General features: G+C 71.4%; 97 protein-coding genes, 5 tRNA genes and 3 pseudogenes. 35 read left to right on the forward strand and 70 right to left on the reverse strand.

Annotated features, from left to right (window positions below; genetic code table 11):
• Positions 1-105 precede the first annotated feature (105 nt).
• The 6 genes and pseudogenes from A3IC_RS0127085 (at position 106) to A3IC_RS0127110 (ending at position 6,948) form a co-directional block, all read left to right on the forward strand.
• A complete protein-coding gene (locus tag A3IC_RS0127085) occupies positions 106-1,272 on the forward strand; it encodes a PucR family transcriptional regulator (RefSeq protein WP_020553208.1) in 1,167 nt (388 codons plus the stop codon).
• Between the two features lie 97 nt (positions 1,273-1,369).
• Positions 1,370-2,302: pseudogene (locus A3IC_RS0127090) on the forward strand (ACP S-malonyltransferase); the annotation flags it as partial.
• Between the two features lie 322 nt (positions 2,303-2,624).
• Positions 2,625-3,635 (forward strand): beta-ketoacyl-ACP synthase III, encoded by a 1,011-nt coding sequence (locus A3IC_RS0127095; RefSeq protein ID WP_020553210.1) that lies wholly within the window; start codon positions 2,625-2,627, stop codon positions 3,633-3,635.
• 78 nt (positions 3,636-3,713) lie between these two features.
• Positions 3,714-3,962: an acyl carrier protein gene (locus tag A3IC_RS0127100; RefSeq protein WP_020553211.1), complete on the forward strand. Its 249-nt coding sequence runs from the start codon at positions 3,714-3,716 to the stop codon at positions 3,960-3,962.
• Between the two features lie 135 nt (positions 3,963-4,097).
• Entirely contained in the window at positions 4,098-5,399 is a 1,302-nt protein-coding gene (fabF, locus tag A3IC_RS0127105; protein ID WP_020553212.1) for a beta-ketoacyl-ACP synthase II, read from the forward strand.
• A gap of 103 nt (positions 5,400-5,502) precedes the next feature.
• Positions 5,503-6,948, forward strand: a complete 1,446-nt coding sequence (locus A3IC_RS0127110) for an acyl-CoA carboxylase subunit beta (RefSeq protein ID WP_026218797.1) — start codon at positions 5,503-5,505, stop codon at positions 6,946-6,948.
• Between the two features lie 161 nt (positions 6,949-7,109).
• On the opposite strand, the gene A3IC_RS0127115 is transcribed toward A3IC_RS0127110, so the two are convergent.
• On the reverse strand, positions 7,110-7,604 hold the full coding sequence (locus tag A3IC_RS0127115) for a DUF3145 domain-containing protein (protein WP_026218798.1): 495 nt from the start codon (positions 7,602-7,604) through the stop codon (positions 7,110-7,112).
• A 379-nt stretch (positions 7,605-7,983) separates the two neighbouring features.
• On the opposite strand from A3IC_RS0127115, the gene A3IC_RS0127120 reads away from it, so the two are divergent.
• Complete coding sequence (locus A3IC_RS0127120; RefSeq protein ID WP_245599564.1) at positions 7,984-8,904, forward strand: SGNH/GDSL hydrolase family protein; 921 nt, start codon at positions 7,984-7,986, stop codon at positions 8,902-8,904.
• A 167-nt stretch (positions 8,905-9,071) separates the two neighbouring features.
• On the opposite strand, the gene A3IC_RS0127125 is transcribed toward A3IC_RS0127120, so the two are convergent.
• Positions 9,072-9,145 (reverse strand) — tRNA-Ile (locus A3IC_RS0127125).
• Positions 9,146-9,524: 379 nt separating this feature from the next.
• Here A3IC_RS0127125 and A3IC_RS0127130 point away from each other — a divergent pair.
• Positions 9,525-10,469 (forward strand): NADP-dependent oxidoreductase, encoded by a 945-nt coding sequence (locus A3IC_RS0127130; RefSeq protein ID WP_026218800.1) that lies wholly within the window; start codon positions 9,525-9,527, stop codon positions 10,467-10,469.
• 33 nt (positions 10,470-10,502) lie between these two features.
• Here A3IC_RS0127130 and A3IC_RS0127135 read toward each other — a convergent pair whose 3' ends face one another.
• Positions 10,503-11,477: an LLM class flavin-dependent oxidoreductase gene (locus A3IC_RS0127135; RefSeq protein ID WP_020553217.1), complete on the reverse strand. Its 975-nt coding sequence runs from the start codon at positions 11,475-11,477 to the stop codon at positions 10,503-10,505.
• Positions 11,478-11,584: 107 nt separating this feature from the next.
• Here A3IC_RS0127135 and A3IC_RS0127140 point away from each other — a divergent pair, with 107 nt between their 5' ends.
• Complete coding sequence (locus A3IC_RS0127140) at positions 11,585-12,121, forward strand: nuclear transport factor 2 family protein (RefSeq protein WP_020553218.1); 537 nt, start codon at positions 11,585-11,587, stop codon at positions 12,119-12,121.
• A 56-nt stretch (positions 12,122-12,177) separates the two neighbouring features.
• Here A3IC_RS0127140 and A3IC_RS0127145 read toward each other — a convergent pair.
• Positions 12,178-12,253: transfer RNA gene (locus tag A3IC_RS0127145), tRNA-Asn, on the reverse strand.
• Positions 12,254-12,415: 162 nt separating this feature from the next.
• Here A3IC_RS0127145 and A3IC_RS71385 point away from each other — a divergent pair.
• The gene (locus tag A3IC_RS71385; RefSeq protein WP_020553219.1) at positions 12,416-12,715 is read left to right on the forward strand and encodes a hypothetical protein; all 300 of its coding nucleotides are present in this window, start codon (positions 12,416-12,418) and stop codon (positions 12,713-12,715) included.
• A gap of 152 nt (positions 12,716-12,867) precedes the next feature.
• On the opposite strand, the gene A3IC_RS0127155 is transcribed toward A3IC_RS71385, so the two are convergent.
• From A3IC_RS0127155 to rpsP, 18 genes are all read right to left on the reverse strand, one after another.
• Positions 12,868-14,340 carry an FGGY-family carbohydrate kinase gene (locus tag A3IC_RS0127155; protein ID WP_052173822.1) on the reverse strand — a complete coding sequence of 491 codons (1,473 nt, stop codon included), beginning with the start codon at positions 14,338-14,340 and terminating at the stop codon, positions 12,868-12,870.
• 41 nt (positions 14,341-14,381) lie between these two features.
• Positions 14,382-15,554, reverse strand: coding sequence for an RNA polymerase sigma factor (locus A3IC_RS0127160; RefSeq protein ID WP_020553221.1), 1,173 nt, complete (start codon positions 15,552-15,554; stop codon positions 14,382-14,384).
• Positions 15,555-15,683: 129 nt separating this feature from the next.
• The gene (dnaG, locus tag A3IC_RS0127165; protein ID WP_020553222.1) at positions 15,684-17,618 is read right to left on the reverse strand and encodes a DNA primase; all 1,935 of its coding nucleotides are present in this window, start codon (positions 17,616-17,618) and stop codon (positions 15,684-15,686) included.
• A 52-nt stretch (positions 17,619-17,670) separates the two neighbouring features.
• Positions 17,671-18,972, reverse strand: coding sequence for a deoxyguanosinetriphosphate triphosphohydrolase (locus tag A3IC_RS0127170; RefSeq protein WP_020553223.1), 1,302 nt, complete (start codon positions 18,970-18,972; stop codon positions 17,671-17,673).
• A gap of 66 nt (positions 18,973-19,038) precedes the next feature.
• Positions 19,039-19,887 carry an RNA polymerase sigma factor WhiG gene (gene whiG / locus A3IC_RS0127175; RefSeq protein WP_020553224.1) on the reverse strand — a complete coding sequence of 283 codons (849 nt, stop codon included), beginning with the start codon at positions 19,885-19,887 and terminating at the stop codon, positions 19,039-19,041.
• A 745-nt stretch (positions 19,888-20,632) separates the two neighbouring features.
• Positions 20,633-21,802 carry a DNA-processing protein DprA gene (gene dprA / locus A3IC_RS0127185; RefSeq protein ID WP_020553225.1) on the reverse strand — a complete coding sequence of 390 codons (1,170 nt, stop codon included), beginning with the start codon at positions 21,800-21,802 and terminating at the stop codon, positions 20,633-20,635.
• The gene (locus tag A3IC_RS0127190; protein WP_020553226.1) at positions 21,799-23,409 is read right to left on the reverse strand and encodes a YifB family Mg chelatase-like AAA ATPase; all 1,611 of its coding nucleotides are present in this window, start codon (positions 23,407-23,409) and stop codon (positions 21,799-21,801) included. Before A3IC_RS0127190 ends, dprA begins: the two co-directional genes overlap by 4 nt.
• A 2-nt stretch (positions 23,410-23,411) precedes the next feature.
• Positions 23,412-23,759, reverse strand: a complete 348-nt coding sequence (locus A3IC_RS56800) for a YraN family protein (protein ID WP_040877251.1) — start codon at positions 23,757-23,759, stop codon at positions 23,412-23,414.
• 233 nt (positions 23,760-23,992) lie between these two features.
• On the reverse strand, positions 23,993-24,319 hold the full coding sequence (locus tag A3IC_RS0127200) for a DUF2469 domain-containing protein (protein ID WP_020553228.1): 327 nt from the start codon (positions 24,317-24,319) through the stop codon (positions 23,993-23,995).
• Between the two features lie 160 nt (positions 24,320-24,479).
• Positions 24,480-25,049, reverse strand: a complete 570-nt coding sequence (locus A3IC_RS0127205; RefSeq protein ID WP_052173823.1) for an NUDIX hydrolase — start codon at positions 25,047-25,049, stop codon at positions 24,480-24,482.
• An 85-nt stretch (positions 25,050-25,134) separates the two neighbouring features.
• Positions 25,135-26,151: a signal peptidase I gene (gene lepB, locus A3IC_RS0127210; RefSeq protein WP_020553231.1), complete on the reverse strand. Its 1,017-nt coding sequence runs from the start codon at positions 26,149-26,151 to the stop codon at positions 25,135-25,137.
• Positions 26,152-26,291: 140 nt separating this feature from the next.
• Positions 26,292-27,410, reverse strand: coding sequence for a signal peptidase I (gene lepB / locus A3IC_RS0127215; protein WP_020553232.1), 1,119 nt, complete (start codon positions 27,408-27,410; stop codon positions 26,292-26,294).
• Positions 27,403-28,065 (reverse strand): signal peptidase I, encoded by a 663-nt coding sequence (lepB, locus tag A3IC_RS73670; protein ID WP_425387363.1) that lies wholly within the window; start codon positions 28,063-28,065, stop codon positions 27,403-27,405. The genes lepB (A3IC_RS0127215) and lepB (A3IC_RS73670) overlap by 8 nt, the downstream gene beginning before the upstream one ends.
• A 524-nt stretch (positions 28,066-28,589) precedes the next feature.
• Positions 28,590-28,949 (reverse strand): 50S ribosomal protein L19, encoded by a 360-nt coding sequence (gene rplS / locus A3IC_RS0127225; protein WP_020553234.1) that lies wholly within the window; start codon positions 28,947-28,949, stop codon positions 28,590-28,592.
• A gap of 153 nt (positions 28,950-29,102) precedes the next feature.
• Positions 29,103-29,921 (reverse strand): tRNA (guanosine(37)-N1)-methyltransferase TrmD, encoded by an 819-nt coding sequence (gene trmD, locus A3IC_RS0127230; protein ID WP_020553235.1) that lies wholly within the window; start codon positions 29,919-29,921, stop codon positions 29,103-29,105.
• Entirely contained in the window at positions 29,918-30,631 is a 714-nt protein-coding gene (gene rimM, locus A3IC_RS56810; protein ID WP_079026709.1) for a ribosome maturation factor RimM, read from the reverse strand. Before rimM ends, trmD begins: the two co-directional genes overlap by 4 nt.
• Positions 30,632-30,802: 171 nt before the next feature.
• A complete protein-coding gene (locus A3IC_RS0127240) occupies positions 30,803-31,042 on the reverse strand; it encodes an RNA-binding protein (RefSeq protein WP_020553237.1) in 240 nt (79 codons plus the stop codon).
• A gap of 2 nt (positions 31,043-31,044) precedes the next feature.
• Positions 31,045-31,512: a 30S ribosomal protein S16 gene (gene rpsP, locus A3IC_RS0127245; RefSeq protein ID WP_020553238.1), complete on the reverse strand. Its 468-nt coding sequence runs from the start codon at positions 31,510-31,512 to the stop codon at positions 31,045-31,047.
• 261 nt (positions 31,513-31,773) lie between these two features.
• Here rpsP and A3IC_RS0127250 point away from each other — a divergent pair, with 261 nt between their 5' ends.
• On the forward strand, positions 31,774-33,480 hold the full coding sequence (locus tag A3IC_RS0127250) for a proline--tRNA ligase (RefSeq protein ID WP_020553239.1): 1,707 nt from the start codon (positions 31,774-31,776) through the stop codon (positions 33,478-33,480).
• Positions 33,481-33,552: 72 nt separating this feature from the next.
• On the opposite strand, the gene A3IC_RS0127255 is transcribed toward A3IC_RS0127250, so the two are convergent.
• The 9 genes from A3IC_RS0127255 to A3IC_RS56825 all read right to left on the reverse strand — a co-directional run bounded on the left by A3IC_RS0127255 (position 33,553) and on the right by A3IC_RS56825 (position 45,577).
• Positions 33,553-34,455, reverse strand: coding sequence for a LysR family transcriptional regulator (locus A3IC_RS0127255; protein ID WP_020553240.1), 903 nt, complete (start codon positions 34,453-34,455; stop codon positions 33,553-33,555).
• A 25-nt stretch (positions 34,456-34,480) separates the two neighbouring features.
• Positions 34,481-34,750 carry a hypothetical protein gene (locus A3IC_RS0127260; protein ID WP_020553241.1) on the reverse strand — a complete coding sequence of 90 codons (270 nt, stop codon included), beginning with the start codon at positions 34,748-34,750 and terminating at the stop codon, positions 34,481-34,483.
• Between the two features lie 34 nt (positions 34,751-34,784).
• Complete coding sequence (locus A3IC_RS62735) at positions 34,785-37,043, reverse strand: bifunctional serine/threonine-protein kinase/ABC transporter substrate-binding protein (RefSeq protein WP_020553242.1); 2,259 nt, start codon at positions 37,041-37,043, stop codon at positions 34,785-34,787.
• Between the two features lie 218 nt (positions 37,044-37,261).
• Entirely contained in the window at positions 37,262-38,980 is a 1,719-nt protein-coding gene (locus A3IC_RS56820) for an alkyl sulfatase dimerization domain-containing protein (RefSeq protein WP_020553243.1), read from the reverse strand.
• A 26-nt stretch (positions 38,981-39,006) separates the two neighbouring features.
• A complete protein-coding gene (locus A3IC_RS0127275) occupies positions 39,007-39,570 on the reverse strand; it encodes a GNAT family N-acetyltransferase (RefSeq protein ID WP_020553244.1) in 564 nt (187 codons plus the stop codon).
• Between the two features lie 80 nt (positions 39,571-39,650).
• Positions 39,651-41,219 carry a signal recognition particle protein gene (ffh, locus tag A3IC_RS0127280; protein WP_020553245.1) on the reverse strand — a complete coding sequence of 523 codons (1,569 nt, stop codon included), beginning with the start codon at positions 41,217-41,219 and terminating at the stop codon, positions 39,651-39,653.
• A gap of 248 nt (positions 41,220-41,467) precedes the next feature.
• Positions 41,468-43,798 carry a [protein-PII] uridylyltransferase gene (locus tag A3IC_RS0127290; RefSeq protein ID WP_020553247.1) on the reverse strand — a complete coding sequence of 777 codons (2,331 nt, stop codon included), beginning with the start codon at positions 43,796-43,798 and terminating at the stop codon, positions 41,468-41,470.
• A gap of 130 nt (positions 43,799-43,928) precedes the next feature.
• Positions 43,929-44,267 (reverse strand): P-II family nitrogen regulator, encoded by a 339-nt coding sequence (locus tag A3IC_RS0127295; RefSeq protein ID WP_020553248.1) that lies wholly within the window; start codon positions 44,265-44,267, stop codon positions 43,929-43,931.
• On the reverse strand, positions 44,264-45,577 hold the full coding sequence (locus A3IC_RS56825; RefSeq protein ID WP_020553249.1) for an ammonium transporter: 1,314 nt from the start codon (positions 45,575-45,577) through the stop codon (positions 44,264-44,266). The genes A3IC_RS0127295 and A3IC_RS56825 overlap by 4 nt, the downstream gene beginning before the upstream one ends.
• Positions 45,578-46,186: 609 nt before the next feature.
• On the opposite strand from A3IC_RS56825, the gene A3IC_RS0127305 reads away from it, so the two are divergent.
• The 9 genes from A3IC_RS0127305 to A3IC_RS0127345 all read left to right on the forward strand — a co-directional run bounded on the left by A3IC_RS0127305 (position 46,187) and on the right by A3IC_RS0127345 (position 59,768).
• On the forward strand, positions 46,187-47,137 hold the full coding sequence (locus A3IC_RS0127305; RefSeq protein WP_020553250.1) for an ABC transporter permease: 951 nt from the start codon (positions 46,187-46,189) through the stop codon (positions 47,135-47,137).
• On the forward strand, positions 47,134-48,060 hold the full coding sequence (locus A3IC_RS0127310; RefSeq protein ID WP_020553251.1) for an ABC transporter permease: 927 nt from the start codon (positions 47,134-47,136) through the stop codon (positions 48,058-48,060). The genes A3IC_RS0127305 and A3IC_RS0127310 overlap by 4 nt, the downstream gene beginning before the upstream one ends.
• Positions 48,061-48,192: 132 nt before the next feature.
• On the forward strand, positions 48,193-49,260 hold the full coding sequence (locus A3IC_RS0127315) for an ABC transporter ATP-binding protein (protein ID WP_052173827.1): 1,068 nt from the start codon (positions 48,193-48,195) through the stop codon (positions 49,258-49,260).
• Positions 49,257-50,561 carry an ABC transporter ATP-binding protein gene (locus tag A3IC_RS56830; protein ID WP_020553253.1) on the forward strand — a complete coding sequence of 435 codons (1,305 nt, stop codon included), beginning with the start codon at positions 49,257-49,259 and terminating at the stop codon, positions 50,559-50,561. The genes A3IC_RS0127315 and A3IC_RS56830 overlap by 4 nt, the downstream gene beginning before the upstream one ends.
• A gap of 208 nt (positions 50,562-50,769) precedes the next feature.
• Positions 50,770-52,371: an ABC transporter substrate-binding protein gene (locus tag A3IC_RS0127325; protein WP_020553254.1), complete on the forward strand. Its 1,602-nt coding sequence runs from the start codon at positions 50,770-50,772 to the stop codon at positions 52,369-52,371.
• 332 nt (positions 52,372-52,703) lie between these two features.
• Positions 52,704-54,323 (forward strand): ABC transporter substrate-binding protein, encoded by a 1,620-nt coding sequence (locus A3IC_RS0127330; RefSeq protein WP_158696116.1) that lies wholly within the window; start codon positions 52,704-52,706, stop codon positions 54,321-54,323.
• A 255-nt stretch (positions 54,324-54,578) separates the two neighbouring features.
• The gene (locus tag A3IC_RS0127335) at positions 54,579-56,141 is read left to right on the forward strand and encodes an ABC transporter substrate-binding protein (RefSeq protein ID WP_020553256.1); all 1,563 of its coding nucleotides are present in this window, start codon (positions 54,579-54,581) and stop codon (positions 56,139-56,141) included.
• Between the two features lie 147 nt (positions 56,142-56,288).
• Positions 56,289-57,875: an ABC transporter substrate-binding protein gene (locus tag A3IC_RS0127340; RefSeq protein WP_020553257.1), complete on the forward strand. Its 1,587-nt coding sequence runs from the start codon at positions 56,289-56,291 to the stop codon at positions 57,873-57,875.
• Positions 57,876-58,220: 345 nt separating this feature from the next.
• Entirely contained in the window at positions 58,221-59,768 is a 1,548-nt protein-coding gene (locus A3IC_RS0127345; protein ID WP_026218804.1) for an ABC transporter substrate-binding protein, read from the forward strand.
• A 58-nt stretch (positions 59,769-59,826) separates the two neighbouring features.
• Here the strand turns inward: A3IC_RS0127345 and A3IC_RS0127350 are convergent, their stop codons facing one another.
• Positions 59,827-61,341 (reverse strand): NsdA family TPR-like regulatory protein, encoded by a 1,515-nt coding sequence (locus A3IC_RS0127350; protein WP_020553259.1) that lies wholly within the window; start codon positions 61,339-61,341, stop codon positions 59,827-59,829.
• Positions 61,342-61,628: 287 nt separating this feature from the next.
• On the opposite strand from A3IC_RS0127350, the gene A3IC_RS0127355 reads away from it, so the two are divergent.
• Positions 61,629-62,321 (forward strand): bifunctional DNA primase/polymerase, encoded by a 693-nt coding sequence (locus A3IC_RS0127355; protein WP_020553260.1) that lies wholly within the window; start codon positions 61,629-61,631, stop codon positions 62,319-62,321.
• A 91-nt stretch (positions 62,322-62,412) separates the two neighbouring features.
• Here the strand turns inward: A3IC_RS0127355 and ftsY are convergent, their stop codons facing one another.
• The gene (ftsY, locus tag A3IC_RS0127360) at positions 62,413-63,597 is read right to left on the reverse strand and encodes a signal recognition particle-docking protein FtsY (RefSeq protein WP_020553261.1); all 1,185 of its coding nucleotides are present in this window, start codon (positions 63,595-63,597) and stop codon (positions 62,413-62,415) included.
• Between the two features lie 201 nt (positions 63,598-63,798).
• On the opposite strand from ftsY, the gene A3IC_RS0127365 reads away from it, so the two are divergent.
• The gene (locus A3IC_RS0127365) at positions 63,799-64,794 is read left to right on the forward strand and encodes an LLM class flavin-dependent oxidoreductase (RefSeq protein WP_020553262.1); all 996 of its coding nucleotides are present in this window, start codon (positions 63,799-63,801) and stop codon (positions 64,792-64,794) included.
• A gap of 120 nt (positions 64,795-64,914) precedes the next feature.
• On the opposite strand, the gene smc is transcribed toward A3IC_RS0127365, so the two are convergent.
• Positions 64,915-68,589, reverse strand: a complete 3,675-nt coding sequence (smc, locus tag A3IC_RS0127370; RefSeq protein ID WP_020553263.1) for a chromosome segregation protein SMC — start codon at positions 68,587-68,589, stop codon at positions 64,915-64,917.
• Positions 68,590-68,989: 400 nt separating this feature from the next.
• Positions 68,990-69,196 carry a hypothetical protein gene (locus A3IC_RS65330; RefSeq protein WP_078975259.1) on the reverse strand — a complete coding sequence of 69 codons (207 nt, stop codon included), beginning with the start codon at positions 69,194-69,196 and terminating at the stop codon, positions 68,990-68,992.
• A 352-nt stretch (positions 69,197-69,548) separates the two neighbouring features.
• Between A3IC_RS65330 and A3IC_RS56835 the strand changes: the two genes are divergently transcribed.
• Positions 69,549-70,370, forward strand: coding sequence for a CAP domain-containing protein (locus tag A3IC_RS56835; RefSeq protein WP_158696117.1), 822 nt, complete (start codon positions 69,549-69,551; stop codon positions 70,368-70,370).
• Between the two features lie 81 nt (positions 70,371-70,451).
• Here the strand turns inward: A3IC_RS56835 and A3IC_RS0127385 are convergent, their stop codons facing one another.
• The 8 genes from A3IC_RS0127385 to rsmD form a co-directional block, all read right to left on the reverse strand.
• Positions 70,452-71,054 (reverse strand): hypothetical protein, encoded by a 603-nt coding sequence (locus A3IC_RS0127385; RefSeq protein ID WP_020553266.1) that lies wholly within the window; start codon positions 71,052-71,054, stop codon positions 70,452-70,454.
• A gap of 26 nt (positions 71,055-71,080) precedes the next feature.
• The gene (gene mutM / locus A3IC_RS0127390; protein WP_020553267.1) at positions 71,081-71,959 is read right to left on the reverse strand and encodes a bifunctional DNA-formamidopyrimidine glycosylase/DNA-(apurinic or apyrimidinic site) lyase; all 879 of its coding nucleotides are present in this window, start codon (positions 71,957-71,959) and stop codon (positions 71,081-71,083) included.
• A gap of 191 nt (positions 71,960-72,150) precedes the next feature.
• Complete coding sequence (gene rnc / locus A3IC_RS0127395) at positions 72,151-72,891, reverse strand: ribonuclease III (protein WP_020553268.1); 741 nt, start codon at positions 72,889-72,891, stop codon at positions 72,151-72,153.
• A gap of 8 nt (positions 72,892-72,899) precedes the next feature.
• Entirely contained in the window at positions 72,900-73,073 is a 174-nt protein-coding gene (gene rpmF, locus A3IC_RS0127400; RefSeq protein WP_026218805.1) for a 50S ribosomal protein L32, read from the reverse strand.
• Between the two features lie 2 nt (positions 73,074-73,075).
• The gene (locus tag A3IC_RS0127405; RefSeq protein WP_020553270.1) at positions 73,076-73,591 is read right to left on the reverse strand and encodes a YceD family protein; all 516 of its coding nucleotides are present in this window, start codon (positions 73,589-73,591) and stop codon (positions 73,076-73,078) included.
• A gap of 261 nt (positions 73,592-73,852) precedes the next feature.
• Positions 73,853-74,770, reverse strand: a complete 918-nt coding sequence (locus tag A3IC_RS0127410; protein ID WP_020553271.1) for a hypothetical protein — start codon at positions 74,768-74,770, stop codon at positions 73,853-73,855.
• A 108-nt stretch (positions 74,771-74,878) separates the two neighbouring features.
• Positions 74,879-75,361, reverse strand: a complete 483-nt coding sequence (gene coaD / locus A3IC_RS0127415; protein WP_020553272.1) for a pantetheine-phosphate adenylyltransferase — start codon at positions 75,359-75,361, stop codon at positions 74,879-74,881.
• A 60-nt stretch (positions 75,362-75,421) separates the two neighbouring features.
• Positions 75,422-75,991 carry a 16S rRNA (guanine(966)-N(2))-methyltransferase RsmD gene (gene rsmD / locus A3IC_RS0127420; RefSeq protein WP_020553273.1) on the reverse strand — a complete coding sequence of 190 codons (570 nt, stop codon included), beginning with the start codon at positions 75,989-75,991 and terminating at the stop codon, positions 75,422-75,424.
• A gap of 257 nt (positions 75,992-76,248) precedes the next feature.
• Between rsmD and A3IC_RS0127425 the strand changes: the two genes are divergently transcribed.
• Complete coding sequence (locus A3IC_RS0127425) at positions 76,249-76,620, forward strand: hypothetical protein (protein ID WP_158696118.1); 372 nt, start codon at positions 76,249-76,251, stop codon at positions 76,618-76,620.
• A 79-nt stretch (positions 76,621-76,699) separates the two neighbouring features.
• Here A3IC_RS0127425 and A3IC_RS56840 read toward each other — a convergent pair whose 3' ends face one another.
• The 4 genes from A3IC_RS56840 to A3IC_RS0127445 form a co-directional block, all read right to left on the reverse strand.
• Complete coding sequence (locus A3IC_RS56840; protein WP_020553275.1) at positions 76,700-77,281, reverse strand: hypothetical protein; 582 nt, start codon at positions 77,279-77,281, stop codon at positions 76,700-76,702.
• Positions 77,278-77,826 carry an RNA polymerase sigma factor gene (locus A3IC_RS0127435; RefSeq protein WP_020553276.1) on the reverse strand — a complete coding sequence of 183 codons (549 nt, stop codon included), beginning with the start codon at positions 77,824-77,826 and terminating at the stop codon, positions 77,278-77,280. The genes A3IC_RS56840 and A3IC_RS0127435 overlap by 4 nt, the downstream gene beginning before the upstream one ends.
• Before the next feature lie 85 nt (positions 77,827-77,911).
• Entirely contained in the window at positions 77,912-80,176 is a 2,265-nt protein-coding gene (recG, locus tag A3IC_RS0127440) for an ATP-dependent DNA helicase RecG (protein ID WP_020553277.1), read from the reverse strand.
• A 59-nt stretch (positions 80,177-80,235) separates the two neighbouring features.
• Positions 80,236-81,900 carry a DAK2 domain-containing protein gene (locus A3IC_RS0127445; RefSeq protein ID WP_020553278.1) on the reverse strand — a complete coding sequence of 555 codons (1,665 nt, stop codon included), beginning with the start codon at positions 81,898-81,900 and terminating at the stop codon, positions 80,236-80,238.
• Between the two features lie 245 nt (positions 81,901-82,145).
• Here A3IC_RS0127445 and rpmB point away from each other — a divergent pair, with 245 nt between their 5' ends.
• On the forward strand, positions 82,146-82,331 hold the full coding sequence (gene rpmB, locus A3IC_RS65335) for a 50S ribosomal protein L28 (protein ID WP_079026714.1): 186 nt from the start codon (positions 82,146-82,148) through the stop codon (positions 82,329-82,331).
• A gap of 125 nt (positions 82,332-82,456) precedes the next feature.
• On the opposite strand, the gene thiD is transcribed toward rpmB, so the two are convergent.
• Both thiD and A3IC_RS0127455 read right to left on the reverse strand, forming a co-directional pair.
• Entirely contained in the window at positions 82,457-83,257 is an 801-nt protein-coding gene (gene thiD, locus A3IC_RS0127450; RefSeq protein WP_191864121.1) for a bifunctional hydroxymethylpyrimidine kinase/phosphomethylpyrimidine kinase, read from the reverse strand.
• Positions 83,258-83,303: 46 nt separating this feature from the next.
• On the reverse strand, positions 83,304-84,254 hold the full coding sequence (locus A3IC_RS0127455) for a thiamine-phosphate kinase (RefSeq protein ID WP_020553281.1): 951 nt from the start codon (positions 84,252-84,254) through the stop codon (positions 83,304-83,306).
• A 164-nt stretch (positions 84,255-84,418) separates the two neighbouring features.
• Here A3IC_RS0127455 and A3IC_RS0127460 point away from each other — a divergent pair, with 164 nt between their 5' ends.
• Both A3IC_RS0127460 and A3IC_RS0127465 read left to right on the forward strand, forming a co-directional pair.
• Positions 84,419-84,655: an Lrp/AsnC family transcriptional regulator gene (locus A3IC_RS0127460; RefSeq protein WP_026218810.1), complete on the forward strand. Its 237-nt coding sequence runs from the start codon at positions 84,419-84,421 to the stop codon at positions 84,653-84,655.
• A gap of 44 nt (positions 84,656-84,699) precedes the next feature.
• Complete coding sequence (locus A3IC_RS0127465) at positions 84,700-85,206, forward strand: DUF3515 family protein (protein WP_245599565.1); 507 nt, start codon at positions 84,700-84,702, stop codon at positions 85,204-85,206.
• Between the two features lie 73 nt (positions 85,207-85,279).
• On the opposite strand, the gene A3IC_RS0127470 is transcribed toward A3IC_RS0127465, so the two are convergent.
• The 3 genes and pseudogenes from A3IC_RS0127470 to A3IC_RS0127480 form a co-directional block, all read right to left on the reverse strand.
• A complete protein-coding gene (locus A3IC_RS0127470) occupies positions 85,280-86,422 on the reverse strand; it encodes a D-alanine--D-alanine ligase family protein (protein WP_020553284.1) in 1,143 nt (380 codons plus the stop codon).
• Positions 86,423-86,698: 276 nt separating this feature from the next.
• Complete coding sequence (locus tag A3IC_RS0127475) at positions 86,699-87,694, reverse strand: NAD(P)H-dependent glycerol-3-phosphate dehydrogenase (RefSeq protein ID WP_026218812.1); 996 nt, start codon at positions 87,692-87,694, stop codon at positions 86,699-86,701.
• 302 nt (positions 87,695-87,996) lie between these two features.
• Positions 87,997-88,671 (reverse strand): annotated as a pseudogene (locus A3IC_RS0127480) (lysophospholipid acyltransferase family protein); the annotation flags it as partial.
• Positions 88,672-88,923: 252 nt separating this feature from the next.
• Here A3IC_RS0127480 and cofC point away from each other — a divergent pair.
• Positions 88,924-89,643 carry a 2-phospho-L-lactate guanylyltransferase gene (gene cofC, locus A3IC_RS56845; protein ID WP_079026715.1) on the forward strand — a complete coding sequence of 240 codons (720 nt, stop codon included), beginning with the start codon at positions 88,924-88,926 and terminating at the stop codon, positions 89,641-89,643.
• A gap of 47 nt (positions 89,644-89,690) precedes the next feature.
• On the forward strand, positions 89,691-89,903 hold the full coding sequence (locus tag A3IC_RS0127490; RefSeq protein ID WP_020553289.1) for a hypothetical protein: 213 nt from the start codon (positions 89,691-89,693) through the stop codon (positions 89,901-89,903).
• A 166-nt stretch (positions 89,904-90,069) separates the two neighbouring features.
• On the opposite strand, the gene A3IC_RS0127495 is transcribed toward A3IC_RS0127490, so the two are convergent.
• The 4 genes from A3IC_RS0127495 to leuC all read right to left on the reverse strand — a co-directional run bounded on the left by A3IC_RS0127495 (position 90,070) and on the right by leuC (position 93,409).
• The gene (locus tag A3IC_RS0127495; protein ID WP_020553290.1) at positions 90,070-90,876 is read right to left on the reverse strand and encodes an HU family DNA-binding protein; all 807 of its coding nucleotides are present in this window, start codon (positions 90,874-90,876) and stop codon (positions 90,070-90,072) included.
• Between the two features lie 116 nt (positions 90,877-90,992).
• Positions 90,993-91,274 (reverse strand): SCO5555 family protein, encoded by a 282-nt coding sequence (locus A3IC_RS0127500; protein WP_052173824.1) that lies wholly within the window; start codon positions 91,272-91,274, stop codon positions 90,993-90,995.
• Between the two features lie 122 nt (positions 91,275-91,396).
• The gene (gene leuD, locus A3IC_RS0127505) at positions 91,397-91,993 is read right to left on the reverse strand and encodes a 3-isopropylmalate dehydratase small subunit (protein WP_020553292.1); all 597 of its coding nucleotides are present in this window, start codon (positions 91,991-91,993) and stop codon (positions 91,397-91,399) included.
• A 3-nt stretch (positions 91,994-91,996) separates the two neighbouring features.
• Entirely contained in the window at positions 91,997-93,409 is a 1,413-nt protein-coding gene (leuC, locus tag A3IC_RS0127510) for a 3-isopropylmalate dehydratase large subunit (RefSeq protein WP_020553293.1), read from the reverse strand.
• A 221-nt stretch (positions 93,410-93,630) separates the two neighbouring features.
• On the opposite strand from leuC, the gene A3IC_RS0127515 reads away from it, so the two are divergent.
• Positions 93,631-94,356 (forward strand): IclR family transcriptional regulator, encoded by a 726-nt coding sequence (locus A3IC_RS0127515; protein ID WP_026218813.1) that lies wholly within the window; start codon positions 93,631-93,633, stop codon positions 94,354-94,356.
• Between the two features lie 145 nt (positions 94,357-94,501).
• Here the strand turns inward: A3IC_RS0127515 and A3IC_RS0127520 are convergent.
• The 5 genes from A3IC_RS0127520 to A3IC_RS0127540 form a co-directional block, all read right to left on the reverse strand.
• Positions 94,502-94,574, reverse strand: a tRNA-Glu gene (locus A3IC_RS0127520).
• 50 nt (positions 94,575-94,624) lie between these two features.
• Positions 94,625-94,700 (reverse strand) — tRNA-Glu (locus A3IC_RS0127525).
• 51 nt (positions 94,701-94,751) lie between these two features.
• Positions 94,752-94,823, reverse strand: a tRNA-Gln gene (locus A3IC_RS0127530).
• 184 nt (positions 94,824-95,007) lie between these two features.
• The gene (locus tag A3IC_RS0127535; protein ID WP_020553295.1) at positions 95,008-95,808 is read right to left on the reverse strand and encodes a fumarylacetoacetate hydrolase family protein; all 801 of its coding nucleotides are present in this window, start codon (positions 95,806-95,808) and stop codon (positions 95,008-95,010) included.
• 86 nt (positions 95,809-95,894) lie between these two features.
• A complete protein-coding gene (locus A3IC_RS0127540) occupies positions 95,895-96,080 on the reverse strand; it encodes a hypothetical protein (RefSeq protein ID WP_020553296.1) in 186 nt (61 codons plus the stop codon).
• Positions 96,081-96,598: 518 nt separating this feature from the next.
• Between A3IC_RS0127540 and A3IC_RS56850 the strand changes: the two genes are divergently transcribed.
• The 5 genes and pseudogenes from A3IC_RS56850 to A3IC_RS0127565 all read left to right on the forward strand — a co-directional run bounded on the left by A3IC_RS56850 (position 96,599) and on the right by A3IC_RS0127565 (position 102,860).
• On the forward strand, positions 96,599-100,720 hold the full coding sequence (locus A3IC_RS56850) for a sensor histidine kinase (protein WP_052173825.1): 4,122 nt from the start codon (positions 96,599-96,601) through the stop codon (positions 100,718-100,720).
• Positions 100,717-101,145, forward strand: coding sequence for a roadblock/LC7 domain-containing protein (locus A3IC_RS0127550; RefSeq protein ID WP_020553297.1), 429 nt, complete (start codon positions 100,717-100,719; stop codon positions 101,143-101,145). The genes A3IC_RS56850 and A3IC_RS0127550 overlap by 4 nt, the downstream gene beginning before the upstream one ends.
• A gap of 38 nt (positions 101,146-101,183) precedes the next feature.
• A pseudogene (locus tag A3IC_RS0127555) lies at positions 101,184-101,516 on the forward strand (DUF742 domain-containing protein); the annotation flags it as partial.
• Complete coding sequence (locus A3IC_RS0127560) at positions 101,497-102,087, forward strand: GTP-binding protein (RefSeq protein ID WP_063744885.1); 591 nt, start codon at positions 101,497-101,499, stop codon at positions 102,085-102,087. The pseudogene A3IC_RS0127555 and the gene A3IC_RS0127560, both read left to right, overlap by 20 nt.
• A 308-nt stretch (positions 102,088-102,395) precedes the next feature.
• Entirely contained in the window at positions 102,396-102,860 is a 465-nt protein-coding gene (locus A3IC_RS0127565) for a hypothetical protein (protein ID WP_020553300.1), read from the forward strand.
• 18 nt (positions 102,861-102,878) lie between these two features.
• Here A3IC_RS0127565 and cimA read toward each other — a convergent pair whose 3' ends face one another.
• The 9 genes from cimA to A3IC_RS0127615 all read right to left on the reverse strand — a co-directional run bounded on the left by cimA (position 102,879) and on the right by A3IC_RS0127615 (position 114,234).
• Positions 102,879-104,507, reverse strand: coding sequence for a citramalate synthase (gene cimA / locus A3IC_RS0127570; RefSeq protein WP_020553301.1), 1,629 nt, complete (start codon positions 104,505-104,507; stop codon positions 102,879-102,881).
• A 461-nt stretch (positions 104,508-104,968) separates the two neighbouring features.
• The gene (locus tag A3IC_RS0127575; protein WP_020553302.1) at positions 104,969-106,099 is read right to left on the reverse strand and encodes a branched-chain amino acid aminotransferase; all 1,131 of its coding nucleotides are present in this window, start codon (positions 106,097-106,099) and stop codon (positions 104,969-104,971) included.
• 246 nt (positions 106,100-106,345) lie between these two features.
• The gene (locus tag A3IC_RS0127580; protein ID WP_026218817.1) at positions 106,346-107,389 is read right to left on the reverse strand and encodes a 3-isopropylmalate dehydrogenase; all 1,044 of its coding nucleotides are present in this window, start codon (positions 107,387-107,389) and stop codon (positions 106,346-106,348) included.
• A gap of 513 nt (positions 107,390-107,902) precedes the next feature.
• Positions 107,903-109,492 carry a phosphoglycerate dehydrogenase gene (gene serA / locus A3IC_RS0127590; RefSeq protein WP_020553305.1) on the reverse strand — a complete coding sequence of 530 codons (1,590 nt, stop codon included), beginning with the start codon at positions 109,490-109,492 and terminating at the stop codon, positions 107,903-107,905.
• Positions 109,493-109,688: 196 nt separating this feature from the next.
• Positions 109,689-110,081 (reverse strand): hypothetical protein, encoded by a 393-nt coding sequence (locus A3IC_RS0127595; RefSeq protein WP_020553306.1) that lies wholly within the window; start codon positions 110,079-110,081, stop codon positions 109,689-109,691.
• An 88-nt stretch (positions 110,082-110,169) separates the two neighbouring features.
• Positions 110,170-110,991 (reverse strand): FHA domain-containing protein, encoded by an 822-nt coding sequence (locus A3IC_RS62740; RefSeq protein ID WP_020553307.1) that lies wholly within the window; start codon positions 110,989-110,991, stop codon positions 110,170-110,172.
• Between the two features lie 31 nt (positions 110,992-111,022).
• Complete coding sequence (locus tag A3IC_RS62745) at positions 111,023-111,853, reverse strand: hypothetical protein (RefSeq protein ID WP_020553308.1); 831 nt, start codon at positions 111,851-111,853, stop codon at positions 111,023-111,025.
• A 55-nt stretch (positions 111,854-111,908) separates the two neighbouring features.
• Positions 111,909-113,543, reverse strand: a complete 1,635-nt coding sequence (locus A3IC_RS0127610; RefSeq protein WP_158696119.1) for a PP2C family protein-serine/threonine phosphatase — start codon at positions 113,541-113,543, stop codon at positions 111,909-111,911.
• A gap of 175 nt (positions 113,544-113,718) precedes the next feature.
• Complete coding sequence (locus tag A3IC_RS0127615) at positions 113,719-114,234, reverse strand: SigE family RNA polymerase sigma factor (protein WP_020553310.1); 516 nt, start codon at positions 114,232-114,234, stop codon at positions 113,719-113,721.
• Positions 114,235-115,036: the final 802 nt, after the last annotated feature.

A 115,036-nucleotide genomic window follows, 5' to 3' on the forward strand; every position in this document is an offset into this window, starting at 1 on the left:
GCGAGGGGCCGCCTTTTTCTCGGAGGAGCGAAGCGGAGGAGAGAAAAAGGCGGCCCCTCGCGAGCCGGCGACGAAGTCGCCCAACAGTCAGTGGATGATGGCCCCGTGAGTTCCAAGCCCGATTTGCGCGCCGCGACCGTCCGCAGGCTGGAGAAGTCCGCCGGCGCACTGGCCGGAGCGGCCCTGGCCAGGATGGACGAGGCACTCCCCTGGTACCGGAACATGCCCGCCGACAACCGGTCCTGGATCGGCCTGGTCGCCCAGGCCGGCATCTCCGCGTTCACCGAGTGGTTCCGGCATCCCGAGACCCCGCAGAAGGTCAGCGCCGACGTGTTCGGCACCGCGCCGCGCGAGCTGACCCGCACCATCACGCTGCCGCACACGGTGGAGCTGATCCGCACCACGATCGAGGTGGTCGAGTCCGAGATCGCCACCCTGGCCGCGCCCGGCTACGAGCAGGAACTGCGCGAATCACTGCTGCTGTACTCCCGCGAGATCGCCTTCGCCACCGCGCAGGTGTACGCGCACGCCGCCGAGACCCGCGGCGCGTGGGACGCGCGGCTGGAGGCGCTGGTCGTGCACTCGCTGCTGCGCGGCGAGGCGGACGAGGGCATCCTCTCCCGTGCCTCGGCGCTGGGCTGGGGTTCGCCGGACTCGGTCATGGTGGTGGTGGGCAACGCGCCGGACGCGGACACGCAGGCGGTCGTGGACGGCATCCACCGGGCGGGCCGGCACGCCCGACTGAACGTGCTCACCGGCGTCCAGGGCGAGCGACTCGTGGTGATCCTGGGCGGTACCGACGACCCGATCCGGGCCACCCGCTCGCTGATCGGCCAGTTCGGCCCGGGCCCGGTGGTGGTCGGCCCCGAGGTGCCGGACCTGCTGGCCGCGGTGCGCTCGGCGCAGGCGGCGATGTCGGGACACCGGGCGTGCGTCGCGTGGCCGGATGCTCCGCGCCCGGTGTCCGCCGACGATCTCCTGCCCGAGCGCGCACTCGCGGGTGACGAGGAGGCCCGGGAGCAGTTGGTGGAGGAGATCTACATACCTCTGCACGCTGCGGGCTCCGCGCTGCTGGAGACACTCTCCGTGTACCTGGAGCAGGCGGCGAGCCTGGAGGGGGCCGCCCGGATGCTCTTCGTTCACCCGAATACCGTGCGCTACCGGCTGCGACGCGTCGTCGACGTGACCGGACTCGTACCGACGGAGACCCGTTCCGCCTTCACCCTCCAGGTCTCGCTGATCCTCGGCCGGCTCGCCGCAATCGAGATCTAGTCGAGACACTCTTGTAGGAAACCCACAAAGTCACCATCGGATCTTCGTCCCTGCCGATAAGGGGCTCACACCCCTGGCAGGAGAGAGGCTTGACCTCGTGCTCGTACTCGTCGCTCCCGGACAGGGTGCCCAGACGCCCGGATTCCTCGCTCCCTGGCTCGACCTCGACGGCGTGGCCGACCGGCTGCGCTGGTGGTCCGCCGTCACGGGCCTCGATCTGATCCATTACGGCACCAAGGCCGACGCGGACGAGATCCGGGACACGGCGGTGGCCCAGCCGCTGCTCGTCGCCTCGGGTCTGGTGGCCGCCCTGGCCCTGTTCCCGCACCCCTCCGACGCCTACCGCGTGGTCGGCGCCGCCGCCGGCCACAGCGTCGGCGAGTTGACCGCGGCCGCCGGCACCGGCGTGATCACCGCCGAGTCGGCGATGACCATCGTGCGCGAGCGCGGCAAGGCGATGGCCGCCGCGGCGGCCGTCACGCAGACCGGCATGAGCGCGGTGCTCGGCGGCGACCCGGAGACGGTGCTCGCCAAGATCGCCGAACACGGGCTGACCCCGGCGAACATGAACGGCGCGGGCCAGATCGTCGCCGCCGGCACCCTGGAACAGCTCGCCGCCTTCGCCGCCGACCCGCCGGAGAAGGCCCGCGTACGTCCGCTGGCGGTGGCCGGCGCCTTCCACACCGAGCACATGGCGTCCGCGGTGGACCGGCTCGCCGAGCTGGTGCCGGGCGTGACCGTGCGCGACCCGCGCACCCCGTTCATCTCCAACTCCGACGGCGCGGTGCTGCACGACGGCCGCGACGTGGTCAAGCGACTGGTCACCCAGGTCTCCAACCCGGTGCGCTGGGACCTGTGCATGGAGACCATGAAGGACCTGGGGGTCACCGGTCTGATCGAGGTTGCCCCGGCCGGCACCCTGACCGGTCTGGCCAAGCGTGCCCTGCCCGGCGTGGAGACGGTCGCCCTCAAGACCCCGGACGACCTGGAGGCGGCCCGCGAGCTGGTCGAGCGGCACGGCAGCCCCAGCACGATCGACGCCTCGCCCACGTGGCGCCTGGTGGTCGCGCCGTTCAAGGGCGTCATCGAGCTCACCGACATCAAGTCGGGCGACGCTCTCTCGCCCGGTGCCAAGGTCGCCACGGTGCGCTCGCACCGCGACGAGCAGAGCATCACCGTTCCGCACGGCGGCACCGTGGTCGAGTGGCTCGTCGAGGACGGCGACCCGGTCGCGCCCGGCATGCCGCTGTTGCGCATCCACCCGCGGAGTTCGCTGTGACGCCCGCCGCGGCGCCCGCTCCGCACCCGGCCGCGAACCCACCCGGCCTCCAACCCGTACGGGAGGACCACGCGTGACCGCTTCCATCACCCCCCGCGCCGGAGCCGCACACGCGCGCATCCTCGGCGTCGGCGGTTACCGCCCGGCTCGGATCGTGCCCAACTCCGAGCTGGTGGACCGGATCGACTCGTCCGACGAGTGGATCCAGACCCGTTCCGGGATCAAGACCCGGCGCTGGGCCTCCCCCGAGGAGACCGTCGCGGAGATGTCCATCGCCGCGGCGGGCAAGGCCCTCGCGCACGCCGGTCTGGACGCCTCGCAGGTGGGCTGCGTGATCGTCTCGACGGTCACCCACCTCAAGCAGACCCCGGCGATCGCGACCGAGATCGCGCACCGCCTGGGAGCGGGCGGCGGGCGAGCGGCGGCGTTCGACGTCTCCGCGGCCTGCGCCGGCTTCTGCTACGGCGTCTCGCTGGCCAGTGACATGGTCCGCGGCGGCAGCGCCGAGTACGTTCTGGTGATCGGGGTCGAGCGACTGAGCGACCTGACCAACCTGGCGGACCGCGGCACCGCGTTCATCTTCGGCGACGGCGCGGGCGCCGTGGTGATCGGTCCCTCGAGCACGCCGGGCATCGGCCCGGTCGTGTGGGGTTCCGACGGCTCGCAGTCCGAGGCGATCACCCAGACCATCGACTGGAACGACCTGCGCGATCGGCCCGAGCAGGACTTCCCCACGCTCAAGATGGAGGGCCAGAAGGTCTTCCGATGGGCCGTGTGGGAGATGGCCAAGGTCTGCGAGCAGGCGTTGGACGCCGCCGGCATCAAGGCCGCGGACCTGGACGCGTTCATCCCGCACCAGGCCAACATGCGGATCACCGACGCGATGATCAAGGCGCTGAAGCTGCCCGCCGAGGTGCCGGTCGCCCGCGATATCGCCGAGAACGGAAACACCTCCGCCGCGTCCATCCCACTCGCCATGGAGCGCATGCTCGAAAGCGGCGAAGCGGTCAGCGGCGGAACCGCTCTGATCATGGGATTCGGGGCCGGCCTCGTCTACGCGGGCCAGGTCATTACGCTTCCGTAGTCCCCGTCGGTCGTCGCCGGCGGACGAGCAACACAAGCAGCACCCTTCACCGCAGAAGATTTCGAATCAAGGAGCAACATGGCTGCCAGCCAGGAAGAGGTCCTCACGGGCCTCGCCGACATCGTGAACGAGATCGCCGGCGTCCCGCAGGACGAGGTCGAGTTGGACAAGTCCTTCATCGACGACCTGGACGTGGACTCGCTGTCGATGGTCGAGGTCGTCGTGGCGGCCGAGGAGAAGTTCGAGGTCAAGATCCCGGACGACGACGTCAAGGGTCTCAAGACCGTTCGCGACGCGGTGGACTACATCGTCAAGGCCGCCGCCTAGCTCGGATGTAGCGCCGGCCGTTTTCCGGGCCGGACCCGCACCCGCGAGTCCGGCCCGGTCCGTCGCAGCCACACCGGGCCCCGGCCCGCTCAGCCGCCGGATCGCCCGAAACAACAGCGTGAGAGTGAGAAGACAGTGAAGTCGACCGAGCGCAACGACGCCGCGCGAACCGTGGTCGTCACCGGTCTGGGCGCGACCACGCCGGTCGGTGGCGATGTCGCGACCACATGGTCCGCGCTGCTCGCGGGTACCTCCGGCGCGCGGGCTCTGACCGAGGAATGGGCCGCACAACTGCCGGTGACCTTCGCCGCGCGGATCGCCGTCGAGCCGCTCGAGGTCATGCCCAAGGTCGAGGCGCGTCGCCTGGACCGATCCGGCCAGTTCGCGATGATCGCCGCGCGCGAGGCATGGCTGGACGCCGGCTACGCGGCGAAGAACACCGCGCACGAGGACGCTCCGGACGCGCTCGTGGTGGACCCGGTCCGCCTCGGCGTGGTCATCGCATCCGGCATCGGCGGCGTCACCACCCTGCTCGACGCGTGGGACACCTTCCGCGAGAAGGGCCCCCGCCGGGTCGGCCCGCTCACCGTCCCGATGCTCATGCCCAACAGCCCGGCCGCCAACGTCGGCATCGAACTGGGCGCGCGAGCCGGTGTGCACACCCCCGTCAGCGCGTGCGCCTCCGGCGCCGAGGCGGTCGCGTACGGCCTGGAGATGATCCGCTCCGGCCGCGCCGACGTGGTGGTCTGCGGCGGTACCGAGGCGGCGATCCACCCGCTGCCGATGGCCGCCTTCGCGAACATGATGGCGATGTCCAAGCGCAACGACGAGCCGCAGCGCGCGTCGCGCCCGTACGACAAGGGCCGCGACGGCTTTGTGATGGGCGAGGGCGCGGGCGTCCTGGTCCTGGAGAGCGCCGAATACGCGGCCGCCCGCGGAGCCCGTGTGTACGCCGAGGTCGCGGGCGCCGGACTCAGCTCCGACGGCCACCACATCGCCCAGCCCGAACCGACCGGCCGCGACATCGCCCGGGCGATGGCCCTGGCCCTGGAGGACGGCGCGATCGAGCCGCAGGAGGTCGTGCACGTGAACGCGCACGGCACCTCGACTCCGGCGGGCGACGTCACCGAACTCAAGGCGATCCGCGCCACACTGGGCGACGCGGCGGCGGACAAGATCACCGTCACCAGCACCAAGTCGATGACCGGCCACCTGCTCGGAGGCACCGGCGCGGTCGAGTCGGTCGCCACGGTGCTCGCCCTGTACCACCGCACGGCACCGCCCACGATCAACGTGGACGACCTCGACGACGAGGTCGACCTGGACATCATCCGAGACGAGCCGCGCGCGCTGCCCGACGGCAGCGTCGTCGCCCTCAACAACTCGTTCGGCTTCGGCGGCCACAACGTCGTCGTCGCCTTCCGCCGGTTCGGGTGACACCCGACCTCCTTGCGCCGGCTCGCGACGCGTGCCGCCGGGCCGCACCATGCCCGGCGCGCGTGCCGCGGTCGGCAGGACGGACCAGACAGCCGTGACCGTGATGGACAACCGACCCGGCGCCGAGGCCGCACCCGCGCCCGCCGCCAGGCCCACCCGTCCGCACCGCGACGACGACCCGCGCAACCCGAGGCTGCGGCTGAAGAAGCTGGTGGACCCGGGTTCGTACGAGGAGATCTCGGCCTACGAGTCCACTTCGGGCACGCTCGCCTGTGTCGGCACGATCAACGGCGCCCGGGTGGTCGCCTACGCGTCGGACCCCACCGTCCAGGGCGGCGCGATGGGCGAAGAGGGCTGCGCCATCGTGGTCCGGGCGTACGAGCGCGCGATGGCCGAACGGGCTCCGATCATCGCGCTGTTCCACTCCGGCGGCGCGCGCCTGCAGGAGGGCGTGGCCAGTCTGCACGCGGTGGGCCGGATCTTCCACGCGATGACCATGGCCTCGGGTCGCATCCCGCAGATCTCGGTCGTGCTCGGCGCGGCCGCCGGCGGCGCGGCCTACGGGCCCGCGCTGACCGACATCGTGATCCTGGCGCCCGAGGGCCGGATCTTCGTCACCGGCCCGGACGTGGTCCGCTCGGTCACCGGCGAGGACGTCGACGCGCTGCGCCTGGGCGGCCCCGAGCCGCACGGCCGGCGCAGCGGGGTCGTGCACGTGGTCGCCGAGTCCGAACAGGACGCGATCGACCGGGCCCGCGGCCTGGCCGACCTGCTGGCCAACCAGGGCGAGATCGACCCGGCCGCCGTCGGCCGCCGCGAACTGGCCGCCCTGCTGCCCGAGTCGGCCAAGCGTGCCTACGACGTGCACCCGGTGGTCGATGGTCTGCTGGACGAGCCCGGCCAGGAACTGCACCCCAAGTGGGCGCCGAACATCGTCACCACGCTCGGTCGGCTCGGCGGGCGCACCGTCGGCCTGGTCGCGAACAACCCGCTGCGGCTGGGCGGTTGCCTGGACTCGGCATCGGCGGAGAAGGCTTCCCGCTTCGTGCGCATGTGCGACGCGTTCGGCGTGCCGCTCGTGGTGGTCGTGGACGTGCCCGGCTACCTGCCCGGTGTGGGTCAGGAGTGGGACGGCGTGGTGCGCCGCGGCGCGAAGCTGCTGCACGCGTTCGGCGAGTGCGTCGTGCCGCGCGTGACGATGGTCACGCGCAAGGCGTACGGCGGCGCGTACATCGCGATGAACTCGCGCTCGCTGGGCGCGACTCGGGTGTTGGCCTGGCCGACCGCCGAGGTCGCGGTGATGGGCGCGGTGGCCGCCGTGCGCATCCTGCACCGCCGCCGGCTCGCCGAGGTTCCGGACGAGCTGAAGCCACAGGTCGAACTGGAGCTGGCGGCCGAGCACGAGAAGGTCGCGGGCGGTCTGGACCGGGCGATCGAAATCGGCGTCGTGGACGAGGTGATCGACCCGGACGAGAGCCGGATCGCGATCGCCGAGGCGATCGCCGCCGCCCCGCGGACCCGCGGCGCACACGGCAACATCCCGCTCTAGAACGCGCCGACACCAGTACTCCCGCGGGCCCGGCTAGGTCCGAAGGCGGAGACGCGAGGGGCCCTTCCGGATGATCCGGCAGGGCCCCTCGCGTCGGTATGTCTATACGTATGTCTTTTTCGCGGCCGCTCCGGCCGCCCCCGCAGATTTGCCGGCCACGCTCAGACCACCTGGTGCAGCCAGCGCACCGGCGTGCCCTCCCCCGCGTAGCGGAAGGGCTCCAACTCGTCGTCCCACGGCTTGCCGAGCAGCTTCTCCACCTCCGAACGCAGGTCGACCTCGCCGCGCGCCGCACGACCGAGCACCGCGCGCAGCCGATCCTCGGGGATCAGGATGTCGCCGTGCGCCCCCGTGACCGCGTGGAAGATGCCGAGGTCGGGGGTGTTGCTGTAGCGCTCCCCCTCGGCGTTCGCCGAGGGCTCCTCGGTGGCCTCGAAGCGCAGCAGGTGCCACCCGCGCAGCGCCGAGGCGAGGCGCGACGCAGTACCGGGCGCGCCCTGCCAGGACAGCTCGGCCCGCAACATGCCGGGCGCCACCGGCTGGCGGACCCAGTCAAGACTCACGCGCACGCCAAGAACGCCCGCTGCGGCCCACTCGACGTGCGGGCACAGCGCACGCGGCGCGGAGTGCACGTACAGAACTCCACGTGTCGTCACCGGGACCTCCAGGCTTCAAGGACGAGGTTCGCCTTCCCCAGCGGCCTCAACCCTTGTCTCGGGCTGCCTGTTCGGATCCCGGTCTTCCATTGTGCCCCACAGACCACGGATGTACCACAGGCACCAGTTGCTGTCCGTAATCACATGTGGGCAATTGTCCGATGCGAAGGAACAATTCGTTACTCACCGTCTCGGAATGGTGAGCCACTGCACTCAACGTGCCCGGCTGCCGACGACGCCACTCCCGGCAATGTCGGCCTTCACACGAAGGAGTGACGTACCGTCGATGGACATCGTCGTGTCGATGCTAGGGGTCGGAGGGGGCGGCGTGGGTGGGAAACGACGAGTAGGGGCGGCAACCGCAACGATGGTCGCAGCGTTGTTGACGCTGTCCTCCTGTAACGACTCGGACGGCGGAAAGAGTGCCGCGCCGGCCGCGGTCGGGGGCAGCCGGCCGGCCGAGCCGAGCGGGAGGCAAACCGCGAGGCCCGGCAACCCGAGCGCGGCCGAACAGCCCAACGCGAAGGCGCTCGTCCCGACTCCGGATGCGCCGGCGACCGCGACCACACCACCTCGGCCACGCTCGATGGCGGCCCTGGGCGACTCGATCACCCGCGGCTTCGACTCGTGCTCGCCGCTGCGGGACTGTCCGGAGAAGTCGTGGGCCACCGGCACCTCCGCCGATGTGAACAGTCATGCCAAGCGGCTGGGGCTGCCCGCGGACGCGGTGTTCAACAACGCCGAGACGGGCGCCCGGATGTCGGATCTGGCGGGCCAGGCCCGCGAGGCGGTCCGGGAGCGGGCCGACTACGTGACGATCCTGATGGGTGCCAACGACGCGTGCCGCCGCACCGAGGCGGAGATGACCTCGCCGGGCACGTTCGAGAGCCAGTTCCGCGACGCGCTACAGGTGTTGCGCGAGGGGCTGCCGCACGCGCGCGTGCTCGTGGTCAGCGTGCCGGACCTGCATCGGATGTGGGAGACGGGCCACGACGAGATGATGGCCCGCGCGGTGTGGTCGGTGGCGAACGTGTGCCAGTCGATCCTGGAGGATCCGCAGTCGGCCAAGCCCGCCGCGCTGGACCGCCGACAGCGCGTGCGCGATCGGGTGACCGCCTACAACGGGAAGCTGCGCGAGGTGTGCTCGACCTGGTCCAACTGCCGCTACGACGGCGGCGTGGTGAACACCCAGCGATTCGGCAAGAACGACGTCAGCCACTGGGACTGGTTCCACCCCAGCGTGGCCGGTCAGCGCACGCTCGCGGAGGTGACATCCCGCCAGGGATATAGCTGGGGATAGCCCATACGGGTGATTTGTCTCCCGGAACCCCCAGGGAGCCCGCTAAGCTCTCACTCAACTACGGAAAAGAGTCGCTCGACGACACACAGCGACGAAGCTCGATGACGAAAGCAGCCGATCCAGACATAACGCGGGAAACACACTGCGAGACGCCGACCTGAAATGGGTGGGGCGGGTGGGACTCGAACCCACGGCCAGAGGATTATGAGTCCCCTGCTCTAACCAGCTGAGCTACCGCCCCTCGCCGTCCGCTGCCGGACAACCTGAGGCAGCATAACCGGTCAGGCACGACCATCGCCCGGGGGGATCCTCACGAGCGTGGTCTCTTCCTGCCCGAAAGTGTTCGCATCCGGCCGCCGGGTCTCACCGGTGGCCGGCGCGCGCCATGCCCGCGGTCGGGGGCGATCGTCGCGGTTCGCGCGCTTGCTCGTCCCATCGTGCCGACCCTCTCCACCGCAGGCGCCGGCGTCCGGCCGGCGGGGCGCCGAGCGCGGTGCCGATCCCCGTGTCGTAGTGCCGCACCGCCGCGATCGCGCCGGCCGCGGCCGGTCGTTTACGACGCGGTGCGCGCGGTCACTCGGGTGATCCCGGTCATCCGTCATTCGTGCGAGGAGAACAACATGCGCGCCGTCGCCGTGAACGAGTTCGGAGGCGACCCCAAGGTCGTCGACGTGGCGAAACCGACACCCGGCAGGGATGAACTGCTGGTCGAGGTCGCCGCGGCGGCCGTCAACCCGTTCGACTGGAAGGTCGCGGACGGCATGCTCGCCGGGTCGATGGAACATACGTTCCCGCTCGTACTCGGGATGGACTTCGCCGGCACCGTGGTCGACCGCGGTGCGGATGCGACCCGATTCTCGGTCGGCGACCGGGTGTTCGGCTCGGTGCTGCGCGCGCCGGTGGGCGCGGTGGGCGCGTACGCCGAATTCCTGACCGTGCCTGCGGCCGGCCTGGTGGCCTCGGCCGCCGACCTGGACCCGGCCCAGGCCGCGGCGTTGCCCACCGCCGCCGGCACCGCGCTCGGTCTGCTGGAGGCCGGCGGCATCCGGGCCGGTCAGACCATCCTTGTGATCGGCGCGGCCGGGGGCGTGGGCACCTTCTTGACCCAGCTCGCGGCGGCCCGCGACGTCCGGGTGCTCGCGGTCACCCGGGGCGTCGGCGCCGCCGGGATGGCTGCGCTCGGCGCGGCCCAGACCTACGACGCGACCGGCGGCATCGTCGCGGACAAGGTGCGCTCGGACCATCCCGACGGCGTGGACGCGCTGGTCGACCTGGTCTCCGACGCGGCCGACTTCGCCGCGTACGCCCGGCTGATCCGCGACGGCGGAGTGGCGCTGTCCACCCAGTTCGTGGCCGACCCGCAGGAACTCGCCGCTCGTGGAGTCGAGGCGATCAACCACAATCAGCGCTCCACGGCACAGCTGTACGAGCAGCTGGCCGACGAGCTGCGCGCGCACCGGATCGCCGTGCCGATCGAGGCGCGCCTGCCGCTGACCGACGCTGCCGGCGCCATCGCCCGCAGCCGGCTGGGCGGCGCCCGCGGCAAGACGGTGATCCTGCCGTAGCCGCTCGCCCGAAGGCGCCGGCCGAACCGCCGGTCAGGCCAGCAGCGGCGCCAACCGCGAGCACAGCGTCGTCACATGGGTGCGCACCATCTCCTCGCCCATGCCGCTGAGCGAGGCGAAGAACCACACCGTCTCGATCGGCGTATCGGCCACGTACGCCCGAATCTCCCGCGCCGCCTCCTCGGGCGTCGCGTGCAGGAAGTGGCCGGGCGCGGCGGACAGTCCCCGCGCCCGCCACCGGTCCGGGTCGATCGGGCGCGGCGGCGCGGCGCCGGTCCCCTCGACCGCGTACCGGTGATAGCCGTCCCACTGGTGCGCCAGGTGCCGGGAGACCACCGGCCAGTCCCGTTCGGGGTCGTCGGTGATCCAACCGTTCAGCAGTCCGGCCATCCGGGCGTGCGCCGGGTCGTGGCCCGCCTCGCGCAGTCCGTCCAGGTAGGGCGCGGCCATCGCCGGGTTCGCGGTGAGCAGCGATTCGCCGAGCAGCCCGGCCCGGCGGGCGCCCTGCGGCCCCTGGTAGCCGAGCCAGATCCGCGGCCGGGGCTGGACCGGCGACGGCGTGATGGTCCCGCTCTCCCACAGCCGGCGGATCTCGCGGGCGCTGGCGTCGGTTGCCGCGAACCGGGTCCTGAGCAGTTCGGTCCGGTCGAAGAGGTCGTACTCGGGCTGCCGGTATCCGGTGCCGATGCCCAGTTCCAGCCGGCCGCCGCCGATCAGGTCCACGATCGCGGCCTCCTCGGCCAGGTGCGCCGGGTGGCGCAGCGGCGCGATGGTGACGCCGGTGCCGATCCGGGCCCGCCGGGTCCGGGCGGCGATCGCGGCGGCCAGGGTGAGCGGCTGGCTGAGGTATCCGTCCTCGAAGCCGTGGTGCTCGGTGGTCCAGATCGAGTGCACCCCGAGCCGGTCGGCCTCCTCGCACAGCTCCAGGGTGAAGGCGTACAGGCGGGACCAGTCCTGGCGCCACTCGACCGGGTTGCGCAGGTCCAGGTAGATGCCGACATTGACCATGCGACGCTCCCCACGGGTGGGTGCCCGGATGGGCCGACCCGGGGCGTCGCCTCGGCAGGCCATCTGACACGGTGATATCTGACTGACCGTCAGCTTACGGAGGCAGCATGTCCGACCCGATCACCGCCCGGCTCGATCGCCTGGAGGCGCACGAGCAGATCCGCCAACTCGCCGCCCGCTACGCGCTCGCGCTGGACAGTCGGGACGTGCCGGCACTGGCCGCGCTGTTCGTGGACGACGTGCGCACGGGTGACGGCGGCGTCGGCCGGGACGCGCTGGCCCGGTGGTTCGATCCGGTGCTGCGCCCGTACGGGATCACGTTCCACCTGATCGGGAACCACGTGATCGATCAGGTGGACGAGGATCACGCCACCGGGGTGGTCTACTGCCGCCCCGAACACGAGGTGGGCGACCTGTGGGTGGTGATGCCGATGCAGTACCTGGACCGCTACGAACGACGGGACGGGCGGTGGTACTTCCGCAGCCGCAAGCCTCGGGTGTTCTACGCGGCGGACGTCCTGGAGCACCCGCTGTCCGTGCCCGACCGGTTCCACTTCCCGAACAATCCGATGATCACGGACGCCCAACTGCCGCAGGCGTGGGCGTCGTGGCGCGAGTTCTGGGCCCGCACCGGGAGCGAGTGAGCCAACCCTCCGCAACGCGCGAGCGCCCGCCGGGTGTACCCGGCGGGCGCTCGTGGTGGCTCCCGCAATTGGACTCGAACCAATAACCTGCCGGTTAACAGCCGGCTGCTCTGCCAATTGAGCTATGCGGGATTGCGTCGGACCGTCTGGCGGTCGCTGCGTGGAATACATTAGCGCATTCCCGGGGGTGGCCCGCACCAGGGTTTTTCCGGTAGGACCTCACAGGTTGCCCACGCACCGCGCCCGGGTAGGCGCTGACGTGCACGGGCGGGACACACGACCGCGGAGGACATCATGATCAACAAGCTCACCTTCGTCACCGGCCTCGCGATCGGCTACGTCCTGGGGACGAAGGCCGGGCGCGAGCGGTACGAGCAGATCCGGAAGTTGTCCGGCACGGTGGCGGGCAGCCCGCCCGCCCGCAAGGCCGGGCACGCGGCGGCCGGAATCGGCCGCGAGGCCGGCGTCAAGGCCGGTCGGGCCATCGGCGACCACCTGCCCGAGCGGGTGGGTCGACACCTGCCGGACCGGTTCGCAAAGCACGGCACGAACGGCACGTCGGTGACGAACTCGCGCTACGGACAGGGCTTGTAGGGGCCCGCGGCGGCATCCGGACGGGCTGCGGCCAGAGTGCCGGCAACCCGGGTGCCGGCAACCCCGGCAGCCCGTGGAGGTCTCGCTTGCCCACGGTCGGCGGGGTGGGCCGGGCATCGGCCCACCCGTCGTCGTCGGCATGCGTCGCCCGGTCACCCCCTGCGGTGACGCCCACCCACTTCCGCGCCCTCGCGCGGCGGCGGTACCGCGCCCGGGTGCAGCCGATCGCGCACCTCGCGGTACTGCGCCCGGACCGCGTCGCCGAGCGCGAGTTCCTCCTCGGCCGGTTCCACGAAGGTGCCCACTGCCGGGGACCACGCCGGCAGCGCCCCGAACAGCGCCCACGCGGCCTGTCGGGCCGCGCCCTGGGCCACATGGCGTCCGGCGAGCGGCGCCGCGGGCACCGCGGTGGGCAGCCCGAGCAGGGCCGGCGCGATCGTGGACACCGCGGCCGAGCGCGCGCCGGGGCCGACCAGGATCACCCGGTGCACCGCCACGTCCCGGTCGCGCAGCACGTCCAGCGCGTCCGAGATACCGCACAACATCCCCTCCACCGAGGCCCGCGCGAGCGCCGCCGGGGTCATGCTCTCCGGGCGCAGTCCGGTGAGCGTGCCCGCCGCGTGCGGCAGGTCGGGGATCTGCTCGCCGTCGAGGTAGGGCAGCAGGACCAGTCCGCTCGCGCCCGGCGTGCACTCCAGCGCGACCCGGTCGAACTCGTCGGCGTCCAGCCCCAGCATCGACGCGGTGCCGCGCAGCACCCGGGCCGCGTTGAGGGTGCGCGTCAGCGGCAGGTGGCGTCCGGTGGCGTCGGCGTAGGAGGCGACCACGCCGGTGGGGTCGGCCACCGACACCGGGTGCGGCGCGAACGCGGTACCGGTGGTGCCGATCGCGACCACCACGTCGCCGTCGGACAAACCCGCGCCCAGCGCCAGCGCGGCCTCGGCGCCGGTACCGGCCGAGACCAGCACCCCCTCGGGGGTGCGTCCGGCGATGCCGCCCGGAGCCAGCACGGTAGGCGTGCGCGGTACCCGGCCGATGGCCAGGTGGAGCAGGTCCTCGCGCCACTCTCCCGTGGTGGCGTAGTAGCCGGTGGTGGAGGCGTCCGCGCGGTCGGTGACCGGATCGGGCGGACAGCCGAGCAGTTGCCAGGTGACCCAGTCGTGCGGCAGCAGCACGGAGGCGATCCGGGCCACCGCGTCCGGTTCGAAGCGGGCGAATCGGCGCAGTTGGGCGATCGCCGACGACGAGCCCGGCACCGAGCCGGTCGCCATGGTCCACGCGGCCGGCCCGCCGAGCGCGTCCACGAGGTCTGCGGCGGCTCCGGAGGCGCCGGGGTCGTCCCCGGGCAGCGGATGCCCCAGGATCACACCCTGGGCGTCCAGCGGGACCGCGCCGTGGTTCTGCGCGGCCACCGCGATCGCCGCCACTCCGTCGAGGAGGCCGCCCGCCGCGGCCTCGCCGAAGGCCCGCAGCCACGCACCGGGCGTGGTCGCGGCGCCCTCGGCGTACGCGGCGCGCCCCTGGCGCAGGGGCGTACCGGTCGCGGCGTCGCAGACGAGGATGCGCACCTGGCGCGCTGAGCAGTGCACCCCGGCGACGAGGGTGGGTGTCGGGCTTGTCGGCATGGGCGAATTCTGACAGCAGAAGGACACCGCTACGGTAGGGATCAGTCGAGATAGCCCCGCAGTTGCTCCGAGCAGGACCGCTCGCGCAGTCGGGACAGGGTGCGCGACTCGATCTGGCGTATGCGCTCGCGGGTCACCCCGAAGACCCGGCCGATCTCCTCCAGGGTGTGCGGTTCGCCGTCGGTGAGCCCGTAGCGCAGTTGCACCACCCGGCGCTCGCGGTCGCCCAGGGTGGACAGCAGGGCCTCCAGGTGTTCGCGCAACATCAGCGAGGCGGCGGCCTCGGCCGGGGAGGTCGCGTCGGTGTCCTCGACGATGTCGCCGAGCAGTACCTCGTCCTCGCCGACCGGGGTGTGCAGGGACACCGGCTCCTGGGCCAGCCGCAGGATCTCGGTGACCCGCTCGGCGGTCAGGTCGAGCACCTCGCCGACGTCCTCGGCGGTGGGCTCCTCGCCGCGTTCCTGGAGCAGGCGGCGCTGCACCCGGATGACCCGGTTGATCAGTTCGACCACGTGGACCGGGACCCGGATGGTGCGGGCCTGGTCGGCCAGCGCCCGGCTCATCGCCTGGCGGATCCACCAGGTGGCGTAGGTGGAGAACTTGTAGCCGCGGGTGTAGTCGAACTTCTCCACCGCCCGGATCAGGCCCAGATTGCCCTCCTGGACCAGGTCGAGCAGGCCCAGGCCGCGCCCGATGTAGCGCTTGGCGATCGAGACCACCAGGCGCAGGTTGGCCTCGATCAGGCGGCGCTTGGCCCGTTCGCCGTCGCGGACCAGGGTGGCCAGCGCGTCGCGGACGGCAGGGTCGGCGGGCGGGTCGCCGAGCAGGCGTTCCCCGGCGAACAGGCCGGCCTCGACCCGGCGCGCCAGGTCGACCTCGTCCGCGGCGCTCAGCAGCGGCACCCGGCCGATCTCGCGCAGGTACTGGCGCAGCAGGTCGGCGGACGAGCCGCCGGACTCCGCCGTGCGCGGGGCGTCCTCGGGTTCGCGGTCGGCGGCCGGTCGCTCGACGTCTTCGGCCGGGGCCGGTACGGGTGGCGCGAGTGGTGCCGCCGGCGCGAGTGACGCGGCCGGCGCCGGTGCTGCGGGTGGCGCGGTTCCTGGGGTGGCGTGCTCCGTGAGGACGGTGGCCGGGCCCGGTTCAGGCTCATCCGTCCGATCCGTGTGGGCGGGGTCGCCGCCGGGCGTTTTCCCCCCTCTGGTGTGCCGATGCACCTTCCCCAGTCTGCTGTACGAGGGGGCCTGTCGCCGAGAGTCCGGCGCGGAAATCTCGCCGGCCGGCGGTGGTTGGGGCACACCGACGTGGCCGGACGGGGCGGGCGGGGTCGGTTTCCCGCCGTCGGGTCAGCCGCCGGGGGCGTACAGCGCCTCGGCGCCTCGGTCGAGCAGGGCGCGCTTGTACGTCTCCAGGGTGGTCAACTCCTGCCAGACCAGCGCGTATTCGTCCGCGTCACGGACCGGGTCGATGCGCAGCAGGCGGGACTTGGCGTCCGCGATCCGGCGTTCGGCGGAGAACACCCGCAGCCGAACGAGGTTGCCGTCGGCGTAGGCCCGGTCCGGGTCGGCGGTGCGGTGCACGCTCTCCACGGCGAGTTCGGTGACCATGTGCCGGACGGTGTCGTCGGGGGCGGCCGTGCGCACCTCGGCGACCCAGTTCGGAGTCTGCGCGAGTTCGCAGCACACACCGCCGGCGACGGCGATCGCCGCGCGCACGGCCGCGTACGGCTGCGCGGTGAACTCGTCGACCTCGTAGTGGTCGAACGCCGGTGCCACCAGCGCGGGAGCCTGCAACGCGAGCTTGAGCACCTCGCGTTGCACGGCCTGGCACATGTCGCGCGGATCCGGCCGGAAGCCGGCCGGTCGCTGCGGGGCCTGCGGTTGCCGGCCCGGCTGCGCCGGGATTTGGCCCTGGTGGGTACCCCGCTCGCCGCGCGCGGCGCGCTCGCGCTGCCACCGGTTGACCTGGGCGACCCGGGCGACCACGAACCTCTCGTCCAGGAAGCCGAGCATCGAGTCGAGTCGGACCGCGTAGGTGTGCCGCAGGGCCTGGTCCTTGATGCCCGCGATGACCGGCGCGGCCGCGTCCAGGGCGGCCACCCGGCCCTCGGCGGTGGACAGGTCGTGGCCCTCGATCCGGGACTTGATGGCGAACTCGAAGAGCGGGACGCGCGCGTCGATCAGGCCGAGCACGGCCTCGTCGCCGTGTGCCAGGCGCAGGTCGCACGGGTCCAGGCCGCGCGGTTCGACCGCGACGAAGGTGCGGGTGACGAACTTCTGGTCCTCCTCGAACGCCCGCAGCGCGGCCTTTTGGCCGGCCGCGTCGCCGTCGAAGGTGAAGATCACCTCGCCGCGGAACTCGCCGGAGTCCATCAGCAGCCGGCGCAGCACCTTGATGTGCTCGTCGCCGAAGGAGGTGCCGCACGTGGCGATCGCGGTGCCCGCGCCGGCGAGGTGGCAGGCCATCACGTCGGTGTAACCCTCGACGATGACCGCCCGGCCGGACTTGGCGATCTCCTTCTTGGCCAGGTCCAGGCCGTAGAGCACCTGGGACTTCTTGTAGATCGGCGTCTCGGGGGTGTTCAGGTATTTGGGGCCGTTGTCGTCGTCGTAGAGCTTGCGCGCGCCGAAGCCGATCACGTCGCCGGTGATGTCGCGGATGGGCCAGATCAACCGGCCCCGGAAGCGGTCCATCGGGCCGTTGCGGCCCTCGCTGGCCAAGCCGCCCTCGAGCATCTCCTGCGGGGTGAAGCCCTTGCCGCGCAGGAAGCGGACCAGGTTCTCCCAGCCCTTGGGCGCGTAGCCGAGCGCGAACCGTTCGGCGGCGTCCTGTTCGAAGCCGCGGTCGGCGAGGAATTGCCGGGCGGTCTCCGCCTCGGGACTGCCGAGTTGATCGGCGAACCAGCGTGCGGCGATCTTGTGCGCCTCGACCAGGCGGGTGCGCCGGCCCTGCTGGCGGCCCGGCGTGTAGCCGCCCTCCTCGTAGCGCAGCTCGATGCCGTACTGCTGTGCCAGCCGCTCCACGGTCTCCGAGAACGTGGTGTGGTCCAGGCGCATGACGAAGTCGAGAACGTCGCCGCCTTCGCCGCAGCCGAAGCAGTACCAGAGGTTCTTCGCCGGGCTGACCTGGAAGGACGGGGACTTCTCGTCGTGGAAGGGGCACAACCCCTTGAAGTTTCCTCCGCCCGCGTTGCGCAGTTGCAGGTGTTGTTCGGCGATCTCCGCGATGCGTGCCGTCTCGCGGACCCGCCTGACGTCTTCCTCACGGATACGGCCGGCCACGATCGTCGAGTCTACGGGTTCGCGCGGTGCGCGTCGGCGGCGACCGGGCGGCTCATCGCGAGCTCAGCGCGGCGTGCAGGGTGATCGCGGCGCGGTCGGTGAGCGAGGCCACCTGGTCGACGACCACCCGCAGCCGGGCCGCGTCGTCGGCTGCTCCGTCCCAGTCCTCGCGCAGCGACGCGTCCAGGACCTCGGGGCCGCCGGCCACGAGCAGTTCGACCAGTTCGGTGATCACCTCGCGCTGGCGCTCGCGCAGCCGCTCGGCGCCCTCGCGGGCCATCACGTAGCGTGCGGTGACCGCCTTGAGCACGGCGCATTCGAGCCGGATGTCGCGCGGGACGATCAGGTCGGCGGCGTAGCGGGTGACCGGGTCGGTGCCGTACAGCTCGCGGGTGGCGTGTTCGGCGGCCAGGCAGAAGCGGCCGATCAGCCCGCTGGTGGCGTTCTTGAGCCGGGCCTGGGCCCGGCGCGAGCCGTCGTAGCCCACCGGCCAGAAGTCGAGCGCGAGCAGTCGGTCCAGTGCCTCGCCGAGTTCGTCGGCCGCGCAGTCGGGGCGGTATCGGCGCACGGTGAGGTCGAGCAGCTCGCGCCGTTCACCGAGGTCGCGCAGCCGGACCAGGTCGAGTCGGTGCGATTGCACCGCGTCCTCCAGATCGTGCACCGAGTAGGCGACGTCGTCGGACCAGTCCATCACCTGGGCCTCCAGACAGCGGCGGCTCGGGTCGGCGTCGGCGCGCACCCACTCGAACACGGCCAGGTCGTCCTCGTAGGCGCCATAGGAGTGAGTGTCCCGGCTGCGCGGCCACGGGTACTTGAGCACCGCGTCCAGCCCGGCGCGGGTCAGGTTCAGGCCCACGCTGCGGCCGTCGGGGCCGAACGTCTTGGGTTCGAGCCGGGTGAGCAGGCGCAGGCTCTGGGCGTTGCCCTCGAAGCCGCCGCAGCTCTTGGCCGCCTCGTCCAGGGCACGCTCGCCGTTGTGGCCGAACGGCGGGTGACCGAGGTCGTGGGCCAGGCACGCGGTCTCCACCAGGTCCGGATCGCAGCCCAGCGCCTGGCCCAGCTCACGACCGATCTGGGCGCATTCGAGCGAGTGGGTCAGCCGGGTTCGCGGGCTGTCCTGGCCTGCGGCGGCGGTCTCGCCGGGGACCACGACCTGGGTCTTGCCCGCGAGTCGGCGCAGTGCGGCCGAGTGCAGCACCCGGGCCCGGTCGCGCTCGAACGCGGTGCGCCCGGGCCGCTTGTTGGGTTCGGGGACCCAGCGGGCGAGGTCCTCGAAGCCGTAGTGGCCCCGCCCGGATCGATCTTTTGCCTCGGGCGCGGGGAGTCCTGACGTGCCTGCCGAATTGCTGTCCACTTGTCCACATTAAGGAATCGCCCCGACATTCGACGAAGTCCGGGCCGCGAACAACGGGGGAAGCCTTCACCGCGCGTCGGACAACTTGCCGCGCAGTTGGAGCACCGCCTTGGTGTGGATCTGGCAGGTGCGGCTCTCGGTCACCCCGAGCACCTGGCCGATCTGGGACAGGGTCAGGCCCTCGAAGTAGTAGAGCGTCACCACGGTCTTCTCCCGTTCGGGCAGCGCGTTGACCGCCCGGGCGAGCAGGTGCCGCATCTCTCGGCTCTCGGCCACCTCGACCGGGTCGTCCGCGGTGGTGTCCTCCAGCGTGTCCACCAGGCTGAGCCGGTCGCCGCCGTCCTGCCCGGTGTGCAGGAGTTCGTCCAGGGCCATCACGTTGATCAGCGAGAGCTGGCTGAAGATCGCGTGCAGGTCCTCCAGCGCGATGCCCATCTCGCGCGCGACCTCGACCTCCGAGGGCGTGCGATTGAGCTTGGCCTCCAGGCCCGCGTAGGCCAGTTCGACCGCGCGGGCCTTCTGCCGCACGGACCGGGGGATCCAGTCCAGCGCGCGCAGTTCGTCGATGATCGCGCCTCGGATGCGGCTGATCGCGTACGTCTCGAACTTGATCGCGCGGTCGAGGTCGAACTTCTCGATCGCGTCGATCAGACCGAACATCCCGTACGAGACGAAGTCGGCCTGGTCCACGTTGGCCGGAAGGCCGACGCCGACGCGCCCGGCGACGTACTTCACGAGCGGCGAGTAATTCAGGATGAGGCGTTCCCGCAGGGTGGGATCCCCCGAGCGCTTGAAGTCGCTCCAGAGGTTCTCCAGCGCGCGGTTGGAAGCGCCACCGTCCTCGACGGTGACGGCCGGTCCGTCCTGGGACGCGGCCGCGGTGGCGCTCTTACGCCCTGGGGTTTGCTTGGGCATACGTGGCCTTGTGTCGTTCCACGGAGACGTGCGTGCAGATCTGGGTCTTCGCGAGCGTAGCGTGACCTGACGACTCCCGAGCGCTACGAAAGTCTCGCCCGGGTCGGATCGGTCGGGTCGCGGCGGTGCGGCCGGGGCCGCGCGGATCGTCTCCGGCGGATCCGGGCGCGTTCGCGAAGGCGGCTTCGACGACGGCCGGGGACGCCGGGCGGGGCGGCCGGGGCGGCGGTTCGACCGGACGGCGGGCGGGGCGCCGGATTCGGCCTGCGAAATGCCGCCCACCGGCACTGATCCACCGATCCGGGGGGCATGCGAGGCGGTCGGCCCGGGGCGGCGTGCGCGCGTGCCCGACCGTGCTCGGCATCCGCGCCGTGGCGCGCCCGCGCGTGGCGGCCGCGCCGACCCGAACGGGTGTACCCGCCGCACCGGGTGCCGGCCCGGACGCCGACGCGGTCACGAGGTCGCGGGCCGCTACGGGCGTGTCGTCGAACGTCGGGCCGACACCACCCGGGCACGCGCGTTCGAGCGAACCGGGGGCGATCTCGTACCGGGCGCGCGGGCGCCGGCCAAGACGCCGTAACCGGTCGCGCTGCGCCGGTCGGGCGGGCGCGGCCGGCGGCGGGGCGATCCGGTCGCGGTCGCCGGTGTGCCCTTCTTCGGCCGCGGCCGCGCTCTCGTCGGTCACGGGGTATGGCACCTCCTCGATTGCGCCTCCCCTCACGGTGATGATCACTGCCGCCCCAGGTCAAGCACCGCCACGGCGACGCCACCCCTTCGAGGTGCGATCGACCAGTTGGCGGGCAGCCAGGACGTCGAGATGGCGGCGGGTGGTGGCGGGCCCGACGCCGGCCTCGCGGGCGATCCGCGCCGTGGACGACACGCCCCGGGTCGGCACCGTCTCCAGGATCCGGCGCGTCACCGGCGCCAGATCGTCGCCCGGCCGGACCGGACCGGACAACACCGGCGCGAGGTCGTCGCCGATCAGCCCCACCTGTTCGATCACCTCCGCCGCCCGGGTGACCAGCACCGAGCCCGGCTCGCGCAGCAGCACGTGCACGCCGGCCGAACTCGGCGAGCCGACCGGCCCCGGCACGCCCATCACCTGGCGGCCCAACCGCGCCGCCCGTCGCGCGCTGATCAGCGCACCGCTGCGCAGTGCCGCCTCGACCACCACGGTGCCGCGGGTCAGCGCCGCGATCACCCGATTGCGCTCGACGAAGCGGTATCGGGTGGGGTGTGCCCCCGGCGGCAGCTCGGTGACCAGGGTGCCCTCGTCGGCGATCCGGGCGAGCAGTCGCTCGTGCCCGCGCGGATAGTTCACGTCGATCCCGCACGCGAGCACCGCGACGGTGCGACCGGCCACCACGAGCGCGCCTCGGTGCGCGGCGGCGTCCACCCCGTAGGCGCCGCCCGAGACCACCGTCCAGCCCGCCTCGGCCAGGTCGGCGGCCAGCGTCGCGGCCACGTGCGTGCCGTAGTCGGTGCACGCCCGCGCGCCCACCACCGCCACCGAACGCAGCGCGGCGAGCCGCAGCGGGGCCGCACCGCGCGCCCACAGGCCCAGCGGCCGGGCGTCCCCGAGGTCGTCGAGCTGGGTGGGCCAGCCCGGGTCGCCGGGAACCACGAAGGCACCGCCGAGCCCGGCGATCCGGGCCAGGTCCCGCTCCGGGTCGTGCCCGCCCAGGCGGACCCGGTAGCCGGCCGGGTCCCGCCGGGACAGCTCGACCGGCAACGCGGCGCCCGCCCGCAGGTCGGCCAGCAGCGCGGCGGCCCCGTGGGCGCGCACCGCGCGGCCGAACACCGCGTCGCCCGGCTCCACCAGGCGGGTCAGCGCCGCCCGGGCCACCCGCTCCGCCGCCGCGTCCCGGGCGAGCGGGTCCCACTCGCCCCAGGGCAGCGGATCCGGCCCCGTCACGGCGCGGGCTCGTCGTCGCCGGCCGAGTCGCCCCGGACGATGCCGGTCCGCAGCTCCAGGGCCGCGTCCACGTCGGCCCGGCCGGGCCGCTCGTGCCCGCGCAGGTCGGCGACGGTCCAGGCGACCCGCAACACCCGATCCAGGCCCCGGGCGGTGAGCAGGCCGCGCTCCAGGTCCCGGGCGGCCCGATCCAGCGCGTCCGGGTCGACGCGCCAGCGGGTGCGCAGCTCGCGCCCGGGCACCTCGGCGTTGACCGCCCACCCGGTCCCGGCCAACCGCCGTGCGGCTCGCTCCCGGGCCGCGAGCACCCGCGCGGCCACCACGGCCGACCGCTCCCCCGACCCCTCGGGTGCGAACAGTTCGGCCCGCGAGACCGCGTCCACGGTGACCCGCACGTCAATCCGGTCCATCAACGGCCCGGACAGTCGGGAGAGGTACTTGTGCCGCATCAGCACCGAGCACGTGCAGTCCAGGCCGCGCCCGGAGAACCGCCCGCACGGACACGGGTTGGCCGCCATCACCAGCAGGAATCGCGCCGGGAAGCACAACATCCCACCGCTGCGCGCGACGGTGACCGTACCCGACTCCAGCGGCTGCCGCAGCGCGTCCAGGACTCGCCCGGAGAACTCCGGGCTCTCGTCCAGGAACAACACGCCCCGATGGGCCAGGGAGACCGCGCCCGGGCGGGGCAGGCCGTTGCCGCCGCCCACGATCGCGGGCATCGTGGCGCTGTGGTGCGGCGCGCAGAACGGCGGCGTGGTCACCAGCGGCAGGTCCGGGCGCAGCGTGCCGGCGATCGAGTGCACGGCGCTGACCTCCAGCGAGGCCGGGCCGTCGAGCGCGGGCAGGATCCCGGGCAGCCGCTCGGCCAGCATCGTCTTGCCCGCCCCCGGGCTGCCGAGCAGGAACAGGTGATGTCCACCCGCCGCGCACACCTCCAGCGCCCGTCGGGCCCGGTCCTGTCCGGCGACGTCGGCCAGGTCGGCCGGCTCCGCACCGGCCGGCGCGGGGCCGGCGGCCAGGGTGCCGACCACGGCCAGGGGGTCCGGCCCCAGGCCGATGTCGGCCACCGCGCTTTCGGGCACGGGCACCGGTTCGCCGCGCAGCAGCGCGAGCAGGTGGCGCAGCGAGGTCACCCCGCACACGGTGATCCCGGGCACCAGTTCGGCCTCGCCGGCCACCACGGCGGGCACCACGACCCGCGCGCAGCCCGCCGCGGCGGCGGCCATCACCGCCGGCAGCACCCCGCGTACCGGCCGCAGGCGCCCGTCCAGGCCCAGTTCGCCGACCATCACCAGGTCCTCGATCACGCGGGGGTCGAGCACACCCGCCGCGGCCAGCACGGCGGCCGCGATCGGCAGGTCGAATCCCGATCCGGTCTTGGGCACGGTCGCGGGCGACAGACCCACCGTGAGCCGCCGCTGCGGCCACTCCTCGCCGCTGTTGACCAGCGCGGCGCGAACTCGCTCCTTGGACTCCACCAGGGTTTTGTCCGGAAGTCCCACCAGGGTGAACGTGGTCACGCCGGGCTCCAGGTCGGCCTGGACCTCGACCACCACGCCGTCCACGCCCAGCAGGGTGACCGAGCGGGTGCGTGCGAAGCCCACGGTCAGCCCACCCCCCGGATGTGCTCGACCCGGGCCGCCCCGCGCACGGCCACGATCACGGCGACCAGATCGATCCGCACCTCGCGCCCCGGCGGGCCGCCGAGCGGGTGGGCCGGCAGCCAGCGCTCCGCGAGCACCCGCAGCCGCTGCGCCTTGACCGCGCCGACCGCCTCCAACGGATGCTGGAAGCCCCCCGCCCGCCGGGTCTTGACCTCGCACACCACGAGCGTGGGCCCGTCCCGGGCGACGATGTCGATCTCACCGTCGCGGCAGCGCCAGTTCCGATCCAGAACGGCCATCCCGGCCTCGACCAGATACCGGGCCGCGACCCGTTCGCCATACCGCCCCACGGCGGCGTTCCGCGACTGCCGGGCCGGGTCGGCCCCGCCCCGCGGCACACCCCGGGGGCCGCTGCCCCGGCCTTCGCCGCCACCCGCGCCGATTCGCACGACGACCACCTCCGGCACCGACACTGCCGGTACCGGAGGTGGTCGAGGGCGCGTGTGCGACCGGCTGTGGACAAACCCGGTCGTTGTGGATGCCGCCCTTGCGGGTCCGAAACCGGGTTCGGCGGCTCAGCCGCTCAGCCGCCGAACCCCTCGTTGCCCGAGGGCATCTCGAACTCGCTCTTGGTCAATTCCTCGACGTTGACGTCCTTGAAGGTGAGGACTCGGACATTCTTCACGAATCGCGCGGGTCGATACATGTCCCACACCCACGCGTCCGCCATGGACAACTCGAAGAAGACCTCCCCGTCGGCCGACCTCACGTGCAGCTCGTACTGGTTGGTGAGGTAGAAGCGCCTTTCCGTCTCGATGACGTACTTGAAGAGACCCACGACGTCGCGGTACTCGCGGTAGAGCTGCAGCTCCATCTCGGTCTCGTACTTTTCGAGATCTTCCGCACTCATGCGCGCCCCTCGCTCCTGCGCTTCGCTGTCGTCCCCCATTGTGTACCGGCGACCCCCGCGGTCACCGGCGCACCGTGGCACCGACGCCCGAAAGCCCGCGGGCGGCCCGGATCGCCGGGGCGGATCCCGGGTCGCGGCCGTCCCTCAACCGTTCCACCACTCAGCTGTTCCACCACTCGAACGGCTCGTCGATCAGCTCGCCGGCCAGGAACGCGTCGAGCAGCTCGGGCAGCCGGCCGGGATAGAACCGCGCCGGGGCGGCCGCGATCTCGGCCGGCGACCACCACACCGCCTCCTGGTACTCGGCCAGCTCCTCGGCCGTCCACTGCGACCGGTCCTCGCCGACCTTCGGCGCCCGCTCGGTGATCCGGACCAGGACCACGAACTCGTGTTGCACCCGCCGATGCCCCGGACGCACCCAGGTCACACTCCGCCGCCAGGTGGGCGGGCCCACATCGGCGGGGGCGATCCGCAGGCCGGTCTCCTCCAGGATCTCCCGGACCGCCGCGTCCACGTAGGTCTCGCCGGGGTCGATGCCGCCGCCCGGCAGGTCGTACCACTGCGACGGTTCGGATTCGGGGACCCGGGTGCGAAACAGCAGCACCCGGTCGTCCGGGTCGAGCAGGACCACGCGCACGGCGCGGCGTTCCAGGTCGGGAGCAAGGTCCGCGGGGTAGTCCGGAACCGGCTCCGGCACGTCTCCGGGCCATGACACGGGTTGACTCGTCATCCACGGATTGTGCCCCGAACACGAACGGCCGGGGCGCCCGGGAGAAGGATTCCCGAGCACCCCGGCCGTGCCGAAGGGCCTGCGGTCAGGCCGGGGGCGCTCCCGAGGGGTCGCGCGTGGCCACGCGCGCCTCGGGTGCGCCGTCCGCCCCGGTCCGGCGCCGGCGCCGCCACAGCACCAGCGGCACGGCACCGATCAGCCCGGCCGCCATCGGCGTGCCGCCGATCACGTCCAGCCCCAGGCCCGGCTGATCGAACGTGCCCGGCACGCCGAGCCGGTGGATCCGGTTCAGCGGCCACACCACGGTGAACGCGCGCCCGATCACCTGGTCCTTGTCGACCGTCCCGTTGAACGGCTGGTCCATGTGGTAGCGCGAGTCGGAGGAGTTCTCCCGGTTGTCGCCCATCAGCCAGATCCGGCCCTTGGGCACGGTCACGTCGAACACCTTCGTCGACGGGGCCACACCCTTCTTGAGGTACGAACTCTCGTCCAACGGCTTGCCGTTGACCATCAGGCGACCTTGCGCGTCACAACACTGCACGCGGTCGCCGCCCACCCCGATCACCCGCTTGATCAGGTCCTTCTCGTCCGCGGACGGCATCAGGCCGACCCAGGACATGCCCTTTTGCAACCCGCGCACCACCGCGTTGTCGGACTGCTTCGGAGCCTCCTGGAGCCAGTTGCCCGGGTCGTGGAAGACCACGACCTGCCCGCGCTCGGGCTCCGCGCCGAACCACGGCGAGAACTTGTTCACCAGCACCCGGTCGCCGACCTTGATGGTGTTCTCCATCGACTCCGAGGGAATCGAGAACGCCTGGACCAGGAAGGTCTTGATGAGCAGCGCCAAGACGATGGCGATCAGCAGGAGCAGCGGCAGTTCCTTCCAGAACGACCCCTTCTTCTTGCGCCGTTCGCCCGAGTCGGAGGCACCCTCGTCGTCGCCGGAGTCCCGCGAGTCGTCCGATCCACCGGAGCCGGCCGGCCCGCCGGGCTCGTCCGCGTCGGGCGGCGAACCGCCGCCCGGGCCGCCGGGCGTGGGGGTCGGACCCGCCGGCGGAAAGATCGGCGCCGCATCCGGGGCGACACCACCTGGTCGTTTCACCAGATCAGGCGACTGCGCGGGTCCGTCCCCGCTCGGTGGTTGGGTCGGTGGCGCTCCGGGATCATGCGGCGCGTCGGTCGGGTACCGCTCCTGCGGCTCCCGCCCACGATCGTCGTCTCCACCAGCGGATCGCGCTCCGATCACGACTTCCCCCACGGCGCCTCCTCGTACCCGTGCAGGCCGGACGGCACCCGGTCGGGGCTGTCCACCGGCTGCCCACAGCTCTGTCTTGATGATTTCCGACCCGTGCCGCGCACGTTGCCGGGTCGATGTCGGCCCCAGGGGTCCGGCATGCGCCGGCGCGAGCGTACACGTCGGCGTAGCAGGACCAGCGGAACCGCACCCACCATTCCCATAACGACCGGGGTGGGCGGGGGAATCGCAACCGACAGGGCTTTGTTCCCGAACGTTTGTGGAACGGGCAGGCGATGCACCCGGCCGAACGGCCAGGCCACCACGAAGGCCCGGCCGACCACATCACCCTCCGGGATCGTGCCCTGATAGGGCCGATCCATATGTGCCCGCGAGTCGGCCGAGTCACCGCGATGGTCGCCCATCACCCACAACCGCCCCTTGGGCACCGTCACACTGAATCTCTTCTCCGAGGGCGCGTTGCCCCGGTACAGGTACGGCTCGTCCAGCGGGACACCGTTGACGGTGATCCGGCCGGAGGGGTCGCAGCAGGCCACCGTGTCGCCGCCGACGCCGATCACCCGCTTGATCAGGTCCTGTTCGTCGTCCGAGGGCAACATGCCGACGAACACCAGGCCCTGCTTGATCTGTTTGAGCCCGGGCGGCGGGTCGTCCGACTTCTTCTTGCCCAACCACCCGCCCGGGTCCCGGAAGACCACCACCTCGCCGCGTTCGGGGGTCCACCCGAACCAGGGCGAGAACTTGTCCACCAGCACCCGGTCGCCGATGTTGATGGTGTGCTCCATCGAACCGGACGGAATGTAGAACGCCTGCACGAGGAAGGTCTTGATGAGCAGCGCGAGCGCGAGCGCGATCACCGCCAGCATCGGCAACTCGCGCCACAGCGGCACCACCTTGTCCTTGCGCCGCGAACGCCGGCCGCGCCGCCGCCGGGTGGGGGTGCCCACCTCGACCGAGGGTGCCGCGATCGGCGGTTCGGCATCGCCGAGCACCACCGCGGCGGCCGTTCCCGCGGGCGCGGCGCCGGGCACGTCCGCGCGCCTGGCCGGCCTCGACGTGCCGGCGTCGGCGGCGCGGGCGCCCTTGGGCTTGCCGCGCTTACCCACGACGGTCGAAGTCCGACCGCTCGAACGTCCTCGGCCGGTCCGCGCCCTGGATCCGACCGAACGGCCAGATGATCCACTGCGCCCGCCCGATCACCCGGCTCTCGGGCACCATGCCGCCGCCCGGGTCGCCGAGGTGGTCGCGCGAGTCGGCCGAGTTGCTGCGGTGGTCGCCCATGACCCACAGCTTGCCCTTGGGCACCTCGGCTTCGAAGGGGAAGTCCGAGGGCTTGTCGCCCGGATACAGATAGTCGCCCTCGTCGAGCGGCACACCGTTGACGGTGACCCGACCCTGCGCGTCGCAACACTTGACCACGTCGCCGCCGATCCCGATCACCCGCTTGACGAAGTCGCTGTCGTCCGGGTTCGTGAAGCCGAACACCCCGCCGAGCTTGCGCAGGGCGCCGGTCACCGGGTCGGGCTTGTCGGTGCCCTCGGGGGTGAACGAGCCGCGCCCGTCGAAGACGATCATGTCGCCGCGGCGGATGTCCCCGAATCGGTAGGCGACCTTGTTGACCAGGACCCGGTCGCCGACCCGCAGCGTATTCTCCATCGAACCGCTGGGGATCACGAACGGCTGGGCCACCCACGAGTTCACCGCGAGCACCACCACCATCGCCACCGCGACCAGGAGCGGCAGTTCGACCCACGCGGGCATGCGCCGCCGACGCGGCGCGGGGGGCGCGTCCTCGGGGTCGTCGGCCTTGTCGTCGGCCTTGTCGTCATCGGTGTCGGTGGGATCGGCGGGATCGGCGGCGGCGTCCGCCGGCCCGACGGGCTCGTCCCGCTCCGCCGCCGGATCGCCGTCGGAGTCGGGGACGAGGACGGGGTCCGCGGTGACGTCCGCGCCCGCGGCGAGCTTCGGGTCGGCGGCGGGCGCGGGGTGCGCGGCCGAAGCCGAGGTCCGGTTCGCGGTCGAATCCTTTGCCAGGATTGGAGACTTCACCGCCTCCGTGACCGTCGCGACGGCCCCCTCGGAGCCGCCCTCGTCGCCGTCCGCGCTCCGCACTCGTCCCGAGACACGCGAAGGCCGCGCCTCCACGACCTCGGTGGACGAGGTACCGGCGGATTCCTCCGCCGTGGAGGCACGGCCTTCGCTCTGCTCTGCGTCGTCCATCACGAACGAGACTAGCGTCCGGGTCGCCTCGACATGGCCGAGGCACCCCGGGTGGAACGTACGGGTCAGCGGCCCGGACGGTCCGTGCGCTTCTCCTTGATCTTCGCAGCCTTGCCGCGCAGGTCGCGCATGTAGTACAGCTTCGCGCGACGGACCGCACCGCGGGTGACCAGCTCGATCTTCTCGATCACCGGGGTGTGCACCGGGAAGGTGCGCTCCACGCCGACGCCGTAGCTGACCTTGCGGACCGTGAAGGTCTCGCGCACGCCGTCACCCTGGCGACGCAGGACGAAGCCCTGGAAGACCTGGACGCGGGACTTGTTGCCTTCGATGACTCGCACGTGCACCTTGAGGGTGTCACCGGGACGGAAGTCCGGGACGTCGTCCCGCAGGGATGCGGCATCGATGTGGTCGAGCTTGTTCATCTCGCGTCGCTTTCTCGTGGGTGCCACAGGTCACCCACGGGTTTCGTGGTCACAGGTGTGGGGTCGCCGCTCCCGAATGGCGCTCCCCCTGTGGCAGGGGTGCCGTCCGGCTCCCGGGGAACCCGGTCCGGATCGGGACATGGCAACAGCGTCTCAGTCTGCCACAGGTGCATCGGTCGGCTGAAACCGGCCGTCCCGCTCGATCCAGCCCAGCTCGGCGAGGGTGGCCCGGTCCTTCTTGTCCACGGCCGCCGGGTCGATCCTGGCGATCAGGTCCGGCCGGTGCGCGGCGGTGCGGCGCAGCGCCTCGTCCCGCCGCCAGCGGGCGATCGCGCCGTGGTTCCCGGACACCGTGATCGGCGGCACCTCGCGGCCGCGCCACTGTGCGGGCTTGGTGTACACCGGCCCCTCCAGCAGGTTGGCCATCGCACCCGGCGCGAACGAGTCGTCCCGGTGCGATTCGGCATTGCCGAGCACGCCGGGCAGCAGCCGGGCCACCGCCTCGACCATGACCAGCACGGCCACCTCGCCGCCGGCGAGCACGTAGTCGCCGATGGAGACCTCGTCCACCCGCATCCGGGTCGCCGCCTCGTCGAGCACCCGCCGGTCGATGCCCTCGTACCGGGCCGGCGCGAACAGCAGCCACGGCTCGTCGGCCAGTTCGACCGCGAGGTCCTGGGTGAACGGCCGCCCGGAGGGGGTCGGCACGATCATCCGCGGCACCGGCGCCGCCGCGCTCGCGCCCCGCTCCAGCACCGCGTCCAGCGCGAGGCCCCACGGCTCGGGCTTCATCACCATGCCGGGGCCGCCGCCGTACGGGGTGTCGTCGACGGTTTTGTGCACGTCGTACGTCCAGTCCCGCAGTTGGTGCAGGTGTACGTCGATGAGCCCCTTGGCGCACGCCTTGCCGACCAGGGAGACGTCCAGCGGCGCCAGGTACTCGGGGAAGATCGTGACGACGTCGATCCTCACGAGGGGTCCTGCTCGGGCTCCGCCTCGGGCTGCGGCGTCGACCTCGGCTCGGGTTTCGCGTCGGGCCCGGTCGCGGCCCGGGCGGCCTTCGCCTCGGCCCGTTCGGCGGCCGTGAGCTTCTTCGGCTTGGTCTTCTTCGGCTTGCGCTCGCGCGGCTCGGCCTCGCCCGCCTGCGGATCCGGCACCGCGAGCACCGCGTTCTCCGCGTCCAGCAGACCCGGGGGCGGGGTGATCACCGCGCGCTGGTTCTCCAGATCGATCTCCGGGACGATCTGGTGCACGAACGGGATCATCACCTCGCGACCGTCCGACCGGCGGACCAGGAGCAGGTCCTGCGAGGGCAGGTGCACGACCTCGGTCAGTTCGCCGACCGCCTCGCCGTCCGCGGTGACCACGTCGAGCCCGATCAGCTGGTGGTCGTAGTACTCCTCGGGGTCCTCGGGCAGTTCCTCGGGGTCGACCTCGGCGATCAGCAGCGTGTTGCGCAGCGCCTCGGCGCCGCTGCGGGTGGTCACGCCCTCGATGGTGAGCAGCAGCCGGCCGCTGTGCACCCGGCCGTCGGCGATGGTCAGCGGACCGACCGACGGCGGATCCGTCATCAGCACCGCGCCGGGTGCGAGCCGCAGTTCGGGCTCGTCGGTACGGACCTCGACGGTCACCTGGCCCTTGATGCCGTGCGCCTTGCCGATACGGCCGACCACAAGCTGCACCTGCGACTCCTCGATCTCTGCCCCGATGGGACCTCGTGCCCGGGGCAGGAGGGGACGTGCACGAAGCTGAAAATGCCAAGACGGCATGTGCCGAGACGGCATATGCCAAGAAGCTGCCCGGCGGATGACTCCGCCGGGCAGCTCCCGGTTGGACGGTGATGTCCGGGTACGTCAGCGAACCTGGTCGACGTCGACGAGGTCGACGCGGACTCCCCGGCCGCCGAGCGCGGTCACGACGGTGCGCAGCGCACGCGCGGTGCGACCGCCTCGACCGATGACCTTCCCGAGGTCTTCGGGGTGGACCCGAACCTCGAGAATGCGGCCGCGGCGGAGATTACGCGCCCGTACCTTGACCTCGTCCGGATGCTCGACGATGCCCTTGACCAAGTGTTCGAGGGCTTCCTCGAGCACGGTCAGCCCTCGTTAGCGGCGGTCTCGGCGGCGGCTTCGCCCTCGGCGGCCGGAGTCTCGGTCTCGGCGGCAGCCTCGACCTTCTTCTCCTTCTTGGCCTTCGGCGTGGTGGCGCCGTCCTTGGGCTCGTCCATCGCCTCACGGGCGGCGGCCTCGAAGAGCGACTTCTTGTCGGCCTTCTCCGCGGCGACGAGCAGCGGGGCCGGGGCCGGCAGACCCTTGTACTTCTGCCAGTCGCCGGTGAGCTTGAGGATGTGCGCGACCGGCTCGGTCGGCTGCGCGCCGACACCCAGCCAGTAGAGCGCCCGCTCGGAGTCGACCTCGATGCGCGAGGGGTTCTCCATCGGGTGGTAGATACCGATCTCCTCGATCGCCCGACCGTCACGCTTGGTGCGGGCGTCGGCGACGACGATGCGGTAGTGGGGCGAACGGATCTTGCCCAGGCGCTTCAGCTTGATCTTGACTGCCACGAGAGTGGTGTCTCCTGCATCTTGACGTGGGTGAACAGCCGGCAATCACGTGGGGACATGAGGCTCGGCTGATCGTGGACACGGTAAGCATGCGGAGAGAGGGTCCGGCAATGCCCCGGGTACTCAGCTGGCCATTCTGCCAGACTTCCCGGCCCCGGCCAAAGCCGGGCACGAACTCGGCCGGCCGAGGGCCGCGCGGCTTTTAGAATGCAAGCCGCATCGCCCTTCTCCCTCTTCCACTAGTTAGGTCGCCACGGTCTCATGCGTTGGTCCGAACTGTACGTACCCACCCTCCGCCAGGACCCCGCCGACGCCGACGCGGTCAGCCATCGTCTGCTCGTGCGCGCGGGGTACATCCGGCAGCTGATGGCCGGCCACTACTCGTTGCTGCCGCTCGCGGTGCGGGTACGCGCGAAGGTCGTCGCGATCATTCGCGAGGAGATGAACCGGATCGGCTCGCAGGAGATGATCCTGCCGACCATGCACCCGGCCGAGATCTGGCAGAAGAGCGGTCGCTGGGAGGTCATGGGCGACGAGATGTTCCGGCTCAAGGACCGCAAGGGCTCGGACCTCGCGCTGGGCATGACGCACGAGGAGATCTTCACCACTCTCGCGCACGAGCTCAGCTCCTACCGCGACCTGCCGCAGACCTGGTACCAGTTCCAGACCAAGTTCCGCGACGAGCCGCGGCCCAAGAGCGGCCTGATCCGGGTGCGCGAGTTCACCATGAAGGACTCGTACAGCTTCGACCTGGACGCCGAGGGCCTGGACCGCTCGTTCGAGGCGCACCGGCAGGCGTACGTGCGGATCTTCCAGCGCCTGGGCATCCCGGCGATCGCCGTGCAGGCGTCCAGCGGCACCATGGGCGGCAGTGGCTCGACCGAGTTCATGTGCCCGTCGGCCGCCGGCGAGGACCTCGTCGTGCACTGCCCGAACTGCGACTACGCGGCCAACGTCGAGAAGGCCACGTCGCGGCTCGCGGCGATCGAGGACGGCGCCGGTCTCGACGCGCCGGAGCGGTTCGACACCCCCGGCATCAAGACCATCGAGAACCTGACCAAGGCGCACGGCGTGCCGGCCGACCGGCAGATCAAGACGCTGGTCTACATGGTCGGCGGGCAGCTCACCCTGGCCCTGCTGCGCGGCGACCACGCGCTGGTCGAGCAGAAGCTGATCGACACCACCGGCTCCACCGACGTGCGCCCGGCCACCGCGGACGAGATCAAGGCCGCGCTCGGTGCCTACCCGGGCAGCCTGGGCGGGGTCGGCGTGCACGACCTGCCGATCCTGGCCGACCAGGCGCTGCGCGGTCGTCGGGACATGGTCACCGGCGCCAACGTCGACAAGGTGCACGTGCGCGGCGTGGACGTCGAGCGGGACATCGCCGTGGGCACCTGGGCCGACCTGCGCGAGGTGGTGGCCGGCGAGCCGTGCCCCACGTGCGGTACCGGCCTGGAGGTCGAGCAGACCGTCGAGATCGGTCACATCTTCAAGCTCGGCTACAAGTACACCGAGGCCCTCGGCGTGAACGTGCTGGGCGCGGACGGCGAGCGGGTCACCCCGATCATGGGCAGCTACGGCATCGGCGTCGAGCGCGCGATGGCCGCGGTCGTGGAGACGCACCACGACAAGAACGGCATCGTCTGGCCGATCGCGGTGGCACCGTTCGAGGTCGCGGTCGCGCTCCTCGACGTGGAGGACGAGAAGTCGCGCACCACGGCCGAGGAGATCCACGCCGAACTGCTTCGGCAGCGGGTGGACACGATCCTGGACGACCGCGCCGAGCGCCCCGGAGTGAAGTTCAAGGACATCGAGCTGGTCGGCATCCCGTTCCGGGTCACCGTCGGCGCCCGCAGCCTGGCCGAGGGCAACGTGGAGATCGTCTCTCGCGCGAGCGGCGAGAAGGCACTGGTCCCGGTCGCCGAGGCGGTCGAGTACGTGCGCAAGCTGGTCCTCGACGCGAGCTGAGCCTCGCTTCGGCCGACCCGACGAGTGCCCCCGCCGAATCGATCGGCGGGGGCACTCGCGTTCGGTCGCCCGTCACGCCGGCCGTTGCGGCCGGCGGCCGGCGGTGTGTTCGGCCAGGAGGTCGGCGAAGGATGTGGTGAGCGGGTCGGGGCGGGTGCGGGTGTAGGCGGTGAGGACTCGGCGCACGGGTGGGTCCGGGCGCAGCAGGACGCCGTCGAAGCCGGGGGGCACGATGTCCGCGGGAACCAGCGTCGGGCCCAGCCCGGCGGCGGCCAACAGTGGTGCGGCCGCGGTCTGTTCGACGCGGACGGCGACCGTCGGGTGGAAGCCGGCCGCGGCGCAGACCCGGTCGAGCAGCTCGGCCAGGCCGTTGTCCGGGGCGAAGTGCACCCAGGCGCGGTCGGCGAGCGCCGCCGGCGCGATGGTGCCGTCGGCGTCGAGCGCCGCCGGATCGTCGGCGGCGAGCACCACGACGAACTCCTCGACGCCCAGGTCGCGTACCGGCCCGGGCCAGGACTCGGGCGTCGGGCCGATGGCCAGGTCGGCCCGGCCCGCCGCCATCGCGGCCCGGAGTTCGTCGGTGTGCGCGTACTCGCGCAGCCGGATCCGCACGCCCGGCTGCCGGCGTCGCCAGGCACGGAGCACGGGCGGCAGGATGCCCAGGCTCACCGAGTAGACCGTGGCGATCTCCAACTCGCCGCCGGCCAGCCCCGCCACGCATCGCGCCGCCTTGTGCAGGCGTTCGGTGTCGGCGAGGGTCGCCCGGGCATGCGGCAGTACGGCGCGGCCCATCGGGGTGAGCCGCACCGCGCGGGGCAGGCGTTCGAGCAGCGCGCCGCCGACGGCTCGTTCCAGGGCACGGATCTGGTGCGACAGCGCGGGTTGGGTGACGTGCAGCAGCTCGGCCGCCCGGGTGAACGACCCCGTGTCGACCACGGTCACCAGGTATTCGAGCTGTCGCACCGTCGCCGCCATGCACGAATTTTATCGTGATGTCCCATTACCTGTCTTTGCTGCATGGGCTGGCCGGTCCGGCCGGGATCGCCCGATGGGCGATCTCCTCGGCCCGCACTCGGTCGGTGCCGAACGCGCCCGGGGCGAGGGCGTGGCTCGGTTCGCCGACATCGACCGCGCCGGCCACGGACACCGGGCCGCTCGGGCAGGTGTCGGTGACCGCGAAGTCGGTCGGATTCGCCGGGGCGGCCGGCACGTGTCCGGATCGCATCGCGGCGCTCTCCTCGTCGATCTCGACGGCGTCCTCGTGACCCACAACCCGTGCCCCGCGACCACGATCCGCGACGCCCTCAGCCGAGCCCGAGCAGGGCGCACGCGGACGCGAGTTCGGCCGTGCACACCTCGCGCATGTCCAGGCCGGGAAGCGTGGGCAGCAGTTCCTTGACGTTGGCCCGGGTCAGCGCGACCGGCGCGAGCGCCACGGTCGGCACCGAGGTCGTCCCGTTGTCGCGGGCGGCGTTCACACGCGCCAACGGTTCGCCCCGGCCCAGCGTGATCGCCATCTCGGCGGCGGCCTCGGCCTCCGGCCCGCCGGGCTTGAGCACCGAGACGGTCTGGGTACCCGCGATGATCCGGCGCAGCGCGGCCGAGTCCGGGTCCTGCCCGGTCAGCGGCACGGGTTGGCCGACACCGGCGGCACTCAAACCCCGCAGCACGCCCGCGGCCATCGTGTCGTCCGCCGCGTAGACCCCGATCAACTGCCGTGGGCCGCCGAGCGCGGTCAGCGCGTCGCCGATCACCTGCTGGGCCTTGGGCCCACCGGCGTCCTCGACGTCGTACTCGCGCCCGATCGTCACCTCACCGTCGAGCACCGCGTGGGCGCCGCGCTTGACCTCGTTTCCGGCCCGATCGCCCGCGCGGCCGTTGAGCATCACGATCGAGCCGCGGTGCGGTCCGCCCGCCGCGCGCACCGCGTCGAGCAGCGCCTGGGCCTGGAGCCGGCCCACCGCCCGGAAGTCGAACGAGACATGCCCGGCCACCGGGCCGGCGGCGAGTTTGTCGAAGGAGACCACCGGGATGTCGTGCTCCCGGGCCCTGGTCACCGCCGGCGCCGCGTCCTTGGGGTCCACCGGGCCCAGCACCAGCGCCCGGACCCCGGCCGAGATCATCGCGTCGACCTGCACACGCTGTACGTCCGGCTGCCGGTCGGCCTGTGCGAAGCGCACGGTGCAGTCGGGACACAGGTGTCGGATCCGGGCCTCGAACGCCGGTCGCACCGTGCGCTCGGCCCGTTCATCGGGCAGCAGCAGGCCGACCGGAAACGCGGTGGACGAGTGGGCGGCGTTGGAGGTGCCGTCCCCGAACCCGCGCCACACCAGCAGGCCGGCCGTCAGCGCGACCACGACGGCCACCGCGACCACGACCGTGTACCGGGAGCGGGTCGAGGGCAGCCGATGGCTCCCGCCCCGACCCGCTCCGGTCGCACGCACAACGCGCGCGGCGGGCGCGGCGGCCGGGCTCGACGCGCCGTCCGGGAGATCGTCCGGGTCGCCCGGCATCGCGTCCCGGGCGGGCTCGGCACCGACCCTGGTCGGCCCGAACCCGAGCGAGTCGGCGGTGTCCTCGACCGCGGGGCCGGCGATCGGCGCGAACCGCGGGTCGTCGGTCGCCTCGTTCGCCGGGTCGTCCGGCACCACGCCCGCCGCCCGGCCCGGGGCATCGCCGAAGTCCTCGGCCGGCGGATCCGGCATGCCCTCGGCGTCCAGCGCGCGCCCCGCGATCCGCAGCAGCGCGTGCGCGAGCGGCACCGGCAGCCAGCCGCCGGGCAGATCCTCGTCCGTCCCGGTCGGCACCAGTGCGCGGGCCCGGGTCGGCGTCGGCCGGCGGCTCGGATCCTTGTCCAGACACGCCCGCAGCAACGGCAGGAACGCCTCCGGGGCGTCGGCCAGGTCCGGATCGCGGCCGGTCAGGTTGGCCAACAGGACCGGCCAGGGCCCGGATCCGAACGGCAGTCGTCCGGTGGCCGCGTAGGCGAGCACCGCGCCGTAGGAGAAGACGTCGCTGGCCGGCCCGACGTCGGCCCGCTCGAACTGCTCGGGCGACATGAACCCGAGCGTGCCGAGGGTGTGCCCGGTGCGGGTCAGCGCGGTCGCCCCGTCCAGCAGCGCGATACCGAAGTCGATCACGATCGGGCCGTCGACCGCGAGCAGCACGTTCGCCGGTTTCAGGTCCCGGTGCACCAGGCCCACCGCGTGCATGGCCACCAGCGCGTCGGCCAGGCCGCGGGCCACCGCGCCCAGGGTGTGCGCGGGCAGCGGACCGAACGTGTCGACCGCCTCGCCGAGCGCCATCCCGGGGATGTACGCGGTGGCCAGCCAGGGCACCTCGGCATACGCGTCCGCGGCCACGACCGGTGCGGTGAACGGGCCCCGCACCCGACGCGCGGCCTCCACCTCGCGGGCGAACCGCTGCCGGAACGCCTCCTCGTCGTCCAGCAGTTCCACCCGTACCCGCTTGACCGCCACCGTCCGCCCGGCGGGACCTCGGCCGAGGTACACCTGACCCATGCCGCCGGCCCCGAGCCGGCCCAACAGGCGGAACGGTCCCACCCGACGCGGATCGTCGGCCCGTAATGGCTCCACTGGGTTCCCCCGTCGTCGACTCCGGCCGTCGATCCCGTCCGGCCGAGGCCGGGATCGCTCGCACGCCTGCCTCGCGTGACCGACCGGACCCAATCGTTGCCGAATCCGGCCCCGCTCCGCAGCCACACGGCGGCACCCGGGACCCGGGTGCCGCGGGCCGGCGGCCGGGCCGGCGGTCGGCGATCTCAGCGCAGCGTGAGTTCGGTGGGTTTCTTCGGTTGTGCCGGGTCGAAGAGATCCAGCAGGGTCGCCGCCCGTTCGGCGGTGCCCCGCGCGGTCCGGGCGTCCTCGCCGGCCAGGGCGCCGCGCAGGTCGGTGCGGCCCAGGTGGAGCGATTCCACGGTGTCGCGCGGGAGTTCGAGGATCACCTCGGCGTCAGACGGGATCTCCCGCAGGAACCGGGCGACGCCGCGGTGGATGTGCAGCGCGACCTCCTCCTCGCCGTGCACACCACCGAGCACCCGCCAGCCCAGCACGGCGTCCACGTCCAACGCCTCCTCGGCCCGCAGCCGGGTCGTGTACAACTCGATCAGCCACGCCGCCGGGATCCGGGCGACCAGATCCCTGGGGGCGAAGATCGCCGCGAAGTTGATCAGCGGCAGGATCGGCTGGATCCGGTCCTCCAACTCGTCCGCGCTGGTCAGGTACCAGTTCCGCCAGTTGATGTTGAGCTGCGCGTAGCCCAGTCGGCGAAACGCGGCGGCCTTGACCGAGCGCGCGTCCGCGTCCTCGCGGTCGATCCGGGTCAGGTGCGTGGCCAACTCGGCCGCCCACTGGTACTCGCCCGCCGCGTACGCCTGCGTCGCCGCGTCCAGCACCCGTTCCCGGCCGCCCATCAACTCCACCGTGCGGCGCGCGTATTCGGCCCGGGGCAGCGGGTCCAGGTCCACCGGGTCGCCGCCGAACCAGCCCAGGTAGCCGAAGAAGATCTGCCGCACGGTGTGCTTGACCGTGCCGTAGTACTCGCGCGCGTAGGGGGCGTACGAGGCCAGGTGTTCGGGCAGTTCGACGGTCTCGGCCAACTCGTCCGGGGTCAGCCCCTCGTTCATCCGGCGCACCGTCTGGTCGTGGATGTACTGGATGCAGTCCCGCTCCACCGCCAGCACCTCGGCCACCTTCGCGGCTCCCGACACCGGTTGTCCGTGACTGGGGATCAGGTGCGTGGCCCGATGCGCGCGCAGCGCGTCGATGCTGCGCACCCACTGCATCGGGTCGCGGTAGCGACAACCGCGCAGGGTATGGATGTTCGGCAGGGTCGGGCCCTGGATGGTGTCGCCGCACAGGAGCACGTCGCTGTCCGGGAGGTACACGCTGATCGCGTCGTCGGTCTCGCCGGGATTGTGGAACAGGCGCAGCCGCACGCCCGCGACCTCGGTCTCCAACTCGTCGCCCACCAGCACCGTGGGCATCACGAACGACGGCGTGCCCACCCCCGCGTGCGGGCCGACCGCGTCGTTGACGCCCTCGGTGTCCGTGGGGGCGAGCAGGTTGCCGAGCGAGTACACCGAGCGCAGGCCCATGATGTGCAGCGCGGGACCGGACTGGTCGGTCAGACTCGCCAGGAAGGTCCGGTGCGCGTACACGTCGACATCCGGCGTCGCGGCCCAGTGGCTCAGACCGTTCACGTGATCGGGGTGATGGTGGGTGACCACCACGGCCCGGACCGGCGCACGCGGGTCGCTCAGGTGCGGACGCAACTCCGCCTCGATCACCGCGGCCAGGTCCGCGCCGCTGCCGGTGTCGACCACCACCAGGCCGTCGGGGCCCTCGATCACCGTCGCATTGGCCGAGGACCAGCCCACGGCGACGTGTACGTGCTCGGCCACGGTGTACACGCGCTTGGTGAAGTGCGCGGTATGGGCGGCGAGTTCGGGATGAACGGCAGGCTCGACCTCGTACGTCATGGCCGGGCAGCCTGCCATGTCCGGCGCTACGAGGGAAGAATCGCCTTCTCCGCGCCGGGCCACTCCTCCGCGGTCAGCGCGAACCGCTCGTGGTCGCGCCACGCGTCGTTGAGGAAGAGCATGCGCGGCGTGAATCCCTCGTGCCGAAAGCCCATCCGGCGCGCGAGCGCGATCGAACTCTCGTTCCCCGGCTGCACGTTGATCTCCAGCCGGTGCAGTCCCAGGCCGTCCGCCGCGAACACCCGGTCGATCACCAGGGCGAGCGCCTCGGTCATCCGCCCGGTGCCCGCGTACGGCTTGTACGCGTCGTAGCCGAGCGAGGCGTTGCAAAACCGCGAGCGCACGATGTTCGAGACGTTGACCCGGCCGGCCAGGCCGGCGTCGGCGAGATCCACCACCAGGAACGTGCGGAAGGTGTCGCTCTGTCGACGGATCAGGTCCGGCAGGTCGTCCGGGTCGGACGGGTTCCAGCGCGCGATGTGGTCCGAGCGGCGGATGGCCTCGGCGGACGCCGTCGCGTCCGACTCCCGCGGCGCGCGGATGCCCACCCGGGCGCCGGGCACGGTGTACAGGTCCACGACCCCCGACATCTGCCTGCGTCCCTTCGTCGTGTGATCCGACCGCACCCCGGGGCTCGCCCGGGTGCGGTCGTCCCGCGTCGTGCCCGAGCCTACTTCTGGCCCGGCGGCAGGAAGTTCTTGAACTCCTCGGGCAGTTCGAAGTCGGCCGCGCCACCCGCGCCGCCGCCCGCCGGCAGGCCGAACGGGTTCGCCGCGCGCTCCTCGCGCCGTGCCGCCTCGGCCGCCGCCTCCTGCTTGCGCTTCATCGGATTGCCCGACTGGCGCTTGCCCTTGGCCTGCTTGGGCGCCTTGCCCTTCTTCTTCCCGGCGCCGCCGCCCATGCCCGGGATGCCGGGCATCCCCGGCATGCCACCGCCCTTGGCCATCTGACCCATCATCTTGCGGGCCTCGACGAACCGCTCGATCAGGTTGTTGACCGCGTTGACCTCGGTACCGGCGCCCTTGGCGATCCGGGCCCGGCGCGAGCCGTTGAGGATCTTCACGTCCGCCCGCTCGGCGGGCGTCATCGACTTGATGATCGCCGCGACCCGGTCCAGGTCGCGGTCGTCGATGTTGTCGATCTGCTCCTTCATCGCGCCCATGCCGGGCAGCATGCCGAGCAGCTTCGAGATCGAGCCGAGCTTCTTGACCTGCTCCATCTGCTGGAGGAAGTCCTCCAGGGTGAAGTTGTTGCCGCCGCCGTGCAGCTTCTCGGCGGCCTTGAGCGCGAGGTCCTGGTCGTACTTGGCCTCGGCGATCTCGATCAGGCTGAGCATGTCGCCCATGCCCAGGATGCGCGAGGCCATCCGGTCCGGGTGGAAGGCGTCGAACTCGTCGAGCTTCTCGCCGCTGGAGGCGAACATGATCTGTCGGCCGGTCACCGACGCGACCGACAGGGCCGCGCCACCACGCGCGTCGCCGTCGAGCTTGGAGAGCACCACGCCGTCGAAGCCGACACCGTCGAGGAATGCCTGCGCGGTGACCACCGCGTCCTGACCGATCATCGCGTCGACGACGAACAGGATCTCGTCCGGCTCGACCGCGTCCCGGATGTCCGCGGCCTGCTGCATCATCTCGGCGTCGATGCCCAGGCGTCCGGCGGTGTCCACCACGACCACGTCGTACTGCTTGGTCTTGGCGAACTCGATCGAGTCGCGGGCGACCTCGACCGGGTCGCCGACGCCGTTGCCGGGCTCGGGCGCGTAGACCGCGACGCCGGCCCGCTGGGCGACCACGGAGAGCTGGTTGACCGCGTTGGGGCGCTGGAGGTCACAGGCCACCAGGAGCGGCTGGTGCTTCTGCTCCTTGAGCCACTTGCCCAGCTTGCCCGCCAGGGTGGTCTTGCCCGCGCCCTGGAGGCCGGCGAGCATGATCACCGTCGGGCCGGTCTTGGCGAAGCGCAGCCGGCGGGTCTCGCCGCCGAGGATCCCGACGAGCTCCTCGTTGACGATCTTGACGATCTGCTGGGCCGGGTTGAGCGCACCCGACACCTCGGCGCCTCGGGCGCGCTCCTTGACGCGTCCGATGAACTCGCGGACCACCGGGAGAGCGACGTCGGCCTCCAGGAGGGCGACGCGGATCTCGCGCGCGGTGGCGTCGATGTCGGCTTCGGAAAGCCGCCCCTTGCCGCGAAGGTTCTTGAAGGTCGCTGCGAGGCGGTCGGAGAGAGTGTCGAACACGTCGGCAGAGGTCCTTCGTCAGATACGGGTGGTGTCGGCCCCAGCCTAACCGCCCGCCGAGCGGTCGTGGCGGGGGCACACGTGCGGGATTCGCCCGCCGGCGCCGTGACCGGCGCCGTTCGCCCCCTCGCGGGTCCCGGCGCGGGTGCCGTGGCCGATCCCGGCGCGAGTATCGCGGACCGCGGCGCGGGTGCCTCGCGGCACCGCGTCCGAGCCTCGGCCGCGGAGCACGGCGCCGGGGTCGCGGATCACGGCGCCAGTGCCTTCTCCAGGGTCCTGGCCAGGCTGCGGGCGTCCGCGGCGGTCAGCGGGCGCCCGTTCGGGGCGACCACGTAGAAGGCGTCCACCGCGTCCGCGCCGTGCGTGCCGACCCGTGCCTGACGCACACTCACCCGGGCGGCGGCGAGCGCCTTGCCGATCCGGTGCAACAACCCGGGGCTGTCGTGCGCACGCACCTCCAGGACGGTCGCGCTCTCCGACGCGTCCGCGATCACCTCCACCCGGGCGGGCGCCCGGGTGGTGCCGCGCCGGGGCGGGTAGGCCGCCTCGCGCTTGGCCAGCCGGGCGGCCACGTCCAGGCCGCCGGCCAGCGCCTTGCGCATGTCCTCGCGCAGCGCGGCCGGGTCGGGCAGCCGGCCGAACTCGGTCTCCACCGTCCACACCGTGACGCCCAAATCCTCGACCACGTCCAGGACGGCCGAGCGCACGGTGAGGCGGTGCAGCGCCAGGACGCCCGCGGACAGCGCCATCAGGCCCACCCGGTCCGTCGCGGCGATGGTCACCTCGGCGCCGAAGGGCAGCGCTTCCAGCCGCACCACCGGAAGTTCGCCGGACACGTCGGCGGTGACGATCCGCTCGGACACCGCCGGGGTGGGTCGGCCGGCGAACACCGCCCTGGTCCGGGCGACGAGGTCCCGGACCAGGGCGTCCCGCCACTCGCTCCACGCGGCGGGTCCGGTGGCGGCGGCGTCGGCCTCGGTGAGCGCGTGGAGCAGATCGAGGGTTTCCACGCTGCCCACCGCCTCGGCGAACGCCGCCACGGTGGTCGAATCGTCCAGGTCGCGCCGGGTCGCGGTGTCCACCAGGAGCAGGTGGTGGCGCACCAGCGTGCCCAGGACGTCCACGTCGTTCTTGGCGAAGCCCATCCGCAGGGCGGCCTCGCGCGCGATCACCTCGCCGCTCACGCTGTGATCGCCCGGCCAGCCCTTGCCGATGTCGTGCAGCAGCGCGGCCACCAGGAGCAGGTCCGGCCGGGCCACCCGGCGGGTGTGCGCGGCGGCCTCGATCACGGTCTCGATCAGATGCCGGTCGACCGTGAAGCGGTGTACCGCGTTGCGCTGTGGACGACAGCGCACCCGCTCCCAGTCCGGCAACAGCCCGGTGATCAGCCGCTTGGACTCCAACGCCTCCCACACCGGCAACACGTCCCGCCCGGCACCGAGCAGCGACACGAACGCCTCGCGGGCGGCCGGCGGCCACGGATCGGCCAACGGCGGGCACTCGATCGCGAGCCGGTCCACGGTGTGCCGGGACAGCGGCAGGCCGGCCTGCGCGGCGGCCGCGGCGGCGCGCAGCAACAGCACCGGGTCCCGGGCCGGCTGCGCGGCCTGCGCGAGCACCGCCTCGCCGGCGTACTCGACCACGCCCTCGGCCAGCGGGGTGCGTGCGGACACCCCCGCCCGGGTCCGGCGCAGCCGGCGTACCCCCGCGCCCGCCTCGCGCGCCGCGAGTACCCGGCGTACCTCGCGCCAGGTCACGTCGGATGCGTAGGCCAGCGCCCGGGCCGCCTCGGACACCCGGCGCAGCAGGGTGTCCGCGTCCAGCAGGCCCAGTCGCCGGGCGACCGCGTCCTGCTCCTGGAGCAGCAGTCGATCCACGCCCCGCCCGGTGACCAGGTGCAGTGCGTCGCGCACGTCGAGCAGCGTGGCCCGCGCGGCGTCCACCTCCTCGTGCGGCGCGTCCGCGATCCACGAGGAGGAGATCGCCCGCAGCGCGGTCGCGTCGCGCAGGCCGCCGCGGGCCTCCTTGAGGTCGGGCTCGAGCAGGAAGGCGACCTCGCCGTGCCGCCGGGCGCGCTCGTGGCAGGACTCGAGCAGCTCGGGCAGCCGCTTGACCGCGGCCGCACGCCACGTGGTGAACATCGACGTGCGCAGCGCGGCGGTCAGGTCTCGATCGCCGGCGATGTGGCGGATGTCGAGCAGGCCGGTCTGCACCCGCAGGTCCTCGGCGGCGGCCCGGCGGGCCTCCTCGGGGGTGCGCACCGAGTGGTCCAGGGCGATGCCCGCGTCCCACACCGGGTACCAGACCGCGTCGGCGAGTTCGGTGATCCGGGCATGGCCCTCGTGCAGCAGGACCAGGTCCAGGTCGCTGCCCGGGGACAGTTCGCGCCTGCCGTAGCCGCCGACCGCGACCAGACACACGCCCTCGGTCGGCGCGTCCGCGCCGGTGTACAGCTCGGTCAGCCAGCGATCCGACAGCGCGCCGAGTGCCTGTCGGCGGGCCGCGCCGGTGGGGCCGGCGGGGTCGGCCAACAGGTCGTCCCTGGCTCGGGTGTACCGCGAGGTGGCGGTCGGTTTCATGGGGCCTGCTCCCTCGTTCACACGCGTCGGCGGCACCGGCCGCCGAGCACCGCGAGCGGTCGACACAAAGGCCGATGGCCGGACCCGTCCCCGAAGACTGCCTTCGGGGCGGGACCGGCCATCGGGGGTGCTACAGGGCTTCCGGGCCGCGCTCGCCGGTGCGTACCCGGACCACGCTGTCCACCGGGACGATCCACGCCTTGCCGTCGCCGATCTTGCCGGTGCGCGCGGCCTTGACCAGGACGTCCAGCAGTTCCTCCGCGTCCTCGTCGTCCGCGAGGACCTCGATGCGCACCTTGGGCACGAGGTCGACCTGGTACTCGGCGCCGCGGTAGACCTCGGTGTGGCCGCGCTGCCGGCCGTAGCCGCTCGCCTCGGTCACGGTGAGGCCGTGGACGCCGAACGCCTGGAGGGCGTTCTTCACGTCGTCGAGCCGGTGCGGCTTGATGACCGCCGTGATGAGCTTCACGCATCCACCTTCGTGTCGGCGGGCGCCGCGGCGCCCGCGCCCGTAGAGGTGCCGATGCCCGCCGACGGTCGGGTGGAACCGCCGAGTGTGGCGAAGTCGTACCCGGTCTCGGCGTGCTCGACCTGGTCGATGCCGGCCACCTCGTCGTCCTCGGACACCCGGAAGCCGATGGTCTTGTGAATGACCGTGCCCAGGATGAACGTGACGACGAAGGAGTAGGCCAGGACGGCACCGACACCGATCAGCTGCTTGCCCAGCTGGTCGAAGCCCCCACCGTAGAACAGGCCCTCGGCGTCGCTCTGGACGTGCCCGGTGGCCAGGAAGCCGGGGGCGAGCGAACCGATGATGCCGCCGACCAGGTGCACACCGACCACGTCGAGCGAATCGTCGTAGCCGAGCTTGTACTTCAGGCCCACCGCCCAGGCGCACACCGCGCCGGCGACCAGTCCCAGGGCGATCGAGCCGAGCGGGCTGAGCGCACCGCACGCGGGGGTGATCGCGACCAGGCCGGCCACCGCGCCGGACGCGGCGCCCAGGGTGGTCAGGTGTCCGTCCCGGATCTTCTCCAGGAACAGCCAGCCGAGCATGGCCGCGGCGGTGGCGATCTGGGTGTTGATCAGCGCCCGGCCGGTGACGCCGTCCGCGGCGAGCCAGGACCCGGCGTTGAAGCCGAACCAGCCGAACCACAGCAGGCCGGCGCCGATCATCACCAGCGGCAGGTTGTGCGGGCGCATCGGGTCACGCTTGAAGCCGACCCGCTTGCCGATCACCAGGACCAGGGCCAGCGCCGCGATACCGGCGTTGATGTGCACCGCCGTACCGCCGGCGAAGTCGATCACGCCCTTCTCGAACAACCAGCCGTCCGCGGCCCAGACCCAGTGCGCGATGGGGAAGTAGACCAGGGTGACCCAGAACGCGACGAACACGGCCCAGGCGGTGAACTTGGTGCGGTCCGCGACGGCGCCGCTGATCAGCGCCGGGGTGATGATCGCGAACATCAGCTGGAAGGCCGCGAACACCGTCACCGGAATCGTGTAGCCGTCCCACAACTCCGCGACCCCGATGTCGCGCATGCCGTACCAGTCGAGGTTCCCCACCAGGCCGCCGAAGGCGTCGGTGCTGAACGTCATCGAAAACCCGTAGAGCACCCACAGCACCGTCACGACAGCCAGGCAGATGAAGCTCATCATCAGCATGTTGAGGACGCTCTTCACGCGGACCATGCCGCCGTAGAAGAACGCCAGCCCGGGCGTCATGAGCATGACCAGTGCGGCGCTCAGGAGTACGAATGCGGTGTTACCCGTGTCCATACTCTGCCTCTCTTCTCCGTGGCCCCGGCCGACCTCCGGGAGCTCATGGAAAGGAGCTTCGGGGCGTGAGGTTTCACGCCGTGGCGCGACGTGTTTCGCCGACGTGACGCTTGCCGCACATGTGTTTCCGGCGGATGAACGTCCGCTCACGCCCGCGGCCGGCCGGATCGCGCCGGTCCCGGGAACCGCGGCGGATGCACGCGGATCGCACGCGAGGCGAGTGTCGGGTGTCCTGCGGGTGAGCGGCGGGTGACCCACGCACAGCCCGTCGACAACATCTGACGCACCGTCAGTTAGTTGTCCTTCGCACCTTATTCCCGCAGGTCGACACGTGCCGCCGGAGGCCGGCGCCCCGGTTCGCTCCGGACGTTTTCGACCCGCTAACGGTTGCGTTGAATCCATTGACATTGATCGCGCCCACTGCCGTAATTAATCACCGCGCTTAACTGACGACCCGTCAAGGCACGTGTCACCACAGGTGATCGGCCCTGTCCGGGATTCGGCGGTTTCGCGCGAGCGCACCATGCACCACTGCATCACCGCACAACCGCACGGCACGTCAACAGACCTCGTCAACCGACCAGACCAGCGAGAGGGGGTGACACCGTCGTGTTGCGCCTGCTCGGTCGCAAGTTGCTGGCCCTGATTCCGGTGCTGTTCCTGGTCACGTTCGCGACCACGGCCCTGCCCGACCTGGTGGACGGCTCACCGGTCGCCCAGATGCTCGGCCCCGGCTCCACGCCACAGGACCTCAAGGACCTGGAGCACGAGTTCGGGTACGACAAGTCGCTGCCCGTCCGATACGTGACCTGGGTGGGCCACGCGCTCACCGGCGACCTCGGGGAGTCGCTGAAGACTCGAACCCCCGTCATGGACGGCATCACCGAGCGTTTCCCGGTGACCTTGGAACTCGCCGTCTTCGCCCTCCTCATGGCCCTGATCGTGGCCGTGCCGCTGGGCGTGTGGACGGCCGCGAAGGCGGGCGGTCGCGTCGACCGCGTGATCGGCGGCCTGTCTTCGGGCCTGCTGTCGATCCCCACCTTCGTCAGCGTGTTCATCCTCGTGTACTTCTTCGCGAACCCGAACATGATGCTCGCGTTCAAGCCGACGGGCTGGGAGTACATCTCGGTCGACTTCGCCAAGAACATCGAGTTCGCGTTCCTGCCCGCACTGGCCCTGGCCCTCGCGGAGATCCCCCAGTTCCAGCGCCTGCTGCGCAGCGACATGCTCGCCACGCTCCAGGAGGACTTCATCCTGACCGCGCGGTCCAAGGGCCTGTCCACGTCGTACGTGCTCTTCCGGCACGCGCTGCGGCCCTCGTCGTTCTCGCTGCTGACCGTCTCCGGCCTGACCCTGGGCCGATTGATCGGCGGCACCGTGATCGTCGAGTCCTACTTCGCCATCCCCGGGTTGGGGCAGGGCATGTACCAGGCGATCAACGGCAAGGACATCCCCGTCGTACAGGGCACGGTCGTGGTGATCGCGATCGTCTACGTGCTGCTGAACACGCTCGTGGACATCGGCTACTCCCTCATCGACCCGAGAGTGAGGGCCCGATGAGCACACTCGAAACCGCGCCCGAACCCGCCCTGGGCGCCGCCGAACCCACCGGGTTGCGCCCCTCGCAGATCAAGCGGGCCAAGAGCGGCAAGGCCCGCAAGCGGCCCAGCATCCTGCTCTGGTTCGCCATCGCGTGGATGAGCATCGTGCTGCTGGGCGCGCTGCTGAGCCTGATCGCCCCCGGCGTCTTCCCACACGAGTACGGCAAGGCGTTCGGCGACGCGAAGCAGAAGCCCTTCGCGGCCTGGCCGGAGTTCCTCGGCACCGACGGCCTCGGCCGCAGCCACCTGACCCGGCTCGCCTTCGGCGCGCGCGTGTCGATGATCGTCGCGCTGGTGTCGGTCGTGGTCGGCGTCGTGATCGGCGGCCTGCTCGGACTGGTCGCGGCCTACTTCCGCGGCGTCACCGAGATGATCATCGACCTGTTCTCCGACGCGCTGCTCGCCTTCCCGCCGCTGATCCTGCTGCTCGCGCTGTCCTCGGTGTACGAGCCGTCGCAGACCAGCATCACCGCGGGTCTGGCGGTGTTGACCATTCCCGGCTTCACCCGGCTGACCAAGGCGAGTGCGATCGCCCAGTCCAACCGCGAATACGTCACGGTGGCCAAGGCGATGGGCGCGGGTCCGGGTCGGATCATCTTCAAGGAACTGTTGCCCAACACGTTCCCGGCGGTGATGTCGTACTCGGTGATCGTGATGGCCGTGCTGATCGTCGCGGAGGGCTCGCTGTCCTTCCTCGGCTTGAGCATCCCGCCGCCGATGCCCAGTTGGGGCGGCATGATCAACGCCGCCAAGGACGACCTCTCGCTGTATCCGTCCCAGGTGTTCGTGCCCTGCGGGGTGCTGTTCCTGACGGTCTTCTCGCTCAACGTCATCGGCGACCGGCTGCGTGCCAAGTTCGACGTCCGCGACACCAAGCTGTAGCCGAGGGATCGACGGCGGTCCTGCCTCCCACAGGACCGCCGTCGGCCTCGTTCTTCGACCCCCTCACACAGACGGGACCGCACACATGGACGGGATCCAACAGCCGCGCGGCGCGAAGGTGGCGTGGTGACCATGGCGGAGCCGAAGACGACCGGCTCGCCGACGCCGGACGAACCACTGCTGCGGGCCACCGACCTGCGGGTGCACCTGGACACCCCGCGCGGGCTGCTCAAGGCGGTGGACGGGGTCTCCTTCAGCATCGAACGCGGCGAAACACTCGGCCTGGTCGGCGAGTCCGGCTCGGGCAAGTCGATGCTCGTGCGCTCGCTGATGGGCATCTGCCCCTCGATCGCCGACATCCACGGCAGCGTGCGCCTGGACGGCCGCGAACTGGTCGGCGTACCGCGCAAGGAGGCCCGCACGATCTGGGGCAACCGGATCGCGATGGTCTTCCAGGACCCGATGACCTCGCTCAACCCGGTACTGCGGATCGACCGGCAACTCACCGAGTCGATGCGACTGCACCTGGGCATGGGCAAGAAGGAGGCCGGCGAGCGCGCGATCGAACTGCTCACGCTGGTCGGCATCCCCGAACCGGTCAAGCGCGCCCGGCAGTACCCGCACCAGCTCTCCGGCGGCATGCGCCAGCGGGTGACCATCGCGATGGCGCTCGCGTGCGACCCCGACGTGCTGATCGCGGACGAGGCCACCACCGCGCTGGACGTGACCGTACAGCGGCAGATCCTCGACCTGCTCCAGGAGATCCAGGCCGAACGCGGCATGGGCATGATCCTGGTCAGCCACGACCTGGGCGTGGTGGCCGGGCGGACCGACCAGATCGCCGTGATGTACGCCGGTCGGATGGTCGAACACTCGCCCACCGCCGACCTGTTCGCGCACCGTCGGCACCGCTACACCGAGGCCCTGCTGGGCGCCGTGCCGCGCCTGGACGTGCCGCGCGACCAGCGCCCGCGGGCGATCCCGGGCGCACCGCCGGACCTGGTCACGCTCAAGTCCGGCTGCGCGTTCGCGGCCCGCTGCACGGCGGCGGACGACCTGTGTCGCGAGGAGCGACCCGAGCTCGGCGACGAACTCGGCGCACATCGGTTCGCCTGCCATCACCCCGTCGGCGAGGACGTCGCCGCCGTCGAGGGTGTCGAAAGCGGGCAGCCGTCCCTGATGAAGGAGGCCACCGCATGACCGCCGACGGCACCACGCCGGGCGCGCTCGCCTTGGACGACAAGCCCGCCGCCGAGACCTCGACCGGCACCGACCCGCTGCTCACGGTCACCGACCTGGTCCAGCGCTTCCGGGTCCCCGGCGGAATGATGAACGCGGTCGCGGGCGTGAGCTTCGAGCTCGGGCGCGGCCGCACGCTGGGTCTGGTCGGCGAGTCCGGCTGCGGCAAGTCGACGCTGGCCCGGGCCATCCTGCAGTTGACCAAGCCGTCCGAGGGCTCGGTCCGGTTCGACGGGCAGGAACTGACCACCCTGCCCAAGGCCGGTCTGCGCACGATGCGTCGGCGGATCCAGATGGTGTTCCAGGACCCCATCTCGGCGCTGAACCCGCGCCGGAAGATCTTCGACATCGTCGCCGAAGGGCTGGTCATCTCCGGCATGTCGGCCGAGGAGATCCGCCCGCGCGTGGAGGCGGTGCTGCGCCAGGTGGGCCTGGACCCGGAGTTGGTCTCGGACCGGCGTCCGCACCAGTTCTCCGGCGGCCAGTGCCAGCGGATCGCCATCGCCCGGGCCATGGTGGTCGATCCCGACCTGCTGATCTGCGACGAGCCGGTGGCGTCCCTGGACGTGTCGGTGCAGGCGCAGGTGCTGGACCTGCTCGACGAGATGAAGACCCGCACCGGCGTGTCGATGATCTTCGTCGCGCACGACCTCGCGGTGGTGCGCAACATCAGCGACGACGTCGCGGTGATGTACCTGGGCACCATCGCCGAGACCGGCGACACCGCGGCGATCTACGACACGCCCGCGCACCCGTACACCCGGGCCCTGCTCGACGCGGTGCCCGCACCCGACCCCGCGGCGGCGCCGGCCGGTCCCTCGCTCAAGGGCGAGATCCCCTCGCCGATGAACCCGCCCAGTGGCTGCCGGTTCCGCACCCGCTGCCCGATCGCGCGCGAGGAGTGCGCGGCGCACGTGCCGACGCTGCGCGAGATCGCGCCGGGTCACCGGGTCGCGTGCCACTTCCCGCTGGTGGGCGAGGCCGCGGTGTTCGAGCAGACCACCCCGGCCGTCGCGGTCGAGTCGAAGGTCGAGGCGGACGCCGAACCGAAGCCCACAGCCGAGGCGGACACCGAACCGGCGGCCGAGACGGACGCCGAACCGAAGGCCACAGCCGAGGCGGACGCCGAATCGAAGGCCGCAGCCGAGGCCGAGACCGAGCCGGCGGCCGAGGCCGAGCCGAAGGTCGAATCCGAGCCGGTACCCGCGGCCGAGCCGAAGGCCGACGCCGAGCCGAAGCCCGCGGCCACCGAGCAGGGCTGACCACCGACAGCGACGCGGTACGGCCGACCCCGGCCGTACCGCGTCGCTGTGCGTACACGCACGTGTCCGGCTCCGCCGTATGGGGGTCGAATCGGGCATCCCGTCGACGATGCGACACGTGTCGAGTTGTAGCCTCACGGCGCTGACCGCGCTCGTCGCGCGGCATCCGGCCATCGGCCGGCCTGCTCCATGCTTGAGGACGTTTTCTGTGGCACACGCACGACCTTTCGCCCTTCGGGCACGCCGTCGCACCGCCGCCGTCATCGCGGCGATCGGTCTGCTGGCCGCGGCCGGCTGCGGCTCCGAGTCCGGTGAGGCCCCCAGCGCGGTGGGCACCCCCCGAGCCGGCGGTTCGCTCGACATCCTGGCCACCGCCGAGGCCCGCAGCCTCGACCCCTTCCTGCCCTCCTACGCCGCTCAGGCGGACGGAAACCGGATGGCGGCCCTGTACGACAGCCTGGTCTGGACGAACCCCGTCACCGGCTCCGTGCAGCCGCAATTGGCCGAGAGCCTGAGCCCGGTGGACGGCAGCGGCAACAAGATCTGGAGCCTGCGGCTGCGGCCCAACCTCAAGTTCACCGACGGCACGGTCTTCGATGCCGCGGCGGTCAAGATCAACTGGGACACGCACGCGGTGCCCACCACCAAGTCGCGACAGCGGGACGCGACGGTGGGCATGAAGAGCCAGATCGGCGCCGACGCGCTGGAGTTGCGGATCATCCTGGACAAGCCGAACGGCAACTTCGACCGCCTGGTCGCGCGCAGCCTGTCCTTCATCGCCTCGCCCAAGGCGATTGCCGAGGGCGTCGACAAGCTGACCGAACACCCGGTGGGCGCGGGCCCGTTCATGCTGCGCCAGGGCGACTGGGTCAAGGGCGACCACCTGACCCTGGTGAAGAACCCGAACTACTGGCAGGGCCCGGCCAAGCCGTATCTGGACAGCATCACCTTCCGCTCCGAGTCCAGTGGCAGCGCGGCGGTCGACAAGGTCAAGAAGGGCAAGGCCGACGTCGCCAACGTCAGCGACGCGTTCACCCTCAAGGCGGCGCGCGACGCGGGCATCGGCATCGAGTCGCTCGCGCTCTCCGGCGGCCAGTTGCTCAGCTTCGACACCTCCGGCGGCCCCACCGCCAACCCCGAGGTGCGGCGCGCGATCGTGCTGGCGCTGAGCAGCGAAGAGATCAACAGGCGCGTGTTCGGCGGCGCGGGCACCCCCGCGCGCGGCATCTTCAACCAGGCCACCGCGTTGGCCAACCCGCAGTTGTCCGCACCGGAGAACAAGCCGAAGCAGGCCGCGGAGTTGTTCGCCAAGGTGACCGACAACGGCGCCAAGCCGATGCGGCTCAAGTTCTTCGCGCCCAAGAGCGGCGCGATCGACGAGCTCGGCCGGTACATGAAGGAAACGCTGGAGAAGTATCCCGGAGTCGGGGTCGACGTGGAGACCGCCGACCTGTCCGAGTTCGTCAAGCGCTCCAACCTGGCCGAGGCGTTCGACGTCAAGGTCAGCCAGTTGCTGGCCGACGACCCCGAGCCGGTGTTGTACCAGTACCTGCACAAGGGCAGCCCGAGCAACTGCTGCTTCTACGGCGACGACGTGGTGGACCGGGCGCTCGACGACGCCCGCAACACCACCGACCCGGCCCGCCGCCGGGCCGCCTACACCCAGCTCCAGCTCCAGTTGGACCGGGACATGCCGCTGTGGGTCTACCAGGAGGCGGTCGTGGCGGGCGTGTTCCACTCCGGGGTGACCGGTGTGCAACTGTCCAACGACGGCATCTTCCTCTTCGATCGCATCGGCAAAAAGGGCTGACTGGTCATCAGAAGTACAACGGTGACCCGATCTTGATGGACCAGATCGCCGGAAGGCAGTAGAAAGGGACGGCACCCTTACCAGTCGGTTCGTGGAGGCCGGGAATCACCCGTGGTGATTCCCGGCCTTCACGTGTCTCGTCCAGGGGTCGCAGACACTCGAGCAGCACGCACCACCGCACGACAGCACAGCCGCACGGACGCACCACCATGCTCCACCCGGGGCGCCGTCGCCCTCTCCCCCCGAGTCGGCCGACGTACCCCGGCACCAAGCACGTCCGCCGCCCGGCCACAGACGCCCGGACGGTCCGTCAGGTGAAGGTTGGCCCTGCAGTGACTCGTACTTCCCTGTTGTCCCTTCGAACCACGCGCCACACCCGTCCCCGGCGCCGAATAGCCGTGCTGGTCGTCGCGACCGCACTGGCCACCGTCCTCGCCGGTTGCGGAAAAGACGACGACACCAAGCCGTCCGCCGCGGGTACGCCCAAGCAGGGCGGCTCACTCACGATGAGCCTCCCGGGCGACTCCACCAGCCTGGACCCCTTCTCCACGTCGTATGTCAACGTCGCCGACGGCAGTCGCATGTCGGCGCTCTACGACTCGCTGGTGTGGACGGATCCCAGCACCGGCAGCATTCGCCCGCAGATCGCCGAGTCGCTGGCGATCAACGGCCCCAAAGCCGACACGTGGCGACTAAAGATCCGCCCGAACGTGAAATTCAGCGACGGCACGGTGTTCGACGCCGAGGCCGTCCGGTTCAACTGGGACCGCCACAAGGACCCCAAGGTCGGTTCCTTCCAGCGGGGTGCGGCGAGCGTCATCCTCTCGCTCAGCGTCAGCGACCCGCTCACCCTGGACATCAAACTGGTCAGCGAGAACGCGAACTTCGACCACCTGGTCACCCGCAACCTCTCCTACATCGCCTCGCCCACCGCGCTGCGGGCCAGCCCCACCGGGATCGGCGACAAGCCGGTCGGCGCGGGCCCGTACAAGCTGGTCAAGTGGGAGCGCGGGGTCAAGCAGACCTACACCCGCAACCCCGACTACTGGCAGCTGGACAAGGGTCTGCCGCATCTGGACAACCTGACCATCACGGTGGACACCGATGTCAACCACTCGGTCGGCGCGGTCGACGACGGCAAGACCGACCTCACCGTCGCGGTGGACCCGCTCGCCGTGGCGCAGGCCGAGGAGAAGAAGCTGGGCGTGACGCGCATCGGCCTCAACGGTGGCCAGATGGTCGTGTTCAACCTGAACGTCGCGCCGTTCAAGGACCTGCGGGCGCGTCGGGCCTTCGTCTACGCGTTCAACGGGATCGACATCAACCAGAAGTTCTTCGGCGGCAAGGGCACCCCCGCCAAGGGCATCTTCGCCGCCTCGTCACCGGTGGCCAACATCCAGCTCGCGGCGTCGGAGAACGATCCCAAGCGGGCCAAGGAGCTCTTCGACGACGTGACGGCGGGCGGCACCAAGCCGATCAAGTTCACCTACTGGGTTCCCCAGGCCCCCGCCTCGATCCGGGTCGCGGAGTACATGAAGCAGGTACTCAACACCTACCCCGGCGTCCAGATGGAGGTCAAGGTCGTCGACATCGCGACCTATGTCCGGACCGTCCGCGGCGGCACCACCGAATGGGCGGCGGCTCTCGGGCAGCAATGGATCGACGACCCGGAGCCGGGCATCTACGATCTCCTGCACAGCAAGAGCATGCCGAACAACAGCAGTTACGAGAACGCGACGGTCGACACCGCGCTCGAGGACGCGCGCAGGACGACCGACCCCGCCCAGCGACGTGACGCGTACACGCGTGTACAGCTGCAGGTGAACAAGGACATGCCGTTCTGGGTCTACCAGGAAGCGGTCACCGCCGCGGTCTACAGCCCCAGGATCACCGGCATCCAACTGGCCAACGACGGTGTCGTCCTGTGGGACCGGATCGGCACGACCGGCTAGTCGATCGACTCGTCCCGCCCGGGATCCGTGATCCCGGGCGGGACACCCCGCCGTACCCGGGGCCGGCGAGCGAACGCATTCGGTTCCGCCGCGCGACTCGCGCGGGCCATCGCTCCACAGCGCTACCGCACTTCCGGAACGACTGCACGACTGCACCGACGCACGAGGCACGTTCGAACCCCACAGTGATAGGTAGGTAGGCCGGCAGTGGTACTCCACCCCAAGTCACCCCTACGACGACCACCGTGTCGCGGCGTGCGCCGCCGACTCTCCCTCGCCCTCGCGCTGGCCGCCGCCACGGTGCTGGCGACGGCCGGCTGCGGCCTGGGCTCGTCCGACTCGGGCGGCTCGACCGGCGAACCCGAGCACGGCGGTTCGGTGACGATCCTGATGCCCGGTGAGGAGCGTGGACTCGATCCGTTCACCGCGTCCTACTCCAGCGTGGCCGACTCGAACCGGTTGTCCGCCCTGTACGACGTCCTGGTCTGGACCGATCCGAGCACGGGCGGGGTACGCCCCAAGCTGGCCGAGTCGTTGGTCTCCGACCAGAGCGCGCGGATCTGGACCCTGACCCTGCGCCCCGACGTGCGCTTCAGCGACGGGAGTCCGCTGGACGCGGGCACGGTCAAGGCCAACTGGGAGGCGCATCGCGACCCCACGGTGCGATCGCTGGTCGGCGGTCCGCTGCGCGGCGTGCAGCTGAGCGAGCTCGGCCCGCTCCAGCTGCGCATCGAACTCCCAGCCTCCAACGCCAACTTCGACCACACCATCGCGCGCAACCTCTCCTTCGTCGCACCCCGACGGCTGGTGGAAACGCCCGAGGGTCGCTTCGAGCTCAAGCACGCGCCGGTCGGCGCTGGCCCGTTCAAGGTGAAGAACTGGGAACCGGGCAGGGAACTCCGGCTGGAGCGCAACCCCCTGTACTGGCAGCGGAATCGGCCCTACCTCGACGAGGTGGTCTTCCGGGTGGACAAGGACGTCGAGGGCGGCAACAAGGCGATCCACGCCAAGCGGGCCGACCTCACCCTGAGCACGGACCCACAGAGCATCGCGCAGGCCCGCGCGGACGGACTGGTCGCCGAGGACGCTCGGCTCAACGGCGGATTGATGATCGCCTTCAACGTGCGCAAGGGACCTTTCCAGAATCCGAACGCCCGCCGGGCGACGGCATTGGCGCTCAGCAGCACCGAGATCAGTCGGCGCTTCTACGGCGGTCGGGGCGAATCGCCGCGCGGCATCTTCGACAGCACGTCCCCGCTCGCGAACGTCAACCTGGCCGCGCCGGAGAACCGGCCCGAGGAGGCTCGCGCGCTGTTCGCGCAGGTCACCAACAACGGGAAGAAACCGTTCGTCTTCCGCTATCTGGTGCCGGACAGCGCCAAGATGCGCGCCACCGCCGACTACATCCGGCAGACCCTGGAGGGATATCCGGGCGTGAACGTGATCGTCGAGGTCACCGACATGGCCTCGCTGGTGACCCGATTGGCGGGCAACGACTTCGACGCCACCGTCTGTCAGCTGTGGGCCGACGACGTGGAGCCGACGATCTACCAATTCCTGTACAGCAAGGCCGGTTTGAGCAACATCACCGGCTACGCGAACGACGTCGTGGACACCGCCCTGGAGGACGGTCGGCGATCCACCGACGCCGGCTCGCGGCGCGATGCCTACACCCGGCTGCAGAACCAGGTCAACCGCGATCTGCCGTTCTGGGTCTACTCGTCGGCGGTGATCGGCGCGGTGCATCGGACCGATCTGGTCGGGATCCAGCTCTACAACGACGGCCTGATCCACTTCGACGCCATCGGGCGGCGCTGATGAGCGGCTGACCCCACAAACCCGGCCGGGTGGCGTGCGCGGCGTCGAGATCGTTGTGCCGCGAACGCCGCCCGGTCGTGCACCACCGCACCACCACACCCGGTCCGAACGGGGACCGGGTGTGCCTTGTGACAACGGAGGAGTCACATGAGCAAGCACCTCGGCAACAACGCACGAAAGCGCGCGGCGGCCATCGCCGGCGTATCGGCTCTGGCGCTGATCCTCGCCGCGTGTGGCGGCGGGGACGACGCCGCCGGCGGCAAGGCCGACCCGAACGCGTCGGCGGGCGCCAAGAAGGGCGGCAACCTGACCCTTCTGACGGTGTCCGACGCCCGCAGCATGACGCCGTTCAACGCGTCGTACGCGGCGGTCACCGACCTCAACCGCATGCTCGCGGTCTACGACGCGTTGTTCTACGTGGACAACACGCAGAACAAGGTCCTGCCGCAGATCGGCGAGAGTCTCAAGAGTGACGACGGCGGCAAGGTCTGGACGCTCAAGGTCAAGCCGAACGTCAAGTTCAGCGACGGCACCGCGCTGGACGCCGCCGCGGTCAAGTTCAACTGGGAGATGCACGCCAAGCCGGAGGTGCTCAGCCAGCACCGCCCGGCCGCGAGCGGCCTCGGCCTGGAGGTGGTCGACCCGCTGACGCTGAAGATCACCCTGCCGATGCTGAACGCGAACTTCGACCGCACGGTGGCCACGGAGCTGTCCTATATCGAGTCGCCCAAGCAGTACGCGATCGACCCGAAGGGTGAAAAGCCGGTCGGCGCGGGCCCGTTCGTGCTCAAGACCTGGACCCGGGACAGCCAGATGGTGTTCGAGAAGAACCCGAACTACTGGCAGGGCGCGGACAAGCCGTACCTGGACACACTGACCATCAAGGTGGTCAACGACGTCAAGCAGCAGGTCGACACGATCAAGGCCGGCGGCGCCGACATCACCTTCACGATCGACCCGCAGAAGACCAAGGCCGCGCAGGAAGGGGGCCTGGGCGTCACCCCGTTCACCCTCGACGGCGGCCAGATGATCGTCTTCAACACCTCGACGGCGCCGTTCGACGACCCGCGCGCCCGGCGTGCGGTGGCGCTCGCGCTCGACCCGGCCGACCTGAACCAGAAGATGTACGCGGGCACGGCGACCCCGGCCAAGAGCATCTTCCACAGCGGCAAGACCTTCACCGACCCCACCGCCGTGCAGCCGAGCCCGAACAAGGTCGAGGCGCAGAAGCTGTTCGACGAACTCGCAGCCGAGGGCAAGCCGGTCAAGTTCAACTACCTGGTCCCGGAGAACCCGACCTCCAACGCGACCTCCGAGTACACCATGACCGCGCTCAACGCGTTCAAGAACGTCGAGGTCAAGCTCGACAAGGCCGAGGTCGCCAGCTACTACCTGCGACTGACGGTGCAGAAGAACTTCACCGCCGCGCTGTACCAGATCTGGTCCAGCGACCCGGAACCGGTGCTGTTCAACAGCCTGTTCTCGCAGACCCCGTTGAACTTCACCGGCTACAAGAGCCAGGAGGCGGACGCGGCGCTGATCAAGGGCCGCTCCACCACCGACGAGGCGGCGCGCAAGGCCGCGTACGCGGACCTGCAGAAGGCGCTCGTCAAGGATCTGCCGATGCTCGCCTACCAGGAGGCGGTCACCAACATCATCTCCGGCCCGCGGGCCGTGGGTGTGGTCGGCGTCCAGGACGGCGGCATGTTGATGGACCGGGTCGGCCTGAAGTAGTCCGGCACCGGGTCCGGATCATCCCCGGCTGATCCGACGCACCGTCACCATCCGTGTTCGGGAGGCTCGTTCGCCAGGTGCGGACGGGCTTCCCGGCCGGCCCGCGACCGCCGGGGGCGCGGGCATCCGACACGATTCGACGACTGTCTGTAACGATGTAACAGATCGGCTTACAGTACGTGCAAGTTGCGCCGAGTGGTCCTACGGTGTGCCGCACGCAGTACCGATTCGCTGTTCCCGCTCCACGCTCATGGCTCCCGGCACCAGTTGTGTTGTTCCCCGGCGGAGGTGGCAAGAACGTTGTCTGCACGACGCACGACCGCACGTCGCACGACCCTCGTTTCGATGATGGTGGTTCTCGGCATCACCGCCACCGCGTGTGGCGGTTCGGACGACTCCGGATCCACGGGCGGCGGCAAACAGTCGACCGTCCAGGGCGAGGCCAAGGCCGGCGGCAGCATGACCATGCTGGCCGTACAGGACTCCGCCTCGCTCGACCCGTTCAAGGCCGCGTCCGTCGCGGTGGCCGACGAGCCGCGTCTGGCCGCCCTGTACGACCCGCTGTTCTACATCGACGCCGCGGACAACTCGGTCAAGGCCCACCTCGGTGAGAGCCTGGCCACCGCGGACAACGGCAAGACCTGGCAGCTCAAGCTCCGTCCTGGGGTCAAGTTCTCCGACGGCACGCCGCTCGACGCACAAGCGGTCAAGTTCAACTGGGACATGCACGCCAAGGCGGAGACCCAGTCCCAGCATCGCCAGATAGCCGCCGGACTGACCAGCAAGGTGGTCGACCCGACCACCCTGGAGGTCACCCCGCTGGGCATGCCGAACGCCCAACTGGACCGCGCGATCGCCATCGACCTGACCTACATCGCCTCGCCCGCCTCGCTGGCCAAGGGTCCGGACGAGTACCGCAACAAGCCGGTGGGCGCGGGACCGTTCAAGCTGGAGAGCTGGACGCGCGGCAGCCAACAGGTCTACGTCAAGAACGAGAACTACTGGCAGAAGGACAAGGGCCTGCCCAAGCTGGACAAGCTGACGATCAAGAACGTGCCGGACGTCAAGCAGCAGTACAACACCGTCAACAGCGGTGGCGCGGACGTCTTCCTGAGCTCCGACAACGCCACCATCTCGCAGGCGGAAAAGGCGATCGGCGTCGTCCAGCGTTCGGTCGACGGCGGCCAGATGATCCAGTTCAACATGACCAAGCCGCCGTTCGACGACCTGCGGGCGCGCCAGGCGATCACCCTCGCCCTCGACCCGGCCGGCATCCCCAAGACGCTGTCCAACGGCTACGTGCCCGCGAAGGGCTACTTCGCCCAGAAGTCGCCGTTCTTCGACCCGGCGAACGTGCAGGCGAACCCCGACAAGGCCAAGGCCAAGCAGCTCTTCGACGACTTGGAGCGCGAGGGCAAGAAGGTCGAGTTCACCTACCTCCTGCCGCAGAACCCGTCCTCGGTCAAGGTCGCCGAGTGGATGCAGACCCAGCTGGCCGAGTACAAGAACGTCTCGATGAAGCTGGAGCCGCTGGAGATCGGCGCGTACATCGAGAAGTACGCACTGCGCAAGGACTTCCAGGCGATGCTCTTCCAGCAGTGGCTGGTCGACCCCGAACCGCTGGCCTTCAACAACTGGTTCTCCAAGAGCCCGACCAACTTCGTCGGCTGGAACAACCCGGCCGTGGACGGCGCGCTGGTGGCCGGCCGCAGCTCGACCGACCCGGCGGCCCGCAAGGCGGCCTATTCGGACCTGATGAAGGCGATGGTCGCCGATCTGCCGCTGTGGACGTACGCCGAGTCCTCGATCGGGGTGCTGTTCAACAAGAAGGTCACCGGCGTCGTGCAGTACAACACCGGCGTCTTCTTCATGGACCGGATCGGGCTGAAGTAGCCCGCCGCCGGCGCCGTTCGGCCCCCGCCCGTCACGCGCGGGCGGGGGCCGACGCGCGTCACGCGGTCGGGAACGGCGCCTCGGGCAGCTCGCGGGCCACCCGGGCGGCCAGTTCGCCCACCGCCGGATCGTCCGGGAAACGCCCGGCCAGCGCCTCGACGGTGCGCCGCAGTCGCACGATCAGCCGCTCCGAGCGCACCCGGAAGGCGATCTCCAGGGCCGCCGTGGCCTGCTCGACCGCGCCGGCCGGGTCGTGCTCGATCAGGAACACCGTGGCCAGCCCCACGTGCGCGAGCGCGAGACTGCGCACGAACTCGCCGGTGCCCAGCAACAGCCGTACGCTCTCGCTCAGCCGCTCCTTCGCCGGCGTCACGAACGCCGGTCGGGTATAGGCGAGATCGCGATAGGCGTGGCCGCTCTCGGCGAGTAGTTCGGCCCGGTTGAAGTAGCGGATCCAATCCGGCTCGGCCTGCGGCCGGCTGTCCGCCAACGCCTGTTCGGCCAGTCCCAGTGCGCGTCGACATCGATGCGCGTCACCCAGCGCGCCGTACGCGCGTCCCTCCAGCGCGTACAACATCGCCTGGAGCCCGGCCCCGCCGGTGTCCCGGCTGCCGTACTGGGCCAGGTGGATCAACTCCAGTGCGTCCTCGGCCAACTCGTAGTGGATCATCTGCCGGGACATCACCCCGAGCACGTTGGCCCCGAACGGCGCGTCGTCGCACTCCTTCGCCGCGTGCAGGGCGAGCACCATGTACTTCTGCGCCCCCGGCTGCAGGCCGGTGTCGTAGGACATCCACCCGGCGAGCAGCGCGAGTTCGGCGGTCAGCCCGAGCAGCCGGGCCCGCACGGCGGGTGCGTGCGTCTCGCGCAACAGGTCGGTGAGCGCGTTGAGTTGACCGATCACCGCCTTGCGTCGCAGCCCACCGCCGCCCTGCATGTCCCAACGCCGGAACAGCCGGACCGACTCGTGCAGATGCCCGGTCGCGGACGCCGGCAGCCGCGACCGGCGCACGTCGGAGCCGATGCCGATATCCATGCCCGTGCCGGTGCCGGGCGCGATCAACCCAGCCGGCGTCGCGGGCAGCGGCGACGCCCAGCGCTGGAGCGGCTCGACCAGGTCGCGACCGGCCGCCAGACGCAGCGATGGGCCGACGAACTCCTGTCGGCCGAGCAGCAGATCGCCGCGGGTGTACTCGCCGAGGATCTCGACCACCGTCTCGAAGGTCCAGGGCAGGTCCACGCCGAAGTCGCCGTGCGGCTCGTCCGGCTCACGCAGGCCCAGTTCGTCGATGCTGACCACGCGACCGAACCGTCGGGTGAACAACTCGGCCAGGATTCGCGGTATCGGCTCGCGCGGCTGCTCGCCGTCCAGCCAGCGGCGTACCCGGGAGGTGTCGGTGCTGACGTGCGGGGCGGACATCGCCCGCGCGTGCCGGTTCACCTGACGGGCCAACTCGCCCTTGGACCATCCACTGCGGGCGAACCACGCGGAGAGCCGGTCATTGGGCTGCCGCCCGCCGTCCGGCTCGTGATCGTCCGCGGACCCGCCGTCCCGCGCTCGCGTCGTAGCCACCGCATCGCCCCCATGCCCTCAGCGGTCCGGCCGGTCAGGCGTCGGGCCCCGATGGGAACCGTACGCGCAGGCCCGTTCGCCGAACGTATTCCGACTCGCCCGCAGGCGTCGGTCGATGCGGCAAACGCCAGGCTTCGCCACCCCACGCGCCCGGGACGCGCCACGGGGGAGGCCGCGTTTGACTGATCGGCGACACAGTGCCGACGACGGCTGCCGGTCCCGTTCATATCGCGCGAACCACACAGCCGTCGATATTACTCACTGCGGTCACAGCGTAACCAAACGTGATGAGCACCGTTGGGGAGGACATGGACATCATGCTCGGATCGCGCCGGCGTACGCGGGCCGCACTGTGGCAGGCGGTGGCCGAGTTCGCGGAGGAACGCGGCTGGCCGGTGGCCCAGGGCGCGCACCTGGTACGCGACGGACGCGGCACCCACTGCTCGTGCGGCCGTGTCACGTGTGCCGCGCCGGGCATGCACCCGGCGGACCCGCGCTGGTCGGAGCGGGCCACCGCGTCGCCGGCCGCGGTGCGTTACCTGTGGTCGCAATGGCCGGACAGCACGATCGTGGTGCCCACCGGTCGGGTCTTCGACGCGATCAGCGTGCCGCGCCAGGCGGGCACCCGGGCTCTCGTCCGGTTGGAGCGGATGGGCACCCCGCTGGGCCCGGTCCTGGCCACGCCGACCGGGCGGGTCGTGTTCCTGGTCGCGCCCGGCGCGGCGGCCGAACTGCCCCATCTGCTCTACCAGATGGGTTGGGACGACGCCGAGTTGGACCTGCGCTGCCACGGCGAGGGCGACTACGTGTTCGGGCCACCGTCGCCGATGGGCCTGCTCGGCCCGGTGGAGTGGATCCGCCCGCCCGAGAGCGGCGACGCCGCGCTCCCGGAGGCCCGCCTGCTCCTGGGCACCCTGGCCTACGCGTGCCATCGCAGGGGCGCCTCCTCGACCGGCCGAGGACTGTGGCTGGCCTCCTGAGCCGGGCGCGGCCGGCACGCTGAAAAACGCCGGACGGGCCGTGTCGGCCCGTCCGGCGTTCGAGAGCGACCCTTCGGTCCCCGATCAGTCCTCAGTCCCCGATCAGCGCGTCCACGAACGCGGACGGCTCGAACGGCGCCAGGTCGTCCGGCCCCTCGCCGAGGCCGATCAGCTTGACCGGCACACCCAGCTCGCGCTGTACCGAGACCACGATGCCGCCCTTGGCGGTGCCGTCGAGCTTGGTCAGCACGATGCCGGTGATGTCCACCACCTCGGCGAACACCCGGGCCTGGACCAGGCCGTTCTGACCGGTGGTGGCGTCGAGCACGAGCAGTACCTCGTCCACCGGGCCGTGCTTCTCCACCACCCGCTTGACCTTGCCCAGCTCGTCCATCAGGCCGGTCTTGGTGTGCAGCCGGCCGGCGGTGTCCACGAGCACCGTGTCCACGCCCTCGGCGATGCCCTCCTTGACCGCGTCGAACGCGACGCTGGCCGGGTCGCCCGCCTCCGGCCCGCGCACCGTGTGGGCGCCGACCCGCTCGCCCCACGTCTGCAACTGGTCGGCGGCGGCGGCGCGGAAGGTGTCCGCGGCGCCCAGCACCACACTGCGGCCGTCGGCGACGAGCACCCGGGCGAGCTTGCCGGTCGTGGTGGTCTTGCCGGTGCCGTTGACGCCGACCACGAGCACCACGGCCGGTCGGTCGCCGTTCTCTCCGCCGGTGTGCCGGGCGGTCTTGAGGGTGCGGTCCAGGTCGGGGCCGATCAGGGTGAGCAGTTCTTCGTGCAGCAGCGCCCGCAGTTCGGCGGGAGTACGGGTGCCCAGCACCTTGACCCGGGTCCGGAGGCGGTCGACCAGCTCCTGCGTGGACGCGACGCCGACATCGGCGGTCAGCAGGGTGTCCTCGATCTCCTCCCAGGTGTCCTCGTCCAGGTGCTCACGCGCGAGCAGCGCCAACAGGCCCTTGCCGAACGTGGTCTGCGACCGGGCCAGCCGGGCACGCAGCCGGACCAACCGCCCGGCCGTGGGCTCGGGGACCTCCAGCGGGACGAGTTCCGGCTCGGCCGGCACGACGACCGACGTTTCCGGCAGATCGACCGTGTCGATGGTGCGCCGGGGCGCTTCGACGGGCGGGGCGGCCTCGTCGCCGACACCCGGCTCGACCGGTGTGCGCGGCGGCGCCGGCGGCACGCCCTTGCGGCGCGAGCCGACCACGAACCAGCCGGCGGCGCCGAGGGCGACGAGGGCAATGACGACGATCAGGATCACAGTCTCCATAGGACCTCCAGTCTCCCAGACGGCCCGGCGCCGAACCTCGACCGCCCGCTCTCGGCGGGTCCGAACCCGGCCGCCCGCCCGTGACCCGGAGACCGTTGAATCCTGACACTGCGTCAGATAGCTTGCCCATGCCAAGGGCCGTCCGGCAGATGACACGTGTCCGAGACGGCTTCGGCCCGACCCGGAAGGTGCTCACGCTCCATGGCTGTCACGAATCTGCGGTTCAACCAGGTCCTCCCCGGTCTCGACCGGCAGGAGATGTCCGCGCGCTACCGGGCCACCGTCGAGATGGCGGCCTTCGCGGACAAGAACGGGTTCGACATGATCAGCCTGGAGGAGCACCACGGCGCGGACAACGCGTGGAGCCCTTCCCCGCTGAGCACCGCAGGCGCGATCTTCGGCGCCACCGAGCGGATCGGCGTGATCGTCTGCGCACTGCTCGCCCCGCTGTACGACCCGATCCGGCTCGCCGAGGACATCGCCGTCCTGGACAACATCAGCGGCGGCCGACTCTCCCTCGTCGCGGGCCTGGGCTACCGGCCCGAGGAGTACGCGGCGCTGGGCAAGGACTGGAAGCGGCGCGGGAAGATCCAGGACGAGGTGCTGGAGACGCTGCTCAAGGCGTGGACCGGCGAGCCGTTCGAATACCGCGGCACCACCGTCCGGGTCACCCCCAAGCCGTTCACCGACCCGCACCCGATGGTCATGGTCGGTGGCACCGCCAAGGCGTCCGTGCGCCGCGCGGTCCGCCTGCGGCTGCCGTTCTACGCCGCGGCCCCGATTCCGGAGCTGGAGCAGTACTACTACGAGCTCGCGGCCGAGGAAGGTTTCGAGGGCGGCTTCGCGATCCTGCCGCCGGTCAAGACCCGGATGATCTTCTGCACCGAGGACCCGGACAAGGCGTGGGCCGAGTACGGCGAGTACTTCCTGCACGAGGCCACCACGTACGCCGGCTGGCAGACGCCCGACATAGCCTCGGTGGTCGAGTCCTCGGCCACCACCGTCGCCGCGCTGCGCGAGGAGGGCATCTACTGCTGCCTCACCCCCGACGAGTGCGTCGAGATCGGCCAAAACGGCGGCCTGACCGACGCACTGATCCTGCACCCGCTGGTCGGCGGTCTGCCGATCGACGCGGGCTGGGCCAGCCTGCAGCTGTTCAACGACAAGGTCATGCCGCGCAACGTGCCGGCGGGGTGACACAGCACCGAGTGGCACAACGACTCGGTGACCCGCCGGCCCGGTGACCCGGCCGGCTCGCGAGCGGCGGCGGCGGCGGTCACACCCTCGACTCGACCGGGGTGTGACCGCCGTCCGTGTTCACCCGCCCGCGGACACCCCGCTCATCGGCTCCACATGCTCGGACGCGACCCGCCGGTCCTCCTGACGCAGCCGCTGACTGATCACCGTGGTGACTCCGTCACCGCGCATCGAGACGCCGTACAGCGCGTCGGCCACCTCCATCGTGCGCTTTTGGTGGGTGATCACGATCAGCTGCGAACTCTCCCGCAGCTCCGCGAAGATCCCGATCAGCCGCTGCAGATTCATGTCGTCCAGCGCCGCCTCGACCTCGTCCATCACGTAGAACGGACTGGGCCGGGCCTTGAAGATCGCCACCAACAGGGCCACCGCGGTCAACGAGCGCTCACCGCCGGAGAGCAGCGACAGCCGCTTGACCTTCTTGCCCGGCGGGCGGGCCTCCACCTCGATGCCGGTGGTCAGCATGTCGTCCGGATCGGTCAGGATCAGCCGACCCTCGCCGCCCGGAAACAATCGCGCGAACACGCCCACGAACTCGCGCGCGGTGTCGTGATAGGCCGCCGTGAACACCTGCTCGACCCGCTCGTCCACTTCCTTGACCACCGTCATCAGGTCCCGGCGGGTCTTCTTCAGATCCTCCAACTGCTCGGTCAGGAAGTTGTGCCGCTCCTCCAGGGCGGCGAACTCCTCCAACGCGAGCGGATTGACCTTGCCCAGTTGCACGTGCGCCTTCTCCGCCGCGCGCAGCCGCTTCTCCTGTTCGGCCCGCACGTACGGACGCGGCTGCGCCTGCGGCGAATCCGGGGCGCGCTCCTCGCCCTCGGCCGGCGGCGACGGCGGTACGAGTTGGTCTGGGCCGTACTCGGCCAGCAGGCCCTCGGCCTCGATCCCGTGCTCCTCCAGGGACTTGGCCTGCAACTGCTCCACCCGCAGCCGCTTCTCCGCGCGCAACATCTCGTCCCGGTGCACCGAGTCGGTCAACTTCTCCAACTCGGCGGCGAAGCCGCGGGACCGGCCGCGCTCGCGGGCCAGCTCCGCCTCGTGCGCGGCCCGGGCCCGCTCCGCCGCGTCGCGTTCGACGCCGGCCCGGGCCAACGACGCCTCGACATGGCGCAGCAGCACCTCGGTGCCCGCGAGCACCGCGCCCGCGATCCGCGCCTCCACCGCCATCCGCTCCCGGCGCCGGGCCGCGCTCGCCCGCGCCTCGCGCTCGGCCCGCGCACCCCGATCCAGCGCGTCGGCCCGGCCGGCCAGCGACCGGCCCCGCTCCTCGTGCGTACGCACCGCGAGGCGGGCCTCCATCTCGGCCTGCCGCGCTGCGCTCGCGGCGCCCGCGAGCCGGTCCCGCTCGGCGGTGTCCGGGTCCTCGTCGCCCTCGGCCGCGTTGTACTCCTGCGCCGCCTCCAGCCGAGCCGCGAGCTCCTCGACCTTGAGCTCCTCCTGCGCGCGCGCCGCCTCGGCCTCGGCCACCGCCCGCGCCAACCGCTCGGCCTCGCCCGCCGCCGCCCGGGCCTGCCCGCCGAGCCGGCCCAACTGCTGCGCCGCCGCGGCGGCCTTGTGCTCCGCCTCGCGCCGCTGCGCGGTGATCCGCTCGACCGCGGCCGCCGCCTCCCGCCGGGTCGCCACCGCACCGGCCAGCGCCTCGGCCAACCGGGCACACCGCTCGGTCAACGCCGCCGCCCGCTCGGCCGCCTCGTCCACCGCCGCCTGCACCTCCAGCAGGCTCGGCGCACTCGCCGACCCGCCGTGCGCGAAGCCTTCGCCGACCAGATCACCCTCGCGGGTGACCGCGCGCACCCCGGGCAGCGTCCGGACCAGGTCGGCGGCGGCGGTGAGATCCTCCACCACCGCGACCCGATCGAGCAGCGGATACACCGCGCCGCGCAACTCCTCCGGTACGGACACCAGGCGCGCCGCGTAGACCACCCCCGCCGGCAGCCGCGGCCAATCCGCCGGCCCACCGGCCGCCGCCTCCCGCGCCGCGACCCCGCCGAGCAGCAGCGCGGCCCGGCCCGCGTCGTCCTTGCGCAGCAGCCGCAACGCGTCCACGGCCGGCTGCACACCGGTCACCGCGACCGCGTCCGAGGCCGCCCCAAGCGCCGCCGCGATCGCCTGCTCGGCGCCGTGCTCGACGGTGATCAGGGCGGCCACCGTGCCCAGCACACCGGACAGCCGGTCCCCCGCGGCGAGCAGCGCGCCGCTGCCGTCCTTGCGCCGGAGCGCCGGCTCCAGGGCCTCCTTGCGCGCGAGCACCGCCGACCGCTCCCGCTCGGCCTCCTTCTCCGCGTCGCGGGTGAGCGCCAACGTCTCCTCGGCCTCGGCCAACACCTCCCGGGCCGTGTCCAACCGGGCCTCGATCGCGGCGATCCCCCGACTGCCGTCGTCCGGTGACGCGCCCGCGTCCCGTGGCGCGCCCTCGACGCCGAGCCGGAGCTGCTCGTAATCCTCCTGCGCCGCGACCGCACGCTCCTGTGCCTGGTCCCGCGCACCGACCAGCCGACCGATCTCGGCCTCCGCCGCGGCCACCCGACTGCGCGCGGCGCCGACCCGGCCGACCAGGCGGGCCAGCCCCTCGCGACGGTCCGCCAGCGCCCGGGCGACCTCCCTGAGCCGGCGCTCCTCCTCGACCAGGGCCCGTTCCAACTCGCCGCGCCGCTCCACCGTCTCGGCCAGCTCGACCTGCGCCGATTCGAGCGCGGCGGCCAGTTCCGCCTCCTGCTCGCGGATCCGCTCGGCCTCGCGCTCCATGTCCTGCGGGTCGCGTCCGCGCCGCTCGTCGGCGGGCGCCGAGCTCGCGTGCCGGACCCGCTGTCGGGCCAGCCCCGCCGTGCCGCGCACCCGCTCGGCCTGCGCGGACAACGCGTACCAGGTCTCCTGCGCCCGGGCCAGCCGCGGCGCCATAACCCGCGCCTCGGTCTCCAGTTGTGCCTCACGCGCCTGAACCAGTGCGAGGTCGCGCTCCACGGCGGTGCGCCGCTCACGCAGCGCGGCCTCGTCCGCGACCTCCTCGGCCAGCGCGCTCTCGAGCCGCACCAGGTCGTCGGCGAGCAGCCGCAGCCGCGCGTCCCGCAGGTCGGCCTGGATCGCCGCGGCCCGGCGGGCCACCTGGGCCTGGCGTCCGAGCGGCTTGAGTTGCCTGCGCAGTTCGTTGGTCAGGTCCTGCACCCGAGTCAGATTGGCCTGCATCGCGTCCAGCTTGCGCAGCGCCTTCTCCTTGCGCTTGCGGTGCTTGAGGACGCCCGCGGCCTCCTCGATGAACGCACGTCGCCCCGCCGGGTCGGCCTGCAGCACCGCGTCGAGCCGGCCCTGGCCGACGATCACGTGCATCTCCCGGCCGATGCCGGAGTCGGAGAGCAGTTCCTGGATGTCCAGCAGCCGGCAGGTGCTGCCGTTGATCTCGTACTCCGAGCCGCCGTTGCGGAACATCCGCCGGGTGATGGTGACTTCGGAGTAGTCGATGGGCAGCGCGCCGTCGGCGTTGTCGATGGTCAGGCTCACCTCGGCCCGCCCGAGCGGCGGTCGCCCGGAGGTGCCGGCGAAGATGACGTCCTCCATCTTGCCGCCGCGCAGCGTCTTGGCACCCTGCTCGCCCATCACCCACGACAGTGCGTCGACCACGTTCGACTTGCCGGAACCGTTGGGCCCGACCACACAGGTGATCCCCGGCTCGAAGCGCAGCGTCGTCGCCGACGCGAAGGACTTGAAGCCACGCAGGGTCAGACTCTTCAGGTGCACGCGACGAAAGAGTAGTCGGCACGACCCGGACCATTCGCCCGCTCGGTCCGATCGCGGGCGTGTCGAGCGCCCCGGATGGGGGTATCAACAGCTGGAAGCGAGCGGGTGGGCACAAGGGGGCAGGGCGGGACGGGCAACGGGAAATCGAGGTACCGGGCGCGCTTCGGCGCGCGTCGCAGGGGTCGCGCGGGGATCGGGACCCGGGGTTGAACGACAAGGGCCACGGAGCAGCGGGCCCACGGAGCGCGGGCCACGGAACAGGGCCACGGAACAAGAGTCACCGACAGGTAACGGCTTGGGTCACCAGCAGGCAACTCGGGTCGACGGCCGCGACACGGCCGCGGGCCCGGAAACGACAAAGGGACGCCTGAAGGCGTCCCTGGTTATCGCTTACGCGGACCTACGCTCGCGAAAGTGCAGGTTCCGCCGCGGAGACGTCGAAGCCGGCAAGCAGCTCGTCCGAAGCGGCGGCGTTGAGCGCGTCGTTACGCTCCTGGGCACGGACAAGTTCCGTTTCCAGGTCACGAACACGCTGCTGGAGCCGTCGATTCTCGGCGAGCAGTCGGGGATCGGGGCCACCGACATAACCGAGAAGCGCCTTCGCCATGAGAGGGTCCTCCACGCTGAAAATGAATGACCACGCAGATTCGCGGGTCTAAATGTGGCACCCGGCCGCAAGGCTCCTGATAGGGTGCGCGGGCTTCCAGCGTCGCACCAAAATCGCAGGAGGTCAATATCATAACGGCACGATAACGAGACCTTCACCCGATCAAACGCGGTTCGACCGCGGACTGGGGTGACGGCTGTCGTGCTGGGTGTACGAGATCATCTTTCGACCTCCCCAGTCAAGAAGATTCCGGTTGTCCGCCAACTCCGGACGGCCGTGCCCTAGAGTCACTCCGGCACCACACCCGTTCGGGTGAACTGATATCCCCTGCCGGAAGGTGACCCAACCCTCCATGGCTCGGCACAGTCGTACCTCGGCCCCGGCCCATCCGCGTCGACGACGCGCGAAGTCGCACCGCCGACGCATCACTCCCCTGCTCGCCCTGTTGGCCCTGCTCGCGGTGGGCGGCACGGTGGCCGGCCTGGTCGTCTCGGACCGCGCCGGCGAGTCCTCCGCCAACCGGGTCGCGGGCGCCGACGGACCGCTGCCCGGGCACGCCCTCGACGGCTCCGCCGCGCCCGGCGGCGCCGGGGGCGACCGCACCGGCGACGAGGCGTCCCGAAGCCTGCTCCCGGGCGCGGCGACCACCGGCCGGACCCCGCTGCCCACGGCGAGCGCCGCACCCACGGCGAGCACGCCGCCCGACGCGCCGACCACGAGCGCGGCCGCCACCCCGACCAGGAGCGCGACGCCGAGCAAACCCGCCGGCACCCCGACCACGAGCGCGGCGAACCCGCCGAGCGGCCCCGAGGACAAGGTGCTCGCGGTGGTCAACGAGGAGCGCGCGAGCGCGGGCTGCGGTCCGGTCAAGAGCGACGCCAAGCTGGTCGCGCTGGCCCGCGCGCACAGCGCGGACATGGCCGACCGCGACTACTTCGACCACAACACGCCCGAGGGCCTGACCCCGTGGGACCGCGCCGAGAAGGCCGGTGTGAGCTATCTGGGCGCGGAGAACATAGCGCGCGGCCAAAAGACCGCCGACGCGGTGATGCGCGCCTGGATGAACAGCCCCGGCCACCGCCGCAACATCCTCGACTGCGGCCTGACCAAGCTCGGCGTCGGCATCCGGGAGGGCGCCAACGGCCCCTGGTGGACCCAGGAGTTCGGCCGCTGACCCGGCGACTCGGCGGGGCCGATCCACGGCATGTGGTTTCGCGCCCCGCCGGGTCCGCGACGCGGGCTTCGAGCGTCGCGCTCAGCGCGGCCCCACGCCGAGTCGATCCGCCAGCAGACCGAACACGTACAGCCCGGATTCGCCCTGGTTGCGGGCGAGCACGAGGTCGACCGCCTCCGCCGCCGCCGCGCGGCCCGCCGTCCGTGCCCAGCGCACCGCCGCGTTGACCACCTTCGGCCGGGCCCGGTCCAGCACCTCGCCCACCTCGTCGCGCAGTTGGGCGTAGCGCTCCGGCCGACGCAACTCGCCGCTCGCGTCGAAGACGTCCGCACCGGTGCGCGCCGCCTCCAGTTCCAGCCGGCCCATCGCCAGGTGCGCCGCCGCCTCGCCGGGATTGAGCCATGCCTCCCAGGCGCCCGCCTCGCTCACCCCCTGGACGTGCGCCACGTGCGTCTCGAAGACCCAGCACACCAGCACCGGCGAGTCCGCCTTCGCCGCCAGCGCCTCCAGCCACGGCCGCTCGAAGGCGTACGGGTCGTCCTCGTGCCGCACGTGCGTCGTGGTCCAGCCGTCCGGCGACTCCCACATCGTCCGGGCCGGGTGCGCCGCCGTGTCCACATGCGGCGCGAATTCGGACAACGGCCGCGCCCCGCGCACGACGACGATGTCCCCGTTGAATCCCATGACACGCGCTCCCTGGATTCCGCTGCCTACGCCCCGACCGTCGCCCTGCGTGGCGCCCGCTGACAGGTCGGACAGAAATAGCTGCTGCGATTCATGAACGAGATCCGCCGGATCGGCGTCGCACACCGGTTGCATGGCTCGCCCTCGCGGCCATAGGCGTCCAGGCCGCGGGAGAAGTAGCCGCTCTCGCCGTTCACGTTGACGTACAGGCTGTCGAAGGAGGTGCCGCCCGCGGCCAGTGCGTCGGTCATCACGTCCCGCGCGGACGCGAGCACCAGCGTGGTCTGCGCGAGCGTGAGCTTTCCGGTCGGCCGGGCGCCGTGCAGCCGGGAGCGCCACAGTGCCTCGTCGGCGTAGATGTTGCCGATCCCGCTGACCAAAGACTGGTCCAGAAGCGCCCGTTTGAGTTCGGTGTTGCGCCGGCGCAGCGCCGCGTGGAAGAGCGCGTCGTCGAACAGGGGGTCCAACGGGTCGCGTGCGATGTGCGCCATCGAGGGCGGCAGTTCGGCGCCGCCGCGCTCGACCGCGAGCCCGCCGAACGTGCGCTGGTCGACGAAGCGCAGTTCGAGCCCGCCGTCGGTGAAGGTGAACCGCACGTGCAGGTGCTTCTCGCGGGGCGCCTCGGGCGGCTGCACCAGGAGTTGGCCGCTCATGCCCAGGTGCGCGAGCAGCGCGTCCTCGGGAGCCGTCGCGCCGGGCGCCACCAGCGGCAGCCACAGATACTTCCCGCGTCGGCGGGCGGCGTACACCCGCGCACCCGCGAGCGCGTCGGCGAAGTCCACCAGGCCCGCCACGTGGCGCCGCACCGCGCGCTCGTGGGTGACCTCGACGTGCGCGATGGTGCGACCCACCACCCACTTCTCCAGTCCGCGACGGACGACCTCGACCTCGGGCAGTTCGGGCACCTTGCACTCCCCCTGGGGACGGCACAACCGGAGACGACACGACGGGAGACGACACGACCGGCGACACCTCGCGCGGCGGGGCCTGCGCGCCGGGAATGCGAAAATGCCTGCCGGTAGGTGAGATCGTGCCGGGCGACCGTGAGGTCGGTGACCGGTTCGAACTTACCTATCGGCAGGCATTGGCTCGGAGACTACGCGGTGGCCGGCGGCGTGCCGGAACCGTCTCCGTACTTGGCGCGGATCGAGTGCCAAGCGCTTTCGGCGGCCTGCTGCTCCGCCTCCTTCTTGCTCCGCCCGACACCGGTGCCGTAATCGACACCCGCGACCCGGGCGAGCGCGGTGAAGGTCTTCTCGTGATCGGGACCGGTCTCGGAGACCACGTACTCGGGGACTCCGATACCCGCCGCGGCGGTCTGCTCCTGGAGACTGGTCTTCCAGTCCAGGCCCGCGCCGAGATTCGCCGACTGCTCGATCAGCGGATCGAACAACCGGTGGATCAGCTCCGTCGCCGCGTCGAGACCCTGGTCCAGGTACACCGCACCGAGGATGGCTTCGAGTGTGTCCGCGAGGATCGAGGACTTGTCTCGCCCACCCGTGCCCACTTCACCTCGGCCGAGCCGGATGAAGGCGCCCAGGTCCAGTCGCCGACTGACGCCCGCGAGGGCGCGCGAGTTGACGACGGCGGCCCGCAGTTTCGCGAGCTGACCCTCGGGCAGGTCGGGGTGCCTGCGGTACAGCGTGTCGGTGACGACGAGACCGAGCACCGAGTCGCCCAGGAATTCCAGGCGCTCGTTGGTCGGGAGCCCGCCGTGCTCGTACGCGTACGAGCGATGGGTGAGGGCGCGTTCCAGAAGGGCGGCGTCGAGCGACCAGCCCAGCCGCCCTTCCAGATCCGCGTATTGCGCGAGTGATTCCGTCACCGGAACGACCACCGGCCTGATCAGACGTCGAGGACCTGGCGGCGGTTGTAGGTGCCGCAGCTCGGGCACGCGATGTGCGACAGCTTCGGCTCACGGCAGCGCTCGCAGGTCACCAGGTTGGCGGCAGTGGCCTTCCACTGGCTCCGGCGGTGCCGGGTGTTGCTGCGCGACATCTTCCGCTTCGGAACAGCCACGGCTACTTCTCCTGGTTCTCGTCGGCGCTGGACGCGCCGTCAACGTCGGCTTCGGCGGAAGGTCCGTCGAAGATGTTGGTCAACTTCGCCCACCGGGGGTCGGCGAGCTCGTGACTGTGGTCGGGGTCCTCCGCGAGCAGTGCTCCGCATTCGGAGCACAGACCCGGGCAGTCCTCCCGGCACAGCGGCGAGAGCGGCAGTGCGAGCACCGTCGCGTCCCGCAGCACCGGCTCCAGGTCGAACAAGTCGTCCTCGAGCCGGAAGGCGTCCTCGTCGGCGTCCGCGTCCGGGTAGACGTACAGCTCCTGGAAACGCACCGTGAGCTCACGCTCGAGCGGTTCCAGGCACCGGACGCACTCACCGGTCAGCGGCACCTGCGCGATGCCGGTGACCAGCACACCCTCCATGACCGCTTCCAGCCGGACTCCCAGCTGGATGGGGGCACCTTCGGGAGCGCCGATCACATCTGCCACGCCCATGTCCACCGGGGCCGGCACGGAGCGGGACACCTTCAGCATGGATCCAGGCCGACGTCCCAGCTCGCGTGTGTCGACGACGAGTGGTTTGCGGTGATCCAAGCGGTCCAGGATGTCCTACCTCATGCAGTGCCACCCCTCGGGTCGCGAGGGGCTCGAATGGTCAGGGTGCCGACCCTCGGGGCACGCGGAAAGCACGCCTCGGGCAGGGTCGGTCCGTAAGAGTATCGCAGCCCGCGCGCCAGGCCCCAAACGGGGCCATTCGAGCGGGACACCCCACGCCCGCCGACGGGCGCGCGGGGCCTAGCGGTTGCCGCCGTCCTGGAACTGGCGCACGTCGATCAGACTCGTGTCGAAGAAGCTGGTCTCGTCCAGCGACTGCGCGTACTGGGCCTGCGGGTCGTAGGCGGGCTGCTGCCCCGTGCCCGCCGGGTCGTGCTGCGTGGGGTACGGCTGCTGCTGCCCGTGCTGGTCGTACTGTGCCATGTCGTACTGGCCCTCGTAACCGCCGGCGTATCCGGTGTCCGCTCCGGCGCCCTGCGCGTAGGCGGGCTGTCCGTAGGCGTCCTGACCGTAGCCGTGCTGACCGCCGTAGGGGCCGGCCTGCGCGGGCACCGTCGGCGGGGCGGGCGGCGCGGCCGGGTAGTCGGGTTGGGCGGGCGCGGCGAACGTCTCCTCGTGGCCGTCGAGCTGGGCCTGCAGGCTGCCCGGGCGACCCTTGGCCTGCGCGTCGGCCAGCTCCTGCGCCTGCATGTACTCGCCGAGCTCGTCGGACGGGCGGCGACCGCGCATCTTGTCCCGACCCCGGCCGATCGCACCGAGCGTCTTGGTCAGCACGACCTCGAAGTTGGCCAGCTTCTGGTCGACGTAGTCGTCGGCCTCCTCGCGGATGCGCTGGGCCTCGCGGCGGGCCTCGGACAGGATCCGGTCCGCCTCGCCGTACGCCTCGCGGGCCACCTCGGTGTCGGCGACCAGCGAACCGCGCTCCTCGCGCGCCTTGGCCAGCACCCGCTCGGCCTCGCGGCGCCCCTCCTCGATCACCGACTCGCGGTCGCCGAGCACCCGGCGCGCGTGGTTGAACTCCTCGGGAAGCAGGTTCTTCAGTTCCTCGAGCCGGGCCACCACGTCCGCGCGGTTGACCACGCACGACGCCGACATCGGCATCGAGCGCGCGTTCTCGACCAGTGCGATCAGTTCATCGAGCTTGGGCTGCACGTCCACGGGCTTGCTCTCTCTCCTCAAACCGACGGTAGCCGTCGTGTTCGCCGGCATCGCGTGACGGACCGACTCGCCGCGGGCGGTCGGCCCGGCGACGAGGCGCGTGCCGCGTCAGCCCTGCGCGAGCCGCTCGGTGAGCCGACGTAGCACCGTCTCCGGCACCAGGCCGGACACGTCGCCTCCGTACGTCGCGACCTCTTTGATGAGACTCGACGACAGAAAGCTGTAGAGGGGGTTCGTCGCGACGAACAACGTCTCCACCTCGGTAAGACCGTAGTTCATCTGCGCCATCTGCAACTCGTAGTCGAAGTCGGTGACGGCACGCAGGCCCTTGATGATGGCCGGGATCCCGCGCTCCTTGCAGAAGTTGACCAGCAACCCCTCGAAGGCCTCGACCTTGACGTTCTTGTACTGCTCGACCACCTCGTGGAGCATCTCGATGCGCTCCTCGATGGTGAACAGACCCGAGCGCTTGGCGCGATTGAAGCCGATCGCCACATAGACCTCGTCGTACAGGCTCGCGGCCCGTCCGATGATGTCCAGATGACCGTTGGTGACCGGGTCGAACGAACCGGGGCAGACGACTCGACGCAACGGAGGTTCCCCTCGAAATCGGGTGCCGGCGGGTTCGGACCCGATGGTCCGCCCGCCTGATCAGGCTTGCGCGGCGCGACCGTACCAGAGCGTTCCCTCGCCGTAGCGACGGGATCTGATCTCGGCGAAATCGGCGGGCCACGCGAATGGCCCGCCACGCGTTGCGCGTTCGACCACGATCAGCGCCTCGGACGCCAGCCAGCCGTGCTCGGCCAGCGCGCCGAGCAGCGCGCGCACGTCACCGTCGGTGACCGCGTACGGCGGATCGAGGAAGACCACGTCGTACGGCTCGTCCGGGCAGGGCACCGCGGCGGTCTTCTCCGCGCGGGCCGGCCGCAACTGTGCGCCGGGCAGGGCGACGAGGCGGATGTTCGTCCGGATCGTGTTCGCCGCGCGCGGGTCGGACTCCACCAGCAGCACCCGCGCCGCGCCGCGGGACAGCGCCTCCAGGCCGACCGCACCGGAGCCCGCGAACAGGTCGAGCACGCGCGCGCCGTGCAGATTGCCGCGCAGCGACTGGAGGGTGGAGAACAGCCCCTCGCGGGCCCGGTCCGAGGTCGGCCGGGTGCCCTCGCCCGGCGGCGTGCTCAGGCGTCGGCCCCCTGCCGCCCCGGCGATCACCCGGGTCATGCGCGAGCTCGCGGGCGGGGGGCGGGCTCGCGGGCGGCGATGCGGGCGGGCCCGGCGTACGTGTCCTGCATGGGGTCAACGCTATCGACTGGTCGCGGCCGGGAGAATCCGGCCCCGAGTACGGTGCGCGACGTGTCATACACACAGGGCCACCGAATCGTATGAGGGGTGTGCACGGCGACGGCGCCAACGCCGGGCACGAGCGACAGCGGCTCGCCGTCGCGACACCGATCCCATACCCGATCCGGGAGATCCCGATGAAGCTCCGCACCTTCCTCGCCACCGTCGTCACCGGCGCCGCGCTGGCCGCGACCGGCTCCGCCCCGGCGGACGCCGGGGCCGCCACGCCGCAGACGACTGCGGCGCACTGTTACGTCGACAGCAACGGCACCCTGCACTGCGCCAACGGCGCGAGCGAGCTGCGCTCGCAGCCCCACTTCGGCGCCCCCGTGGTCAGCCGGCTGGACAGCACCTACAGCTACTTCAGCTGCTGGACCGAGGGCGACCCGCACTCGGGCGGCAACAACATCTGGTACTACACCGACGGCGACGACGGCGGGCACGGCTTCCTGCCCGCGCAGCGCGTCTTCACGCCGCAGGACCCGATGCCGGGCATGTACCACTGCTGACCCACCGACCCACGCGGTCGGCGGACGGAGATCGTCCCGTCCGCCGGCCGCGTGCCCGGGCCGGTCGCGCCCGCTCCGTTCAGAAGGCGCAGTCCGGCACCTCGGCCTCGTTGCGGGTGCGCACGCCGGGCAGCCAGCCCTCGGCGCCGGTGCCCAGCACCACCACCCGATACCAGTGCCGAGACCCGACGCCGGTCTCGTCGGTCACCCGCGGGCCGTCCGCGAGCAGACAGACCAGGAGCAGCCGGTCACCGTGCCAGACCCGATCCACCAGGTCGGCCGTCCGCGACGACAACCTCGCCTCCTTGAAGACGCCGAGCGAGCACTCGATCGTGCGCAGCGCGCGACACGGCACCTCGGAGTTGTAGACCTCGGTCTGCACGCTGACCGCACGCGCGGCCGGCGGCCTGGGGGCCGGCGGGTCGGTCGGGTCGTGCCGGCCGACCAGGAAGGCGCCCAGGCCGACCACGGCCACCACCAGCACCGCCGCGAGCACGATCGCGAACGCGCCGCGCCACACCGGGCGCGGGGCCGGCCGGCGCAGCACCCGCAGCGCCAGACCCGGCGGTTCGACACACGCGGCGTCCGCTTCCCGCAGCCGGGTGCGCAGCTCGTGGACCGCGTCGTCGGGGTCGTCGAGATCGGGGGGCGAGGGGTTCACCGGGTGACTCCTTCGTGTCGATCCCGGCGGCGGAACCGGCCGGCGGGGCCGCCCAGGCCGGCGCGCAGCCGGGCCAGGGCGCGCTCGCGCGAGCGGGACACCGTCCCCCGGTGCACACCGAGGATCTCGGCGGCCTGATCGATCGTGTATCCGTCCAGGTCGACCAGGAGCACGGCGGCGGCCTGTTTGGCGGGCAGCGAGCCGAGCATCCGCACCGCCTCCCACTCGGCCTCGCGCCGGGCGATCGGATCGCCGGCGGCGGACTGGGCCCGCTCCCCCGGCTCGGGCGGTTCGGGCAGCAGGACCTGGCGGCTGCGGGCGCGCCACATGTCGCGGGCGACGCTGACCAGGGCTCGGAAGGCGTAGGCGTAGGGCTCGGGGTGACCGAGCAGGCGGTCGGGTCTGCGGGCCAGCTTGAGATACGTCTCGTGCACCGCGTCCTCGGCGCTGCCCTCGCCGGCGAGCAGCACGGCCCGTCGATACAAGCGAGGGAGCAACCCGCAGAAGAGCGCGTCGAAGCCCTCGTCCCCCGTACATGCGTCCATGGCCCATTGGTAGCCAACCGACGAGCTGTTCCGCGTGCTCCGAACGGGTGAGCCGTGGGGGCGCGCGGGAGTGGAGCGAGGGCGGTCAGCCCTTGTCGAGGTATTCCGCGCGCTCGTCGTCCAGGATGCTGGCCAGCGCGCTGCGCAGGTCGTGGTGCTCGACCAGGTCCGGGTCGTCCGCCACGATCGTGCTCGCCTCCTCGCGGGCCGCCACGATCAGTTCCTCGTCCCGGACCACCTCCAGCATGCGCAGCGACGAGCGCGAGCCGGATTGCGCGTCGCCGAGCACGTCGCCCTCGCGGCGTTGTTCGAGGTCGATCCGGGACAGTTCGAAACCGTCCAGGGTCGCCGCCACCGCGTCCAGGCGTTCGCGCGCGGAGGTGCCGCCGGGCATCTCGCTGACCAGCAGGGTCAGCCCGGGTGCGCTGCCGCGGCCGACCCGGCCGCGCAACTGGTGCAGCTGCGAGACGCCGAACCGGTCGGCGTCCATGATCACCATCGCGGTCGCGTTGGGCACGTTGACGCCGACCTCGATCACCGTGGTCGCCACCAGCACGTCCAGTTCGCCGGCGGTGAAGCGGCGCATCACGTCGTCCTTGTCGTCCGGCGCCATCCGGCCGTGCAGGACCGCGATCCGCAGGCCGGCCAGCGGTCCGGCGGTCAGCGCCGCGGCGACGTCCAGGACGGCCAACGGTGGGCGGCGCTCCTCGGCTCCGCCCGCGGCGTCCGCGCCGATGTCCTCGGGGTCGTCCAGGTATGCCTCGGCGGGCAGGTCCTCGTCCCGCCCGGCCGCCTTCGCCTTCGGCTTGGCCTTTTTCCTGGCCTTCGGGTCGTCCTCCTCGTCGCCGATCCGCGGGCACACCACGTACGCCTGGTGACCGTTCTCCACCTCCTCGCGCACCCGCTGCCACGCGCGGTCGAGGAAGTGCGGCTTCTCCTTGGCCGGGACCACGTGCGTGGCGATCGGCGATCGACCGGAGGGGAGCTGGGCCAGGATCGAGGTCTCCAGGTCGCCGAACACGGTCATCGCCACCGTGCGCGGGATCGGCGTCGCGGTCATCACCAGCAGGTGCGGCGGGCGCTTGCCCTTGCCGCGCAGCGCGTCGCGCTGTTCGACGCCGAAGCGGTGCTGCTCGTCGACCACGACCAGGCCCAGGTCGTGGAACTCCACCTTGTCCTCGATCAGCGCGTGCGTACCGATCGCGATCCCGGCCTCACCGGTGACCAGGTCCAGGAGCGCGGCGCGACGCGCGGGCACCCCCATCGAGCCGGTGAGCAGGGTGACCTTGGTGCCGACCTCCGAGCCGCCGAGCATCCCGGCCCCCTCGGCCAGCGGCCCGAGCATCTCCACGATCGACCGATAGTGCTGTTGCGCGAGCACCTCCGTCGGCGCCAACAACGCGGTCTGCCCCCCGGCGTCGACCACGGCCAACATCCCCCGCAGCGCGACCAGGGTCTTCCCGGCTCCGACTTCGCCCTGGAGGAGGCGGTGCATCGGGTGTTCGGTGGCCAAATCGGCCTCGATCTCGGCGCAGACCTCTTTCTGGCCGTCGGTGAGTTCGAACGGGAGGCGGGCGTCGAAGGCGTCCAGGATGCCGTTCGGGCGGCGCGGGCGGGCCACCGCGGACTGGGCCCGGGCGTCTCGGCGGCGGCGGGCCAGGGCGATCTGCAGGACGAACGCCTCGTCCCACTTGAGCCGATCCCTGGCCGCGGTGACGTCGTCCCACGAGGTCGGGCGGTGCACCAGCAGCAGCGCCTCGGCCAATCCCGGCATGCCGCGCCGCTCGCGCATCTCGGCGGGCAGCGGGTCGCCGACCTCGCCCAGCGTGTCCAGTGCCATGCCGACGCATTGGGCGATCTTCCAGGACGGCATGTTGGCGGCGGCCGGATAGACCGGGATCAGCGCGCCCGCGAACAGGTTGGCCACGCCGTCCCGGTCGTCCTCGCCGATGAGTTGGTAATCGGGCTGGCTGAGCTGGATCACGTTGTTGAACCGACCCACCTTGCCCGCGAACAGGCCGCGCCGGCCCGGGCGCAGTTCCTCCTCGCGCCATGCCTGGTTGAAGAAGATCAGGGTGAGCTTGCCACGCCCGTCGGTGACCTCGACCTCCAGGAGGTTGCCGCGCCGATTGCGGAACTGACGCTTGTTCACCTTGGCGATCTCCGCCATCACGGTGACGTGTTCCTCGGGCTCCAGACGGGAGAGGTCGGTCAGACGCCCGCGCTCCGCATAGCGCCGGGGGTAGTGGCGCAGCAGATCTCCGACGGTGTCCAGCTTGAGGGATTTGGCCAGCACCGTCGCCGTGCGGTCGCCGACGAGTTTCTTCAGCGGTTCGTCAAGGCGCGACATGCCGCCCAACGGTACTGGTCGACGCTGTCATCGGGGCTGCTCGAAGCGCCGGGTCGCCCCTACTCGACTCCGATGAGCAGCGGGTACACCTCCTGGCCGCCCTCGTAGACCATCACGTCCACGCCGAGTCGGGTGGCTCGCAGGTGTCGCTCGATCGCGGCGGCCAGGCCCGGCGGGCAGGCGCTGCCGGTGACCAGGGTGACCAGTTCGCCGCCGCCCGCGAGCATGCGGTCCACCAGCACGGTGCCGGTCTCGCGCTGGTCGTGGCCGATCACCGCGATGTCGCCCTCGATCACCCCGAGCACGTCGCCCGCCTGGCAGACACCGGCCATCGTCCACGACTCGCGGACGGCGACGGTGAGCGCGCCGTAGCGGGTGGCGCCGGCGGCCGAGGTCATCCCGACGATGTCCTGGTCGAAGCGCCGGCCGGGCTCGTGCACGGCGAGCGCGGCCAGTCCCTGTACGGCCGCCTTGGTCGGGATCACCTGGACCCGGATGCCGTGTGCCTGGGCCTGCTGGGCGGCCACCCCGGCCACCGCGTGGCAGTCGGCGTCGTTGGGCAGCAGCACCACCTCGCGCGCCTCGGTGCGCCGGATCGCGTCGACGAGCACCCCGGTGGAGGGCCGCCGGCCGGGACCGGCCTGCACCACGTGCGCTCCGTTCTCGGCGAACAGGGTGGCCAGGCCGCCGCCCTGGGCGACCGCGACGATCCCGCGCGTGGGGGTGGGCTCGGGCGCGGCGAGGCCGGCGAGGGGGCGCTCCAGGTGGGTGATCCGGATCCGGTACGGCCGGCCCGCCTCGATGCCCGCCTCCACGGCCGCGCCCGCGTCGTCCACGTGCACGTGCACGTTCCACAGCCCCTCGCCGCCGACCACCACGAGCGAGTCGCCGAGCGCGCCGAGCCGCTCGCGCAGCGCGGGCAGCGCGTCGTCGGGCGCGTCCAGCAGGTAGATCACCTCGAACCCGGGACCCTCGGTCGACGCTTCCGACTCGACCGGTCCGGCGAACGGGACCGGGACCGGGGTCTGCGCCTGGTGCGGGTGGATCCGGTACGCCGAGCGCTCGCCGGTGACCACCGCGAGCAGCGCGTCCAGCAGTACGGTCAGGCCGCGCCCGCCGGCGTCCACCACGCCCGCCCGGCGCAGTACGTCCAGTTGCTCGGGGGTTCGGGCCAGCGCGCCGCGCGCCGCGGTCGCGGCGGCCCGCACCACCGGCCGCAACTCCTCGCCCGCGCCGGCCGCGGCGTCGGCGGCGGCTCGGGCCACGGTGAGCATGGTCCCCTCGACCGGCCGGGCCACCGCCGCGTAGGCGGCGTCGGAGGCGGTGCGCAGCGCGTGCGCCAGGGCAAGCCCCGCGGGCACCTCGCGGCCGGCCTGCATCGCGGCGGCCTGTTCGCTCTCCAGACGCTCCGCCATGCCGCGCAGGAGTTGGCTGAGGATCACCCCGGAGTTGCCGCGCGCGCCCATCAACGCGCCGTGCGCGAGTGCCCGCAAGACGGTCGACGGGTCGGGGTCGGGCAGGTCGCCGCCGAACAGCGCGTCGACCTCGGCGATTCCCGACTCCAGGGTCAGGAACAGGTTCGTGCCGGTGTCGCCGTCGGGTACGGGATACACGTTGAGGGCGTCGATTTCCTCGCGCGCTCGCCCCATCAGTTCCAAGGCGACGCGACCCCAGCGGCGTACCGCCGGACCGTCCAGCTCTCCCAGCAGGCCCTGCACGCCCACCTCCTGTACGAATCCGTCTCTGCGCGTCCCGTGCGCCGGCCACGTTATCGAGACGGGGAGCGGTGAAGCGGCCCACCCGGATGGGTTAGGCTTGGCGGGAAGCATGACGAGATCGGCTGATTGCGTATGCCCGGATCATCCCGGGTTCGCGCTCCGCATGGTTCGTCGGTTACTCTTCTGCGGTTGTCCGGCATTCGGCCGGCACGTGTTCGTACGCAATTCCCATTCGTCTTTGGAGTGTTCCCGTGGCTGCCAACTGCGACGTCTGCGGCAAGGGGCCGGGCTTCGGCAACAGCATTTCGCACTCTCACCGCCGGACGCCCCGTCGCTGGAACCCCAACATCCAGACGGTGCGCGCGATGGTTGGTGCCACGCCGAAGCGCCTCAATGTCTGCACCTCTTGCATCAAGGCGGGCAAGGTTTCCCGCTAGTTGCTCGACCGCACGACTTCGAAGGGCCGGTTCACCCCAGGGTGGACCGGCCTTTCGGCTTGTCCGGGGTCTCTCCCGAGCGGGCCGAACCGCGCGCCGTGGGCGCGGTTCGGCCCGCTCACGGTTCACAACTCTTCCCGCCACCGCCACGCGTGGTCGACCGGTCCGATCCCCTCGCCCAGCGGGAAGCCGGCCCGGATCGCGCCGGTGACGTACTCCTTGGCGGCGGCGACCGCGTCCGGGACGGTGTCGCCGATGGCCAGGCGCGAGGCGATCGCACTCGCCAGCGTGCAGCCGGTGCCGTGGGTGTGCCGGTTGTCGTAGCGCGGGCTGGTGAACCAGTACTCGCGCGTGCCGTCGAAGAGCAGGTCGGCGGCCTCGCCCTCCAGGTGACCGCCCTTGATCAGCACCCAGCGCGGACCGAAGGCGAGCACCGCCTCGGCCGCGACGCGCATGTCGGCCCGCTCGCGCACCTTGTGACCGGTGAGCAGCTCGACCTCGTACAGGTTGGGAGTGACCACTGTGGCGACCGGCAGCAGCCGGGTGCGCAGGGTCTCCAGTGCCTCGTTCGCGAGCAGGGTGTCGCCGTGTTTGGAGGAGGCCACCGGGTCGACCACCACCGGTACGGACACCTCGGCCAGCAGCGCGGCGACCACCGCCACCAGGTTCGGCGACGCGAGCATGCCGGTCTTGATCGCCTGCACGCCGATGTCGTCCACGACACTGCGGAACTGCGCCCGTACGGCCTCCGCGGGCAGTTCCCAGTAGCCCTGCACACCGAGCGAGTTCTGCGCGGTCACCGCCGCGATCACGCTCATCCCGTGTACGCCGTGGGCCAGCATCGTCTTGAGGTCGGCCTGGATCCCGGCGCCGCCGCCGGAGTCGGAGCCGGCCACCGTGAGCACGCGCGGAGGAGTCTGCACCATGCCGGCAGCCTATCCACGCCGCCCGCGCGCCCGGCCCGCGCGCCCCTCAGCCGCGGCCGAAGTGGTCCCATCCGCCCGCCAGGCCCGGGTCCCGGCCGTCCACGGTGACGCCGGCGCCCGAGTGCACGCGGCCGATCACGCGCCAGCGCGCGGGCAACGCGGTCCCCGCCGGGAAGGTGGCGACCAGGGCGTGGTCCTCGCCGCCGGTGAGCACCCAGTTGAGCGGGTCGGCGCCCAGCGCGCGGGCCACGTCGCGCATCTGGGCGGGCACGTCCAGCCGGGCGGAGAGGATGTCGATGCGTACGTCGGAGGCGCGCGAGACGTGGCCCATGTCGGCGAGCAGGCCGTCACTGACGTCGATCATCGAGGTCGCGCCGAGGATCGCCGCGCCGGGACCGGCGTCGTAGGGCGGCTCGGGCCTGCGGTGCGCCTCCACGAACGCGCGCGGCGCGCGGTGCCCGTGGCCCAGGATCGCCAGTCCCGCGGCCGACCAGCCCAGCCAGCCCGCGACCGCGAGCACGTCGCCGGGTCGGGCGCCGGAGCGGACCACCGGAGGCCGGCCCTGGAGGTCGCCCAGCGCGGTCACCGCGACGGTGACGGTGTCGCTGCCCACCACGTCGCCGCCCGCGACGCCCGCGCCGACCACCGCGCATTCGTCGCGCAGGCCGTCGTACAGCTCCAGCGCCCATCCCGTGGGCAGGTCCGGCGGGCCGCACAGGCCGATCAGCAGCGCGGTGGGCGCGGCGCCCATCGCCGCGACGTCGGCCAGGTTCTGCGCGGCGGCCTTGCGGCCGACGTCGTACGCGGTGGACCAGTCCCGTCGGAAGTGCCGCCCCTCGACGAGCAGATCCATGGTGGCCACCACACGCCCGTCGGCGGCGGCGACCACGGCGGCGTCGTCGCCCGGGCCCAGGGACACGTGCGGCCCCGTCGGCACGCGGGCGACCAGTGCCCCGATCAGGCCGAACTCGCCGAGATCGCCCAGCGTCCCGCTCATCGCCGCTCTCCTGCCATGCCCATCAGCCTGATTCCGCCTCGTCGACCGTGTTCCTGTGATCCATCGGCTCCCGCTGTGGTCGCCGAGCCCCCGCCGGGCCGACAATGGTCGCAGCAGCGGGGGTCACGTCAAGATCCCATCATCCTGCGCGCCGGGAGGCCGTGGTGGTACAGGCATACATCCTGATCCAGACCGAGGTCGGCCGTTCGGCCTCGGTGGCCCGACGCGTCGCCGAGCTGCCGGGGGTGACCCAGGCGGACGACGTCACGGGTCCCTACGACGTGATCGTGCGGGCCGAGGCCGCCGACGTCGACCAGTTGGGTCGCATGGTGGTCGCCGAGGTGCAACGCATCGACGGCATCACCCGCACCCTGACCTGTCCGGTGGTCAACCTGGGCTGACCCGCGTGACCGTCCCGGAGCGTCGCACATCTAGGATCGGGGCCGTGCGACCTACTCGAGTTCTCGCCTGGCTGCTTCCGGTGACCATGCTGGCGGCCGTGGGGTGCGACAGCGGTTCGGGGAATGTCGAGGTCGCGGCGCCGGTCCCGCCCGGCGGCGCCGCCACCGATGCGTGCAACGCGCTGCACGACGCGCTCCCGGCGAAGGTGATGGACGCCGGGGTGCGCGAGACCTCGCCCAAGTCCACGCTGACCGCGGCGTGGGGCGATCCGGCGATCGTGTTGCGCTGCGGTGTGGGGCTGCCCGCCTCGTTGCGGGTCGTGGATCCGACCAAGGCCGGTTCCGAACCGGTCGACTCGATCGAGGTCAACGGCGTGACCTGGAGCTTCGCCAAGTACGCCGACGGCGTGCGGTTCACCACGGTCTATCGCCGGGCCAACGTCGAGATGAGCGTCCCGAGGAAGTTCACCGAGCCGGCCGCGCCGCTCGTCGACGTCGCCGACGCGGTCGCCCGCACGGTGCCGGCCACACTGGATCTGAGCAACGCGTGAGGGGCGGTCGACGCGTCGACCGCCCCTCGTTCGCGCAGGTGCCGGCCGCCGGGCATGGCCCGGCGGAACGTCCCTAGCGCAGCAGTGAGTTGGGCCGGCGCAGCGCGGCCTGGATCAGCCGGTCGACCAGTTCGGCGTAGTCGACGCCGGTCGCCTGCCACATGCTCGGGAACATCGACACCGGGGTGAAGCCCGGCATCGTGTTGACCTCGTTGATCACGAAGTGGCCGTTCTCCAGCAGGAAGAAGTCCACCCGGGCCAGGCCCTCGCAGGACAGCGCCTCGAAGGCGGTCACCGCGAGGCGCTGCACCTCGGCGGTCTGCTCCTTGGTCAGCGACGCCGGCACGTCCAGCTCGGTGCCGTTGTCCGGCAGGTACTTCGCGGCGAAGTCGTAGAACTCGTGCTCGCCGCCCACGCGTACCTCGGCCGGCAGGCTCGCGCGCGGTCCGTCCTCGAACTCCAGGACGCCGCACTCGATCTCACGCCCGATCAGCATGCCTTCGACGATCACCTTGGGATCGTGCCGGCGGGCTTCCTCGATCGCCGCGTCCAGGTCCTCGATCCGGTGCACCTTGGTGATGCCCATGCTGGAGCCGGCGCGGGCCGGCTTGACGAACACCGGGAAGCCGAGCGAGGACACCGCCTCGCGCACGGCCGCCGGGTCGCGCTCCCATTCGCGCGGGCGCACCGTGGCGTACGGGCCGGAGGGCAGTCCGAATCCGGTGAACAGGGCCTTCATGTACTCCTTGTCCATGCTCGCCGCGCTGGCGAGCACGCCGGACCCGACATAGGGGACCTGGGCCAGTTCCAGGAAGCCCTGGAACGTGCCGTCCTCGCCGTAGGGGCCGTGCAGGAGCGGGAAGACAACGTCGATCTCGCCGAGCAGCTTGGGCAGCGCGCCGGGTTCGAGCACGGTGATCTCGCGAGAGGTGGGGTCGGCGGCGAGCACGACGGCCGCGGAGGACTCCGCGACGTCGGCCACCGCGGGCAGCCGGTCGCCGCGGATCGCCAGCCGTTCCGGGTCGTCGCCGACGAGCATCCAACGCCCGTCGGTGCCGATGCCGATCGGCAGCACGTCGTACTTGGCGCGGTCGATCGCGGCCAGCACGCTCCCTGCGGTGACGCAGGAGATCGCGTGCTCGGAGCTGCGGCCGCCGAAGACGACCGCGACGCGGGGGCGCGAGGTGGGGTGGGGGGTGCCGGAAACGTCGTTCATGGTCGGACGACCCTATCCCCATCGTTGTTCGAATGCGCTCGGGCCCGTCCGGCGCGGACGTGCAAGTCACCGAACACGCACGGCATTCGGACCCTCCGCAATCGGAAACGCCCCCGCGCGTCGGGCACACCGCTCACGCCGGTCGTCGCGACGCCACCCGGCCGCCCCCTCGGCGCGTCAGCGCCCACGACTCGTTCGTGTCGACCGGTGATCGACGAGCTTGCGAGGAGAGCGGCCGGCGGCGCAGCCGCCCACCGCGCGAAGCGCGGCTCGCCCCTAGCGTTCGGGCTTGGCCGAGCGCGACAGCAGGGCCATGCCGACGGACGGGGGCTTGCCGCCGTGCATGATCGACACGACGACGTCGGTGATCGGCATCTCGACGCCGTACCGTCGCGCGAGCAGTTGCACGGATTCGCAGGACTTGAAGCCCTCGGCGATCTGTCGGCTGTCCCGTACCGCCTCCTCGATCGGCATCCCGCGGCCGATCTTCTCGCCGAACGTGCGGTTGCGCGACAGCGGCGAGGTGCACGTGGCCACCAGGTCGCCGAGGCCGGCCAGGCCCGCGAAGGTGTGCGCGTCGGCACCCATCGCGGCACCCAGCCGGGCGGTCTCGGCCAGCCCTCGGGTGATCAGCGTGGCCTTGGTGTTGTCGCCCATGCCCATACCGTCGGCCATCCCGACGGCGAGTGCGATCACGTTCTTGACCGCGCCGCCGAGTTCCGCGCCGACCACGTCGGTGTTGGTGTACGGGCGGAAGTAGGGCGTGTGGCAGGCCGCCTGGAGCCGCCGGGCGACCTCTTCGTCGACGCACGCCACCACGCTCGCGGCGGGCTGGCGCTGGGCGATCTCGGGGGCCAGGTTGGGCCCGCTGACCACCGCGATCCGGCCCTCGGACACGCCGGTGACCTCGCGGATCACCTCACTCATCCGGTTCGCGGTGCCCAGTTCGACGCCCTTCATCAAGCTGACCAGGATCGCGTCGTCGGACAGCAGTGGCGCCCACGTGGTGAGGTTGCCGCGCAGCGTCTGCGACGGTACCGACAACACCACGAACTCCGCGCCCTCGGCCGCCTTCGCCGCATCCGTGGTGGCCTGGATCCCGGTCGGTAGGGCGATCCCGGGCAGATACTCGTCGTTCTCGTGCCGCGCGTTGATCGCGTCGGCCATTTCCGGGCGCCGGCCCCACATCACCACGTCGCAACCCGCCTCGGCGAGCACGATCGAGAAGGCGGTGCCCCAGGAACCCATGCCGAATACCGCGCAACGCGTCATGCGCGGCCATCCTCGGTGTGCTCGGTCTCGGCCTGTGCGGCGTCGGTGCGCGCGCACTCGGCGCGGACCGGCTCCGGCCGGGCGACCCGCTCGACCGGGGCTTGGCCGACCGGGGCCTTCCCGACCGGTTCCCGCTCGACCGCAGCCGGCTCGACCAAAGCCTTCTCGACCGAAACCCGCTCGACCACGTCCTTCTCGACCGGATCCTTCTTCAACGGATCCGGCACGCTCGAATCCGGTCGGCTCGGTTCGATCCCGGCCTCGGCCCCGCGGCCGGATACCCGGCGCACGCCGGCGTCCGGCGGAGCGGCCTCCTCGCGCAGCTCGGCCAACAACTCGGTCACCGCCTCCATGATCCGGTCGGTCGCCCCGCGCAACACGTCGGCGGTCAGTTCACGACCGCGGAACTCGTCCAGATCCACCGGCGGCCCGGCCAACACGCGCATCGTCTTGCGCGGCAGCAGGCGCGGGCGCTTCCCGTACGGCGGCAACATCTCGTGCGCACCCCACTGGGCGACCGGAATCACCGGGGCACCGGTGGTCAGCGCGATCCGGGCCGCGCCGGTCTTGCCCGGCATCGGCCACAGGTCCTTGTCCCGGGTGATGGTGCCCTCCGGGTAGACCGCGACGCACTCGCCCTTCTCGACCGCCGCCACCGCCGCGCGGAACGCCAGCGCGGCGTCCGCGGAGTCCCGGTAGACCGGGATCTGGCCGGCGCCGGCCAGCACCCGGCCGACGAAGGGGATCTTGAACAGGCCGGATTTGGCCAGGAAGCGCGGCACCCGGCCGCTGTCGTACTGATAGTGCGCGTAGGTCAGCGGGTCGACATAGGAGATGTGGTTCACCGCCGTGACGAACCCGCCCGACGTCGGGATGTTCTCGGTGCCCCGCCAGTCACGTTTGGTGAACAGCAACAGCAGGGGCTTGATCACCACGACCGCCAGGCGGTACCAGAAACCGATCCTTCGGCGGGCCACCGGCGTTCCTCCCGTTCATGTGTTTCAGATCAGTGCGTATCGGCGCGGAAGTCCCGCTGCGTGTTCCGCTGCCGTGTCGCTCCTCACACAATCCACGTTCCCCGCGAGAAGCGCGGAACATCGATTCTGGCGGAACATCGATTCTGTACACGCGGACCCCACAGTTTCCCCTGGGCCTTCCGCATTGTCGAGAAACGTCCTCGTCGACCGACGAGGATATGGGCTTACGGTACGGATGCGAGGATCTTGCCGATGTCCCCCGCCACGGATTCCACCGGCCGGCGCCGGCCCGCCGGAAATGGTCGCACCGCACCCTCCGGCACGCGCGCGTGGCGGCTCGTGGTGCCGGTGAAGCCGTTGTCGATCGCCAAGAGTCGCCTCGCCGGCACGATCGGTCCCGGCCATCGCCCCGAACTCGCTCTCGCCTTCGCGCTCGACACCGTGCGGGCGGCGCTGACCTGTACGCGTGTGCACGGCGTGCTCGTGGTCACCGACGACGTCCGGGTCGCGACGGCGATCCGGGCGCTCGGTGCGGACGTGGTCGCCGACGTCGGCGGCGGTCTCAACGCCGCGCTCGCGCACGGGGCCCGGGCGGCCGGCGCCGAGCGGCCGCGGACCGGGGTGGCCGCGCTGTCCGCCGACCTTCCGGCTTTGCGGGCCGAGGAGTTGGATCGGGTACTCGCCGCCGCGACGTTCGCGCGGCGGGCCTTCCTGGCGGACGCGGCGGGCGTGGGCACCACGCTGCTCGCCGCCGCGGCGGGAGTGCCGTTGGCGCCCGGCTTCGGGGGCCGCTCCCGGGCTCGGCACCTGGCCTCGGGGGCGCTCGAACTCGCGCCCTACGACGTGGATTCGGTGCGCCGGGACGTGGACACCGGCGAGGATCTGCGGGCCGCGATCGCACTCGGGGTCGGCGCGGCCACCGCCGCGGTGCTCCCGTCCGTACCGTTTTCGCCGCGCGCCGCCGCCTCCTGACGCCGCGTCGGATCGGCGACGGTCGCGCCTGCGGTCACAATGGGGGCATGCAGGGCACCGTGTACACCTTCGAGACCGACTCGCGAGAGGGCGTCGTGCTGCTCGACGACGGCTCTCCCGTGCCCTTCGACGCGGCGGCGTTCGACGCCGGCGGGATGCGCTTTCTGCGGCCCGGTCAACGGGTGCGGATGACCATGGACGCGACGGGTGATCGGGTGGTGCTGGTGACGCTGTACACGTTGCCGGATCCGCCGCGCTGAGCTCGACGTCGGCCCGACCGACACACCCGCCGATCCGTCCCCGGCGATCCCCACCCGGCGGCAGGAACGCGGCGACCGGGACACGGCGACGGGCCGGCACCCACGCGTGTGGGTACCGGCCCGTCGCCGTGGTCCGGCATGTCGCCGGCTCGAGAAATCCGCTGCGTCAGACCTTCTTGGTCGCGCGCTTGGCAGCGGGCTTCTTCGCCGCCGGCGCCTTGGTGGCAGCGGTGGGCTTCGCGGCGGCGGGCTTTGCCGCGGCCGGCTTGGCGGTCGCGGCCTTCGGCGCGGCCTTGGTCGCCTTCGCCTTGGTCGCCGGAGCCTTGGCCGCCGCCGGCGTGCTCTTGACGGCCTTGGTGGTGGTGGCCTTGGTCGTGGTGGTCGCGGCCTTGGCCGTGACCTTCTTCGCGACGGCCGGCTTGCTCGCGGCCTTGGTCGCGGGTGCCTTGGTCGCCTTCTTGGCGGCGGGCTTGGCGGCCGTCGTCGTCTTGGCCGCGGCCGCGGTCTTGCGCGTCGTGGCGGCCGGGGTCTTGACCGCCGCGGCGCGCGAGGTGGCCGGCTTCGCCGGCGCCTTCTTCGCCGCAGTTGCCTTGCGGGTGGTCGCCTTCGCGGCGGGCGCCGTGGCGTCCGTCGCGACCACGCGGGGAGTGGGGCTGCTCTTGGCGGCCGCGCTCTTCACGTTGGGCTTGGGGAGCTTCTTGGTCCCGCTGGTGTAGTCCTTGAAGCCCTGGCCCGCGCGGAAGCGCGGCACCGAGGTCTTCTTGACGCGCACCCGCTCACCGGTCTGCGGGTTGCGGGCGTATCGAGCCGGACGGTCCACCTTCTCGAACGAGCCGAAGCCCGTGATGGACACCCGGTCTCCCGCCGTCACCGCACGAACGATGGTGTCGAGGACGGCATCGACTGCCTCTGCGGCGGCCTTGCGGCCACCCAGTCGGTCAGCGACCGCCTCGACGAGCTGCGCCTTGTTCACGTCTTCCCCTTCGGAAACCGATGCCGGGACAGTTCAGCCGGCATTGGGCACGCTAAGCATCCAAAAGTGCCGAAGCAATTACCGAACGGGCGAATCACCCTTGTGTCGCAACGGATTCAGGCTTCGGCGGTGTCCCGCGAACTCGCGGGCCCCGCGTCCAACTCGTCCATGAGCTTGGTCAGTCGCCGCGAGGCGTCCGCCAAATCATGCTTTGCCGCGTCGGTGATGACCAACAAGCGGCGTATTAGCGCCACTTTAGCCTCGTTCGGTAGTCGGAGCCTACGCACCCGGGCGTGGGCGACCTTCAACCGGGTGGCCAGTTCGGCGAAGAGTTCCACTTCTTCGAACTCGTTCACGTGTCGGCCTTGGTGCTCCACACCGCAATTGTGACAGCTCATCCGGCTATGGGCACAACGGGGCGCCCATTGGGGGCGGACACCGAACACGCGAACGGCGGGACGCAACCGCGTCCCGCCGCTCGATCTTCGCAGATTTGCCTGCTGTATAAGGGAGTTGCCGGTCAGCCCACCGGTTGGGTGCGCGGCAGCCAGGTCGGTCGAGTCGCCTCGAACGAGGTGATGTCCTCTTCGTGACGCAGAGTCAGACCGATGTCGTCCAGCCCTTCGAGCAGCCGCCAACGCGTGTAGTCGTCGATCTCGAAGTCGGCGACGAGCTCACCCGCGCGAACCTGACGGTCCACCAGATCCACGGTGATCTCGGCGGTCGGGTCCGCTTCGGTCAAAGCCCACAGGCGTTCGACCGTCTCCTGCGGCAGCACGACGGTCAGCAGACCGCCCTTTTGCGAGTTGCCCCGGAAGATGTCCGCGAAGCGGGCCGAGATGACGGTCTTGAACCCGTAGTTCTGTAGGGCCCACACCGCGTGCTCGCGCGAGGACCCGGTACCGAAGTCGGGGCCCGCGACCAGGACGGTGGCGCCCGCGCGCTCCGGCTGGTTCAGCACGAACTCCGGGTTCTTGCGCCAGGCTTCGAACAGTCCGTCCTCGAAACCGTCGCGGGTGACCTTCTTGAGCCAGTGCGCGGGGATGATCTGGTCGGTGTCCACGTTGCTCTCGCGCAGCGGGACGGCCGTTCCGGTGTGGGTGGTGAAGGCTTCCATCGCTCAGACTCCTGCGGTGCTCAGGTCGGCGGGTGCGGCCAGGTGGCCCAGCACGGCGGTCGCGGCCGCGACCTGCGGCGAGACCAGGTGGGTACGGCCGCCCTTGCCCTGCCGCCCCTCGAAGTTGCGGTTGGAGGTGGACGCGCTGCGCTCGCCGGGGGCGAGTTGGTCGGGGTTCATGCCCAGGCACATCGAGCAGCCCGCGTAGCGCCATTCGGCACCGAAGTCGGTGAACACCTTGTCCAAGCCCTCGGACACGGCCTGCAGCGAGACCCGCACCGAACCGGGAACGACCAGCATCCGCACGCCGTCGGCGACCTTGCGGCCCTTGATGATGCCGGCCACCTCGCGCAGGTCCTCGATCCGACCGTTGGTGCACGAGCCGACGAAGACGGTGTCCACCGCGATGTCGCGCAGCTTCTGGCCCGCCGTCAGGCCCATGTAGGCGATCGCCTTCCGGGCAGCGGCCCGCTCGACCGGGTCCTCGATCGCGACCGGGTCCGGCACGGACTCGCCCAGCGGCGCGCCCTGACCGGGGTTGGTACCCCATGTGACGAACGGCGACAGTTCGGCCGCGTCGATGACGACCTCCTTGTCGAACACCGCGTCCGCCTCGGTCGCCAGACCCTTCCAGTACGCCACGGCCGCGTCCCAGTCCGCGCCCTGCGGCGCGTGCGGGCGGCCGTTCAGGTACGCGAACGTGGTCTCGTCGGGCGCGATCATGCCCGCCCGGGCGCCGGCCTCGATCGACATGTTGCACACGGTCATCCGGCCCTCCATCGAGAGGTTCCGGATCGCCTGACCGCGGTACTCGATGACGTAGCCCTGACCGCCGCCGGTACCGATCCGCGCGATCACCGCGAGGATCAGGTCCTTGGCGCCCACGCCCTCGGGCAGGTCGCCCTCGACGGTGACCGCCATCGTCTTGAACGGCGCCATCGGCAGCGTCTGGGTGGCCAGCACGTGCTCGACCTGGCTGGTGCCGATCCCGAAGGCCAGCGCGCCGAAGGCGCCGTGGGTGGCGGTGTGGCTGTCGCCGCAGACCACCGTCATGCCGGGCTGGGTCAGACCCAACTGCGGACCGACCACGTGCACGATGCCCTGCTCGACGTCGCCCAGCGAGTGGATCCGGACCCCGAATTCGGCGGCGTTCTTACGGAGCGTCTCGATCTGGGCGCGCGAAACCGGGTCCGCGATGGGTTTGTCGACGTCGAGCGTCGGCGTGTTGTGGTCCTCGGTCGCGATCGTCAGATCGGTGCGGCGAACCCGGCGACCGGCCTGACGCAGACCGTCGAACGCCTGCGGACTGGTCACCTCGTGCAGCAGGTGCAGGTCGATGTAGAGCAGGTCCGGCTCGCCCTCCGCGCGACGCACCACATGTGCGTCCCAGACCTTCTCCGCGAGTGTCCGTCCCATCGCTGTCCCTCCGGCCGGCGCCATTGCCGGCGCTGTGTGTCCTCTTGTCGCGCGGGTGCGGCTGATTCCGTATCCGCGGTCGACGCGCTGACGCGTCCCCGCATCCCGACGGCCCCCGGCTGTCTTGTCCGGTGCTCGGGTGCGGCGCGTTGCGCCACTGTGCCGGCACCGCCCTCGGTCGCGGACTTGCGTCTCGTAATCCGAGACGGCAATATCAAGGCATGGACAATTCTAGCGGAGTCGGCGTTCTCGACAAGGCCGCTGTCGTGCTGGCCGCGCTCGAAGCCGGTCCTGCCACGCTCGCGGGGCTCGTCGCCATAACCGGTCTTGCCCGGCCCACCGCGCATCGACTCGCGGTGGCCCTGGAACACCACCGCCTGGTCGCACGCGACATGCAGGGGCGTTTCGTACTCGGCCCGCGCCTGGCCGAGCTGGCCGCCGCGGCCGGCGAGGACCGGTTGCTGGCCGCCGCGCACCCGGTACTCGCGCACATGCGCGACATCACCGGCGAGAGCGCGCAGCTGTACCGGCGCCAAGGCGACATGCGTGTGTGCGTGGCCGCGGCCGAGCGGCTCTCCGGCCTGCGCGACACCGTCCCGGTGGGCAGCACGCTGCCGATGAAGGCCGGTTCCGCCGCGCAATGCCTGCTCGCGTGGGAGGAGCCCGAGCGCCTGCACCGGGGCCTGCAGGGCGCCCGGTTCACCGCGACCACGCTCTCCGGCGTGCGCCGCCGCGGCTGGGCGCAGAGCATCGGCGAGCGCGAGCCGGGCGTGGCGTCCGTCTCCGCTGCCGTGCGTGGCCCGAGCAACCGCGTGGTGGCCGCCGTGTCCGTCTCCGGCCCGATCGAGCGGCTGACCCGGCACCCGGGCCGACTGCACGCGCAGGCCGTGATGGAGGCCGCCGCCAAGCTGTCCGACGCGCTGCGCCGGGCGCAGGTGGAGGTCTGACCGCCCCGGTCCCCCGGACGCCTACGGGCGTCCGGGGAGCCGCGCCACATACGGCCGTTGGGCACGACGCACGCACACCCGGCGGCGTTCGCATCGGAAAACGAAGAAGACCTCCCGCGCCTGCGAGAGGTCTTCTTCTTCGAGGTAGCCCCGACGGGATTCGAACCCGCGCTACCGCCTTGAGAGGGCGGCGTGCTAGGCCACTACACAACGGGGCCTCGTACTGCTGGATGATGCTCTGTGCCGTGGAAGCCGCGAACGGCTGATCTGGTAGCCCCGACGGGATTCGAACCCGCGCTACCGCCTTGAGAGGGCGACGTGCTAGGCCACTACACAACGGGGCCAGATCATCAATCATGAACTTCTTCCAGCGACATCGCCCGAAGACGATGCAGCTGGGGTACCAGGACTCGAACCTAGACTAACGGAACCAGAAACCGTCGGGCTGCCAATTACCCCATACCCCAATGCTCGGTCCTTCGCGGTGCCCGGGGGCTTTTGCGAGGACTTCGCTCCGCGCCGCTCCCTTGCGGGGCGGCACGAGAAGAACTTTACCCGATGAGGCGCGCGTGACCAAAACGGGTTACCGGACCCTCGTTCGAATCGCCACAAGTCCGGGTGTTGCGCCCACGATTGCCCGCGCGCGCCCGGTCAGCCGCGCTTGATCACGGTATTGGTCAGGGTGCCGACACCACCGACGGTGACCGAGACCCGGTCGCCCACGTGCAGCGGGCCGACGCCGGCCGGGGTGCCGGTGAGCAGCACGTCGCCGGGCAACAGCGTCATCGCCTGGGTCACGTGCACGATCAACTCGGTGACGGTGCGGATCATCTGGCCGGTACTGCCCGCCTGGCGCACCTCGCCGTTGACGGTGCACGCCACGGTCAGCCCCTCGCCCTCGCCGACCTGGGCAAGGGTGATGTCGGTCTCCACCCACGGGCCCAGCGGACAGAAGGTGTCCATGCCCTTGGCCCGACCCCACTGGCCCTCGCTGCGCTGGAGGTCGCGCGCGGTCACGTCGTTGGCGCAGGTGAAGCCGAAGATCACCTCGGCCGCGCGCTCGGCCGGCACGTCCCGGCACATCCGGCCGATCACCACGGCCAGTTCGGCCTCGTGGTGCACGTCGTCGGAGATCTGCGGGTAGGCGATGCCGTCGCCGTGGCCGATCACCGACGTGGATGGCTTGAGGAAGGTGATCGGCGCGTCGGGGACGACCGAGCCCATCTCGGCGGCGTGCGCGGCGTAGTTCTTGCCGATCGCGACGACCTTGCTCGGCAACACGGGCGCGAGCAGGCGAACCGAGGACAGCGGGTACTGGGCGCCGGTGGGCCGCAGTTCGCCGAACGGGTGGCCGGCGAGGGCGTGCACCACCAGCGACTCGGGCTGGTCGGCGTCGCCGGTCACCACCCCGAAGGAGACGGAATCGTCGGTGGAGAACCTGGCGATGCGCAAGATGGGTCACCCTTGCCGAAGAGACACGAACGAGACGTGCCCAAGGCTACGCGGGCGCCGAGCGCTTCGGCGGATGGTGCTGCGGGTCAGGCGTGCGCGTCCACCGGCGGGGCGTCCATCAGGTTGGTGCGCCTCGGGTTCGCGGTCCGCACCTCGGCGATGACCGACTGTCCGACTGCCGCCTGGGCCGTTCGCGGGCCGGGCAGGACCACGTCCACCTGGGTCCGCCTGGGGTTGGCCGTGCTGGGGCGGTGCGTACTGATGTTGTCCACGGTTCCCGGTTCTCGCTCTTCCTTGTTCGCGCCGCATGCGGGGCGCAGTCACAACTGCGTGCAGGGTGCAGCCTTGTTCTCCAAGATTACCCGTGGTTACGTCAGGGGTGGTCACGGGTCACCCGACGGCTCGATCACCGACTGCACATCACGGTTTACACCAGGTGTTCGAACCGGGACATCAATATGTGATTTTCACCTCCCCGGAACCTCGACAAACGTGTGGCATTTTGCCCTTGATCGTCCCTTAATACCGGTTGCTTACCCCACGAAACGGGTTAACCGCCAAGATCGGTCGCAATGTCCTTATGTCCGGACCCCGCTATCTTGTTGCCGCCCCGTGGCTGTGCTGAAATGCCTGCGACCACGGGGGTGGTTCCCAACAAGCGGAGTTCCTTCACCTCAGCGCGCGAACGCGGCCGAGGTGCCCTGGGAAGAACGCGAATCCAGGGATTTACGCACACGAGCCTCGCCTTACCGGCGGGTCTAACGACTGGTCACAAGAGGTTGCGACGCTAGTGCAGGGACGTCGGAAGAAGCAGCACGACTCCGCAGGGGCCCCGGCCACGGCCGGCCCCTCCACGCCGGAGGTGCGAGCCCCGCAGCAAGCCAGCGGACCCCAGGACGCCAACGAGCCCTCCGACTCCGTCGGGGACTCCCTAGCCGGCGCCGGGGCAGCCCGGCCCACCGGGGCGGCACCGTCCCGGCTCAAGTTGCTGTTCTCGATCAGGAACTGGCGCATCCGTACCCGGATCACCGCGCTGCTCCTGCTCCCGGTCGTGGTCGCCGCGTTGCTCGGTGGCCTGCGTATCCAGTCGTCGATCGACAAGACCCGCGAGATGGACACGGTGCAAAAGGCCGCTGCCATCATCGATCAGGCCTCGACGCTGGCCACGTGGCTGGAGCAGGAACGCGACCTGCTCGCGCAGGCGAGTGTGGCTCCCTCGTCGGATCTGACGGCCGAGGTCAACAAGGCCAAGAAGACCACCGACGACCAGGTCACCGTCTACAACGCGGCCGTCGCGAAGATGAATACCGACTCGATGCCGGTGCTCGGCGCCACGCTCAAGGACATCGGCCACTCGCTGACGGAGCTCAACCGAACCCGTCAGGACGCCTTCCGCACGAGCACCCGCAGCACGGTCGACGCCTACAACAAGATGATTCTGCAGTTGCTGCAGATCAACCAGGAGGCGCCCGAGGTCACCCGCGACCCCGACCTGATCCAGGGCGCCCGCGCCCTCGGTTCGTTCGGTGAGTCGAAGGCGTACGCGTCCGCGCAGCGCGCCGCAGTGATCGCGTACGGCCTCAAGCCGAACGAGATCCCGCTGGAGGCGAGCGAGACGCTCGCCCGGCTGAACGAGTCCGAGCAGAACGCGATTCGCGGTTTCACCAGCGTCGCGCCCTCCGACTGGAACACGGTCTACAAGGCCAGTGTCAGCCGGGACAAGATCACCGCGGTCGAGGAGCGGTTCCAGCTCTTCAAGAGCATGGTCAACGCCGCCTTGGCCTCCAACAACAAGCCGAACGGCCTGGCCCGGCTGGAGAACGCGAACGACTTCACCACGCAGGAGTGGTGGACGTTGTCCACGGACAAGATCAGCGCGCTCGGCCAGGTCGAGGCCCAACTCGGGCTCAAGCTGACCGCCACCTCGAAGGATCTGCGCGACGAGGCCCGTACCGACGCGTTGATCAACACGATCCTCGTCGTCGGCGCGTTGTTGATCACCATCCTGCTCGGTGTGATCGTGGCGCGGTCGCTGGTGCGGTCGCTGAACACGCTGCGCCGCTCCGCGCTGGAGGTCGCCGAGGAGCGACTGCCCGAGACGGTGCGCCGACTCTCCGAGTCCGATCCCGGCGACGTGGATCTGGCGATCGAGCCGATCGGCGTGTTGTCCCGGGACGAAATCGGCCAGGTGGCCCGCGCGTTCGACGCGGTGCACGCCGAGGCTGTGCGACTCGCGGCCGAGCAGGCCCTGCTGCGAGGCAACGTCAACGCGATGTTCGTCAACCTCTCGCGGCGCAGCCAGAGCCTGATCCAGCGTCAGCTCGCGCTCATCTCCGACCTGGAGAACCGCGAGGCGGACCCGGACCAGCTGGCCAACCTGTTCAAGCTCGACCACCTCGCGACGCGTATGCGCCGCAACGGTGAGAACCTCCTGGTGCTCGCGGGTGAGGAGCCCGGCCGCCGCTGGACCCGACCGGTTCCGCTGGTCGACGTGCTGCGCGCCGCGGCCTCCGAGGTGGAGCAGTACGAGCGGGTCGAGTTGGGCGCACTGCCCACCACCGACATCGCCGGCCGCGCGGTCAACGACCTCGTGCACCTGCTCGCCGAGTTGCTGGAGAACTCGACCACGTTCTCCAGCCCGCACACCAAGGTGCGCGTCACCGGCCACATCCTGCCGGACGGTCGCGCGCTGATCGAGATCCACGACAACGGCATCGGGCTCACCGGCGACGACCTCGCCGACGCCAACCAGCGGCTGGCTCGCCCGCCGGTGGTGGACGTGTCCATCTCGCGCCGCATGGGTCTGTTCGTGGTCGGCCGACTGGCCACCCGACACGGCATCCGCGTCCAGCTCCGGCCGGGCGAGGGTGGCGGTACCACCGCGCTGGTCATGCTCCCGATCGAACTCATCCAGGGCGACCGCCCCGGTGGCGGCGACGGGTGGAGCAAGGGCGGCGACAAGACCGCGGCGGCCGTCTCCGGCTGGACCGAGGAACTGCCCGCGGCCGCACCGCCCGCGCAGGCTCTGCCCGGGCCCCGGGTGGGCAGCCGGGCCCAGGAGCGCAACCGGCGACGCGAACTGCCGCAGCGGGGCGCCGAGGCACCGGCCCAGCCGGTCAACCAGGCTCCGCAGCCGAACCACGCTCCCGACCACCGGAACAACCAGAACGCCGGCAACCAGCCGGCGCAGGCCCCGGTCCAGCAGGAGCCGTCGTACGGCAGCACGCAGTCCTTCGCGGCCCCGTCCTTCCAGGACGGCTCGGCCGGTACGGACACGCCGTACCCGGGCACGGTGAACCCGTTCGCGAGCGAGCCGGGTGTCACCAGCACGGGTGCGCACCGCGCGCCGAGTTCGCCGCCGCCGGCCACGCCCGGTCGGGACGACAACCCGTTCGCGCCGGTGCTGCCGCAGCCGCCGCAGCACCAGCCGCACGCGGACGACCCGCGCACCGGGGCCTTCCCGGCCGCGCCTTCGGCGCCGATGTTCGGCACCGGCGACGACGGCCGCGAGGCCGAGTCGCGCCGGACGCGGTACGGGCAGGACACCGGGGCGTTCCCGGCCGCTCCGCAGCCCGTGGACGAGCTGGGACGCGCGGGTGACACCTCGCAGTTCGCGTCGCCGTTCGGTGCGCCGTACGCGGACGAGCCGCGGCCCGGGGCCGAGATCGACCGAGGCGGCTACGAGCAGCCCGCGCAGCCGTTCGGCCGCCCGGGCGCGGAGCTCGCGCCCCGGCAGGACGAGCGCGCGCCCGCTCCGTGGGGCACCGAGTACGACGAACTCACCCCGGTGGCACCGCTGCCGGTCGAGCCCGTCGCGCCGCCGGCCGAGGTGCCGACCGGCTACGACACGCCGCGCCGCGAGGAACTGACCCGTCGGGAGGAACTGCCGCAGCGCGGTCGTACTCCTCGCGACGGCGAGCAGCCCCCGACCGGGGACTCGCTGCCGGTGCTGCGTGGTCTCGCCCCGCAGGCTCGCCCCGAGCCCGCGCGGCAGGAGCGGGACGAGCACACCCGGGCCGAGCAGGTACGCGGCCCGCAGGGCGATGTGCGGCCGGCGGCCTCGCCGTTCGCACCGGTGGGATCCGACCGCTCGGAGGGCTCGCCCTTCGCGCCGGTGGGTGCGCCGGAAAACGCCGAACAACTGCCCGCTCCGTCCGAGTTGGACATGAGCGCGCCGCCGAGCACCGGCGACGACGGTAGGCTGCCGATCTTCGACACGCTCGAATCCGACTGGTTCCACCGCCAGGGCAACCGTGGCGGCCGGATGCGAGCGGCGCAGGTCCGTTCCACGCCGCGAGGCGAGGAGCAGGCCGCGCCGGCGCGCGAGCAGGCGGCCGAGCCGAGTCCGCTCGGCGATCTCGACCGTCGGGTGCCGATGGCGACCAACCCGCCGCAGGCACCGGCACCGGTCGAGCAGGCCCCGGCCTTCGGTGGTGGGCGTCAGCAGCCCGTCACCGACATGTTCGGGACGCCGACGGAACCGGACGAGTTTGTCGAGCAGTCCCCCGCGGTCGCACCCGCCGTCGGCCCTCAGGGTCAGCAGTCCGGCTGGTACTCGGCCGGTGACGACGGTTGGCGCGCGGCGGAGGCCGCTCGCGAGCCGTCCTCGGGTGGCACCACCGGAGCGGGCCTGCCTCGCCGTGTGCCCCGCGCCAACCTGGTGCCGGGCGGCGTCGAGCAGTCCGGCGGGGCTCAGGCCCCGGGCCACCCGGGTGCGGGTCCTGCCGCACCCGGCACCCGTCAGGAGCAGTCGGGCCGGCCCACGCCGGGCGCTCCGGGCCTGTCCCGGTCGCCCGACGAGGTTCGCGGGCGACTGACCAACTTCCGCCGGGGCATCCAGCAGGGTCGCACCGCCGGGTCCGGGGGATCCGCCCCTCGGCCTCGTGACGAGAACAACCAGGAGCAGGCATGACTGAGAAGTCGTTGAGCCAGGCCGCGCAGAACCTGAACTGGCTGATCACGAACTTCGTGGACAACACCCCCGGGGTGTCGCACACGGTCGTGGTCTCCGCGGACGGCCTGCTGCTCGCCCTGTCCGAGGGCTTCCCTCGCGACCGGGCGGATCAGCTCGCCGCCGTCGCATCGGGTTTGACCAGCCTGACCCAGGGTGCGTCCCGTATCTTCGAGGGCGGGCACGTGACCCAGACGGTCGTGGAAATGGAACGGGGTTTCCTCTTTATCATGTCGATTTCGGACGGCTCGTCGCTGGCCGTACTGGCGTCGCCGGAGTGTGACATCGGCCTGATCGGCTACGAGATGGCCCTGCTCGTGGACCGCGCGGGCGCCGTGCTCACGCCGGCCTTGCGCGCCGAACTCCAAGGTGCACTGCCGCGATGACACCTCCGGATATGTCCGATCACGGGGACCAGGAGTTTCACGAGACCCTGGTCCGCCCGTACGCCATGACCGGTGGTCGCACCCGGCCTCGCTATCAGCTCGCGCTGGAGGCCCTGGTCACCACGACACCTCAGGTGGCCAACCCACCCGGCCTGTTGCCCGAGCACCAGCGCATCTGTGCGCTGTGTCGGGAGGTCAAGTCGGTAGCCGAGATCTCGGCTCTGCTCACCATCCCGCTCGGCGTCGCCCGCGTACTCGTCGCGGACCTCGCCGAAGCCGGGCTGGTGGTCATTCACCAGCCCGGGAACGACCAGGGGCAGCCGGACGTCACGCTGCTCGAAAGGGTGCTCAGTGGACTTCGCAAGCTCTAGCCCGGGCCCGGCTCCCGCCAGGTCCTCCACCACGTCGGCGAAAATCGTCGTCGCCNGCGGATTCGGCGTGGGCAAGACCACGCTCGTCGGTGCCGTTTCGGAGATCGCTCCGCTGCGTACCGAAGCGGTCATGACGTCCGCCAGCGCCGGTGTCGACGACCTGTCGGCGACGCCGGACAAGCAGACGACGACGGTCGCGATGGACTTCGGTCGCATCACGCTGGACGAGGATCTGATCCTGTACCTCTTCGGTACGCCGGGTCAGCACCGATTCTGGTTCATGTGGGACGACCTGGTCCGCGGCGCGATCGGCGCCGTGGTTCTGGTGGACACGCGCCGACTCGCCGATTGCTTCCCCGCGATCGACTACTTCGAGAACAGCGGGCTGCCGTTCATCGTCGCGTTGAACTGCTTCGACGGATTGCAGACCCACCACGCGGAGGATGTCCGCGAGGCATTGCAGATAGGGCCCGACACCCCGATCGTGAGCTGTGACGCACGGCGCCGCGAATCGGCCAAGTCGACCCTGATCACGCTGGTCGAGCACGCACTGATGGCTCGCCTGCGCTGACCTTCGGGCTTGCTCGCGCCGGCCTTCGGTAACTGTTCGAACCTGTTTTTCGTATTGCGCACCACTCCATCTCAGGCGAATCCCATTGCGGGGTTCGCCTGAGGTGTTGTGGCCGCGAAGCCCGAGTGGCCGGTTTCCCAAGGGCGTTCGAGAAATTCGACAAATGTGTGACAGGACTCGGCGACATGCCCGGCCGAGTGCTCGCCTCGACCCGCACATTGCTAAGGTCATCCCATAGTCATCTGTTGCCCAATTGATATCAGAACGTTTTGAGGCGCAGGCCCAACAACGAACCGAGGTGGGGTTCGGTGGACGACAACAGCAGGCGCGCAGCGCAAGCGGCCCGCCTTCCGATGGTCGACGGCACGACCGAGTCGGGGCTGCCGCGAAGGCCCCCGCAGGCCAATCTGCTGCCGGGTGCGGCGGCCGAGGAGTTCGGCCTCGACCGGGAACTACCCGTGTCGCGGGAACCGGAAGAGGTCCGAGGGCGGCTCGAACGTTTCGCCGTCGGACGCGAGTTGGCACGTCTTGAAGAGAGCGAACCGCTGCTGCCGCCCAACCCGATGACCGCGGCCAGCCCGCTGGCCTCCGCGCCCGTGCGCCCACCCGCCCCGGCACCCGCCGCCCCACCGACGCCGCCGCAACCGCGGGCCGGCGGTCCCGTGCAACCCACGCTGCCGTCGCCGCCGCCGGGGTCCCTGTCACCGCTGCCGGCGGGTTGGGACGAACCGTGGGGCGACGGGTGGCGGTCGTTCCGCCCCGGCCGCCCCTGACGGTTCATCACATTCGGTCTACGCGCGGTCCGTTCCCTCGATGTCCTGGGCACCGGGGGACAGGCCCGCCTTGAGCAGACCGTAGGTGTACGCGTCCTCCAGGGCCTGCCACGACGCCGCGATCACGTTCTCCGCGACCCCGACGGTGCTCCACTCCTGCTTGCCGTCGGTGGTCTCCACCAGCACGCGCGTGATCGCGTCCGTCCCGTGTCGGCCCTCCAACAGCCGTACCTTGTAGTCCACCAGCTCGAACGCCGCGAGCTGCGGGTAGATCCGCTCCAGGGCCAGCCGCAGCGCGCGGTCGAGCGCGTTGACCGGGCCGTTGCCCTCGCCGGTCGCGACGATCCGCTCCCCCTTGGCGCGCAGCTTCACGGTGGCCTCGTTCACCGGTACGCCGTCGCCGCGCTGTTCGCTGATCGCACGCCACGACTCCAGCGTGAAGAACCGTGCGCGGCCCAGGCTCTCGTCCCGCAACAGCAGCTCGAAGGACGCGTCCGCGGCCTCGTACGTGTACCCGGCGGCCTCGCGCTCCTTGACCTGGTTGACCACCCGGCCGACCAGGTCCTTGTCGCCCGAGAGGTCGTAGCCCAGCTCCTTGCCCTTGAGTTCGATCGAGGCGCGGCCGGCCATGTCCGAGATCAGCATCCGCATGTCGTTGCCGACCAGTGCGGGGTCGATGTGCTGGTACAGGTCGGGGTCGACCTTGATCGCGGACGCGTGCAGGCCGGCCTTGTGCGCGAAGGCGGACACGCCGACGTAGGGCAGGTGGGTGGAGGGGGCGAGGTTGACCACCTCGGCGATCGCGTGCGAGATCCGGGTCATCTCGCGCAGCTTGCCCTCGGGCAGCACGCGCATGTCCTGCTTGAGTTCGAGGTTGCCCACCACCTGGAACAGGTTGGCGTTGCCCACGCGTTCGCCGTAGCCGTTGGCGGTGCACTGGACGTGCGTGGCGCCGCCCTCGACGGCCGCGATGGTGTTGGCCACCGCGCAGCCGGTGTCGTCCTGCGCGTGGATGCCCAGGCGGGCACCGGTGCCCGCGTGCACGGCGGTGACGATCTCGCGGACCCCGCTGGGCAACATCCCGCCGTTGGTGTCGCACAGCACGACCACCTCGGCGCCCGCGTCGTGCGCGGCGGCGACCACGCTCAGCGCGTACTCGGGGTTGGCCCGGTAGCCGTCGAAGAAGTGCTCACAGTCGACGAACACCCGACGGCCCTGCGCTCGCAGGTGGGCGACGGTGTCCCGGACCATCTCCAGGTTCTCGTCCAACGTGGTGCGCAGCGCGAGCGCGACATGCTTGTCGTGCGACTTGGCCACCAGGCACACCACCGGCGCCTCGGCGTCGAGCAGGGCCTGGACCTGCGGATCCGCGGCGGCCGTGGTGCCGGCCTTGCGGGTCGAGCCGAACGCGACCAGGACGGCGTGGGCCAGGTGCAGCTCGTCCTTGGCCCGGCGGAAGAACTCGGTGTCGCGCGGTACGGCGCCCGGCCAGCCGCCCTCGATGAAGCCGACACCGAAGTCGTCCAGGTGGCGGGCCACGGTGAGCTTGTCGGACACCGTCAGGTTGATGCCCTCGCGCTGCGAACCGTCCCGGAGGGTGGTGTCGAAGACGTGGAAGGCGCTCGGTTCGGTCGTCGTGGGGTGCATTGGCCTCGGTTCTCCCGTCGATCAACAAATGGCGGGCCCACGCGCACGATCACCGCCGGGGTCGGGCGGCAAACAAAAAGACCCCTCGCGGTCGCGAGAGGTCTGCGTGCGGGCGGTGGGCGGTGTGCACCCCTTGTGGGGGGATCAACCCGTTGCCGGCACGCTGCGGCTAATAATGAGCCACTGCTGCATGCTTCGGAGTCTGGCACATCCGCTTGCCCGTGGTCGTGTGGTCTCACAATGTGGGCGGGACGAGCGAACTTTTGTGCGCCGACCCGCTCCGCCGGGTGAACGAGCTGCGGTTCACCCCCAGGCCGGGGCACCTCGGCGGCGCGGTGAAGACCGCTGCGGCTCCGGCCGCTCCCCCGGCGCGTCAGCGCCCACGACTTGATCGTCGACCGGTGATCGACGAGCGAGCGAGGAGAGCGGCCGGAGGCCGCTGTCACCGTGCGAAGCGTGGATTATCCGATCGTGTGCGTCCAGCCGTGGACGTCTTCCGCTCGGCCGGTCTGGATGTCGACCAGGGCCTTGCGGAGCTCCATCGTGATCGGGCCCGCCTCGCCGGAGCCGACCGTCCAGTCCGCGGTGCTGGACTTGACCGAGCCGACGGGGGTGATCACCGCAGCGGTACCGCACGCGAAGACCTCGGTGAGGGTGCCGTTCGCGTTGCCCTCGCGCCAGTCGTCGACCGAGATCAGCGCCTCCTCTGTGGCGTAACCACGATCCGCCGCCAGTCGCAGCAGCGAGTCGCGGGTGATGCCGGGCAGCAGCGAGCCGGTCAGTCGGGGCGTGACGATCCGCGCGTCCTTGCCCTCCCCGTACACGAAGTACAGGTTCATGCCGCCCATCTCCTCGATCCAGCGACGCTCGACCGCGTCCAGCCAGACCACCTGGTCGCAGCCCTGCTCGATGGCCTGGGCCTGGGCGACCAGCGAGGCGGCGTAGTTGCCGGCGCACTTGGCCTCGCCGGTACCGCCGGGCACCGCGCGCACGTACTCCTGGGACAACCACACCGAGACCGGCCGCACGCCGCCCGCGAAGTAGGGGCCGGCCGGCGACGCGATGACCAGGAAGAGGAACTCGTTCGCGGGGCGCACGCCGAGGCCGACCTCGGTGGCGAACATGAACGGCCGGATGTACAGACTCTCCTCGGGCGCGCTGGGCACCCAGGCGGCGTCCTGGCGGATCAGCGCGTCCACCGCGGCCACGAACAGGTCCTGCGGCAGCTCCGGCATGGCGAGCCGGCGGGCGGAGTTCTGGAAGCGGGCGGCGTTCGCGTAGGGCCGGAAGGTGGCCACGCTGCCGTCGGGGCGGCGGTATGCCTTGAGACCCTCGAAGATCGACTGCGCGTAGTGCAGCGTCATGTTCGCGGGGTCGATGTCGAGCGACGCGTAGGGCGTGAGCTGCGCGTCGTACCAGCCGCGTCCCGCACTCCACTTGATGGCGACCATGTGCTCGGTGAACACGCGGCCGAAGCCCGGGTTCTCCAGGCGCGTGGCGCGCTCGGCATCGCTCAGCGGGTGTGCGGTGGGCTTGAGGTCGATCGTCAGGGAAGCCTGGAGGGCGGGCTCCTGCGGGGCGGCAGTCGTCATGGCTGTTCTCGTCCTTCACCGTGGAGTATGGCGGGGATGGGTGCTGCTGGGACCCGGTTTCCCGTACCTGGACGTACTGGAAGTGTTCCCCGGGAACCGCACCCGCGTTCCACCCGGTGAGACGTTAACGCAGTCGACCGGGATCCCGACAGGCGCGGCCCCTGAACCGCCGAACGACCGACTCGCCGGTCCGGCAGGGGGCACGCGTCGACGGTCCCGGTCGACGGACGTGGTGATGCCGGCGAATCAGCCGGCTACTCGGGCCGCGAGCGCGTCGCCGATCTGCGACGTGCCGCGCACACCGAGGGTGCCGCGCTCGGCGAGGTCGGCGTAGACCGCGGCCTCGACCCGGCGGGCCTCGGCGGTCAGGCCCAGGTGCTCCAGGAGCATCGCGACCGAGAGCACGGTGGCGGTGGGGTCGGCCTTGCCCTGGCCGGCGATGTCCGGCGCCGAGCCGTGCACCGGCTCGAACATGGACGGGAACTCGCGGGACGGGTTGATGTTGCCGCTGGCCGCGAGACCGATGCCGCCCGCGATGGCGGCGGCGAGGTCGGTGATGATGTCGCCGAACAGGTTGTCGGTGACGATCACGTCGAAGCGCTCGGGCTGGGTGACCATGAAGATGGTCGCCGCGTCCACGTGCAGGTAGTCGGTGCTGACGTCGGGGAACTCGGCCGCGACCGCGTTGAACACCCGGGTCCACAGGTGGCCCGCGTACACCAGCACGTTGTTCTTGTGCACCAGGGTCAGCTTCTTGCGCGGCCGGGCCTGGGCCCGGGCGAACGCGTCGCGCACGACCCGCTCGATGCCGAACGCGGTGTTGACGCTGACCTCGGTGGCCACCTCGTGCTCGGTGCCGGTGCGCAGCGTGCCGCCGTTGCCGGTGTACGGGCCTTCGGTGCCCTCGCGGACCACCACGAAGTCGATCTTCGCGTCCGCGCCCAGCGGCGAGACCACACCCGGCGCGAGCTTGGCCGGACGCAGGTTGACGTGGTGGTCGAACGCGAAGCGGAGCTTGAGCAGCAGGCCGCGCTCCAGCACCCCCGAGGGCACGCTGGGGTCGCCGATGGCGCCGAGCAGGATCGCGTCCTGGCCGCGCAGCTCGTCGAGCACACTGTCGGGCAGCGTCTCTCCGGTGCGGTGGTACAGGCGGGCACCGAGGTCGTACTCGGTGGTCTCGACCTTGGCGTCGGCGGGAAGTACGGCGCCGAGGACCTTCAGACCCTCCGCGACCACTTCCTGGCCGATGCCGTCACCGGGAACTACTGCGAGACGAATGCTGCGAGACATAGGGGGGACCCTACCTTCCGTCCCAGGGACTGATCACATGCCGTCCGGATGGTGGGACGCAGTGGTGCGAATCGGGGCTGTCAGCGGTCCTCGTCGGCGGGGCCGCCGTTGTCGCGACGGTCGAGGGCGCGCTGAAGGGCACGAGCGGCGTTGCGGCGCGTGGTTTCGTCCATGACTGCACTTCCTTCACAAGGCGGGGTGTCTACACGGTGTGCGACGGACAACGTGCAGGGGCCTTGTGGGCGTGCGGAGATTTCCTACCGTACGGGATTTCCGGGTACGGAAGGGGCCGTCTTCCTTCACGGTAGGCGACGGTTCGCGCCGCTGTCTGCAATTTACTCGGAGTTCCTACTATCTGAGACCGGCAGTCCACCAACCGGCCCAGCGAGCCCCGCCGGGGAGCCCCCGAACGGGGACGAGCGGCGGCCGGCGGCGGGCATGCCGAAGGCCCGGGAGCCGTGGGGTTCCCGGGCCTTGGGCCGTCGTGGGCGGGGTCGGCCGCGCGAAGCGCGGTCAGTCGTCCAGGTTCACCGAGCGCACGAAGGCCGCGCCGATTTCCTCGGCGATGGCGTTGAGGGTTTGCGGCTCGACCGTCGTGTCGACGGTGAGGGCGACCAGCGCCTCGCCGCCCTTGGCCGCGCGGGCGACCTGCATGCCGGCGATGTTGACGCCCGCCTCGCCGAGGTGGCGGCCGATCACGCCGACCACGCCCGGCTTGTCCGCGTAACGCAGGAAGACCATGTGCGCGGTGAGCACCAGGTCCACGTCGAAGCCGTCCACCTCGACGATCTTCTCGATGTGCTTGGGGCCGGCGAGGGTGCCGGAGACCGAGATCTCGTCACCGTCGGCGAGCGTGCCGCGCACGGTGACCAGGTTGCGGTGGTCCGGGCTCTCCGAGCTCGTGGTCAGCCGGATCTCCACGCCGCGCTCCTGGGCCAGCAGCGGAGCGTTCACGTAGGAGACCGACTCCTCCACGACGTCCGCGAACACGCCCTTGAGCGCCGCGAGTTCGAGCACCTTGACGTCGTGCTGGGTGATCTCGCCACGCACCTCGACGTCCAGTCGAACCGCGACGCCGCCCGCGAGCGCGGTGAAGATCCGACCCAGCTTCTCGGCCAGCGGCAGGCCCGGACGCACGTCCTCGGCGATCACGCCGCCCTGCACGTTGACCGCGTCCGGCACCAGTTCGCCGGCGAGCGCCAGCCGCACCGACCTGGCCACCGCGACGCCGGCCTTCTCCTGCGCCTCGTCGGTGCTCGCGCCCAGGTGCGGCGTGGCCACGACGCTGTCGAACTCGAACAGCGGACTGTCCGTGCACGGCTCCTTGGAGAACACGTCCAGGCCGGCGCCGGCGACCCGGCCCTCCTTGAGCGCGGACGCGAGCGCGACCTCGTCGACGATCCCGCCGCGCGCGGCGTTGACGATGCGCACCGTCGGCTTGACCTTGCGCAGCGCCTCGTCGCCGATCAGGCCCAGCGTCTCCGGCGTCTTCGGCAGGTGCACGGTGATGAAGTCGGACTGCTCCAGCACCTCGTCCAGGCTGAGCAGGCGCACGCCCATCTGCGCGGCGCGGGCCGGCTGCACGTAGGGGTCGTAGGCCACGATGTTCATCCCGAACGCGGACATCCGCTGCGCGACCAGGACGCCGATCCGGCCCAGGCCGACCACGCCGAGGGTCTTCTCGGAGAGCTCGACACCGGTGTACTTGCTGCGCTTCCACTCGCCGTTCTTGAGCGCGGCGCTGCCCTGCGGGATGTTGCGCGCGACCGAGATGAGCAGGCCGCAGGCGAGTTCGGCGGCGGTGACGATGTTCGAGGTCGGCGCGTTGACGACCATGACGCCGGCCTTGGTGGCGGCGGGGACGTCGACGTTGTCCAGCCCCACCCCGGCGCGCGCGACCACCTTGAGGCGGCCGGCCGCGGCGATCGCCTCGGCGTCCACCTTGGTCGCGCTGCGGATCAGGATGGCGTCGACGTCGGCGATCGCGGACAACAACTCACCGCGGTTCGCACCATCGCAGTGGCGGATCTCGAAATCGGGTCCGAGGGCATCGACGGTGGCCGGGGACAGCTCTTCGGCGATGAGAACGACGGGCTTGCTCACGGTTTTCCTTCGCGTGCTGCGATGACGGGTGGCCGCGTGGAAGACGCACGACGGGGTGGCCTGACGCGTGGCCGATCCTACCGCCGCCCTTGTGAAGGACTTCACAGATGTCCGATGTGTGGACTCCGAACGCGCGGGGCAGCGCTTCTGACTCATCGTCAGGTCAGCGGTGGATCGGGCGGGGTCGATCCGGCGATCAGTCGGCGGCCAGGAACCACCCGATGGTGACCCGACGCTGCCCGTTCAGGTCGAGGATGACCACCTCGCCGGAGCCCGGACTGGGCAACGGCGCGGTGCCCCCGTAGGGCAGCGTGCGCGTTTCGCCGTCGTCGATCCGGACCTCGGCCACCGGCGCGTCCTGCGAGCCGCGCCGCCAGGTGACCCACCAGATCGCGTCGTCGCCGCACTGGAATTCCAGGTGCACCCGGGAGACGAACAGCCAGTCGGCCGGTGTCACGAGATGACAGCGGGTCGCGTCGCGACCGACCGCCAACGTCGCCCCCGGCCGACTCGGCGCGCTTGCCATCAGCATGGCAACCGTCGCCGCGTCGTTCGCCCCCGAAGTCGACGCCATGTTGAGATCGAGCACCGGTTTCCTCCCCCACGCTCCTGGTCGTCAGTCGAATACCGCCCCCGACCGCACCCTGCGGCCCTGCGGCCCTGTGGTTCGCGTCGCCTCAGTCGATCGATCCACCGCGACGGGCACACGGGCACGGTTCGCGTCCCACGATGCCGCAGGTGACCGCCGTCTGGGCGATCAGGTCCCAGCCTCCGTGGACATGCGGGGTCGTGTCCAGGTAGTCGGGCCCCAGCAGATGATTCAATTCCGGGCAAAGCAGCGAGCTGTAGAAGTCGCGACGCAGTTCGGTCTTGCAGCGCTCGACGGTGGCCTTGGCCATGTAGAGCATCTCGCACAACTCGTCGGTGGTCCTGGGCCGCTTGGTGGCGCGGCCGTGGATCCAGTCGCAGGACATCGCCGCGAGCACCTCCAGGCGCACCCCGCGCAGCTTGTTGCGCAATTCCTCCGGTCCGACGTCCACGGTCGGCGGCGCGTTCCCGTCCGGCGAGGAGGACGTGCTGGGCCGGATCGGCTGCATCGCCCGCCACGCGAGCACCACGCTGCGTCGTCGGGCCAGGTCGCTGACCAGGATGTTGCCGCTGGTGCGCGCGGGCAGCGGCAGGATCGCGCCGTACGGCATGTCCTGCGAGGTCTCGCCGCGCTTGATCCGCACGATCGCCACCGGGGTGTCCCGCTGCCCGCGCGGCCACTCCACCGTCCAACCCCGGTCCTCGCTGTACTCGAACACCAGGTGCTTGCGCGAGACGAACAGCCAGTCGTGCGGCGTCAACAGCGGGCGGCACGCGCTGGGATCGCGGCCGACGAACAGCCGCGTGCCCACCACGCCCGGTGTACGCACGCTCTTGGGGCTCGGCAGCGGGTCCCGTTCCGCTTCGCGGCCATCCTCCATCGCGACGAACGACATGTTCAGTTCGAGCATGATCCCCTCGCCCCCTCCCCGGTCCTACCGCTCACCTGGTACCCGCGTGCGGCGCATCCGCACCACACGGGCAGGGGCCGCGCCCCGTTATCCCGTGGGTGACCGCGGTCTGCGCTATCAGGTCCCAGCCGCCGTGCACATGCCGCACGGTGTCGAGGTAGTTCGGACCGAGCAGGGCGTTCAGCTCCGGGCACAGGCCCGAACTGTAGAACTCGCGACGCAGCTTGGTCTTGTACCGCTCGACCGTGGCCGCCGACAGGTGCAACAACTCGCACAGTTCCTTGGTGGACTTGGCGCGCTTGACCGGGCGGCCGTGCACCCAGTCGCAGGACAGCGCGGCCAGCACCTCCATCTCCGTCTCGGAGAGGCGGTTCTGCAGCACGAACGGCGCGACGTCCTGGGTCTCGGGCACACCCACGTCCGGCTCGGTGGGCTCCTCGCCCGGGCGTTGCGGCAGCGACACCCGCCACTCGACCAGGACCCGTCGGCGTCGGGCCAGGTCGGTGACCACGACCCGGCCCGGGCGCAGCGAGCCCAGCGGCAACGTGGCGCCGTAGGGCACCGGTTCGGACACGCCCTCGCGATCGATCTGCACCAGCGCGACCGGGCGCGGGTGCGAGCCCTGGAGCCACTCCACGCTCCAGCCGCGCTCCAGGGAGTAGACGAACTCCAGGTGCACGCGCGATACGAAGCGCCAGTCCTTCGGTGTGACCAGGCCACATCGCGACGGGTCCCGGCCGATCGCGATCTTCTTGCCGGGCTCGCTTTGCACCTTCACCGTGCGCGGCCGGGCCAGGTCCGACTCCTGCTGGTCGGCGTCGTCCGACGTCGCCACGGTGAGGATCAGTTCGAGCATCGCCATCCGTCCGGTCTCGTGCCCCGCCCTGGGGCATCGCCCATCTTCGCCCGGTGAACCGTCACCAGGCCGTTCCGCCGTCCGACCGTAGGGCCCCGGGGGCACCCGACGCATCCTCCGGTCGTTCCCGGGGGTCGGCGCCGGAGCGATGCCCCTCGGGTACGGGCAGTGCGTCGCATTCGACCACGACCGCCGTCGCGTCGTCGTCACCACTCTCGACAGCCGTTCTGGTCAAGGTCGTTGCCGCGTGGAAGGGGTCGCCGTGCACCAGGTCGGCCACCGTCTCGTCGGGCAGATGGCCGACGCCGTCCGTGGCGAGAACCACACGGTCGCCCTCGTGCAGTTCGATCCGTTGCAGTTCGGGTTCGGGTGCCTGCGAGCCGCCCAACGGGGTGGAGGTGAGCAACCACGGTCGGCCGAACTCGGCGGCGTTGCCCTGTTCGGTCAGCCGGAACGCCCGTCCGCCGCGCACCAGCCAGCACACGCTGTCGCCGCAACCGGCCAGATGCAGCCTGCCGTGTTGCAGGACGGCCGCCACCACGGTGGTGCGCATGCCCTCGTACTGCGCGACACCGTGCCGGCGCACCGCGAGGTCGGCCACCGCGATCGCGGCGCTGAGCCGGTCGCTCCAGCCCGCGGACAGGTCGGCGGCGGCCAGTTCGGCCACCAGCGTGCGCACCGCCACGTCGGCCGCGTACCAACCGGCGGGGTGGCCGCCGAGGCCGTCGGCGACGATGAACACCTCGCCCGTGGCGGCGTACCGGTCGTCGTTGTCCCGGGCGGTCAGCTCCGGGCCCAGGCCGCGCCGTTCACGCCGGGCCGCGCGCCGTCGGCCGGGGTGCGAGGACGTCGACCACGCGGACGCCTGGACGCCCAGCGGGGGGCCGCTTCGGGCCGAGTCCTCCCCGGCCGCCTCGGCCCGGCGCAGGCTGTCGCTGCGCGAGGTGGTGGGTACGTCCAACTCGTCCGCGTCCTCGGCCGGCTCGGGCACCGGCTCAGCCGTCGGCACGGCGGCCGGCAGCAGTTCGGTCTGCGGCTCGGGCACCGGCGGCGGCGACGTGGGCATCGGCGGGACCGTGGGGGGCGGCGGCACCGCGTGCCCGGCGGCGAGCGTGGTGTCGGCGGAGCCGCCGGCGACCGTGGGCGGCGCGGGAACCGGCGGCGGCGGTGCGGGAGTCCGGGCGTCCGGGCGGACCGCGCGCGGGGTCACCGTGTGCGGAACCGGGTCGGGCACACGATCGGCCGGCTCCGGCTCCGGCTCGGTGGCGAAGGTCTCGGCGGGCCGGGGGGCCTGATCCCACAACGATCGCGGCGCGACCTCGGGCGCCGCGGCAGCCGCCTCCGGCCCCGGGCCGGGATCCGCCTCGGCCGCCGGCAAGGGCACCCGATCGGCGGCGTGGTCGGTGTCCGGCTCGTGGGGCCGCTCGGGTTCGGGTTCGGGTTCGTCGTACTCGTCGTCGAAGGTGGTCGACGCGGGTGTCGGCGTGTAGGTGGGCCGCGGCTGCGCCGGTTCGATCCGCTCCACCGGCTCGCGGGTCGGCGTGTCCTCGAAGTCGAGATAGAGGTCACCGAAGATGTCGTCGTCCGCCGCCGGTGGCCGTTCGGCGCGCAATTCGTCCTGCCGCAGCGTTCGTTCCGGGAAGCCACCGCGAGCCGGCACGGTCGTCTCCCGACCCGAGTCCCCTCTGCCCCTCATGTGTCTCACGCTCCACGATGTCGGACCGGAACGGCAAGTCCGGTGCGGCGATAGCACTGCCTCGTTCAAGCATGCTGCCTCGGATGCGGCCCTGGCATGTGAACCCGAAGGCCAATTCCTTCGGGTTTTCTCGGCGCACGCCGCGGAGGCGAACGCGCATCGATCGCGCCGGAGCCTAACCGCGTCCGGTCCGGACCGCCTCCGAACCGTCCGCGAGCAGGCCGGCGAGCGCGCTGCGTCCCCGGGAGAGGCGAGCCTTGATGGTCCCCTCCGGCGCACCCTCGTGCGCGGCGATCTCGGCGACCGACAGGCCACCCATGTGGTGCATCACCACGGCGCGCCGCTGCGCCTCGGGGATCTGCCGCAACGCGGTGACCAGGGCGACGGATTCGGGTCCGGGTGCGGGCAGGTCGCCGTCCGGACCGTGCCGGATCCAGCTCTTGAGCGCGGTACGGGTGCGCCGCCAGCGGCTGACGGCGATGCGTTGGCCGACCAGGCGGATCCACGCGACGGGGTTCTCGTAGTCGCTGATCCGGTCCCAGTCCTTCCAGGCCCGGATGTACGTCTCCTGCGCGGCCTCCTGGGCCTCGCCGAGATCACCGGTCAGCGCGTACAGGTGTGCGACGAGGGCGCCGTGGCTCTCCGCGTAGAACACGTCGAAGTCGGCGCGACCGCCCGTGTCCCGTCTCATCGTTCCCCCGCGTCCCGTCGCGGCGTGTTCGTCCTGCCGTGACCCGGTACCTTATCCGGCCGAAGACGCACCCCCGATGTCGGTTCGGGTCGCGGAATACCCGCCTTGGGCGTCTCTCCCCCACCCACGCACACGAATGGGTGATCGGTTCCGTGTAGCGGCCAACCGTTCGGCCGAGAACAACGCCAACGAGAGCGCGAGACCGACCCCGACCAGCACACGCCGCCGCCGACGCCGGGCGATCAACACCCGAATCGGCATCCGCCCACCGCCCGGACGCCCGACAAGGACGCGACCGACATCACGTTCGAGCATGCCGAACACAACGGCGAGCACGTCCTCATCCGTCATGACCGCGCATCCCCCGTCACTCACCACACCGGCCCATGCGACACGCCCGGTACGGTCCACACGCACCCGACGCCTCAAGGGTTGCGCCTTGTTGGGCGACTTCGCCGCCGGGGCGGGGGCGGGGCGAGACGGCGGCGGCCGGGGTCGGGGGGTGGCCTGGGTCGGGGGTGCGGCCGGTCCGACCGGCCCGGGTCGCGAGCGGGGAGCGTGCTGGCCGGGGTCGGGGGCGCGGCGAGCGGGGCGGCCGGAGTCGAGGGCGGGGCGAGCGGGGCGGCCGGAGTCGAGGGCGGGGCGAGCGGGGCGGCCGGAGTCGAGGGCGGGGCGAGCGGGGCGGCCGGAGTCGCGAACACGGCAAGCATGAGCGGCCGAAGTCGCGTGGGCGGCCGGTCCGACCGGCCCGGGTCGCGAGCAGGGAGCGCGCTGGCCGGGGTCGGGGGCGCGGCGAGCGGGG

Source organism: Embleya scabrispora DSM 41855, assembly GCF_000372745.1.
GTDB lineage: Bacteria > Actinomycetota > Actinomycetes > Streptomycetales > Streptomycetaceae > Embleya > Embleya scabrispora.

Bases quoted from the DNA above. Each gene is read 5' to 3' on its own strand.
- A3IC_RS0127100 (WP_020553211.1), top strand. From the start codon at position 3,714: ATGGCTGCCAGCCAGGAAGAGGTCCTCACGGGCCTCGCCGACATCGTG.
- A3IC_RS0127110 (WP_026218797.1), top strand. From the start codon at position 5,503: ATGGACAACCGACCCGGCGCCGAGGCCGCACCCGCGCCCGCCGCCAGG.
- A3IC_RS0127130 (WP_026218800.1), top strand. From the start codon at position 9,525: ATGCGCGCCGTCGCCGTGAACGAGTTCGGAGGCGACCCCAAGGTCGTC.
- A3IC_RS0127135 (WP_020553217.1), bottom strand. From the start codon at position 11,477: ATGGTCAATGTCGGCATCTACCTGGACCTGCGCAACCCGGTCGAGTGG.
- A3IC_RS0127140 (WP_020553218.1), top strand. From the start codon at position 11,585: ATGTCCGACCCGATCACCGCCCGGCTCGATCGCCTGGAGGCGCACGAG.
- A3IC_RS71385 (WP_020553219.1), top strand. From the start codon at position 12,416: ATGATCAACAAGCTCACCTTCGTCACCGGCCTCGCGATCGGCTACGTC.
- A3IC_RS0127155 (WP_052173822.1), bottom strand. From the start codon at position 14,340: ATGCCGACAAGCCCGACACCCACCCTCGTCGCCGGGGTGCACTGCTCA.
- whiG (WP_020553224.1), bottom strand. From the start codon at position 19,887: ATGCCCAAGCAAACCCCAGGGCGTAAGAGCGCCACCGCGGCCGCGTCC.
- A3IC_RS0127200 (WP_020553228.1), bottom strand. From the start codon at position 24,319: ATGAGTGCGGAAGATCTCGAAAAGTACGAGACCGAGATGGAGCTGCAG.
- A3IC_RS0127205 (WP_052173823.1), bottom strand. From the start codon at position 25,049: ATGACGAGTCAACCCGTGTCATGGCCCGGAGACGTGCCGGAGCCGGTT.
- lepB (WP_425387363.1), bottom strand. From the start codon at position 28,065: ATGCCCGCGTGGGTCGAACTGCCGCTCCTGGTCGCGGTGGCGATGGTG.
- rplS (WP_020553234.1), bottom strand. From the start codon at position 28,949: ATGAACAAGCTCGACCACATCGATGCCGCATCCCTGCGGGACGACGTC.
- A3IC_RS0127250 (WP_020553239.1), top strand. From the start codon at position 31,774: ATGCGTTGGTCCGAACTGTACGTACCCACCCTCCGCCAGGACCCCGCC.
- A3IC_RS0127255 (WP_020553240.1), bottom strand. From the start codon at position 34,455: ATGGCGGCGACGGTGCGACAGCTCGAATACCTGGTGACCGTGGTCGAC.
- A3IC_RS56820 (WP_020553243.1), bottom strand. From the start codon at position 38,980: ATGACGTACGAGGTCGAGCCTGCCGTTCATCCCGAACTCGCCGCCCAT.
- A3IC_RS0127275 (WP_020553244.1), bottom strand. From the start codon at position 39,570: ATGTCGGGGGTCGTGGACCTGTACACCGTGCCCGGCGCCCGGGTGGGC.
- A3IC_RS0127290 (WP_020553247.1), bottom strand. From the start codon at position 43,798: ATGAAACCGACCGCCACCTCGCGGTACACCCGAGCCAGGGACGACCTG.
- A3IC_RS56825 (WP_020553249.1), bottom strand. From the start codon at position 45,577: ATGGACACGGGTAACACCGCATTCGTACTCCTGAGCGCCGCACTGGTC.
- A3IC_RS0127310 (WP_020553251.1), top strand. From the start codon at position 47,134: ATGAGCACACTCGAAACCGCGCCCGAACCCGCCCTGGGCGCCGCCGAA.
- A3IC_RS0127315 (WP_052173827.1), top strand. From the start codon at position 48,193: ATGGCGGAGCCGAAGACGACCGGCTCGCCGACGCCGGACGAACCACTG.
- A3IC_RS56830 (WP_020553253.1), top strand. From the start codon at position 49,257: ATGACCGCCGACGGCACCACGCCGGGCGCGCTCGCCTTGGACGACAAG.
- A3IC_RS0127340 (WP_020553257.1), top strand. From the start codon at position 56,289: ATGAGCAAGCACCTCGGCAACAACGCACGAAAGCGCGCGGCGGCCATC.
- A3IC_RS0127345 (WP_026218804.1), top strand. From the start codon at position 58,221: ATGATGGTGGTTCTCGGCATCACCGCCACCGCGTGTGGCGGTTCGGAC.
- A3IC_RS0127355 (WP_020553260.1), top strand. From the start codon at position 61,629: ATGAGCACCGTTGGGGAGGACATGGACATCATGCTCGGATCGCGCCGG.
- ftsY (WP_020553261.1), bottom strand. From the start codon at position 63,597: ATGGAGACTGTGATCCTGATCGTCGTCATTGCCCTCGTCGCCCTCGGC.
- A3IC_RS0127365 (WP_020553262.1), top strand. From the start codon at position 63,799: ATGGCTGTCACGAATCTGCGGTTCAACCAGGTCCTCCCCGGTCTCGAC.
- A3IC_RS65330 (WP_078975259.1), bottom strand. From the start codon at position 69,196: ATGGCGAAGGCGCTTCTCGGTTATGTCGGTGGCCCCGATCCCCGACTG.
- A3IC_RS56835 (WP_158696117.1), top strand. From the start codon at position 69,549: ATGGCTCGGCACAGTCGTACCTCGGCCCCGGCCCATCCGCGTCGACGA.
- A3IC_RS0127385 (WP_020553266.1), bottom strand. From the start codon at position 71,054: ATGGGATTCAACGGGGACATCGTCGTCGTGCGCGGGGCGCGGCCGTTG.
- A3IC_RS0127405 (WP_020553270.1), bottom strand. From the start codon at position 73,591: ATGCTGAAGGTGTCCCGCTCCGTGCCGGCCCCGGTGGACATGGGCGTG.
- rsmD (WP_020553273.1), bottom strand. From the start codon at position 75,991: ATGACCCGGGTGATCGCCGGGGCGGCAGGGGGCCGACGCCTGAGCACG.
- A3IC_RS0127425 (WP_158696118.1), top strand. From the start codon at position 76,249: ATGAAGCTCCGCACCTTCCTCGCCACCGTCGTCACCGGCGCCGCGCTG.
- A3IC_RS0127435 (WP_020553276.1), bottom strand. From the start codon at position 77,826: ATGGACGCATGTACGGGGGACGAGGGCTTCGACGCGCTCTTCTGCGGG.
- recG (WP_020553277.1), bottom strand. From the start codon at position 80,176: ATGTCGCGCCTTGACGAACCGCTGAAGAAACTCGTCGGCGACCGCACG.
- thiD (WP_191864121.1), bottom strand. From the start codon at position 83,257: ATGGTGCAGACTCCTCCGCGCGTGCTCACGGTGGCCGGCTCCGACTCC.
- A3IC_RS0127455 (WP_020553281.1), bottom strand. From the start codon at position 84,254: ATGAGCGGGACGCTGGGCGATCTCGGCGAGTTCGGCCTGATCGGGGCA.
- A3IC_RS0127470 (WP_020553284.1), bottom strand. From the start codon at position 86,422: ATGAACGACGTTTCCGGCACCCCCCACCCCACCTCGCGCCCCCGCGTC.
- A3IC_RS0127475 (WP_026218812.1), bottom strand. From the start codon at position 87,694: ATGACGCGTTGCGCGGTATTCGGCATGGGTTCCTGGGGCACCGCCTTC.
- cofC (WP_079026715.1), top strand. From the start codon at position 88,924: ATGTCCCCCGCCACGGATTCCACCGGCCGGCGCCGGCCCGCCGGAAAT.
- A3IC_RS0127490 (WP_020553289.1), top strand. From the start codon at position 89,691: ATGCAGGGCACCGTGTACACCTTCGAGACCGACTCGCGAGAGGGCGTC.
- A3IC_RS0127500 (WP_052173824.1), bottom strand. From the start codon at position 91,274: ATGAGCTGTCACAATTGCGGTGTGGAGCACCAAGGCCGACACGTGAAC.
- leuD (WP_020553292.1), bottom strand. From the start codon at position 91,993: ATGGAAGCCTTCACCACCCACACCGGAACGGCCGTCCCGCTGCGCGAG.
- leuC (WP_020553293.1), bottom strand. From the start codon at position 93,409: ATGGGACGGACACTCGCGGAGAAGGTCTGGGACGCACATGTGGTGCGT.
- A3IC_RS0127515 (WP_026218813.1), top strand. From the start codon at position 93,631: ATGGACAATTCTAGCGGAGTCGGCGTTCTCGACAAGGCCGCTGTCGTG.
- A3IC_RS0127550 (WP_020553297.1), top strand. From the start codon at position 100,717: ATGACTGAGAAGTCGTTGAGCCAGGCCGCGCAGAACCTGAACTGGCTG.
- cimA (WP_020553301.1), bottom strand. From the start codon at position 104,507: ATGCACCCCACGACGACCGAACCGAGCGCCTTCCACGTCTTCGACACC.
- A3IC_RS0127575 (WP_020553302.1), bottom strand. From the start codon at position 106,099: ATGACGACTGCCGCCCCGCAGGAGCCCGCCCTCCAGGCTTCCCTGACG.
- A3IC_RS0127580 (WP_026218817.1), bottom strand. From the start codon at position 107,389: ATGTCTCGCAGCATTCGTCTCGCAGTAGTTCCCGGTGACGGCATCGGC.
- A3IC_RS62740 (WP_020553307.1), bottom strand. From the start codon at position 110,991: ATGCTCGAACTGAACATGTCGTTCGTCGCGATGGAGGATGGCCGCGAA.
- A3IC_RS62745 (WP_020553308.1), bottom strand. From the start codon at position 111,853: ATGGCGATGCTCGAACTGATCCTCACCGTGGCGACGTCGGACGACGCC.
- A3IC_RS0127610 (WP_158696119.1), bottom strand. From the start codon at position 113,543: ATGAGGGGCAGAGGGGACTCGGGTCGGGAGACGACCGTGCCGGCTCGC.
- A3IC_RS0127615 (WP_020553310.1), bottom strand. From the start codon at position 114,234: ATGAGACGGGACACGGGCGGTCGCGCCGACTTCGACGTGTTCTACGCG.